The organism is Micromonospora sp. NPDC049204 (genome assembly GCF_040647935.1).
In the GTDB taxonomy this organism is placed as follows: Bacteria; Actinomycetota; Actinomycetes; order Mycobacteriales; family Micromonosporaceae; genus Micromonospora.
On the sequence record NZ_JBEZDC010000006.1, the window covers coordinates 179,535 to 291,995 of the forward strand.

104 protein-coding genes, 2 tRNA genes and 1 pseudogene (1 of these 107 cut by a window edge) are annotated in these 112,461 nt (G+C 72.1%); 47 read left to right on the top strand and 60 right to left on the bottom strand.

Going from position 1 to position 112,461, the window contains the following annotated elements; all coding sequences use genetic code 11:
* Window positions 1–142: 142 nt before the first annotated feature.
* The gene (locus AB0A90_RS14160) at window positions 143–1,108 is read right to left on the bottom strand and encodes a 1-acyl-sn-glycerol-3-phosphate acyltransferase (protein ID WP_357246587.1); all 966 of its coding nucleotides are present in this window, start codon (window positions 1,106–1,108) and stop codon (window positions 143–145) included.
* A complete protein-coding gene (locus AB0A90_RS14165) occupies window positions 1,105–1,875 on the bottom strand; it encodes a GNAT family N-acyltransferase (RefSeq protein WP_357246590.1) in 771 nt (256 codons plus the stop codon). The genes AB0A90_RS14160 and AB0A90_RS14165 overlap by 4 nt, the downstream gene beginning before the upstream one ends.
* Before the next feature lie 150 nt (window positions 1,876–2,025).
* On the opposite strand from AB0A90_RS14165, the gene AB0A90_RS14170 reads away from it, so the two are divergent.
* The 7 genes from AB0A90_RS14170 to AB0A90_RS14200 all read left to right on the top strand — a co-directional run bounded on the left by AB0A90_RS14170 (window position 2,026) and on the right by AB0A90_RS14200 (window position 12,265).
* Complete coding sequence (locus AB0A90_RS14170; protein ID WP_357246593.1) at window positions 2,026–2,673, top strand: hypothetical protein; 648 nt, start codon at window positions 2,026–2,028, stop codon at window positions 2,671–2,673.
* A gap of 142 nt (window positions 2,674–2,815) precedes the next feature.
* Entirely contained in the window at window positions 2,816–3,751 is a 936-nt protein-coding gene (locus AB0A90_RS14175; protein ID WP_357246595.1) for an ATP-binding cassette domain-containing protein, read from the top strand.
* Window positions 3,748–4,560, top strand: coding sequence for an ABC transporter permease (locus AB0A90_RS14180; RefSeq protein WP_357246597.1), 813 nt, complete (start codon window positions 3,748–3,750; stop codon window positions 4,558–4,560). The genes AB0A90_RS14175 and AB0A90_RS14180 overlap by 4 nt, the downstream gene beginning before the upstream one ends.
* 313 nt (window positions 4,561–4,873) lie before the next feature.
* Window positions 4,874–8,665: a multifunctional oxoglutarate decarboxylase/oxoglutarate dehydrogenase thiamine pyrophosphate-binding subunit/dihydrolipoyllysine-residue succinyltransferase subunit gene (locus AB0A90_RS14185; protein ID WP_357246600.1), complete on the top strand. Its 3,792-nt coding sequence runs from the start codon at window positions 4,874–4,876 to the stop codon at window positions 8,663–8,665.
* A 133-nt stretch (window positions 8,666–8,798) separates the two neighbouring features.
* On the top strand, window positions 8,799–8,984 hold the full coding sequence (locus AB0A90_RS14190; RefSeq protein WP_357246603.1) for a DUF6104 family protein: 186 nt from the start codon (window positions 8,799–8,801) through the stop codon (window positions 8,982–8,984).
* Between the two features lie 99 nt (window positions 8,985–9,083).
* Entirely contained in the window at window positions 9,084–11,153 is a 2,070-nt protein-coding gene (pta, locus tag AB0A90_RS14195) for a phosphate acetyltransferase (RefSeq protein ID WP_357246605.1), read from the top strand.
* Window positions 11,150–12,265, top strand: a complete 1,116-nt coding sequence (locus tag AB0A90_RS14200; protein ID WP_357246608.1) for an acetate kinase — start codon at window positions 11,150–11,152, stop codon at window positions 12,263–12,265. Before pta ends, AB0A90_RS14200 begins: the two co-directional genes overlap by 4 nt.
* Window positions 12,266–12,341: 76 nt before the next feature.
* Here AB0A90_RS14200 and AB0A90_RS14205 read toward each other — a convergent pair whose 3' ends face one another.
* Complete coding sequence (locus tag AB0A90_RS14205; RefSeq protein WP_357246611.1) at window positions 12,342–12,512, bottom strand: hypothetical protein; 171 nt, start codon at window positions 12,510–12,512, stop codon at window positions 12,342–12,344.
* A gap of 162 nt (window positions 12,513–12,674) precedes the next feature.
* Entirely contained in the window at window positions 12,675–13,136 is a 462-nt protein-coding gene (locus AB0A90_RS14210; RefSeq protein ID WP_357246613.1) for a MerR family transcriptional regulator, read from the bottom strand.
* Window positions 13,137–13,229: 93 nt separating this feature from the next.
* Here AB0A90_RS14210 and AB0A90_RS14215 point away from each other — a divergent pair, with 93 nt between their 5' ends.
* Entirely contained in the window at window positions 13,230–14,279 is a 1,050-nt protein-coding gene (locus AB0A90_RS14215) for an aldo/keto reductase (RefSeq protein ID WP_357246616.1), read from the top strand.
* A 98-nt stretch (window positions 14,280–14,377) separates the two neighbouring features.
* Window positions 14,378–15,346 carry a chlorophyllase gene (locus AB0A90_RS14220; RefSeq protein WP_357246619.1) on the top strand — a complete coding sequence of 323 codons (969 nt, stop codon included), beginning with the start codon at window positions 14,378–14,380 and terminating at the stop codon, window positions 15,344–15,346.
* A 152-nt stretch (window positions 15,347–15,498) separates the two neighbouring features.
* Here AB0A90_RS14220 and AB0A90_RS14225 read toward each other — a convergent pair whose 3' ends face one another.
* The 3 genes from AB0A90_RS14225 to AB0A90_RS14235 form a co-directional block, all read right to left on the bottom strand.
* Window positions 15,499–16,461 carry a zinc-binding dehydrogenase gene (locus AB0A90_RS14225; protein ID WP_357246622.1) on the bottom strand — a complete coding sequence of 321 codons (963 nt, stop codon included), beginning with the start codon at window positions 16,459–16,461 and terminating at the stop codon, window positions 15,499–15,501.
* Between the two features lie 152 nt (window positions 16,462–16,613).
* Window positions 16,614–17,792 carry an NADP-dependent malic enzyme gene (locus AB0A90_RS14230; RefSeq protein ID WP_357246625.1) on the bottom strand — a complete coding sequence of 393 codons (1,179 nt, stop codon included), beginning with the start codon at window positions 17,790–17,792 and terminating at the stop codon, window positions 16,614–16,616.
* Window positions 17,793–17,935: 143 nt separating this feature from the next.
* Window positions 17,936–18,286, bottom strand: a complete 351-nt coding sequence (locus tag AB0A90_RS14235; RefSeq protein WP_357246627.1) for a S24 family peptidase — start codon at window positions 18,284–18,286, stop codon at window positions 17,936–17,938.
* A gap of 84 nt (window positions 18,287–18,370) precedes the next feature.
* Here AB0A90_RS14235 and sodN point away from each other — a divergent pair, with 84 nt between their 5' ends.
* The 3 genes from sodN to AB0A90_RS14250 are packed head-to-tail and all read left to right on the top strand — an operon-like array spanning window position 18,371 to window position 19,778.
* Window positions 18,371–18,775: a superoxide dismutase, Ni gene (sodN, locus tag AB0A90_RS14240; RefSeq protein WP_357246630.1), complete on the top strand. Its 405-nt coding sequence runs from the start codon at window positions 18,371–18,373 to the stop codon at window positions 18,773–18,775.
* Window positions 18,772–19,374 carry a GNAT family N-acetyltransferase gene (locus AB0A90_RS14245; protein WP_357246633.1) on the top strand — a complete coding sequence of 201 codons (603 nt, stop codon included), beginning with the start codon at window positions 18,772–18,774 and terminating at the stop codon, window positions 19,372–19,374. Before sodN ends, AB0A90_RS14245 begins: the two co-directional genes overlap by 4 nt.
* The gene (locus AB0A90_RS14250) at window positions 19,371–19,778 is read left to right on the top strand and encodes an ATP-binding protein (RefSeq protein WP_088987803.1); all 408 of its coding nucleotides are present in this window, start codon (window positions 19,371–19,373) and stop codon (window positions 19,776–19,778) included. Before AB0A90_RS14245 ends, AB0A90_RS14250 begins: the two co-directional genes overlap by 4 nt.
* A 48-nt stretch (window positions 19,779–19,826) precedes the next feature.
* Here the strand turns inward: AB0A90_RS14250 and AB0A90_RS14255 are convergent, their stop codons facing one another.
* Window positions 19,827–20,255: a hypothetical protein gene (locus AB0A90_RS14255; RefSeq protein ID WP_357246635.1), complete on the bottom strand. Its 429-nt coding sequence runs from the start codon at window positions 20,253–20,255 to the stop codon at window positions 19,827–19,829.
* On the opposite strand from AB0A90_RS14255, the gene AB0A90_RS14260 reads away from it, so the two are divergent.
* Window positions 20,254–21,204 (top strand): diacylglycerol kinase family protein, encoded by a 951-nt coding sequence (locus AB0A90_RS14260; protein ID WP_357246638.1) that lies wholly within the window; start codon window positions 20,254–20,256, stop codon window positions 21,202–21,204. The two genes, AB0A90_RS14255 and AB0A90_RS14260, sit on opposite strands and share 2 nt — an antisense overlap.
* A gap of 450 nt (window positions 21,205–21,654) precedes the next feature.
* Window positions 21,655–21,912: a WhiB family transcriptional regulator gene (locus tag AB0A90_RS14265; protein WP_088950012.1), complete on the top strand. Its 258-nt coding sequence runs from the start codon at window positions 21,655–21,657 to the stop codon at window positions 21,910–21,912.
* Window positions 21,913–21,979: 67 nt separating this feature from the next.
* Here AB0A90_RS14265 and AB0A90_RS14270 read toward each other — a convergent pair whose 3' ends face one another.
* From AB0A90_RS14270 to AB0A90_RS14290, 5 genes are all read right to left on the bottom strand, one after another.
* Window positions 21,980–22,741 (bottom strand): CbiX/SirB N-terminal domain-containing protein, encoded by a 762-nt coding sequence (locus tag AB0A90_RS14270; RefSeq protein WP_357247163.1) that lies wholly within the window; start codon window positions 22,739–22,741, stop codon window positions 21,980–21,982.
* A gap of 32 nt (window positions 22,742–22,773) precedes the next feature.
* Window positions 22,774–23,535 carry a phosphoadenylyl-sulfate reductase gene (locus AB0A90_RS14275; protein ID WP_357246641.1) on the bottom strand — a complete coding sequence of 254 codons (762 nt, stop codon included), beginning with the start codon at window positions 23,533–23,535 and terminating at the stop codon, window positions 22,774–22,776.
* On the bottom strand, window positions 23,532–23,693 hold the full coding sequence (locus AB0A90_RS14280; RefSeq protein ID WP_167393614.1) for a hypothetical protein: 162 nt from the start codon (window positions 23,691–23,693) through the stop codon (window positions 23,532–23,534). The genes AB0A90_RS14275 and AB0A90_RS14280 overlap by 4 nt, the downstream gene beginning before the upstream one ends.
* Complete coding sequence (locus tag AB0A90_RS14285) at window positions 23,690–25,402, bottom strand: nitrite/sulfite reductase (protein WP_357246644.1); 1,713 nt, start codon at window positions 25,400–25,402, stop codon at window positions 23,690–23,692. Before AB0A90_RS14285 ends, AB0A90_RS14280 begins: the two co-directional genes overlap by 4 nt.
* A gap of 294 nt (window positions 25,403–25,696) precedes the next feature.
* Window positions 25,697–26,608 carry an ArsR family transcriptional regulator gene (locus AB0A90_RS14290; RefSeq protein WP_357246646.1) on the bottom strand — a complete coding sequence of 304 codons (912 nt, stop codon included), beginning with the start codon at window positions 26,606–26,608 and terminating at the stop codon, window positions 25,697–25,699.
* A gap of 62 nt (window positions 26,609–26,670) precedes the next feature.
* On the opposite strand from AB0A90_RS14290, the gene AB0A90_RS14295 reads away from it, so the two are divergent.
* Both AB0A90_RS14295 and AB0A90_RS14300 read left to right on the top strand, forming a co-directional pair.
* Complete coding sequence (locus AB0A90_RS14295; protein ID WP_357246649.1) at window positions 26,671–27,696, top strand: aldo/keto reductase family protein; 1,026 nt, start codon at window positions 26,671–26,673, stop codon at window positions 27,694–27,696.
* A gap of 35 nt (window positions 27,697–27,731) precedes the next feature.
* On the top strand, window positions 27,732–29,237 hold the full coding sequence (locus AB0A90_RS14300; protein WP_357246651.1) for a glycosyltransferase family 39 protein: 1,506 nt from the start codon (window positions 27,732–27,734) through the stop codon (window positions 29,235–29,237).
* A gap of 34 nt (window positions 29,238–29,271) precedes the next feature.
* On the opposite strand, the gene AB0A90_RS14305 is transcribed toward AB0A90_RS14300, so the two are convergent.
* Together AB0A90_RS14305 and AB0A90_RS14310 are read right to left on the bottom strand one after the other, a co-directional pair.
* Window positions 29,272–30,864 carry a histidine kinase N-terminal domain-containing protein gene (locus AB0A90_RS14305; RefSeq protein WP_357246653.1) on the bottom strand — a complete coding sequence of 531 codons (1,593 nt, stop codon included), beginning with the start codon at window positions 30,862–30,864 and terminating at the stop codon, window positions 29,272–29,274.
* A gap of 25 nt (window positions 30,865–30,889) precedes the next feature.
* Window positions 30,890–31,921 carry an SIS domain-containing protein gene (locus tag AB0A90_RS14310; protein WP_357247166.1) on the bottom strand — a complete coding sequence of 344 codons (1,032 nt, stop codon included), beginning with the start codon at window positions 31,919–31,921 and terminating at the stop codon, window positions 30,890–30,892.
* Between the two features lie 189 nt (window positions 31,922–32,110).
* Between AB0A90_RS14310 and AB0A90_RS14315 the strand changes: the two genes are divergently transcribed.
* Window positions 32,111–33,940, top strand: coding sequence for a tetratricopeptide repeat protein (locus AB0A90_RS14315; RefSeq protein ID WP_357246655.1), 1,830 nt, complete (start codon window positions 32,111–32,113; stop codon window positions 33,938–33,940).
* A gap of 78 nt (window positions 33,941–34,018) precedes the next feature.
* On the opposite strand, the gene AB0A90_RS14320 is transcribed toward AB0A90_RS14315, so the two are convergent.
* Window positions 34,019–35,608, bottom strand: a complete 1,590-nt coding sequence (locus AB0A90_RS14320) for an MDR family MFS transporter (protein WP_357246658.1) — start codon at window positions 35,606–35,608, stop codon at window positions 34,019–34,021.
* 112 nt (window positions 35,609–35,720) lie between these two features.
* Between AB0A90_RS14320 and AB0A90_RS14325 the strand changes: the two are divergent.
* A pseudogene (locus AB0A90_RS14325) lies at window positions 35,721–36,410 on the top strand (TetR/AcrR family transcriptional regulator); the annotation flags it as partial.
* Here AB0A90_RS14325 and AB0A90_RS14330 read toward each other — a convergent pair.
* The 7 genes from AB0A90_RS14330 to AB0A90_RS14360 all read right to left on the bottom strand — a co-directional run bounded on the left by AB0A90_RS14330 (window position 36,343) and on the right by AB0A90_RS14360 (window position 40,803).
* Complete coding sequence (locus AB0A90_RS14330) at window positions 36,343–36,852, bottom strand: GNAT family N-acetyltransferase (RefSeq protein ID WP_357246661.1); 510 nt, start codon at window positions 36,850–36,852, stop codon at window positions 36,343–36,345. The pseudogene AB0A90_RS14325 and the gene AB0A90_RS14330 overlap by 68 nt on opposite strands.
* Entirely contained in the window at window positions 36,849–37,064 is a 216-nt protein-coding gene (locus tag AB0A90_RS14335; protein WP_357246664.1) for a biotin/lipoyl-binding carrier protein, read from the bottom strand. Before AB0A90_RS14335 ends, AB0A90_RS14330 begins: the two co-directional genes overlap by 4 nt.
* A 424-nt stretch (window positions 37,065–37,488) precedes the next feature.
* A complete protein-coding gene (gene rsrA, locus AB0A90_RS14340) occupies window positions 37,489–37,776 on the bottom strand; it encodes a mycothiol system anti-sigma-R factor (protein ID WP_030336658.1) in 288 nt (95 codons plus the stop codon).
* Between the two features lies 1 nt (window position 37,777).
* Window positions 37,778–38,602: a sigma-70 family RNA polymerase sigma factor gene (locus tag AB0A90_RS14345; RefSeq protein ID WP_357246667.1), complete on the bottom strand. Its 825-nt coding sequence runs from the start codon at window positions 38,600–38,602 to the stop codon at window positions 37,778–37,780.
* 227 nt (window positions 38,603–38,829) lie between these two features.
* Entirely contained in the window at window positions 38,830–39,447 is a 618-nt protein-coding gene (locus AB0A90_RS14350) for an alpha/beta family hydrolase (RefSeq protein WP_357246670.1), read from the bottom strand.
* A 52-nt stretch (window positions 39,448–39,499) separates the two neighbouring features.
* Window positions 39,500–39,892, bottom strand: a complete 393-nt coding sequence (locus AB0A90_RS14355; RefSeq protein WP_357246673.1) for a WhiB family transcriptional regulator — start codon at window positions 39,890–39,892, stop codon at window positions 39,500–39,502.
* 200 nt (window positions 39,893–40,092) lie between these two features.
* A complete protein-coding gene (locus tag AB0A90_RS14360; RefSeq protein WP_357246675.1) occupies window positions 40,093–40,803 on the bottom strand; it encodes an SOS response-associated peptidase in 711 nt (236 codons plus the stop codon).
* A gap of 102 nt (window positions 40,804–40,905) precedes the next feature.
* Between AB0A90_RS14360 and aroA the strand changes: the two genes are divergently transcribed.
* The 4 genes from aroA to AB0A90_RS14380 all read left to right on the top strand — a co-directional run bounded on the left by aroA (window position 40,906) and on the right by AB0A90_RS14380 (window position 45,100).
* Window positions 40,906–42,207: a 3-phosphoshikimate 1-carboxyvinyltransferase gene (gene aroA, locus AB0A90_RS14365; protein WP_357246678.1), complete on the top strand. Its 1,302-nt coding sequence runs from the start codon at window positions 40,906–40,908 to the stop codon at window positions 42,205–42,207.
* A gap of 121 nt (window positions 42,208–42,328) precedes the next feature.
* Entirely contained in the window at window positions 42,329–43,339 is a 1,011-nt protein-coding gene (rsgA, locus tag AB0A90_RS14370) for a ribosome small subunit-dependent GTPase A (RefSeq protein WP_357246681.1), read from the top strand.
* A 28-nt stretch (window positions 43,340–43,367) separates the two neighbouring features.
* Window positions 43,368–44,186 (top strand): histidinol-phosphatase, encoded by an 819-nt coding sequence (hisN, locus tag AB0A90_RS14375; protein ID WP_357246684.1) that lies wholly within the window; start codon window positions 43,368–43,370, stop codon window positions 44,184–44,186.
* 26 nt (window positions 44,187–44,212) lie between these two features.
* A complete protein-coding gene (locus AB0A90_RS14380; protein ID WP_357246687.1) occupies window positions 44,213–45,100 on the top strand; it encodes a hypothetical protein in 888 nt (295 codons plus the stop codon).
* A 27-nt stretch (window positions 45,101–45,127) separates the two neighbouring features.
* On the opposite strand, the gene AB0A90_RS14385 is transcribed toward AB0A90_RS14380, so the two are convergent.
* A complete protein-coding gene (locus tag AB0A90_RS14385) occupies window positions 45,128–46,327 on the bottom strand; it encodes a glycosyltransferase (RefSeq protein ID WP_357246690.1) in 1,200 nt (399 codons plus the stop codon).
* A gap of 224 nt (window positions 46,328–46,551) precedes the next feature.
* On the opposite strand from AB0A90_RS14385, the gene AB0A90_RS14390 reads away from it, so the two are divergent.
* The 3 genes from AB0A90_RS14390 (at window position 46,552) to AB0A90_RS14400 (ending at window position 49,034) form a co-directional block, all read left to right on the top strand.
* Window positions 46,552–47,550 carry an SDR family oxidoreductase gene (locus AB0A90_RS14390; RefSeq protein WP_357246693.1) on the top strand — a complete coding sequence of 333 codons (999 nt, stop codon included), beginning with the start codon at window positions 46,552–46,554 and terminating at the stop codon, window positions 47,548–47,550.
* A 59-nt stretch (window positions 47,551–47,609) separates the two neighbouring features.
* Entirely contained in the window at window positions 47,610–48,371 is a 762-nt protein-coding gene (locus tag AB0A90_RS14395; protein ID WP_357246695.1) for an ATP-binding protein, read from the top strand.
* A 90-nt stretch (window positions 48,372–48,461) separates the two neighbouring features.
* Window positions 48,462–49,034 carry a DUF5709 domain-containing protein gene (locus AB0A90_RS14400; protein ID WP_112583682.1) on the top strand — a complete coding sequence of 191 codons (573 nt, stop codon included), beginning with the start codon at window positions 48,462–48,464 and terminating at the stop codon, window positions 49,032–49,034.
* A gap of 6 nt (window positions 49,035–49,040) precedes the next feature.
* Here the strand turns inward: AB0A90_RS14400 and AB0A90_RS14405 are convergent, their stop codons facing one another.
* Both AB0A90_RS14405 and AB0A90_RS14410 read right to left on the bottom strand, forming a co-directional pair.
* Window positions 49,041–49,694, bottom strand: a complete 654-nt coding sequence (locus AB0A90_RS14405) for a response regulator transcription factor (protein WP_357247169.1) — start codon at window positions 49,692–49,694, stop codon at window positions 49,041–49,043.
* Between the two features lie 14 nt (window positions 49,695–49,708).
* The gene (locus AB0A90_RS14410; protein ID WP_357246699.1) at window positions 49,709–50,848 is read right to left on the bottom strand and encodes a DUF5931 domain-containing protein; all 1,140 of its coding nucleotides are present in this window, start codon (window positions 50,846–50,848) and stop codon (window positions 49,709–49,711) included.
* A 119-nt stretch (window positions 50,849–50,967) separates the two neighbouring features.
* On the opposite strand from AB0A90_RS14410, the gene AB0A90_RS14415 reads away from it, so the two are divergent.
* Window positions 50,968–51,423 (top strand): ATP-binding protein, encoded by a 456-nt coding sequence (locus AB0A90_RS14415; protein WP_357246701.1) that lies wholly within the window; start codon window positions 50,968–50,970, stop codon window positions 51,421–51,423.
* A gap of 502 nt (window positions 51,424–51,925) precedes the next feature.
* Here AB0A90_RS14415 and AB0A90_RS14420 read toward each other — a convergent pair.
* Entirely contained in the window at window positions 51,926–52,864 is a 939-nt protein-coding gene (locus AB0A90_RS14420) for a ribose-phosphate pyrophosphokinase (protein ID WP_357246704.1), read from the bottom strand.
* Window positions 52,865–52,965: 101 nt separating this feature from the next.
* Between AB0A90_RS14420 and glpK the strand changes: the two genes are divergently transcribed.
* A complete protein-coding gene (glpK, locus tag AB0A90_RS14425) occupies window positions 52,966–54,450 on the top strand; it encodes a glycerol kinase GlpK (protein WP_357246707.1) in 1,485 nt (494 codons plus the stop codon).
* A gap of 184 nt (window positions 54,451–54,634) precedes the next feature.
* On the opposite strand, the gene AB0A90_RS14430 is transcribed toward glpK, so the two are convergent.
* Entirely contained in the window at window positions 54,635–55,468 is an 834-nt protein-coding gene (locus AB0A90_RS14430) for a phosphoribosylaminoimidazolesuccinocarboxamide synthase (protein WP_357246709.1), read from the bottom strand.
* A 139-nt stretch (window positions 55,469–55,607) separates the two neighbouring features.
* On the opposite strand from AB0A90_RS14430, the gene AB0A90_RS14435 reads away from it, so the two are divergent.
* Complete coding sequence (locus AB0A90_RS14435) at window positions 55,608–56,939, top strand: extracellular solute-binding protein (protein WP_357246712.1); 1,332 nt, start codon at window positions 55,608–55,610, stop codon at window positions 56,937–56,939.
* Window positions 56,940–57,002: 63 nt separating this feature from the next.
* Here the strand turns inward: AB0A90_RS14435 and AB0A90_RS14440 are convergent, their stop codons facing one another.
* The 5 genes from AB0A90_RS14440 to AB0A90_RS14460 all read right to left on the bottom strand — a co-directional run bounded on the left by AB0A90_RS14440 (window position 57,003) and on the right by AB0A90_RS14460 (window position 62,047).
* Window positions 57,003–57,257: a hypothetical protein gene (locus AB0A90_RS14440; protein ID WP_357246715.1), complete on the bottom strand. Its 255-nt coding sequence runs from the start codon at window positions 57,255–57,257 to the stop codon at window positions 57,003–57,005.
* Between the two features lie 194 nt (window positions 57,258–57,451).
* A tRNA-Met gene (locus AB0A90_RS14445) sits at window positions 57,452–57,528 on the bottom strand.
* A gap of 161 nt (window positions 57,529–57,689) precedes the next feature.
* Window positions 57,690–57,763: transfer RNA gene (locus AB0A90_RS14450), tRNA-Met, on the bottom strand.
* Window positions 57,764–57,946: 183 nt separating this feature from the next.
* Window positions 57,947–60,937, bottom strand: coding sequence for a UPF0182 family protein (locus tag AB0A90_RS14455; RefSeq protein ID WP_357246718.1), 2,991 nt, complete (start codon window positions 60,935–60,937; stop codon window positions 57,947–57,949).
* Window positions 60,938–61,033: 96 nt separating this feature from the next.
* A complete protein-coding gene (locus AB0A90_RS14460; protein ID WP_357246721.1) occupies window positions 61,034–62,047 on the bottom strand; it encodes a PDZ domain-containing protein in 1,014 nt (337 codons plus the stop codon).
* A gap of 115 nt (window positions 62,048–62,162) precedes the next feature.
* On the opposite strand from AB0A90_RS14460, the gene AB0A90_RS14465 reads away from it, so the two are divergent.
* Window positions 62,163–63,452: a zinc-dependent metalloprotease gene (locus tag AB0A90_RS14465; RefSeq protein WP_357246723.1), complete on the top strand. Its 1,290-nt coding sequence runs from the start codon at window positions 62,163–62,165 to the stop codon at window positions 63,450–63,452.
* Between the two features lie 130 nt (window positions 63,453–63,582).
* Here AB0A90_RS14465 and AB0A90_RS14470 read toward each other — a convergent pair whose 3' ends face one another.
* Window positions 63,583–64,191, bottom strand: a complete 609-nt coding sequence (locus tag AB0A90_RS14470) for a hypothetical protein (protein WP_357246725.1) — start codon at window positions 64,189–64,191, stop codon at window positions 63,583–63,585.
* Window positions 64,192–64,388: 197 nt separating this feature from the next.
* Window positions 64,389–64,919 (bottom strand): M48 family metallopeptidase, encoded by a 531-nt coding sequence (locus AB0A90_RS14475; protein ID WP_357246727.1) that lies wholly within the window; start codon window positions 64,917–64,919, stop codon window positions 64,389–64,391.
* Between the two features lie 512 nt (window positions 64,920–65,431).
* On the opposite strand from AB0A90_RS14475, the gene AB0A90_RS14480 reads away from it, so the two are divergent.
* From AB0A90_RS14480 to AB0A90_RS14490, 3 genes are all read left to right on the top strand, one after another.
* Window positions 65,432–65,602: a DUF5679 domain-containing protein gene (locus AB0A90_RS14480; protein ID WP_167457767.1), complete on the top strand. Its 171-nt coding sequence runs from the start codon at window positions 65,432–65,434 to the stop codon at window positions 65,600–65,602.
* A gap of 216 nt (window positions 65,603–65,818) precedes the next feature.
* On the top strand, window positions 65,819–66,931 hold the full coding sequence (locus AB0A90_RS14485) for a hypothetical protein (RefSeq protein ID WP_357246730.1): 1,113 nt from the start codon (window positions 65,819–65,821) through the stop codon (window positions 66,929–66,931).
* On the top strand, window positions 66,928–68,274 hold the full coding sequence (locus tag AB0A90_RS14490) for an AarF/ABC1/UbiB kinase family protein (RefSeq protein ID WP_357246733.1): 1,347 nt from the start codon (window positions 66,928–66,930) through the stop codon (window positions 68,272–68,274). The genes AB0A90_RS14485 and AB0A90_RS14490 overlap by 4 nt, the downstream gene beginning before the upstream one ends.
* Window positions 68,275–68,574: 300 nt before the next feature.
* On the opposite strand, the gene AB0A90_RS14495 is transcribed toward AB0A90_RS14490, so the two are convergent.
* From AB0A90_RS14495 to AB0A90_RS14505, 3 genes are all read right to left on the bottom strand, one after another.
* Window positions 68,575–68,940, bottom strand: coding sequence for a WhiB family transcriptional regulator (locus tag AB0A90_RS14495; RefSeq protein WP_328420094.1), 366 nt, complete (start codon window positions 68,938–68,940; stop codon window positions 68,575–68,577).
* Between the two features lie 130 nt (window positions 68,941–69,070).
* Window positions 69,071–69,319, bottom strand: a complete 249-nt coding sequence (locus tag AB0A90_RS14500) for a hypothetical protein (RefSeq protein WP_357246735.1) — start codon at window positions 69,317–69,319, stop codon at window positions 69,071–69,073.
* A gap of 122 nt (window positions 69,320–69,441) precedes the next feature.
* Window positions 69,442–71,607: an ATP-dependent DNA helicase UvrD2 gene (locus AB0A90_RS14505; RefSeq protein WP_357246738.1), complete on the bottom strand. Its 2,166-nt coding sequence runs from the start codon at window positions 71,605–71,607 to the stop codon at window positions 69,442–69,444.
* 92 nt (window positions 71,608–71,699) lie between these two features.
* Here AB0A90_RS14505 and AB0A90_RS14510 point away from each other — a divergent pair, with 92 nt between their 5' ends.
* Window positions 71,700–71,942, top strand: coding sequence for a mycoredoxin (locus AB0A90_RS14510; protein WP_357066605.1), 243 nt, complete (start codon window positions 71,700–71,702; stop codon window positions 71,940–71,942).
* 70 nt (window positions 71,943–72,012) lie between these two features.
* Here AB0A90_RS14510 and AB0A90_RS14515 read toward each other — a convergent pair whose 3' ends face one another.
* Window positions 72,013–73,317 carry an MFS transporter gene (locus tag AB0A90_RS14515; RefSeq protein WP_357247172.1) on the bottom strand — a complete coding sequence of 435 codons (1,305 nt, stop codon included), beginning with the start codon at window positions 73,315–73,317 and terminating at the stop codon, window positions 72,013–72,015.
* A gap of 214 nt (window positions 73,318–73,531) precedes the next feature.
* On the opposite strand from AB0A90_RS14515, the gene AB0A90_RS14520 reads away from it, so the two are divergent.
* From AB0A90_RS14520 to AB0A90_RS14530, 3 genes are all read left to right on the top strand, one after another.
* Complete coding sequence (locus AB0A90_RS14520) at window positions 73,532–74,512, top strand: helix-turn-helix transcriptional regulator (RefSeq protein ID WP_357246741.1); 981 nt, start codon at window positions 73,532–73,534, stop codon at window positions 74,510–74,512.
* Between the two features lie 74 nt (window positions 74,513–74,586).
* Complete coding sequence (locus AB0A90_RS14525; protein ID WP_357246744.1) at window positions 74,587–74,826, top strand: DUF397 domain-containing protein; 240 nt, start codon at window positions 74,587–74,589, stop codon at window positions 74,824–74,826.
* A gap of 211 nt (window positions 74,827–75,037) precedes the next feature.
* Window positions 75,038–75,313 (top strand): hypothetical protein, encoded by a 276-nt coding sequence (locus tag AB0A90_RS14530; protein WP_357246746.1) that lies wholly within the window; start codon window positions 75,038–75,040, stop codon window positions 75,311–75,313.
* 122 nt (window positions 75,314–75,435) lie between these two features.
* Here AB0A90_RS14530 and nudC read toward each other — a convergent pair whose 3' ends face one another.
* The 4 genes from nudC to AB0A90_RS14550 all read right to left on the bottom strand — a co-directional run bounded on the left by nudC (window position 75,436) and on the right by AB0A90_RS14550 (window position 80,260).
* A complete protein-coding gene (gene nudC / locus AB0A90_RS14535) occupies window positions 75,436–76,395 on the bottom strand; it encodes an NAD(+) diphosphatase (RefSeq protein WP_357246749.1) in 960 nt (319 codons plus the stop codon).
* A gap of 76 nt (window positions 76,396–76,471) precedes the next feature.
* Window positions 76,472–77,827 carry a pitrilysin family protein gene (locus tag AB0A90_RS14540; protein ID WP_357246752.1) on the bottom strand — a complete coding sequence of 452 codons (1,356 nt, stop codon included), beginning with the start codon at window positions 77,825–77,827 and terminating at the stop codon, window positions 76,472–76,474.
* Window positions 77,824–79,134, bottom strand: coding sequence for a pitrilysin family protein (locus tag AB0A90_RS14545; protein ID WP_357246754.1), 1,311 nt, complete (start codon window positions 79,132–79,134; stop codon window positions 77,824–77,826). The genes AB0A90_RS14540 and AB0A90_RS14545 overlap by 4 nt, the downstream gene beginning before the upstream one ends.
* Before the next feature lie 10 nt (window positions 79,135–79,144).
* Window positions 79,145–80,260, bottom strand: a complete 1,116-nt coding sequence (locus AB0A90_RS14550) for an LLM class flavin-dependent oxidoreductase (RefSeq protein WP_357246757.1) — start codon at window positions 80,258–80,260, stop codon at window positions 79,145–79,147.
* 171 nt (window positions 80,261–80,431) lie between these two features.
* Here AB0A90_RS14550 and AB0A90_RS14555 point away from each other — a divergent pair, with 171 nt between their 5' ends.
* Genes AB0A90_RS14555 through AB0A90_RS14570 form a run of 4 tightly spaced genes read left to right on the top strand, consistent with a single transcriptional unit; the run spans window position 80,432 to window position 83,584 of the window.
* Window positions 80,432–81,499 (top strand): ABC transporter substrate-binding protein, encoded by a 1,068-nt coding sequence (locus AB0A90_RS14555; protein ID WP_357246760.1) that lies wholly within the window; start codon window positions 80,432–80,434, stop codon window positions 81,497–81,499.
* Window positions 81,496–82,275, top strand: a complete 780-nt coding sequence (locus tag AB0A90_RS14560; RefSeq protein ID WP_357246763.1) for an ABC transporter ATP-binding protein — start codon at window positions 81,496–81,498, stop codon at window positions 82,273–82,275. Before AB0A90_RS14555 ends, AB0A90_RS14560 begins: the two co-directional genes overlap by 4 nt.
* The gene (locus AB0A90_RS14565) at window positions 82,265–83,149 is read left to right on the top strand and encodes an ABC transporter permease (protein WP_357246766.1); all 885 of its coding nucleotides are present in this window, start codon (window positions 82,265–82,267) and stop codon (window positions 83,147–83,149) included. The genes AB0A90_RS14560 and AB0A90_RS14565 overlap by 11 nt, the downstream gene beginning before the upstream one ends.
* A gap of 3 nt (window positions 83,150–83,152) precedes the next feature.
* Window positions 83,153–83,584 (top strand): Rrf2 family transcriptional regulator, encoded by a 432-nt coding sequence (locus tag AB0A90_RS14570; RefSeq protein WP_357246769.1) that lies wholly within the window; start codon window positions 83,153–83,155, stop codon window positions 83,582–83,584.
* Between the two features lie 82 nt (window positions 83,585–83,666).
* Here AB0A90_RS14570 and AB0A90_RS14575 read toward each other — a convergent pair whose 3' ends face one another.
* The 7 genes from AB0A90_RS14575 to AB0A90_RS14605 form a co-directional block, all read right to left on the bottom strand.
* Complete coding sequence (locus tag AB0A90_RS14575; protein WP_357246772.1) at window positions 83,667–83,867, bottom strand: hypothetical protein; 201 nt, start codon at window positions 83,865–83,867, stop codon at window positions 83,667–83,669.
* Between the two features lie 216 nt (window positions 83,868–84,083).
* Complete coding sequence (locus AB0A90_RS14580; RefSeq protein ID WP_357246775.1) at window positions 84,084–85,397, bottom strand: DEAD/DEAH box helicase; 1,314 nt, start codon at window positions 85,395–85,397, stop codon at window positions 84,084–84,086.
* Window positions 85,398–85,618: 221 nt separating this feature from the next.
* A complete protein-coding gene (locus tag AB0A90_RS14585; RefSeq protein ID WP_007464836.1) occupies window positions 85,619–85,822 on the bottom strand; it encodes a cold-shock protein in 204 nt (67 codons plus the stop codon).
* A 226-nt stretch (window positions 85,823–86,048) separates the two neighbouring features.
* Window positions 86,049–89,549, bottom strand: coding sequence for an ATP-dependent DNA helicase (locus tag AB0A90_RS14590; RefSeq protein WP_357246778.1), 3,501 nt, complete (start codon window positions 89,547–89,549; stop codon window positions 86,049–86,051).
* Window positions 89,550–89,576: 27 nt separating this feature from the next.
* A complete protein-coding gene (locus AB0A90_RS14595) occupies window positions 89,577–93,284 on the bottom strand; it encodes an ATP-dependent DNA helicase (protein WP_357246780.1) in 3,708 nt (1,235 codons plus the stop codon).
* Between the two features lie 178 nt (window positions 93,285–93,462).
* Window positions 93,463–94,008 carry a TIGR00730 family Rossman fold protein gene (locus tag AB0A90_RS14600; RefSeq protein WP_357246783.1) on the bottom strand — a complete coding sequence of 182 codons (546 nt, stop codon included), beginning with the start codon at window positions 94,006–94,008 and terminating at the stop codon, window positions 93,463–93,465.
* Window positions 94,008–94,874: a TIGR00730 family Rossman fold protein gene (locus tag AB0A90_RS14605; protein WP_357246786.1), complete on the bottom strand. Its 867-nt coding sequence runs from the start codon at window positions 94,872–94,874 to the stop codon at window positions 94,008–94,010. Before AB0A90_RS14605 ends, AB0A90_RS14600 begins: the two co-directional genes overlap by 1 nt.
* A gap of 153 nt (window positions 94,875–95,027) precedes the next feature.
* Between AB0A90_RS14605 and AB0A90_RS14610 the strand changes: the two genes are divergently transcribed.
* Complete coding sequence (locus AB0A90_RS14610; RefSeq protein ID WP_357246789.1) at window positions 95,028–95,201, top strand: hypothetical protein; 174 nt, start codon at window positions 95,028–95,030, stop codon at window positions 95,199–95,201.
* A gap of 42 nt (window positions 95,202–95,243) precedes the next feature.
* Here AB0A90_RS14610 and dapE read toward each other — a convergent pair whose 3' ends face one another.
* The gene (dapE, locus tag AB0A90_RS14615) at window positions 95,244–96,317 is read right to left on the bottom strand and encodes a succinyl-diaminopimelate desuccinylase (protein ID WP_357246792.1); all 1,074 of its coding nucleotides are present in this window, start codon (window positions 96,315–96,317) and stop codon (window positions 95,244–95,246) included.
* Between the two features lie 78 nt (window positions 96,318–96,395).
* Between dapE and dapD the strand changes: the two genes are divergently transcribed.
* Window positions 96,396–97,355: a 2,3,4,5-tetrahydropyridine-2,6-dicarboxylate N-succinyltransferase gene (dapD, locus tag AB0A90_RS14620; protein WP_357246795.1), complete on the top strand. Its 960-nt coding sequence runs from the start codon at window positions 96,396–96,398 to the stop codon at window positions 97,353–97,355.
* 50 nt (window positions 97,356–97,405) lie between these two features.
* Here the strand turns inward: dapD and AB0A90_RS14625 are convergent, their stop codons facing one another.
* Window positions 97,406–100,750 (bottom strand): S8 family serine peptidase, encoded by a 3,345-nt coding sequence (locus AB0A90_RS14625; RefSeq protein ID WP_357246798.1) that lies wholly within the window; start codon window positions 100,748–100,750, stop codon window positions 97,406–97,408.
* A 159-nt stretch (window positions 100,751–100,909) separates the two neighbouring features.
* Between AB0A90_RS14625 and AB0A90_RS14630 the strand changes: the two genes are divergently transcribed.
* A complete protein-coding gene (locus AB0A90_RS14630; protein ID WP_357246800.1) occupies window positions 100,910–101,467 on the top strand; it encodes a sugar O-acetyltransferase in 558 nt (185 codons plus the stop codon).
* A gap of 72 nt (window positions 101,468–101,539) precedes the next feature.
* Here the strand turns inward: AB0A90_RS14630 and AB0A90_RS14635 are convergent, their stop codons facing one another.
* The 5 genes from AB0A90_RS14635 to fdxA all read right to left on the bottom strand — a co-directional run bounded on the left by AB0A90_RS14635 (window position 101,540) and on the right by fdxA (window position 105,448).
* Window positions 101,540–102,187 carry a nucleoside/nucleotide kinase family protein gene (locus tag AB0A90_RS14635; protein ID WP_357246803.1) on the bottom strand — a complete coding sequence of 216 codons (648 nt, stop codon included), beginning with the start codon at window positions 102,185–102,187 and terminating at the stop codon, window positions 101,540–101,542.
* The gene (locus tag AB0A90_RS14640) at window positions 102,187–102,837 is read right to left on the bottom strand and encodes an SIMPL domain-containing protein (protein ID WP_357246806.1); all 651 of its coding nucleotides are present in this window, start codon (window positions 102,835–102,837) and stop codon (window positions 102,187–102,189) included. The genes AB0A90_RS14635 and AB0A90_RS14640 overlap by 1 nt, the downstream gene beginning before the upstream one ends.
* Before the next feature lie 10 nt (window positions 102,838–102,847).
* Window positions 102,848–103,861, bottom strand: a complete 1,014-nt coding sequence (locus AB0A90_RS14645) for a prephenate dehydrogenase/arogenate dehydrogenase family protein (RefSeq protein WP_357246809.1) — start codon at window positions 103,859–103,861, stop codon at window positions 102,848–102,850.
* Between the two features lie 154 nt (window positions 103,862–104,015).
* Window positions 104,016–105,125 carry a succinyldiaminopimelate transaminase gene (gene dapC / locus AB0A90_RS14650; RefSeq protein WP_357247175.1) on the bottom strand — a complete coding sequence of 370 codons (1,110 nt, stop codon included), beginning with the start codon at window positions 105,123–105,125 and terminating at the stop codon, window positions 104,016–104,018.
* Window positions 105,122–105,448, bottom strand: a complete 327-nt coding sequence (gene fdxA / locus AB0A90_RS14655) for a ferredoxin (protein ID WP_091422126.1) — start codon at window positions 105,446–105,448, stop codon at window positions 105,122–105,124. Before fdxA ends, dapC begins: the two co-directional genes overlap by 4 nt.
* A 79-nt stretch (window positions 105,449–105,527) precedes the next feature.
* On the opposite strand from fdxA, the gene AB0A90_RS14660 reads away from it, so the two are divergent.
* Entirely contained in the window at window positions 105,528–106,619 is a 1,092-nt protein-coding gene (locus tag AB0A90_RS14660; RefSeq protein WP_357246812.1) for a GNAT family N-acetyltransferase, read from the top strand.
* A 390-nt stretch (window positions 106,620–107,009) separates the two neighbouring features.
* On the opposite strand, the gene AB0A90_RS14665 is transcribed toward AB0A90_RS14660, so the two are convergent.
* From AB0A90_RS14665 to mshB, 3 genes are all read right to left on the bottom strand, one after another.
* Window positions 107,010–107,474 (bottom strand): hypothetical protein, encoded by a 465-nt coding sequence (locus AB0A90_RS14665; protein WP_357247178.1) that lies wholly within the window; start codon window positions 107,472–107,474, stop codon window positions 107,010–107,012.
* Between the two features lie 65 nt (window positions 107,475–107,539).
* Window positions 107,540–107,989, bottom strand: coding sequence for a hypothetical protein (locus tag AB0A90_RS14670; RefSeq protein WP_357246814.1), 450 nt, complete (start codon window positions 107,987–107,989; stop codon window positions 107,540–107,542).
* Window positions 107,990–108,003: 14 nt separating this feature from the next.
* Window positions 108,004–109,065, bottom strand: coding sequence for an N-acetyl-1-D-myo-inositol-2-amino-2-deoxy-alpha-D-glucopyranoside deacetylase (mshB, locus tag AB0A90_RS14675; protein ID WP_357246817.1), 1,062 nt, complete (start codon window positions 109,063–109,065; stop codon window positions 108,004–108,006).
* 86 nt (window positions 109,066–109,151) lie between these two features.
* Here mshB and AB0A90_RS14680 point away from each other — a divergent pair, with 86 nt between their 5' ends.
* The 3 genes from AB0A90_RS14680 to AB0A90_RS14690 form a co-directional block, all read left to right on the top strand.
* A complete protein-coding gene (locus AB0A90_RS14680) occupies window positions 109,152–111,296 on the top strand; it encodes a prolyl oligopeptidase family serine peptidase (RefSeq protein WP_357246820.1) in 2,145 nt (714 codons plus the stop codon).
* A 125-nt stretch (window positions 111,297–111,421) separates the two neighbouring features.
* The gene (locus tag AB0A90_RS14685) at window positions 111,422–112,342 is read left to right on the top strand and encodes an alpha/beta hydrolase (protein ID WP_357246822.1); all 921 of its coding nucleotides are present in this window, start codon (window positions 111,422–111,424) and stop codon (window positions 112,340–112,342) included.
* A gap of 61 nt (window positions 112,343–112,403) precedes the next feature.
* A protein-coding gene (locus tag AB0A90_RS14690; RefSeq protein WP_357246825.1) for a DUF1737 domain-containing protein crosses the window boundary here: on the top strand, window positions 112,404–112,461 show its start. 155 nt of this gene lie beyond the right edge of the window; only the first 58 of its 213 coding nucleotides appear in the window; it begins with the start codon at window positions 112,404–112,406; the stop codon falls past the right edge of the window.

A 112,461-nucleotide genomic window follows, 5' to 3' on the forward strand; every position in this document is an offset into this window, starting at 1 on the left:
GCGCGGAGCGCAGGGCGCAGGCGCGGAGCGCAGGGCGCAGGCGCGGAGCGCAGGGCGCAGGCGCGGAGCGCAGGGCGCAGGCGCGGAGCGCAGGGCGCAGGCGCGGAGCGCAGGGCACGGGCGCGGGCGCAGGGCCGCCGTCTCAGGCCGCCAGATCCAGCCCGCCGCCGACAGCCGGCGTCGGCACGGGCACCGCCGGGATCGCCGTGGGCACCGCGACCGCCGGGGTCGCCGTGGGCACCGGGTGCGGCCGGGTCCGCGCCCCCGCCCCGGCCGCGGGCACCAGGTGTACGGCGGACTCGGCGGCCCGAGCCAGCAACCGCCGGTCGGCGGTACGGGCCGGATGCAACGCGGCGGCGATCGTCACCGACACCACCAGACCCCGCGCCGTGACCACCCGGACCATCGACCGCAGCAACGTGTCCGCACCGAGGAAGGCAGCGGCCGTGGTGGTCGTACCGGTGGCCGCACAGGCGTAGGCGAGCCGCAGTGGCACCACCGGGCTGCCCGTGTCGATGGCCGCCTGGAACGTCGCGGGCCGGAAGCCGCCGCCGGGGCGGCAGTCGGCGGCACCGGCGCCCGCACACCAGGTCGTCCCCTCCGGAAAGACCGCCACCGACCGGCCGGCGCGCAGCGTGTCGGCGATCCGGCCGACCATGGCCGGTAGCGCGCGCGGCCGGGCGCGGTCCACGAAGACGGTCCCCGCCACCGCGGCCAGCAGGCCGAACACCGGCCAGGAGCGGATCTCCCGCTTCGCCACCATCCGGGTGGGCGCGACGGCCAGCACCGCGAGGATGTCCAGCCACGAGACATGGTTGGCGACCAGCAGCGCCCGCCGCCGGGGCAGTCGGCCCCGGATCACCAGCCGGACCCCGAAGGCCCGCGCGGTGGACCGGGCCCACCCGCGCACCGCCGCGTGGCGCTCCTGGACCGGCAGTACGGGCAGCAGCACCACCAGGCCGACGCCGGCCAGCAGCATGCCGGACACGGCGACCAACCGCAGTACCCGACGGGCCACCGACACGGTGGGCACCCCGCCGGTCGGTGGCAGACAGTCGTCGTCGCAACCCGACGACGGCCGCCACAGGTCGTGCGACCCGGCGGTCATCGCTGCGCCTCGCCCAGGAAGTGCCGCAGGTAACGCGGGTTCATCCGATCCAGGCAGAACAGCACGTAGAAGTCCGCGCAGCCGAAGTCGGGGTCGTACGACGGCTCGCCGCAGATCCACGCGCCCAGCCGGAGGTAGCCACGCAGCAGCGGCGGTACCGCGACGCGGCCCGCCGGATCGGCGGCCACCGGTCCGGCGGCCGACTCGGTGAACCAGGGCCGCAGCGGGCGGACCCGCAGGGGCGGCGGCGACAGGTGCCGGGTCTGGGCCTGGGTCCACACCTCGGCGACCGTCCGCCCGCCGTCGGCCACCGGCACCGACGCGCAGCCGCCGAGCCAACGGGAACCCCGCAGGTGCAGGTATCGGACGATGCCTGCCCACATCAGATTGATCACCGCGCCGGAGCGGTGGTCCGGGTGCACACACGACCGGCCCGCCTCGACCAGGTCGTCGCGGAGCGGATCGAGCGCGCCGAGGTCGAACTCGTCCTCGGCGTACCGCCGGGTGCTGCGGCCCGGTGGCAGCAGACGGTACGTGCCGACCACCTGGCCGGTGCTGTCCTCGCGGACGATCAGGTGGTCGCAGTGCGCGTCGAAGGGATCCACGTCCAGCCCGGCGGTATCGGGGAGGAGAGTGGCGCCGAGCTCGGTGGCGAACACCTCGTGGCGCAGGCGTTGCGCGGCCGCGACCTGGATGGGGTCGTCGGCGATCAGCAGGGTGTATCCGCTGGTCGTCAGGGGTGCGCCAGCGGCATGCAGAACGGCCATGGGATCTGTGTAGGTGCTCGGGTTGCCATTCACTCAGACCACCGGTGTCGGCAGGATGAACGCCGGCCGGCAGATGCGTCCCACCGGTGGTCGTGCGAGGCTGCCCGACGAACCGGCGACGACGCCGGCACGCCCCACCGGAGGTCGACGATGCGGATCGAGTCCCGCTACAACGGGCCGCCCGGCTCGGGCAACGGCGGCTGGAGCGCGGGAGTGTTCGCCGCCGAGGCGGGCGGCACGGGCCCGGTCGAGGTGACGCTGCGCCGACCGCCACCACTGGACACCGAGCTGATCCTGACCGACGGCGAGGTCCGTGACCCGGCCGGCGAACTGGTGGCCGAGGTGCGCCCGGCCGGCGTGGTCGACGTCGTCGTACCCCCGGTGGACCTGGACACCGCGGTGGCCGCGGCGACGCGCTACCCCGGCCTGGTCGAGCATCCGTTCCCCGGTTGTTACGTCTGCGGGCCGCAGCGGGCCGACGGGCTGCGGATCTTTCCCGGCCGGTTACCTGATGGGCGGACCGCCGCGCCGTTCCGGGCGCCCGAGCGGGTCAGCGCGCCCACGGTCTGGGCGGCGTTGGACTGCCCCGGCGGTTGGACTGTCCTCGCGCCGGGCCGCCCGTACCTGCTGGGTCGGATCGCCGCAGTGGTCACGGCGCTGCCGGGGCCGGGCGACGACTGCGTGGTGACCGGGGCGTTGCTCGACGTCGATGGCCGCAAGGCGCTCGTGCACACCAGCCTGTACGGCCCGGACGGCGCGTTGCTCGGCGCGGCGCGGGCGACCTGGATCGCCCGCTGAGACCGGTCCGTCGTCCGCAGGGTGGAGTCGCCTCCGCCCTGCGACGGAGACGAACATAGGAACCGAGCCTGATTGACCTTGATGCCTCGGGCCGTCACGCTGTGCCACGGCGTACCTCGACGCCGTACACGGGAGGAGAACGATGACTGACGGGCAGCGAAGCCCCACCAGCGACGGTCAGATCGTGGTGTCCGGTCTGACGAAGCAGTACAAGAACGTGCGGGCGGTGAACGACCTGTCCTTCACCGTGGCACCGGGGCGGGTGACCGGCTTCCTCGGCCCGAACGGCGCTGGCAAGACCACCACCCTGCGCATGCTGCTGAACCTGGTCACGCCGACCGCGGGCACGACCACCATCAGCGGCCACCGGTACGCCGATCTCACAGACCCGCTCCGGCACGTCGGCGCGGTGCTGGAAGCCTCCAGCGCGCACAAGGGCCGCACCGGCATCAACCACCTGCGGGTCATCTGCGCGGCGGCCGGGCTGCCCCGGCAGCGGGCCGACGAGGCGCTGGCCCTGGTCGGGTTGACTCCGGCGGCGAAGCGCAAGTTCAAGGGCTACTCGCTGGGCATGAAGCAGCGGCTGGGCATCGCCGCCGCCATGCTCGGGGACCCTCGTGTGCTGATCCTCGACGAGCCCGCCAACGGGCTCGACCCGGAGGGCATCCGGTGGATGCGCGGGTTCCTCAAGAACCTCGCCCACGAAGGCCGCACCGTGCTGGTCTCCAGCCACCTGCTGTCGGAGATGCAGCTGCTCGCCGACGACGTGGTGATCATCGCGGCCGGGCAGCTGGTCCGGCAGGGACCTGTCGACCAGGTCCTCGGCTCGATGGCGCAGACCGCCCGGGTACGGGTCCGCACGCCGCAGGCCGAGGCTCTGGTCGCGGCGCTGAAGGCGCAGTCGGCGACCGTCGACACCGACGAGCAGGGCGTGCTGCTGGTCGCCGGGGTGGACGCCCCGACGATCGGCCGGACCGCCCTGGCCGCCGGCGTCGAGCTGCACGAACTGACCACCGAACGACCCGACCTGGAACGGGTCTTCCTGGAGCTGACGGCCGGAAAGGCGGGCATCCGATGAACCTGGTCCGAGCCGAACTGCTCAAGATCCGTACGACCAGCACCTGGTGGTGGCTGGCCCTCGGCGCGTTCCTCGCCCTGGTGCTGGCCTTCGTCGTCAACGCCTGGCTCGCCAGCCAGGTGCTCGGCGGCAACCAGGAGGACTTCGGCGTCAGCGGGGACCAGGCCACCCCCGCCGGCCAGGCGGCCAACCTGTACACCTCGGGGCAGTACCTGGGGCTGATGTTCGTGATGCTGATCGGCATCCTGATGGTCACCAACGAGGTCTTCCACCAGACCGCGACCACGACCTACCTGACCACGCCGCGTCGCACCTCGGTGATCCTGGCCAAGCTCGGCGCCGCCTCGCTGCTGGGCTTCGGCTTCTGGCTGGCCACCACGGTGATCGACCTGGCCGCTGGGTCGGTCTTCCTGAGCCTGAACGACCACGGCGCGCAGCTCGGCGAGTGGACGGTGCACCGGGCACTGCTGCTGAACCTGCTGGCGTACATGATCTGGACGGTCCTCGGGGTGGGCATCGGCACGCTGATCCCCAACCAGCTCGGCGCGGTGATCACCGCCTCGGTGCTGTACCTGATCGGCACCCAGGTGGCCCAGCTGCTCTTCTTCCTCCTCTCCAGCTGGCTGGACAACGAGGCGGTGATGAAGTGGCAGGTGGTCTGGCCCGCGGTGGCATCCCAGGTCATGATCAGCGGGAGCAGCACCGACCTGACCCCCGACTGGTGGGTCGGCGCCCTGGTGCTGGTGGGCTACGCGCTGGTCAGTGGCATCGTCGGAATCCTGATCACTCGACGTCGCGACATCGCCTGACGGCATTTCCGACCCCGGGGCGGCGAGCTGGCCGCCCCGGGGTCGGCACCACGCCGGGAGCTGGCCGCGCGTCACCGGCGATCTGCCGTGCGTCACCAACCTCGATCTGCCGCGCGTTACCAGCCCTCGGCTGGCCGCGCAGCGGTTGCTGAACTTCTGGCATCTTCTGTGAAACCGGCCACGGGGCCGAGGCTGAAATGCCTACGGGATCCGTACGGCGTAGCCTGGGAGCCGTCCAGTCCGTGCTCCTAATCGGGCACGAGGGACACACCGCGTGCCACACAAACCCGCGTGAAAGAGGCGATTACCGGCCGTGTCGACCCAGCAGACTTCGCAGGAGAACCCACTGGCGGGTTTCGGCCCGAATGAGTGGATCGTCGAGGAGATGTACCAGCGGTACCTCGCCGACCCATCGAGCGTCGATTCGGCCTGGCACGACTTCTTCGCCGACTACCGGCCGGCACCCGGCGCGGCCACGCCACGCGGGGCTGAGGCGTCGGAAGAGCCGGCCGCCGCTCCCGAGCCGGACGGCCAGCCGGAGGCAGCCGCCACGGTCAGCCAGCCGAGCGCCACGCCGCCGGCGACCGCGAGCAAGCCGAGCGCCGCACAGTCGTCCGCGAGCAAGCCGTCCGCCGCACCGTCGTCCACCGCGCAGTCGGCGCCGGCCAAGCCCGCTGCCGCGCCGGCCGCGTCCAAGGCCGCCCCGGCGAAGGCGGCCCCGGCCAAGCCGGCCGCCGCGCCGAGCGCCGACGGCCCGCAGACCACGCCGTTGCGGGGCGTCGCCGCGAAGATCGTCCAGAACATGGACGCCTCGCTGAGCGTGCCCACCGCGACCAGCGTGCGCGCGGTCCCGGCGAAGCTGCTCGTCGACAACCGCATCGTGATCAACAACCACCTCGCCCGGGGGCGCGGTGGCAAGGTCAGCTTCACCCACCTGGTCGGGTACGCGCTGGTCCGGGCGCTGGTCCAGCACCCGGAGATGAACAACTCCTTCGCCGAGGCCAACGGCAAGCCGGCGATGGTCCGCCCCGCCCACGTCAACCTCGGCATCGCGATCGACCTGGCCAAGCCGGACGGCAGCCGCAACCTGGTGGTTCCCTCCATCAAGGGCTGCGAGACGATGGACTTCCGGCAGTTCTGGCAGGCGTACGAGGACGTGGTCCGGCGGGCGCGGCGCAACGAGCTGACCATGGACGACTACAGCGGCACCACGATCTCGCTGACCAACCCGGGCGGCATCGGCACCGTGCACTCGATGCCCCGCCTGATGCAGGGGCAGAGCGCGATCATCGGCGTCGGTGCGATGGAGTACCCGGCCCCCTACCAGGGCATGTCCGAGGCCACCCTGGCCGAGCTGGCCGTCAGCAAGATCATCACGCTGACCAGCACGTACGACCACCGGATCATCCAGGGTGCGCAGTCCGGCGAGTTCCTCAAGGTGATGCACGAGCTGATCCTCGGCGAGCACGGCTTCTACGACCAGATCTTCACCTCGCTGCGCATCCCGTACGAGCCGGTGCGCTGGATGCGCGACGTCGCGGTCAACTCCGAGGGTCAGATCAACAAGACCGCCCGGGTGCACGAGCTGATCCACGCGTACCGCGTGCGCGGTCACCTGATGGCCGACACCGACCCGCTGGAATTCACGATCCGCAAGCACCCCGACCTGGACGTCCTCCAGCACGGGCTCACCCTCTGGGACCTGGACCGCGAGTTCCCGGTCAACGGCTTCGCCGGCCGGCAGCGGATGAAGCTGCGCTCGATCCTCGGCGTGCTGCGCGACTCGTACTGCCGCCGCGTCGGCATCGAGTACATGCACATCCAGGACCCGGAGGAGCGGCGCTGGGTGCAGGAACGGATCGAGCGCAAGTACGAGAAGCCGGCCGCCGACGAGCAGAAGCACGTGCTCAACCGGCTCAACGCCGCCGAGGCGTTCGAGACCTTCCTGCAGACCAAGTACGTGGGCCAGAAGCGCTTCTCGCTGGAGGGCGGCGAGTCGCTGATCCCGCTGCTCGGTGAGGTGCTGGAGTCCTCCGCCGAGAACGGGCTGGACGAGGTCGTCATCGGCATGGCGCACCGGGGTCGGCTCAACGTGCTGGCCAACATCGTCGGCAAGCCGTACGAGAAGATCTTCTCGGAGTTCGAGGGTCACCTGGACCCGCGCTCGACGCAGGGCTCCGGCGACGTGAAGTACCACCTGGGCCAGAACGGCAAGTTCACCACTCCGGACGGCGCGCACTCGGTGAAGGTGTCGGTGGTGGCCAACCCGTCGCACCTGGAGGCCGTCGACCCGGTGCTGGAGGGCATCGTCCGCGCCAAGCAGGACCGGATCGACCTCAAGCTGGAGGGCTACACCGTGCTGCCGCTGGCGGTGCACGGTGACGCGGCGTTCGCCGGGCAGGGCGTGGTCGCCGAGACGCTCAACCTGTCGCAGTTGCGCGGCTACCGCACCGGCGGCACCGTGCACGTGGTGGTCAACAACCAGGTCGGCTTCACCACCGCCCCGGAGTACAGCCGGTCCAGCCTCTACAGCACCGACGTGGCCCGGATGATCCAGGCGCCGATCTTCCACGTGAACGGCGACGACCCGGAGGCCGTGGTCCGGGTGGCCCGGCTGGCCTTCGAATACCGGCAGACGTTCAACAAGGACGTCGTGATCGACATGGTCTGCTACCGCCGGCGCGGGCACAACGAGGGCGACGACCCGTCGATGTCCAACCCCCAGATGTACAAGATCATTGACTCGAAGCGCTCGGTGCGCAAGCTCTACACCGAGGAGCTGATCGGCCGCGGTGACATCACCGTGGAGGACGCGGAAGAGCTGCTGCGCGACTACCAGGCGCAGTTGGAGAAGGTCTTCAAGGCCACCCGGGACGCCGCGTCGGCACCCCGCCAGCTCAACCGGCCGCGCCGCGAGGAGGAGCCGGAGCCGCAGGTCGACACCGCCACCGACGCGTCGGTCGTGAAGGCGATCGGCGAGGCGCACATCAACCTCCCCGAGGGCTTCACCCCGCACAAGCGGATCCAGCAACTGCTGGACCGGCGGGCCAAGATGTCCGTCGAGGGCAACATCGACTGGGGCTTCGGCGAGATCATCGCGCTCGGGGCGCTGCTGCACGACGGGGTCACCGTCCGGCTCGCCGGGCAGGATTCGCGTCGCGGCACGTTCGTCCAGCGGCACGCCTCGGTGGTCGACTCCCGCACCGGCGACGACTACCTGCCGCTGAAGTCGCTCACCGGCGACGGCGAGCGCTCCCGGTTCTTCGTGCACGACTCGCTGCTCAGCGAGTACGCGGCGATGGGCTTCGAGTACGGCTACTCGGTGGAGAACATCAACGCCCTGGTCGCCTGGGAAGCCCAGTTCGGCGACTTCGTCAACGGCGCCCAGTCGGTTATCGACGAGTTCATCTCGTCCGGCGAGGTGAAGTGGGGTCAGCGCTCCGCCGTCACCCTGCTGCTCCCCCACGGCCACGAGGGCCAGGGTCCGGACCACACCTCCGGTCGGCCGGAGCGGTTCCTGCAGATGTGCGCCGAGGACAACATGCGGGTGTCCATCCCGACCACCCCGGCGAACTACTTCCACCTGCTGCGCCGCCAGGCCCTGTCGCCCAAGCGCAAGCCACTCGTGGTGTTCACGCCGAAGTCGCTGCTGCGGCACAAGCTCTGCGTCTCCTCGGTCGAGGACTTCACCACCGGCACCTTCCAGCCGGTGCTGCGCGACACGGCGGCACCAGCCCCCGAGTCGGTGAAGCGGGTGCTGCTCTGCTCCGGCAAGGTCTACTACGACCTGTTCCAGGCCCGGCAGGAGCGCGGCGTCACCGACACCGCGATCCTCCGGATCGAGCAGCTGTACCCGCTGCCGGTGGAGGAGATCCGGGCCGCCCTCGCGCAGTTCCCGAACGCGGAGGACTTCGCCTGGGTGCAGGAGGAGCCGGCCAACCAGGGTGCCTGGTCGTTCGTCGCGCTCAACCTGCTGGAGCACCTCACGGACGTCCGGCTGCGGCGGATCTCCCGCCCGGCCGCGGCAGCCCCGGCGGTCGGCTCGGCCAAGACCCACGAGGTCGAGCAGAACGCGCTGATCGAGGCGGCTCTCCCCCGCCCGTGACCTGACCGCACCACGCGAGCCGGGGCAGGGCCGTTACCCACGGTCCTGCCCCGGCTCGCGTCGGTCCACGGACCCACCGACCCACCCGCCCATCCGCCCGGCCCACGCCGGGCCGAGCACGAGGACGTACCCGATGTACTTCACCGACCGCGGTATCGAGGAGCTGGTCGAGCGCCGGGGCGCCGAGCAGGTGACCCTCGAGTGGCTGGGCGAGCGCCTGCGCGACTTCGTCGACCTCAACCCCGACTTCGAAACCCCCATCGAGCGCCTGGCAACGTACCTGGCCCGCCTGGACGACCCCGACGACGACGACGCCTGACCCGTCCCCCCGTTCCGCGCCCGGTGATCAAGAAGTTTCGGTCACGATGGGGGCCGGAACTGACGCAAACTTCTTGATCAACGAGCAGGGGGTGGGAACGTGGCTCGCAGTGTGTATCTGACCAGCGTTGGTTCGGGCGGGGGCAAGTCGACGATCGCTCTCGGATTGGCGGAGTTGCTCTCTCGCCAGGTGGGGCGGATCGGCGTGTTCCGGCCGTTGGTCGCCGACACCGGTCCGGATCCGATCCTCGCCCTGCTCAGTGAGCGTTACCGGGTCGAGCTGCCGCTGTCGGAGCTGGCCGGGGCGACCTACACCCAGGCGGCGGCGCTGGTCGCGGACGGCCGACGTGAGCAACTGATCTCCACGGTTGTCGAGCGGTACCGGGCGGTGGAGCGGCAGTGCCCGGCAGTGGTCGTGGTGGGCAGCGACTTCGACGACCCGGGCGATCCGGCCCATCCTCGCGAGTTGGCCTTCAACGCCCGGCTGGCCACCGAGTTCGGCAGCGTGGTGGTGCCGGTGGTGGACGGCCTCGGGCAGGAGCCGGCGGCGGTCGCGTCGGCGGTGCGCGGGGCGTACCACGATCTGACCGACCTGGGCGCGACGGTGCTCGCGGTGATCGCCAACCGGGTGACCGAGCCGATGACGCTGCCCGACCTGCCGGTCCCCGCGTACGCCATCCCGGAGGTGCCGAGCGTGTCGGCGCCGACGGTGGCCGAGGTGGCGGCGGCGCTCGGCGCCACCCTGCTGGCCGGGGACGACGCCGCGCTCAGCCGGGACGTGCTGGATTTCGTGGTCGGCGCGGCGCACGTACCGACCCTGCTGGACCACCTCACCGAGGGCGCCCTGGTGATCACCCCCGGGGACCGGGCCGACCTGCTCGTGGCGGCGAGTGCCGCGCACGTGGCCGGTCAGGCGTCGGTGGCCGGGCTGGTGCTCACACTCGGTGAGCAGCCGGACCCCCGGGTGATGCGGTTGGTGCAGGGGCTGAACACCGGGTTGGCGGTGCTGTCGGTGCGCAGCGACAGCTACGACACGGTCGCCGCGTCCAGCCGGATCGAGGGTCGACCCAGCACGGCCAACCCGCGCAAGGTGGAGGCCGCGCTGGGCGCGTTCGAGCGCTGTGTGGATACCGACGACCTGGCTCGCCGGCTGCGGGTCAGCCGGTCGACGCGGGTCACCCCGCTGATGTTCGAGAACGAGCTGATCGACCGCGCCCGCTCGAAGCCCCGGCACCTCGTGCTGCCGGAGGGCACCGACGAGCGGATCCTGCGCGCGGCGGAGATCCTGCTGCGCCGGGGCGTGGCGGAGCTGACGCTGCTCGGCCGACCGGACGACATCGCCCGGCGGACCCGCGAACTAGGCATCGACCTCGGCGACGCGAACGTCGTCGACCCGGCCACCAGTGCGTGGCGCGACGACTTCGCCGCCGACTACGCGCGGCTGCGCGCCCACCGGGGCGTCACCGCCGAACTGGCGCACGACATCGTGGCCCAGCCCAACTACTTCGGCACGCTGATGGTGTCGACCGGCCGGGCCGACGGCATGATCTCCGGCGCCACGCACACCACCGCCGCGACCATCCGACCGGCGTTCGAGATCATCCGTACGCTGCCGGACGTCTCGGTGGCCTCCAGCGTCTTCTTCATGCTGCTTGCCGACCGGGTGCTGGTCTACGGCGACTGCGCGGTCAACCGCGACCCGGACGCCGCGCAGCTCGCCGACATCGCGATCTCGTCGGCCGACACCGCCGCCCGGTTCGGCATCGAACCCCGGGTGGCCATGCTGTCGTACTCCACCGGCAGCTCCGGCGCGGGCGCGGACGTGGAGAAGGTCGCCACGGCCACCGCCCTGGTCCGCGAGCGCCGGCCCGACCTGCTGGTCGAGGGGCCCATCCAGTACGACGCGGCGATCGACCCGGCGGTGGCGGCGACGAAGTTGCCGGGCAGCTCGGTCGCCGGCCAGGCCACCGTCTTCATCTTTCCGGACCTGAACACGGGCAACAACACGTACAAGGCGGTGCAGCGCTCGGCCGGGGCGGTCGCCGTCGGCCCGGTCATGCAGGGCCTGCGCCGGCCGGTGAACGACCTGTCCCGCGGCGCGACCGTGCCGGACATCGTCAACACGGTGGCGATCACCGCCATCCAGGCGGCCACCGAGGAGGCCTCATGAGTCGGGTGCTGGTGCTCAACTGCGGGTCGTCGTCGGTGAAGTGGCGCCACTACGACGGGGACCGGGTGCTCGACCACGGCACCGTCGAACGGGTCGGTGAGCCCGGTGGCGGCCCGGCGGACCACGCCAGCGCGGTCCGGCAGATCCTGGCCGAGCAGGACCTCACCGGGCTGGCGGCGGTCGGGCACCGGGTGGTGCACGGTGGTCGGACGTTCAGCGCGCCGGTGCTCGTCGACGACGCGGTCCTGGCCGCGATCAAGGACCTGGTGCCGCTGGCCCCGCTGCACAACCCGGCCAACCTGGCCGGCATCGAGGTGGCCCGCGCGGCACTCCCGGACGTCCCGCAGGTCGCCGTCTTCGACACCGCGTTCCACCACACCCTGCCGGAGGCCGCCGCGACCTACGCGATCGACCGGGACACCGCCGAGCGGTACGACATCCGCCGGTACGGCTTCCACGGCACCTCGCACGCGTACGTGTCCCGGCGTACCGCCGAACTGCTCGGCCGCCCGTACGACCAGGTCAACACGATCACCCTGCACCTGGGCAACGGGGCCAGCGCCTGCGCGGTGGCCAACGGTCGCAGCGTCGCCACCTCGATGGGCATGTCCCCGTTGCAGGGGCTGGTGATGGGCACCCGCAGCGGCGACCTCGACCCCACGGTGATCTTCCACCTGCGCCGGGAGGCCGGGCTGTCGGTCGACGAGATCGACGACCTGCTCAACCACCGCAGCGGGCTGCTCGGGCTGACCGGCGCCAACGACATGCGCGAGGTGCTTGCGCGCCGGGCGGCCGGGGACCGGGCGGCGGCGCTGGCCTTCGACGTGTACTGCCGGCGGATCACCGAGTACGTCGGGGCGTACTACGCACTGCTCGGCCACGTCGACGCGATCGCCTTCACCGCCGGGGTCGGCGAGCACGCCGCGCCCGTCCGGGCAGCCGCGTTGGCCGGCCTGGACCGGCTCGGTATCGCCGTCGACGATGCGCGCAACGACGGTACGGGCGACCGCGTCATCTCACCCGACGGCGCCGAGGTGAGCGTCTGTGTCATCCGCACCGACGAGGAGCGGGAGATCGCCCGGCAGACCCGGGACGTGGTCGCCCGCCACTGACGACCCGTCCGAGGCGATGCGACAAGTGGTGGTGGCCCGCCCCGTGGGCTGTGCGGGTCGACCCGGCCCGGTCCGGTCAGCTCGCGAGCCAGACGACGAGGACGACGAGCAGGACCACCACGACCGCCGCGCCGATGATCAGCGGCAGGCGGGACGGCGACTCCACCGGCGCGGCGGCCTCCGGTGTCTGGCTGAACGCGCGGAACGCCTCGGTGTTGCCACTGGGGTCGGTGTAGTTCTCAGGCATGCCGGTGACCCTAGCGAAGCCGCTCGCGAAGCACCGCCCCGGTAGGGCGCCCTGGTGGACGACCTCGCGCGCCGCCAGTTGGCGAGCATCGCCGAGGTGGTCGAGGTCGCCGGATCGGCCCGCTCGTCGTTCCGACGATCTCGGTGCCGGCCCAGATCGAGTTCAAGCAGATGTACCCGGTGTGGATGCCGGAGCGGCCTCGCCGTCCGAAGGACGCGGACGACCTGGCTCGACTGCTTGCCGGGCCTCGTCGAGCAGGTCCTCGTACACCCCGACCTTGAAGCTGATCAGATCCAGGCTCTGGGTGAGCTGGCCGATCTGGTCCGTGACGCGCCTGTGGTGCGCACGCATGAGCGCGAGTCGTTCCTCCTCGTTGCCCGCGCCCTCGCGAACGAGTTCGGTGTAGCGGCGCAGCGCCGGCAGCGGCATGCCGGAGGCGCGGAGAATGACGCAGACGGTCAGCCAGTCCACGTCGTCCTGGCTGTAGACGCGACGCCCGGTGGACCCACGGCGTACCGGGCTGACGAAGACGCCCTGCTCCTCGTAGAAGCGGAGCGCGTGCACGCTCAAGCCGGTGCGTTCGGCGACCTGTCCGATGCTCAGACCCGCGGTGACCTCAGCCATGTCGAGCAGGGTAACGGGGGTTGACCTAGAGCCGACTCGAGCTCCTACGGTGCCAGGTGATCACGACTCAACACCACCTGGGAGAGCATCGTCATGCGCTATCGCACACTCGGCGGCACCGGCATCGAGGTGAGCACCCACTGCCTCGGGACCATGATGTTCGGTGCCGTCGGCAATCCCGACCACGACGACTGCGTCCGCATCGTCCACACCGCCCTCGACCAGGGCATCAACGTCATCGACACCGCCGACATGTACGGCCGGGGCGAGTCCGAACAGATCGTGGGCAAGGCGCTGCGCGGGCGCCGCGACGACGTCGTGCTGGCCACCAAGGTGCACTTCCCGATGGGCGAGGGACCCAACCAGGGCGGCAACTCGCGGCGGTGGATCCTCAAGGCCGTCGAGGGGAGCCTCCGGCGGTTGGACACCGACTGGATCGACCTCTACCAGATCCACCGTCCCGACCCCTCGACCGACATCGAGGAGACGCTCTCCGTGCTCACCGACCTCGTCCGCGAGGGCAAGATCCGCGCGTTCGGCTGCTCGACGTTCCCCGCCGAGGAGATCGTCGAGGCGCACCAGGTCTCCGAGCGTCGCGGCCTCGGACGCCTGCGCACCGAGCAGCCGCCGTACTCGATCCTGGCCCGTGGCGTCGAGGCCTCGACCCTGCCGGTCTGCCAGCGCTACGGCATGGGGGTGCTGGTCTGGAGCCCGCTCGCCTTCGGATTTCTCAGCGGGAGGTACCGCAGGGACCAGCCCGTCGACCTGTCGACCGGGCGGGCCGCACTGCGGCCCGCGCAGTTCGATCCCACGATCGCCGAGAACGCCGCGAAGCTCGACGCCGTCGAGCAGCTCGTCGAGCTCGCGGCGAGCATCGGCTGCACGCTTCCACAGCTCGCCATCGCCTTCACCGTGGCCCATCCGGCCGTCACCTCGGCGATCATCGGACCGCGCACCATGCCGCAACTGGAAGATCTGCTCAGGGGCGCCACGCTCACCCTGGACGACGCGACCCTCGACCGGATCGACGAGATCGTGCCGCCCGGCACGAACCGGTACAACCCCAATGCCGCCTTCCCACTGCGCGCACTGACGGACATCGCACGTCGGCGTCGTCCTCTCGCGGACCGTGCCGCGGCCTGAGTGGGCCCGCCTCCGAGGGCACAGCACGGGGTGACCGGAAGGGCACAACGCGTCAATGCCCGCCGGGCACCCCAGCCGGTCGGGGCACAATCGGATTCATGTCGCGTCGCGTCACTCCCGCGCTGCTGGCCAGCGCCGTGCTCATGGCCGGTCTGGCCGGCTGCTCAACGGACACCCGCCCGAGCCAGAGCGGTCCGGTTCCGCTGGTCGAGCCGAAGGCCGCCGCCACGCCGACACCGCAGGTCCCCGCCGGGAAGGCCCCGCAGCGCGCCTTCGCGGTCGGCGTACGCCAACTGAAGCTGAACCGGGACGGCCGTGCGCTGCCGACGACGCTCTGGTACCCGGCGGCCGGGCAGTCCGGCGGCGCGGCCAAGCGGTCGGCGACGGCGGCCGAGGGCCGGTTTCCGGTGGTGATGTTCAGTCACGGGCTGGGTGGGCGGCCGGACGACTACGCCACGCTGCTGACGCGGTGGGCGGCGGCGGGTTTCGTGGTGGCCGCGCCGACGTTCCCGCACACCTCCGCCGGCGGCGACAAGAACGTCCTCGACGTGCTCAACCAGCCGGCCGACGTCTCGTACGCGTTGGACCAGGTGCTCGCGCTGGACGGCAAGGCCGGCGACGCGTTGCGGGGGCGGTTGGACGGCGAACGGGTGGCCGCGGCCGGGCACTCGGCGGGCGGGGTGACCACGATCGGGCTGTTCACCGCCAACCGGGACGAGCGGCTGGACGCGGGCGTGGTGTTCGCGGGCACCGCGCTCGGCGTGGGCACCGCGTTCGCCGGCGCGGCCGCGCCGCAACTGTTCGTGCACGGTGAGCTGGACGAGGTGGTCGAGTACGCGGCGGGCAAGGCCGCGTACGACAAGGTGCCGTGGCCCAAGGCGATGCTGAGCCTGCCCAAGGGCGACCACGGGCGGGCGCTGCTCAGCGACGGCGCGACGCTGCGTGTCGTCTCGGACACGTCCGTCGAGTTTCTGCGCTGGTCGCTGTACGGCGACGCCGACGCCAGGAAGCGCATCCCCACCGATGCGACCCGCGGCGACGTCGCCACCTTCGACGACCACCTCTGAACGGGCGGACCGATCGCGCCGCGCCGCGCCCTGCCGCAAGATCGCGCAGTAACCAGGAAATAGTGGCCTCCCACGACGCGGAGGCCACTATTTCCATGATGTTGCGCGATCTTGGGGGCGGGGCGGGGCGGGGCGGGACGGGGCGGGACGCGTCAGGCGGTGTGGTCGATGACGACCTTGCCGAAGGCGTCGCCGGACTGCAGGCGGGCGAAGGCGTCCTCGACCCGGCCGAACGGGACCACGCTGTCCACCACCGGGCGCACCTCGTTGTCCGAGCAGAACGCCAGCAGCTCGTACAGCTCCCCCGGCGTGCCCATGGAGGTGCCCAGGATCTCCAACTGCATCGCGAAGAGCCGGCGCAGGTTGACCGCCGGTTCGTGCCCGGCGGTCGCGCCGGAGACCACGATCCGGGCCATCGGCGCGGCCGACTTCAGCGAGTGGTCGAAGGTGGCCGCGCCCACCGTCTCGATCACCACGTCGACGCGTTCCGGCAGCCGGGCACCGGGTTCCACGGCGGTGGCGCCGAGAGCCGAGATCCGGTCCCGCTTGCCGGCGTCGCGGCTGGTCGCGTACACCCGCTTGCCCATCGCGACGGCGAGCGCGACGGCCGCGGTGGCGACGCCGCCGCCCGCGCCCTGGACCAACACGCTGTCGGCGTCCGCGACGCGGCCCTTGGTGGTCAGCATCCGCCACGCGGTCAGCCAGGCCGTGGGCAGGCACGCCGCGTCGGTCGCCGCCATGCCGTCGGGCAGCGGGATCAGGTTCGATCGGGGTACGGCCACCCGCTCGGCGAGGGTCCCGGCGAAGTGCTCGGAGAGGATGGAGACCCCGCGCGGGTCGCCCGGGGTGACCACCACCGGGTACACGACCACCGGGCGGCCCTCCGGGTCGAGCCCCACCGCGTCGCAGCCGAGGATCATCGGCAGCTGTGCCTCGGCGAGCCCCACGCCGCGCAGCGACCAGAGGTCGTGGTGGTTGAGCGAGGTGGCCTGCACCTGCACGGTCACCCAGTCGTCGGCCGGGTGGGTCGGCTCGGGCCGCTCACCGACGGTGAGCGCGGCGAGCGGGTCGGCGTCATTGAAGCGGGAGGCAAAGGCGGCACGCATGATCGGCACGGTAACAAGCTGAGCGCCCGTTAAGAAGGCGCCCGACGCATGCGGCGCCGAGAGCGTCCCGGAGCAGGCCAGCGCGGCCGACGCACAGGCCGGCGCGGCCGACGGCGCATGCTGCGGCGGAGCGCGCCAGCGCCTGTGCGGGCGCGCAGACCCTAACGGCGGGCGACGCCGTCGCGACGGGCCGCCTCGGCGACCGCCTCGGCGACGGCCGGCGCAACGCGCGGGTCGAGCGGCGAGGGGACGATCGCGTCGGCGGTCAGCGACTCGGCCACCACACCGGCGATGGCGTCCGCGGCGGCGACCTTCATCGCCTCGGTGATCCGGGTCGCACCGGCATCCAACGCCCCACGGAACACCCCGGGGAAGGCCAGCACGTTGTTGATCTGGTTGGGGTAGTCGCTGCGCCCGGTGGCGACCACCGCGACGTGCCGGGCGGCGACCTCGGGGTGCACCTCCGGGGTCGGGTTGGCCAGCGCGAACACGATCCCGCCGGGTGCCATCCCCGCCACCGCGGCCTCGGGGATCTGCCCGCCGGAGACCCCGATCAGCACGTCGGCGTCGCGCAGCGCCTCGGTGATGTCGCCGTGTCGGCCCTCCGCGTTCGTGGTCGCCGCCAACTCGGCCTTGGTGCCGGTCAGCTCGGTGCGGTGCCGGCCGATGATGCCCTTGGAGTCGCAGACGACCACCTGGTCGGGGTTGACGCCCCCGGCGATCAGCATCTTCGTCACGGCCACCCCGGCCGCACCCGCACCGCTCACCGCGACCCGCAGGTCGCCGAGCTTGCGGTCGAGCAGGGTGGCGGCGTTGCGCAGCGCGGCGAGCACCACGATCGCCGTGCCGTGCTGGTCGTCGTGGAAGACCGGAATGTCCAGCGCCTCGTCGAGCCGGCGCTCGATCTCGAAGCAGCGCGGGGCGCTGATGTCCTCCAGGTTGATCCCGCCGAACGAGGGGGCCAACGCCCGGACCACGGCGACGATCTCGTCCGCATCCTGCGTGTCCAGGCAGACCGGGACGGCGTCCACCCCACCGAACTGCTTGAACAACACCGCCTTGCCCTCCATCACCGGCAGCGCGGCACGTGGGCCGATGTTGCCGAGCCCCAGCACCGCCGAGCCGTCGGTGACCACCGCGACGGTGTGCGACACCCAGGTGTAGTCGTCCACCAGGGCCGGGTCGGCGGCGATCGCCTCGCACACCCGGGCCACCCCCGGGGTGTACGCCAGGGAGAGGTCCTCCCGGCTGGTCAGCGGCACGGTCGAGGTGACGGCCATCTTGCCGCCCCGGTGCAGCAGGAAGACGGGATCAGCGGGGTCCACGGTGGACGAAGACATGGCGGTGACTCCAGGATCTGTCGAGCAGATGTGAGGCGGCCGGGCCTGGCCGCGAGGTGGGCGGCGAGCGGTGGCACGCGTACGGGGGTCACCCGGGCACTTCCGAGCATAGTGTCGACGCCCACACCCGGATGTGAGCGGGGTCATAACCGCCGGCGATGTACCCGACCGGGGCGCGGCCAGTAGCGGACCAGCACCCGCCCTCGTACGTCGGCGACCCCGTACGCCCGGGAGTCGTCGGTGACCAGTTCGTTGTCGCCGCGCAGCCACCAGCCGCCGTCCTGTTGCCGGACCGCCCGCTTCACCACCAGCAGGTCGGGGCGAGTGCGGAAGACCGCGACCACCACGTCGCCGGGTCGGATCCGGCGGTCGCCGGGGCGGACCAGCACCGAGTCGCCGTGCCGCAGCGTCGGTGCCATGGACGGGCCGACCACCAGGACGGCGGTCAACGGCCCGCGCAACCGGGCCACCTCAGGCGGGTGATCGGTGCCCACTGGTTTCACCTCCGTCCGTTCGGAAAGCATCCCCCAGGAGTAATGTCGCCTTTGATCATCGCAAACTTCCCATGGAGGATCCTGATGCGATTTCCGCGCATCCTCGCGCCCCGCGTCATCGCGAGCGCACACTGCGACCTGCCGTGTGGTGTCTACGATCCGGCTCAGGCTCGGATCGAGGCCGAATCGGTCAAAATGATCTGCGAGAAGTACCAGGCGAACACCGACCCGGAGTTCCGCACCCGCGCCATCATCATCAAGGAGCAGCGCGCCGAGCTGGTCAAGCACCACCTCTGGGTGCTGTGGACCGACTACTTCAAGCCGCCGCACTTCGAGAAGTACCCGAACCTGCACAGCCTGTTCAACGAGGCCACCAAGCTCGCCGGCGCCGGTGGCGTCAAGGGCAGCCTCGACCCGGCCACCGCCGACAAGCTCCTCTCGAAGATCGACGAGATCTCGAAGATCTTCTGGGAGACCAAGAAGGCGTGACCGCACCGGTCATCCTGACGATCCGGCCGGCACGTCCCGAGGACGTGCCGGCCGTCGTCGCCATGGTGCACGAGCTGGCGGAGTACGAACGGGCCGCCGACCAGTGCCACCTCACCGCCGAGCAGCTGACCTCGGCCCTGTTTCCGGCCGCTCCAGCGAGCGGCGCGGCCACGGACGCGTCCAGCCCCGCGCCGGCTCCGGCGCTCTTCGGGCACGTCGCGGTGGACGAGCAGGACGAGCCGATCGGCTTCGCGCTGTGGTTCCTCAACTTCTCCACCTGGGCCGGTGTGCACGGCATCTACCTGGAGGACCTCTACGTTCGGCCGGCCGCCCGGGGGTCCGGTGCGGGTCGGCTGCTGCTCGCCGCCCTGGCCGAGATCTGCGTACGACGCGGATACCGGCGACTGGAGTGGTGGATGATCGACTGGAACCCGGCCGCCGGGTTCTACGCGTCGATCGGCGCGGAGCAGATGAGCGAATGGGTCCCCTATCGGCTCAGTGGCGACGCGCTGCGCGAGCTGGCCGACCATGCCGCCACCGCTGGCACGCGTACGGGCGACCGAGCGGGTAGAGTCCCCGACCGGGGGGATGAGGCGTGACTCAACTGACTGGCCAGCCAGCGACCGACGACGACGTGGTGCACCTCACGGTGCCCGCCGACGGCGGTTACCTTGGCGTGCTCCGCACCGCCACCGCCGGCCTCGCGGCCCGGTTGCAGTTCGCGCTGGACGAGATCGAGGATCTGCGGATCGCGGTCGACGAGGCGTGCGCCATGCTGCTCGCCATCGCCACCCGCGACGCCGAGTTGGAGTGCCGCTTCGCGGTCACCGAGGACGCGTTGACCGTCGAGGTGACCGTGCCGACCGTGCGTGGTGCCACGCTGCCGGCCGAGTCGTCCTTCGCCTGGAAGGTGCTCACCGCGTTGACGACGTCGGCGTCCGCCACGGCCGCCGACGGTCGGGCCACGATCGCGCTGCTCACGCGCCGCTCCGGCGGCTACTGACCGGCGCCGCTCCAGCGGGCTACTGACCGACTCGGCGCGCCGGGTCCGTCACGCCACGCCCAGTGCCCGGGTCGTCGGGGGGCTGACCAGCAGCCAGGTCACGCCCAGGCCGAGCGCCATCAGCGGCACCCCCAGCCAGCCCAACCCGCCCTGGATCATGAACCATCCGATCGGCAGCAGCATCAGCTGCAGCACGATCGCCGGCGCACGGGCACCCGCCCTACGGCGGGACAGGGCCCGGCCCAGCGCCCAGAGCGCGACCGCGGCCCCGACGGCGAACGCGGTCACCAGCAACGCCGACGCCAGATCGGTGGTGGTGGCCGTGAGGTCGGCCCAGATCAGCCATGCCGCGATGAGCCCGACGGCGGCCGCCTCCGCCCAGAGCAGCCGGACCGCCCAGCGGAGCGTGACGGGAGCCGAGTCGATGGTCACGCGCGCCACGATACCCGGGCTACCGGGAGGTACAGTGCCGCCCATGCACGCCGTCCTGGTGGTCAATCCAAAGGCCACCACCACCAGCGAACGCAGCCGGGACGTGCTCGTCCGGGCGCTGCGCAGCGAAGTCGACCTCAGCGTGCGCTACACCCGGCGGCGCGGACACGCGATGGCGCTGGCCCGGGAGGCCGCGGCCGAGGGTGTCGACCTGGTCGTCACCCTGGGTGGCGACGGCACCGTGAACGAGGTGGTGAACGGCCTCATGACGGCCGACCCGCCGCCCCGCGCCGACGACGCGCCGATGGCCGAGCGGTTGCCCGCGCTGGCGACCGTGCCAGGCGGGTCGACAAACGTGTTCGCCCGCGCGCTGGGCCTGCCCCGGGAGTGGCCGGAGGCGACCAGCATGATCCTCGAAGGGTTGCGCCTGGGCCGGAGCCGGACGGTGGGGCTGGGCCTCGCCGACGACCGCTACTTCACCTTCTGCGCGGGGTTCGGCCTGGACGCCGCGGTCATCCACCGGGTGGAGCAGGCCCGGCGCAAGGGTCGGGTGTCCACGCCGACGCTCTACCTGCGCTCGATCATGAATCAGTACTTCTTCGCCTCGGACCGGCGACATCCGGCGATCGTGCTGGAGCGTCCGGGCGAGCCGTCCGAGGCCGAGCTGGCCACGGTCATCATCCAGAACACGGCACCGTGGACGTACCTGGGCGACCGGGAGGTCAACCCGAACCCGGCGGCGTCGTTCGATCTCGGGCTGGATGTGCTGGCGCTACGTCAGCTCCGGGTGGCTAGCACAACACGGACAGTGACTCAGTTCCTGTCCCGGCAACCGGATCCACGCGGTCGGCAGGTGTTACGACTCCATGACACGGCGGAGTTCACGCTGGTCTCCAGCCGTCCGCAGGCGTTTCAGCTCGACGGCGACTATCTCGGCGAGCGGGAGAAAGTCAGATTCACCTCCGTTCCGGCCGCACTGAGAGTAATCTGCTAGGTCTCGGGTACTGCCCTTGGTCGACACGGTGGCCACAACCGATCGACTTGGTCGCCGCCACACCGAGGGGCAGGTGCCGGAAATGTCAGCAATGTCACGCGGACTGTACTATATTGATCCTCGACTGTGGCACGGCGGGTAATCGGGAAAGCCCCGAAAACCGGACAAAGGGGCTGTGGGCTTGCTCACCGCCCGGAGTTTTTCCGAGCGTCACCCTTGACATCACGACTGTTCGTGAAAGTATTCACAAGCGGACTTGAGTTACAGGGACATTGCCTGGATATGCTCGTCAGGTTGAGCTGTTCCAGCAGGTCCCCGGCGCTGAACGCCTGCTCACGCACTGCCGAATGGACGGACGCTAACCGTCACCATCGGCACTGCGGATGCATATAGGAAAAGCACGACCAAGCAATTGTTCGCCACCCATCCAGAATGAGGAGTGTTGCCGCCATGGACTGGCGTCACCATAGTGTCTGCCGCGACGAGGACCCAGAGCTGTTCTTCCCGATCGGGACGTCTGGACCGGCTCTGCTGCAGGTCGAGCAGGCCAAGGCCGTCTGCAGGCGCTGCTCCGTGACCGACCAGTGCCTGCAGTGGGCACTCGAGTCGGGTCAGGACGCCGGCGTCTGGGGCGGAATGAGCGAAGAGGAGCGGCGGGCCGTCAAGCGGCGCGGCGGCCTCCGCGTGCTGCGCGCTCACTCCGCCTGATCCCAACGACACCGCTGTACGCCCCGGTGGGTCCGCCCACCGGGGCGTTCCGCTGTCCGCCCCAGCCTCAGCCGGCCGGTGCCACGACGTGGCCGTTCGACAGGTCGTCGACCCGGCGCAGCACCACCTCGACCAGCTCCGGCGCGTCGGTCAACGGGGCGGACACCGCCACCGCGCCGGCCGCCCGAGCCGCCTCGGTCACCGCGTCGTGGAACAGGCCCGGCGCCAGGAAGTACGCGGACACCGCGACCCGCCGTGCGCCGGCCGCCCGCAGCCGCGACACCGCCACACCGGCCGCCGGTGGCGCCGCCGAGGCGTACGCCACCCGACAGGGCACCCCGAACTCGGCACCGAGCGCCTCCGCGGCCTGACCCACCGACCGGCGGGCGCGCGCGTCCCGGGTGCCCGCCGCGGCCAACACCAGCGCGTCGAAGCGGCCCGGCCGCACCTCGGTGAGCCGTCGACGCAGCCCGGCCAGCAGCCCCGGGTCGACGGTGCCGTCCGCCGGGCCGAGCACGTCGGTCACCCGCACCGCCAGTGGCCGCTCGGCCCGCACCGCCGCGCTGACCGCCGCCGGAATGTCCACCCGATGGTGATACGCGGCGGTCAACAGCAGGGGCACCAGTACCGCCCGTTGGTGACCGGCCGCCGCCAGGCCACGCAGCACCTCGGTCGGCCCCGGCTCGGTGTGGTCCAGCCAACTCGCCCAGACCTGTGTCCCGGGCCGGGCCGCCGACACGGCTCGGGCGAGTGCCCGGGTGGCGTCGGCCGCTCGTGGATCCCGGCTGCCGTGGGCGACGAGCACCACCGGGGCCACCCCGGCGGCCACGTCCGGGCCGGTCGGGGTGGTCGCTGGCGAGGTCAGACGTGCAGCCCGCACTCGGTCTTCTCGAACATGGCCCACCGGCCGGCCCGCGCGTCCTCGCCGGCCTTCGTCCGGCGGGTGCACGGCCAGCAGCCGATCGACCCGTAACCCTGCTTGAACAGCTCGTTCACCGGCACGTTGAAGCGCGCGATGTACGCGTCCACATCCTTCTGCGACCAGGCCGCGATCGGGTTGACCTTGACCCTGCCGCGCCGCGCGTCGAACGTCACCACAGGCGTGTTGGCCCGGGTCGGCGACTCGTCCCGCCGCAGGCCCGCGGCCCAGGCGTCGTACCCGGACAGCGCCCGCTCCAGCGGCTCCACCTTGCGCAGCTGGCAGCAGTCGTCCGGTGACTTGTTGAACAGCCGGGGGCCGTACTGGCCATCCTGCTGGCCGACCGTGAGTCGGGGCCGGATCGACCGGACGTTCACCGGGAGCGTGCGGGCCACCTCGTCGCGCACCCGCAGCGTCTCGGGGAAGTGCAGGCCGGTGTCGAGGAAGACCACGTCCACGCCCGGGGCCACCCGGGACACCAGGTGCGCCAGCACGGCGTCGGCCATCGAGCTGGTGACGCAGAACCGGTCGCCAAAGGTCTGTGCGGCCCAGCGGGCGATCTCCAGCGCCGGGGCGCCTTCCAGGTCCTGGGCCGCCTGCTCGGCCAGGGCGCGCAGCTCGGCGGGGTCGCGTCGGGCCGGGTCGGCGGATGTCGAAGCGCCCGGACCGACCAGGCGCAGGTTCGCTGCGGAGACGAGGCTCATCGGGTCACCGCCCGGGAGAGCAGGCCGGTGAACTTCACCGAGAAGACCCGGGTGCAGGCGTGGCACTCCCAGGCGCCGTGCCCCGCCTCGTGCGGCCGCAGGTCCTCCTCGCCGCAGTACGGGCAGTACAGAGGTGCCGCTCGGTTCTCGCTGCTCACCGCAGTGCCTCCTCATCGACTCTGATCACCCAGTTGGCGAACGTCTCGCCCTCGCTCCGACCGGCCAGGTAGCGACGGGCCAGCCGTTCCACGTACTCCGGAAGCTCCTCGGCGGTGGTCTTCAGGCCGCGCAGCTTGCGGCCGAAACCGGCCGTCTGCCCCTGGGCCATGCCCAGCCCGCCGCCCAGGTGCACCTGGAAGCCCTCGACCTGTCGGCCGTCCGGGCCGACCACCAGCTGGCCCTTGAGCCCGATGTCGGCCACCTGCGTGCGGGCGCAGGCGTTCGGGCAGCCGTTGATGTGGATGGAGATGTCCGCGTCGAAGTCACGCAACCGCTGCTCCAGCCGGGCCACCAACTCCTCGCCGCGGGCCTTCGTCTCGACGATGGCGAGCTTGCAGTACTCGATGCCGGTGCACGCCATCGTGCCGCGCCGCCAGGCCGACGGCCGGGCCTCCAGGCCAATGCCACGCAGCGCGTCGACAAGCGACTCCGTCCGCTCCGACGGCACGTCGAGCACCAGCAGCTTCTGGTACGGGGTGAGCCGCACCCGGTCGCTGCCGTGCGCCTCGACCACGTCGGCCAGTTGGGCGAGCTGCCCGCCGGAGACCCGCCCGACCACCGGCGCGGCGCCCACGTAGTGCCGCCCGTCGGCCTGCTCGTGCACGCCCACGTGGTCGACCGGCTTCGACGGCAGGGTCGGCGCCGGGCCGTCGAGCAGCGTACGACCGAGGTAGTCCTTCTCCAGGACCTCGCGGAACCGCTCCACACCCCAGTCCGCCACCAGGAACTTCAGCCGAGCCCGGTTGCGCAGCCGCCGGTAGCCGTAGTCGCGGAAGATCCCGACCACCCCGGCCCACACGTCCGGAATCTCGGCCATCGGCACCCAGACGCCGAGCCGCTGGGCGAGCATCGGGTTGGTGGAGAGACCGCCGCCGACCCAGACGTCGAAGCCGGGGCCGTACTCGGGGTGCTCGACACCGAGGAAGGCGATGTCGTTCGACTCGTACGGGGTGTCCACCAGCCAGGAGATCGACGTCTTGAACTTGCGGGGCAGGTTGGAGAACTGCTTGTCGCCGACGTACCGGGCGACGATCTCGTCGATCGCCGGGGTCGGGTCGAGCACCTCGTCACGGGCCACGCCGGCGACCGGGCTGCCCAGCACGATCCGGGGGCAGTCGCCGCACGCCTCGGTGGTCTGCAGGCCGACCGACTCCAGCCGACGCCAGATCTCCGGCATGTCCTCGACCCGGATCCAGTGGTACTGGATGTTCTGCCGGTCGGTGATGTCGGCGGTGTCCCGGGCGAACTCCCGGGAGATGTCCGCGATCACCCGCAACTGGGCCAGGCTGAGCTGGCCGCCGTCGATGCGGACCCGCAGCATGAAGAACTCGTCCTCCAGCTCGTGCGGCTCCAGCACGGCGGTGCGCCCGCCGTCGATGCCCGCCTTGCGCTGGGTGTAGAGGCCCCACCAGCGGAACCGGCCCCGCAGATCCTGCGGATCGATGGAGGCGAAGCCGCGGTGCGCGTAGATGGTCTCGATGCGGGCCCGGACGTTGAGCGGGTCGTCGTCCTTCTTGATCCGCTCGTTGGGGTTGAGCGGCTCACGGTGGCCGAGCGCCCACTGACCCTCACCCCGTGGCCGGCGCGGTGCTCGGGTCGGGCGAGCCGTCGGGTCCTCGGAACGGGCCGGGATGCTGCTGACCGCCATCGCGGCGTCCTCCGTTGTCTGCTGTGCCTCGGGGTACGCGGGGCGCGGCGGCCGGCCCGGCGAAGCGGGCGGGACAACGGTGTCTTCAGACAGCCGGCGCGGAGCGCGCCCGAGACAGATTGATCGGGCGTCGTCAGTAGGCCGGACAGATCGCGCTGCGCACGCGGCCGTAATCGACGTGGCGACGTGCCACGAAGCGGCGGACGACTGCGGCGGTCATGCGCCCCATGCTGCCACACCCCGAGGGGGCCGGCCAATGTCCACGTGCTGGATCCCACATCACGGGCGAGGGGGCTAGTCGACCAGCTGGTCACCGAGGATGGTTCGCGCGTACCGCACCACCCTGCCCTCCCGTACGCCGACGATCAGGCCGTTGTCCCGCAGCGTGGTGAGGTGGTGCGACGCCGTCGCCGGCGCGAGCCCCAACATCGCGGCCAGCTCGCCGGTGCTCAGTGGCGCGTCGAGCAGGGACAGCGCCGCCGCCCGCGTACCGCCGAGCAGGGCGCCGAGCGCCGCGCTGGGCGGCGGCGACGCCCACAGCCCGCCGAGCCCGGCCGGCGGATAGCAGAGGGCGGGTCCGGCGTCCCCCTCCAGGATCGCGTGCACCGTCGGTCCGGAGAACGAGGTGGGCAGCAACGTCCACGGGCGGTCGTCCAGACCGGCCGGCCGGGACGTGCCGACGGCGACCCGCAGCGCCGCGCCGTCCCAGCGGATCAACGGGTGCAGCTCGCGGAGCAGGGTGCGCCCGCCCTGGTCGGCGGCGAGCAGGGTGCGCCGTCGGATGTCGGCCAGCGCGAGCGCCCGCAGCCGGGGCCAGTCCGGTGCGATCAGCAGGGTGAAGTACCGCCGGAGCTGCGCGACCAGCTCGTCCGGGGCCAGCCGGGGTGCGCCGGCCCGGTCCAGTTGCCGCCGCACCCGGGACGGGTCGGTGCCGGCGACCGCCCGCAGCTCGGCCGCCAGGTTCGGGGCCACCCCGATCGGGGTGAGGAAGTCCGGTACGTAGCCGTTGGACGACCGGAGCACCGCCAGCAGCGGCTCCAGGCCGGCCCCCGGCAGCAGCCGTTCGGCGCGCTCCCGCCACGGGCGGTGCATCCAGTACTTCGCCGGCTTGCGCAGCGCCCAGGAACTGGCCACCAGCTCGGCCAGCGGCGAGTGCACGAACCGGACGCGACTCAGGTCGTCCGGCGTGAACCGAACCTCGATCACCGACAGATTCGACCACGTTCGAACGGTTCGGCGACAGCGCGCGACCGCCGGAGGATCCGAGCATGGAATACAGGCAACTGGGCCGGTCGGGCCTGCGCGTGAGCGCGGTCGCGTACGGCAACTGGGTCACCCACGGCAACCAGCTCGACGACGACGCGGCGGGCGCGTGCGTGGCCGCCGCCCTGGACGCGGGCATCACGACCTTCGACACGGCGGACCGGTACGCCCAGGGGCGGGCCGAGCTGGCGCTGGGCAGGGCGCTCAGTGGCGTCCGGCGCAGCTCGATCGAGCTGTGCACGAAGGTGTTCCTGCCGGTCGGGCCGGGGGCCAACGACTCCGGACTGTCCCGCAAGCACATCATCGAGAGCTGCCACGCCTCGCTGGGCCGGCTGGGCACCGACTACGTCGACCTCTACCAGGCGCACCGGTACGACGACAGCGTGCCGCTGGAGGAGACGATGCTCGCCTTCGCCGACCTCGTCCGTCAGGGCAAGGTGCTCTACGTCGGCGCCTCCGAGTGGACCGCCCCGCAACTGCGTGCGGGTCTGCGGCTCGCCGCCGACCTGCGCGTCCCGTTCATCGCCAACCAGCCGCAGTACTCGATGCTGTGGCGGGTGGCGGAGGCCGAGGTGGTGCCCACCAGCGCGGAACTCGGGCTGGGTCAGCTCGCCTGGGCGCCCCTCGCGATGGGCGTGCTGACCGGCAAGTACGAGCCCGGCAGGCGCCCGCCCGCCGATTCCCGGGCCACCGACGGCTTCGGCGGGTCGTTCGTCGCCCGCTACTCCTCGGATCTGTTGCTCTCCCGGGTCCGCCAGCTCCGGTCGATCGCCGATGCCGCCGGCTGCACGATGGCCCAGTTGGCGGTGGCGTGGGTGTTGCACCGACCGACCGTGGCCAGTGCGATCGTCGGTGCGTCCCGACCCGGGCAGCTCGCCGAGACCGCCGGCGCGGCGGCGGTCCGGCTGGACGACGAGCTGATGGAGCGGATCGATGCCGTGCTCGGTGACCTTGTCGAGCGTGATCCGGCGAAGACGGCCCGGCCGAACGACGTGATGCCCGCCTGGCGCCCACCGCCTGCGGCCGGCTGACACCACGAACGGCGAGACCGTGGCAGGCTCGGACCGTGGGCAGATTGTCCGAGTCGACCGGCGCGGCGTGGGACCACCTGCGCCGCGTACCGGTCTGGCTCGCCCCGGCACTGCTGACCCTGGCGGTGACCCTGACCGGGCTGGGTTCCGCCCAGCTCTGGCGCGACGAACTGGCGACCTGGAGCGCGGCCAGCCGGTCGCCCGAGGACCTGGCCCGGCTGGCCGGCACCATCGACGCCGCCACCGGGCCGTACTACCTGCTGATGCACGGCTGGACCGCGATCGTCGGCGACTCCACGGTCGCCCTGCGCGTGCCGGCCGTGCTGGCGATGGCCGTGGCGGCCGGGCTGCTCGCCGTGCTCGGCGCGCGGCTGGTCGACCGGCGCACCGGCCTGTTCGCCGGGCTGCTGTTCGCGGTCCTCCCCGGCACGTCCCGCTACGGGCAGGAGGCCCGCCCGTACGCGTTGGCCACCATGCTCGCGGTGCTCGCCACCCTGCTGCTGGTGCCCGCACTGCGCCGACCGAGCTGGACCCGCTGGGCCGGATACGCCGCCGCCGTCGCCGCCCTCGGGCTCATCCACCTGATCGCGCTCACCCTGCTCGCCGCGCACGGCCTGGTCGTCCTGCTCGCCTGGTGGCGCGGCCCGGCCACGGCCGGCGTCGGCAGCCGGGACGAGCACGACGCTGCGCGGGACCGGCGGGTGTGGCGCTGGGTGGTCTCCGTGGTGCCGGCCGCGCTGCTCGTCGCCCCCCTGCTGCTCAAGGCCCGCGCCCAGCGGTCCCGGCAGCTCAACTGGGTCCACCTGGTCCGCCTGGACGACCTGACCGCTCTGCCCGGCGGGGTGGCGCAGAGCAGCGTGGTGGGTGGACTGCTGGTCGGGGTCGCCGCGTTGGGCGCGGCCCGCCTCGGGCGTCGCGCCCTGCTGCCGGTGAGCGCGGTGCTGCTGCCCGTGCTGCTGCTCTTCGCCGCCGGTGAGGTCGTACCGCTGTGGGTGCCCCGGTACCTGGTCTTCGTGGTGCCCTTCGCCTGCCTGCTGGCCGGCGCGGCGATGGCCGCGGTGGCGGTGCCCGCCGCGCTCGCCGTGGTGGTCCTGGCCGGGTTGCTCGGCCTTCCCGACCAGGCGGCGTTGCGGCGCACCCACGAGTGGCCGCGCAGCGCGCCGGTGGACTACGCGGGCGCGGCGCGCGTGATCGCCGACGGTCAGCGGCCGGGCGACGCGATCGTCTACTCGCCCCGGCAGAGCTGGCTCTTCCTCGACCTCGGCATCGAGTACCACCTCGACGACCCTCCGCGGGACATCCTGGTCACCGAGGACGAGGTCCGCCGGGGGGACCTGTGGGCGGCCGAGTGCCCCCGACCGGAGCAGTGCCTGGCCGGTACGACACGGGTGTGGCTGGTGCTCTCCGGTCGGCACGCCGAGCCGCTGGCCGCCGTGACCGGCGCCAAGGGTGACGCGCTACGCGCGGACTTCACCGTCGCCCAGGTCTGGCCGCGCCCCGGCCTGACCGTAGCCCTACTGACCAGCCGCCCCGCCCGCTGATCCGCTGACACCCACGGCTGTCCCGGCGCGGCGGTCAGGCCTGTGAGCGGCCGTCGGGGGCGTTGCGGGCCAGTGGGACGACGAGCACGGCCTCGGTGCCGCCGGTGGCACCGGCCCGCAGTTCGATGGTGCCGCGCAGCTCCCCGGTGACCAGGGCACGGACGATCTGGAGGCCGAGCCGGCTGGCTCGCTCCGCGTCGAAGTCCGGCGGCAACCCGCGCCCGTTGTCGGTCACCGAGACGTGCAGCATCTTGCGGAACCGGTGCGCCGAGACCACCACCTCGGGTCGCAGCGACGGGTCGACCTCGGGAGCAGCGACCGGCACCATGCCCGAGGCGGCAGGCGCGCGGGGCTCGTCCGCCTCGTCGGCCGGCGGGAAGCCGTGCTCGACGGCGTTGAGCAGCAACTCGTTGAGGACCATCACCAGCGACGTGGCGATCTCCGCCGGCAGCACGCCGAAGCTGCCCCGTCGCCGCATGCCGACGCTCACCTCGGTCGCCGCGACCTCGGTCGCCGCGCTGGCCACCCGGTCGACGATGCCGTCGAACTCGACCGCCTCGTCGCTGGACATGGAGAGCGTCTCGTGCACCAGGGCGATCGAGGCGACCCGGCGGACCGATTCCTCCAGCGCGACGCGCGCCTCCGGCATGGACACCCGGCGGGCCTGCAATCGCAGCAGCGCGGCGACGGTCTGGAGGTTGTTCTTCACCCGGTGGTGGATCTCCCGGATCGTGGCGTCCTTGGTGATCAGTGCCCGATCCCGGCGGCGAACCTCGGTGATGTCCCGCACCAGCACGAGCGCGCCGATCGGCACCCCGGCGGGCATCAGCGGCAGCGCCCGGGTGAGCATCGTGGCGCCGCGGGCGTCGATCTCCCGGCGCGGTGGCGCCTCGCCGCGCAGGGCGGCCAGGATGCCGTTCGCCGCCTCGGTGCCGTCCAGCGGGTCGCCGGCGAGCCGGCGGTGCAGCGCGGCCAGGTCCTCGCCCACCAGGTGCGAGGCGTAGCCCAGCCGCCGGTACGCGGACTGCGCGTTCGGGCTGGCGTAGGTGACCTTGCCGCCGGCGTCGAGCCGGACCAGGCCGTCACCGACCCGGGGCGCGGAGGTGGTCTCGCCCGGGTGCCGCGGTGGCGGGAAGGTGCCGTCCGCGATCATCTGCGCCAGGTCGTCGGCCGTGGTCAGGTAGTTGAGTTCCAGTTGGCTCGGGGTGCGCGCGGTGGAGAGGTTGGTGTCCCGCCCCACCACGGCGATCACCTCGCCGGCCTCCCCCTCGGCGGTGCGCAGCCGGACCGGGATCGCCTCGTGCCGGGCCGGCACGTCGCCGTACCAGACCGGGTCGCCCTCGCGCCAGATCCGGCCCTGGGAGTACGCCACCCCCAGGTGGGCGACCTCCGGCCCGCCGACGATCCGCCCCACCTGGTCGTCCTGGTACGCGGTGGGTGCGGTGGTCGGGCGGACCTGGGCGACGCACAGGAACGTGCCGTCGGCGTCAACCGGCACCCAGAGCAGCAGGTCAGCGAAGGAGAGATCGGAGAGCAGTTGCCAGTCGCCGGCGATGCGGTGCAGGTGGTCGATGTCGGCCGGACGGAGATGGGTGTGCTCCTCGGCGAGGTCGCGCAGCGTGGACACGGTGACCAGGGTGCCACGCCACGCCTCACATCGTCGCGGTGACCTTCTTCAACCCACGCGGCGCGTCCGGATCCTCGCCCCGGGTGAGCGCCAGGGCCAGCGCCAACCGCTGCAACGGCAGGATGTCCAACAGCGGGGCGTACCGCTCGTCGACCTCGGGGACGGCCAGCCGGGTGGCGCCCGGCACGTCGGCGGAGCCGACCACCACGACGTCGGCACGGCGTTCGCCGAGGCGGGGCAGCACCTCGCCCATCGAGCGGCCACCGGGGCCGGAGCCGACCACGGCGAGCACCGGGACCTCCGGGTCGGTCATCGCGAGTGGGCCGTGCAGCAGGTCGGCGCCGGAGAAGGCGAGCGCCGGCAGGTACGAGGTCTCCATCAGCTTCAGCGCGGCCTCCCGGGCGGTCGGGTAGGCGTACCCCCGGCCGGTGGTGACCAACTGGCGGGCGAACCGGTAGCGCGGGGCGAGCTGGGCCGGGGTGCCGTCGGCCAGGGTGCGGGCGGCCAGCTCGGGCAGCGCGTCGAGCGCCTCCCGTTCGGCCGCCGGGAGCACGCCGTCGCCGGCCCGGATCCCCTCCACGAGCATCAGCAGGGCGAGCAGCTCGGCGGTGTACGTCTTGGTGGCGGCGACCGCCCGCTCGTGCCCGGCGGCGATGTCGACGCTCAGCTCGGCCACGTCGACGAGCGGCGAGTCGGGGGCGTTTGTCACCGCGAGGGTCAGCGCCCCGGAGGCGCGGGCGGCGCGCAGCACCTCGGCCAGGTCGGGCGAGCCGCCGCTCTGGCTGACCCCCACGACAAGCGCGTCGGACAGGTCGGGGCGTGCCCCGTACAGGGTGACGACGCTTGGCGAGGCGAGCCCGGCAGGCAGGCCGAGCCGGATCTCGGTCAGGTACGCCCCGTAGAGGGCCGCGTGGTCGGAGGTGCCCCGGGCGGTGAAGACCACGTGCCGTGGGCGACGTTCGGCGACGACCGCCGCCACCCGCGCGATCTCGGCGGCGTTGGCGGCCGAGAGCAGGCGGGCGTAGCCAGCCGGCTGCTCGTCGATGTCGGCGGCCATGCCGGAGCCTGCACGTGTCACGGAAACCCCTCCCCTGCGCGATTGCCGCGCGATTCTTGCTCAGTCTTGCACTTTTAACCGTAGCTCAGCAATCGAACGAGCAGGACTGCGCAGGTGATCACCAGTTGATCTCAATATCAACTAAGCTGGTGGTTGCACCCGGCCCAGCCCCAGCGACGAGAGGACGACGTGCCCGACGGAACGGACGACCCCGCGCTCTCCCCGACGGAGGAGCTGGCTCTGGCCCGGCTGGCACTCGACGAGGGTGACCTGCACCACGCCGCCGGCCACCTCGCCGGCGCGCTGGCGCAGGCCCCCACGCTCCCGGAGGTGCACGAGACGCTGGCCCGGCTCGCCGCGGCCAGCGGCGGTGGTCTCGGCCTCTTTCCGATCAACCACCACACCTTCGTGGGCGCGGTCGTCGCCCGCGCCCATCTGCTCGCCACCGCCGGCCGTCCCGCCGAGGGACTGGAGTTGCTGGCCGCGGCGACCGCGTACGCGCCCGGCACCGAGTGGGCCGGCGTTCCCTGGGTCACCGCGCCCGAACTGGCCGAACGGCTGGACCCGGAACACATCGCCCGGATCCTCATGCAGGTCTGCGCCGCGCTGCCGGACCCGGTGCCGCGGGTCGACCGGGGCGCCCTCGCGCCGTACCTCACACTGGCCCGCAACGCCGCCACCGTCCACCCCGACCACGGTCTGCTGCTGGGCGCGGCGTCCGCGCTGGCCCGGCGCCTCGGCGAGGCCGCGCTCGCGGTGCGCTGGGCCACCCGAGGGGTACGCACACAGCCCTCGAAGATGGGCGAGGTCTGGCTCGGGTACGCGTACCGCAGCGCGGGCCGGACCCGCGAGGGCCTCGCCGCCCTCGGTCGGGCCGTCGAGCTGGACCCCGACGACCTGGCGATCTACGCGGACATCGCCGGCACCCTGGCCGAGATCGGCCGACTGGACGAGGCGCTGGAGTGGACCGAGCGGGCGCTGGCGCGCGACCCGTCCTTCGACTGCGCGGTGCACACCGCCCACCGGCTACGGCACCTGCGCGACGGCGACCTGGCCCACCTGGTCGCGCTCGCCGACTTCGTCCGCGACCACCCCAATGACAGCCACGAGCATGGTGACCTGGCCCAGTGCTGCCGGGGCCGCCCCTGGCTCGGCCAGCTGACCCCGGCCGGCGGCCCACTCGTCGACGCGCTGCGCCAGGCGGTGGCCGATGACGACAACGGTTCCGGCAGCGCCGTACGACTGCCCGCCGCAGCCCCGCCGAGCGCCGTCCGGACGGCGACGTCCACCGCCCCCGGGCTGCGGATCGACGTCGTCGGCTCGTTGGAGCCGGACCCGCGCGAGCCCCGGCGGGCGTCGGCCCAACGGTTGTGGCACTACGCGGACAACGTCCCCATGCCCGCCCTGCCGGCGCCCTCGGCGACGGCTGTCGAACGGATCGGTCAGCTCGCCCACCCGGCGTGGCCGCACCCACCGGCGGCGTACGACGCGGCGGTGGGCCTCGCCGGCCTCGACCTGGCGGACCTGCTCGGCCTGCTGGTGCACCCACCAGCGGCACCGGCCAACGCGGTGGGTCGCCTGCTGGCCGCGCACGACCCGTCGATCTGGGTCCGTGGGGTGCAGGTGTGGGCGTGCCTGGGGCTGCTGCACCACCGCACCGACGAGCCATGGGAGAGCTCGACCCGGCGCCGGGTGCTGCTCGACCTGATCTGGGACGTCGAGGACTGGGTCACCGAGGCGGCGCTGTTCGCCCTGGTCACGGCCGCCTGGGTGGATCCCTCGGTACGGTCGGACGTGGCGCGGGTGGTGGCGGAACGGCTCGCCGACGCGGCCGCCGTCGCTCGGGTCCGGCCGGTCCCGATCGCCGTCTCGCTGGCCCACCTGGCGCTCGCCGTCCCGGAACTGGACAAGGCCGCCGCGGCGCTGGCCACGGAACTGCTCGACACGCGGTCCTCCCGACTCCCCCGCCCCCGCAACCCCCTCCGTCGCCTCTGGCAACGCCTGACCCGCCGATCCTGACCCTGCCCGCGGGGCACAGCAGCGCGCCGCGCCGGCCCGGATGGGCTGACGCGGCGCGGCGCGGGGGAACGGTGTGGGTCAGGCGACCGGGGCTGCCTTGCCGAGGGCGACCTCGGCCTCCTCCTCCGGAGTGGCCTGCGGCGGCGCCTCGTTGGCGGTGCGCAGCGGGATCTCCTTGATGAACCAGGCGAGCACCGGGATCGCGATGGTGAACACCACCGCCCAGAGGAACACGTGCGAGATCGCGTCGGAGAGACCACCGAGCACCAGCTCACGCGCCTGGGCGGGCAGGTCCTTGAGCTTCTCCAGGTCCATCCCGGCACCACCGGACTCGCCGCCGAAGGCTCGACCGCCCTCGGAGCTGGCCAGCCGGTTGGCGAAGATCGCGCCGAAGAGCGAGATGCCGAACGAGCCGCCGATCGACCGGAAGAACGTCGCCGCGCCACTGGCCGCGCCGAGATCCTTCTGCTCGACGCTGTTCTGCGCGATCAGCATCGTCGTCTGCATCAGGAAGCCCATGCCGACGCCGAGCACGACCATGTACAGCGACGACATCAGCTTGCTGGTGTTGGTGTCGAGCATGGACAGCAGCCCCATGCCCGCGGTCATCGCGACGCCACCGATGATCGGGTACGCCCGGTACCTGCCGTTACGGGTGATCGCCCGGCCGATGACAAGCGAGACCACGAGCATGCCGAACATCAGGGGCAGCAGCAGCAGACCGCTGTTGGTCGCCGACGCCCCCTGCACGGTCTGCTGGTAGAGCGGCAGGAAGTTCATCGCGCCGAACATCGCGAAGCCGAGCAGGAAGCCGATCACCGAGATCAGCGCGAAGTTACGGTTCGCGAAGAGCGCCAACGGCAGGATGGGCTCCTGGACCCGGCGCTCCACCAGGCCGAACGCCGCCAACGCGACAACGGCCAGTACGGCCAGGCCGAGGATCTGCGGCGACGTCCAGTCGTACTCGTTGCCGCCCCAGGTGGTGATGAGCACGATTGCGGTGATGCCGACCGAGAGCAGCCCGGCGCCGAGCCAGTCGATCCGGTGCTCGGTGCGGTACTTCGGCAGGTGCATCGTGGTGATCAGCACGAGCAGCGCGATCCCGCCCAGCGGCAGGTTCACGTAGAACGCCCACCGCCAGGAGAGGTGGTCGGTGATGAAGCCACCGGCCAGCGGACCGGCGACCATGGCGATGGCCATGATGCCGGCGATCATGCCCTGGTAGCGCCCACGCTCGCGGGGCGGGACCAGGTCACCGATGATCGCCATCACGCCGACCATGAGCCCACCGGCGCCGAGGCCCTGCACGGCACGGAAGGCGATGAGCTGGACCATGCCGTCCTCCGGGCCGCCGAGCATCCCGGAGCCGGCCATGCCGCAGAGGGCGGAGCCGACGAGGAACATGATGACCGAGGTCAGGAAGACCGACTTGCGGCCGTAGAGGTCACCGAGCTTGCCCCAGATCGGGGTGGACACGGTGGTGCCCAGGACGTACGCGGTAACCACCCAGGTGAAGTGGTTGAGGCCGCCGAACTCGCCGACGATCCGCGGTAACGCGGTGCTGACGATCATGTTGTCGAGCATCGCGAGCATCATCGCGATCATCAGCCCGAACAGCACGACCCGGATGTTGTTGGGTCGTACGCCGGTCTGTGTTGCTTGAGTCATAGGTAAGCTCCCCCCGAGGAATGTCGTACTTACTTGCCGCCCGGCTAGTCACCTTACTAGCCGCACGGTAAGTTGGGTAGGAAGCCACGGTCAAGCGATTAGGAGTGCGTGAGTGAGGGAGAGCACAGGCGGGACGCGGGAGCGGATCAAGGCCGTCGCGCTCGAACTCTTCACCGAGCAGGGGTACGAGAAGACCTCGCTGCGGGAGATCGCCGAGCGTCTCAACGTCACCAAGGCCGCGCTCTACTACCACTTCAAGAGCAAGGACGACATCGTCGCCAGCTTCGTCGAGGACCGGCTGGACCGGATGGACGAGCTGAACGCCTGGGCCGCGACGCAGCCCGCCACGCTGGCCACCCGCCGCGAGCTGATCTCCCGGTACGCGGACACGATGTTCGACGGCGCGCAGCCGTCGGTGATGCGTTTCTTCGAGCAGAACCAGACCGCGCTGAAGAGTCTCTCCGCCGGCCAACAGATGCGCGGTCGGATGTTGGACCTGGCCGACGCGCTGTGCCGGGGCGACGAGTCCCCCGCCGCCCAACTGCGCGCCGCGCTGTCGATCTTCGCGGTGCACACGAGCTGGTTCGCGGTCCGCGCACCGCACATCAGCGACGACGAACGCCGCAAGCTCGCCCTGGAGGTGGCCGACGAGTTGCTCGCCGCCATCGGCACCGACCCCGACGCGAGCGACCACGACGGACCCGCCGCCGGCCAGGGCTGACCGGTCGGGCGGCTCAGCCGCGTGTCAGGACCAGCCGCAGACCGAGCAGGTCGACGCCCACCGCCGGAGCCCAGTCCTTCTCCGGTGCCCGGACGAACCCGAGCCGCGAGTAGAGCCGGTGCGCCGAATCGGCCATTCCGGCCCGGACGCAGATCACCACCGCCGTGCAACCCAACTCGACGGCGCGTGCCACGCACGCCTGCGCGAGTGCCGCGCCGACACCCCGACCCTGAGCGCCCGGGTCGACCGCGAGCATCCGGAACTCCGCCTCGCCCGGCCCGGACAGCTCGGCGAACGGGGTGCCCGGCAGCACGAAGGTCACCGACCCGAGCACCGCCTCGGTCACCTCGTCGACCGCGACCAGCACCTCACCGCTGACGGCCCGGGTCGACACGTCGGCCAGCACCTCGCCGTACCCGTGTTCGCCCTTGAGCTGGCCGTCCGCCTCGTACGCGGCCACGGTCAACCGGGCCACCGCCGGAAAGTCGGCCGGCTCGGCCGAACGGACCCGCAGCCCGCTCAAGCAATCACCGCGATCAGGTCACCGTCCTGTACGACGTCACCCTCGTGCACCGCCAGCTGCTCGAGCACACCGTCGGACTCGGCGAGGACGGGGATCTCCATCTTCATCGACTCGAGGATCACCAGGGTGTCGCCCTCGGCCACGGTGTCACCTGCCGAGGCGACGACCTTCCAGACGTTCGCCACCATCTCGGCGCGGATCTCCTCGGCCATGTCCGGGCCCTCCCTTTTCGCGATGTGCCTGCCGACGTATCCAATCATGCGACGTCCGCCGGTGGGCGCGCAGCGGCACGGCCGGGATGACGCACCCGCCCCGGGGAAAGGCGGCAGGTGTCGACCGCACTACCATCAGCGGGTCGGACCCGATGCCGGGCCGTCGGTGGGTGCACCGACGCCGAGGTCGTGGGCAGCACGGATCCGCCCCCATCACGAGGAGGTCAGCATGGCGAAGAAGTCCCGCAAGAAGAAGGCTCGTAAGAAGAGCGCCGCGAACCACGGCAAGCGTCCCAACTCCTGAACGGGTCGACGGGCCGGCGGCCCGTCACCGCTCAGCTCGACCCGGCCGACGCCGGGTACACCGGTGGCCCGGGTCGACAACGACCCGGGCCACCGGTCTTACGCTGTGCTCTGCCGACGCTCAGTCGGCCAACTCGCGCGAATCACTGGTCTCGAAGACCACCAGCTCGGTGAGCTTGACCCGCAGCCGCTCACGCAGCTCGTCCGGGGCGGTCTCGTTGCCGCAGCACCGAGCCACCAACGCCCGTACCTCCTGCTCGAGCCCGTACTCACGCAGGCACGGCCCGCACTCGTCCAGGTGGTGCCGGATCAGCGAGCGCCGCTCGTCGGCGCACTCCAGATCCAGGTAGAGGTAGACCTCCGCGAGCACCTCGCGGCAATCCGTCTCGTGCGGCTCCCCACAGCTCACGTCACACCTCCCGGCCGGCGGCAGCGGTCGAGCCCTTGGACGAGCGGGCCGCACTGAAGCCCCGCTCCCCGGCGTAGCGCTCAAGCAACTTGCGCAGATTACGACGGCCCCGGTGCAGACGCGACATCACCGTGCCGATCGGCGTACCCATGATGTCGGCGACCTCCTTGTAGGAGAAGCCCTCGACATCGGTGAGGTAGACAGCCAGGCGGAACTCCTCCGGCAACTGCTGGAGGGCCTCCTTGACGTCGCTGTCCGGCAGCCGGTCCAGTGCCTCGGTCTCGGCGGAGCGCAACCCACTGGAGGTGTGCGACTCGGCCTCGGCGAGCTGCCAGTCGGTGATCTCCTCGGTGGGCGCCTGGATCGGCTGGCGCTGCCGCTTGCGGTAGGAGTTGATGTAGGTGTTGGTCAGGATCCGGTAGAGCCAGGCCTTCAGGTTCGTGCCCTGCTCGAACTGGTGGAAGGCCGCGTACGCCTTCAGGTACGTCTCCTGGACCAGGTCTTCGGCATCCGCCGGGTTGCGTGTCATCCGCAGCCCAGCAGCGTAGAGCTGATCGACGAATGGCATCGCGTCCCGCTCGAACCGGGCCCTGCGCTCGTCCGTCTTCTCGGTGGTCAACCGCACATCCCCTCGCGTCGGATGCTTTCCCGCCGAGGATACGCGCACGGACCTGCCCGCAGATTCACTTCCCGCCGGTGTGCCTGTGCTCACCGCACCCGCCCCGCCCGGTCCCGCCGTCGCGGGCCACTCCGGGCCATCCAGCAGCCGCTTCAGCTGCCGGGCGTCCCGCTCGTCCCGTTCCAGGCTTCGTGTCTCGGTCGGCACCGGTCACCCCCCTCGCAGAAAAGTCTTCCGGGGGTTAGTAACGCGAGATGACCACTGGGGCATTCCGGCTGGCCTCCCGTTCCTGGTCCCGGCCCCGACGGCGGCCGGCGCTGGGACCAGGAAGGGCCTGGGAGGACTGGTGTCACCGGTCCGGATCGGGCCGGCGGCACCATCGGATGCAACGACCCGCGCCCGGCACCGGAAACGGTCGCGCGGGCGAGCCGGGATCAGGTGGGCGCCCAGCCCTGGGCGTGCAACCAGACCCGGACGAGGTCAGCGGTGCCGGCCGGATCCCGTCGCAGGTCGTGCGTCTCCCCGGGACGACTCACCACCTGCACGGTCGGCCCCGGCTCCGGTGTCCCGAACGGGTCCCGGTCACCGTTGACGACAAGCGTCGGCAGGCCGGTGTCCAGTTCAGCGGCCCGCGAGCGCTCCGGCCGCCCGGGTGGGTGCAGCGGAAAGGCCAACGCGACCACACCGGCCGCACCCACCGCACGGGCCGTGCGGCAGGCCACCCGAGCGCCACTGGAACGGCCACCGACCAGAATCGTCGGCACGTCGGCGTGCCGCTCCCGCAGCACGGCGAGCACCGCCGTCCAGGCCTCGTCGAGATGACCTGCCGGTGCCGGCGCACGTCGACCGGCGACCCGGTAGGGCTGGGTCACCCGCGCCACCACCAAGCCGGCCCCGACCGCCGCGTCCCGGACCGCGAGCAGGTCGGGGGCATCGACGCTGCCGCCCGCGCCGTGCCCGAGCACCAGCAGGGCGGTGGCCGGGCGGGACGGCAGGTCGGTGTCGATCCGCGCCGAACCGCGCGGTGTGTCGATCTCGTCGCTGGGCAGCACCGACCCATTCTGCGCCGCCGGACCGGCGACGGGTGCGGGCCGGGTGAACCGATCAGCTCAACGGGACCAGAGTGAGCAGCCGATCCCGTACCGGCGGGCCGGCGTCGTCGACGGCGTCCGGGTCCGGCTCGACCTCGCCACGCCAGGCGACAAGCATCGCCCGCCGCTCGCGAGGTGTCGTGGCACCCCACACGCCGTGGCAGTCACCGACGTCCAGCGCCCAGGCCAGGCAGGACCCCTGCACGTCGCAACTGCGGCACAGTGCGACGGCGGCGTCCGCCGGTTCGTTCGGTGCCGGAAAGAATGTCTCCGGATCGACGCTCTGGCATGTGCCTCTGGTGCGCCACGCGTCATCCTGTTGCCGTTCCCGCACGGCCTTCAGCAGTCGCGGATCTCGCCGCGCCGCAGCAACCTCGTGCGGGCGAGGCATACGCGCCCGTGTCATCCACCCACCTCCCCCGTGGGACCGGCAAGATCGGTGGACGTCGTCCGCCCCGTGCGAATCGACAGCCACTACCGGCGCTGTGTTCTATCGCACTTCACAACGCCGGGACAAGGGTCTGCCGGGAACATGACTGAACGGCCAGGAGACGAATCGCGCGCAACCCTGGCAAATCGGCGCTTGACGATGTGCGGCGGTCGGTCTCAGAACAGGGTCAGCTCCTGCGGTCGCACCGACGGCTCCACCGGCACCCGGGCGGTCAATTGCGGCCCGTCGTTGCGGACGTCGCCCACCGCCGCCCCGACCGGCCGGATTTCCAACCCGGCGAGCCACTCGGCCGACGCCGGGGTCAGCAACCGCTCCGGCTCGTCGGTCGGCGCCAACCACGACGCCCAGTGCTCGGGAGACAGCAACACCGGCATCCGGTCGTGCACCTCGGCCAGGTCGCCAAGCGCCGCGGTGGTCAGCACACTGAAGGTGAGCCGGGTCTCGGCCTCGGACTGCCAGACCGACCAGATGCCGGCCAGGGCGAGCACGGAGCCGTCGGCGGGCGTCAGGTAGTAGGCCTGTCGCCCACCGTCGGGCCGACGGACCCACTCGTACCAGCCGTCCGCCGGGATCAGGCAGCGGCGACGGGCGAACGACCCGGCGTACGCCCGACTGGTGGCCACCGTCTCGGCCCGCGCGTTGATCATGCGGGCCGCCCCGGCGGGAGAGCGGGACCAGTGCGGCAGCAGACCCCAGCGACCGACGCAGAGGCTGCGGTGCCCCTCGGGGCTGACCCGGACCAGCGGCACCGGGTCGGTCGGCGCGACGTTGTGATCCGGTCGGAGCAGGCCGTCGGTGTCGTCGGACGACTCGAACAGCGCGCTCAGCTCCCCGGAACTCCTGGTCGTCGCGTACCTGCCGCACATGGACCACACGCTAACGCGTCAGCGCCCCGCCGGCTGTCCCGCCAACCGGGAGTACGACCACCGCCTCCCGCCAGCGGGCGGTCGACGCGGCAGAATGTAACCGTGGGGAATCTGACCGCGACCCGGCCGCCACAGCCGTGGAGCGCACCGACCGCGTCCAACCCGGTGGCGGCGACGCTGCGCCTGCCCGGGTCCAAATCGATGACCGCGCGTGCCCTGGTGCTCAGCACGTTGGCCGCCGGACCGTCGACGCTTGCCGAGCCGCTGCGAGCCCGCGACACCGAGTTGATGGCCGCCGGCCTGCGCGCGATGGGCGCGCACGTGTCGATCAGCGACGACGAGCGCTGGCTGGTCCGGCCGCACCCGCTGAGCGGCCCCGCCCACGTCGACGTGGGCCTGGCCGGCACCGTGATGCGGTTCGTGCCGCCGGTGGCCGGGCTGGCCGACGGGCCGGTCACCTTCGACGGCGACCCCTACGTTCGCACCCGGCCGCTCGGCCCACTGGTCGGCGCACTGCGCTCGCTGGGTGTCCGGATCGACGTCACCGGCACGGGCAGCCTGCCGCTGACCGTCTTCGGCACCGGTGGGGTCACCGGCGGCGAGGTGGTGATCGACGCGTCCGTGTCCAGCCAGTTCGTCTCCGCGTTGTTGCTGGCCGCCCCTCGCTTCGACCGGGGTGTGGTGGTGCGCCACGTCGGCCCGCCGGTGCCCTCCGCGCCGCACCTGCGGATGACCGTGCGGATGCTGCGGGCCGCCGGCGCGGCCGTCGACGACAGCACCCCCGACGTGTGGACCGTCGAGCCCGGCCCGCTCACCGGGCGCGGTTGGGAGATCGAGCCGGACCTCTCCGGCGCGGTGCCGTTCTTCGCCGCCGCCCTGGTCACCGGCGGCGAGGTGACCCTGCAGGGCTGGCCGCACAGCAGCGCCCAACCGGTCGAGCAACTCCGCTCGTTGCTGCACCGGATGGGCGCCGAGGTCACCCTCTCCACCGCCGGGCTGACCGTGCGGGGCACCGGCGTGGTGCACGGCCTGACCGCCGACCTCTCCGACGTCAGCGAGCTGACGCCGGTGCTGACCGCGCTGGCCATGCTCGCCGACTCGCCGTCGGTGCTCACCGGCGTCGGGCACATCCGGGGCCACGAGACCGACCGCCTGAGCGCGCTCGCGGCCGAGTTCACCGCCCTCGGGGCGGACATCACCGAAGCGCCGGACGGGCTGGAGATCCGACCCCGTCCACTGCGCGGGGGGACCTTCCGCACCTACCACGACCACCGCATGGCGCACGCCGCCGCGGTGGCCGGGCTGGCCGTTCCCGGCATCGAGGTGGACGACGTGGGGTGTACCTCCAAGACCATGCCCGAGTTCCCGGCACTATGGTCAGCGATGGTGACCGGCAAGAGCTGACGCGAGAAGAGGACAGGTCCTGGCGACCAAACGGCGGGAGTACGACGAGGACGACGTACGGGTCCGGCCCGGAAAGTCGTCGCGCCCGCGTACGCGCACCCGCCCCCAGCACAACGATGCGGTGGACGGCTTCGTCATCGCCGTCGACCGGGGGCGCTACCAGTGCGTGCTGGCCGGGGCCGAGCGCGGCGTGGTGGGGGCCGAGCTGCCCACGGTGACCGCGATGCGCGCCCGTGAGCTGGGCCGCAAGTCGGTGGTGGTGGGCGACCGGGTCAGCCTGGTCGGGGACACCTCCGGCGCGGAGGGCGCTCTCGCCCGGATCGTCCGCATCGCCGAGCGCCGCTCGGTGCTGCGCCGCACCGCCGACGACGACGAGACCACCGCCGAGGGCCGGCTGGAACGGGTGGTGGTGGCCAACGCCGACCAGCTCGTGATCGTCAGCGCGCTTGCCGACCCGCCGCCGCGCACCGGGTTCATCGACCGCTGCCTGGTGGCCGCGTACGACGCGGACGTCGAGCCGCTGCTCTGCCTCACCAAGGCAGACCTGGCCGGGCCGGAGGAGGTGCTCGGCTACTACACCGAGTTGGAGCTGCCGTACGTGCTCAACCGTCCCGACTCCGACCTGGGGGCGCTTCGCGCGCTGCTCAGCGGCAAGGTGTCGGTGCTGGTCGGGCACTCCGGGGTGGGCAAGTCGACACTCGTCAACCGCCTCGTCCCGGACGCGCTGCGCGCGGTCGGCGTGGTCAGCGCGATCGGCCGGGGCCGGCACACCTCCACCAGCGCGGTGGCGCTGCGGTTGCCACCGGTGCCCGGCGTCGACACCGACCCCGGCTGGATCATCGACACCCCCGGGATCCGCAGTTTCGGGCTGGCGCACGTCTCGGCCGACAGCCTGCTGCACGGCTTCCCGGACCTGGTCGAGGGCACCGTCGACTGTCCGCCCAACTGCCAGCACACGGCCGACGAGGCCGCCTGCGGGCTGGACGCCTGGGTGGCCGCCGGCAAGGCCGACCCGCGCCGGTTGGCCTCGTACCGCCGGTTGCTCGCCTCCCGGGCCGGTGAGGGTGACTCGCGCGGCGAGAGCGACCAGCGCGGGCCCGGCGAGGGTGACCGGCGCGGGCCCGACGAGTGAGCCGAGGTGCGTCGGCTAGGTTGCCGGCATGACCGGGTACGCCGACGACCTCGCCCTCGCCCACCTGCTCGCCGACCGGGCCGACGCCATCGCCATGGCCCGGTTCCGCGCGCTCGACCTGCGGGTGGAGGCGAAGCCCGACCTGACTCCGGTCTCGGACGCGGACACCGCCGTGGAGCGGGAGATCCGCGCCCTGCTGGCCGAGCAGCGGCCGACCGACGGGCTGCTCGGCGAGGAGTTCGGGGCGCAACCGTCCGCCGACCCGAACGGCCGACGGTGGATCATCGACCCGATCGACGGCACCAAGAACTTCGTCCGGGGGGTGCCGGTCTGGGCCTCCCTGATCGCGCTCTACGACGGCGACCGGCCGGCGATCGGCGTGGTGTCCGCACCGGCGCTGGGCCGGCGCTGGTGGGCAAGCGCGGGCGCGGGCGCGTACGCCGGTCCCGGTGCCGCCACCGGCGAGCGGATCGGGGTGTCCGCGGTGCACGGGATCGCGGATGCCAGCTTCTGCTACTCGTCGCTCGACGGGTGGGAGCGCGCCGGGCGGCTCGACGCGATGTTGGACCTGATGCGGGCGACGTGGCGCAGTCGGGCGTACGGCGACTTCTACGGCTACATGCTGCTGGCCGAGGGCGCACTGGACGTGATGGTCGAACCGGAGCTGTCCCTGTGGGACGTGGCGGCGCTGGTGCCGATCATCACCGAGGCGGGTGGCACGGTCACGGATCTGTTCGGTCGACCGGCTCCGGCCGGCGCGCCGGGCACCGACAGCAGCGTGGTGGCCACCAACGGGGTGCTGCACGCCGACATCCTCAGCCGGCTCGATCGGCCAGCCGAGCGCTGACCCCCGCCAACCTCTATCCTCGCCAGGTGGTCTCCTCCGGTTGGTGTTTTCTCGCGGCGATGATCGTCGCGTACGGCTTCGCCAACCTCCTCCAGTCGGTGGCCGCGGCCCGCACCACGGTCCACCACACCTTCGATCCGGGCCTGCTGCTGCGTCTCGCCGGGCACCGGACGTACCTGATCGGACTGGGCTGCCAGATCGGCGGGTTCGTGCTCGCCTTCCTGGCCCGCCGGGACCTGCCGCTGTTCCTGGTGCAGGCGAGCGTCGCGGCCGGGCTCGGGGTGACCGCCATCCTCGGCGTGCTGGTGTTGAAGTGGCGGCTGCCGGTGGCGGAGGTGGTGCTGCTGGTCCTGCTCTTCGCCGGGATCACGGCGCTGGTGCTGTCCGCCCGTCCGGCCCCGTCGAAGCAGCTCGGCACCGCTGGCTCGATCGCCCTGCTGGTGGCGCTCGGCGTCATCGCGGTGCTCGGCGTCTTCGCCGTCCGGCTGCGCGGGGCACCCGGCTCGGTGGCCCTCGGCTCGCTGGCCGGGTTGGCGTTCAGCTCGGCGGCGGTCGCCGCCCGGCCCCTGGCGTCCGCGTCGTCCGCCGAGGCGTTCCTCTCCCACCCGCTGTTCTATCTGCTGATCGCCCACTCGATCGTCGGCCAGTTGCTGCTGGGGTTGGCCATGCAGCGCGGTTCGACGACCGCCGCGGTCGCCGCGATGGACGCCGCCGGTGCGGTGCCGGCCGCGATCGTCGGCCTGCTGCTGCTCAACGACAAGATCTGGCCCGGCCGGGAGTGGCTGGCCGCGGCCGGTTTCCTGGTCACCCTGGCCGCGGTGATCGGGCTGACCCGGTACGCCGAGCCGCAGCAGCAACGCGCGGTGGCACGACGTCGCGACCAGGCCATGGTCGTCGTCGGGCGGTCCGGCTGATACACCGGGCCGCCCGACCCGCCCTCTTCAGGCCTCGACCGGCTTGCGGCGGCTCACCACCCGCTCGTAGAGGCGCTCCAACGCGCCCGCGGTGCGCTCCCAGGTGTAGCTGCTGCGCACCCGGTCCACCGCGGCGTGCCCGTAGGCGAACCGGCCGGCGTTGTCGGCGAGCAGCCGGCGCAGCGAGACGCCGAGCGCCCGCACGTCGCCGGGGGGCACCAGGCGGCCGGTGACCTCGTCGACGACGGCGTCCGCCAGGCCGCCCATCGCGTAACCGATCACCGGCACGCCGCAGGCCATCGCCTCCAGCGAGACCCGCCCCGCGGAGGAGTAGTGCGGCGTGCAGGCGACCACGTCCGCCGAGCGGTACCAGGTGGCCATCTGGTCGTGCGGCACCGCTCCGACGAGCCGTACCTGGTCGACGACGCCGACCTGCTCGGCCAGTTCGCGCAGACGCCGCGCCTCGGCATGGTTGGCCAGTTGGTCGGCCGGCGGCCCACCGGCGATCACCAGCTCGGCGTCACCGACCAGTCGCATCGCCCGGATCAGGTCCTCCTGGCCGTGCCCCGGAGACAGCGAGCCGACCGAGAGGATGCGGGACCGCTGTTCGCGCGGCGCCGCCTCGCCGTCGGGCTGGAACAGCTCGATGTCCACCCCGGCCGGCACCAACGCGACCGAACTGCGTTGCAGGCCCATCCGGGTCAGCTCGTCGACCTCGTCGTTCGACTGGGCGACGGCGATGTCGACGGCCCGGGTCAGGGCGCGTTCCAGCGTGATCCGCTCCCCCGGCCCGTCGTAGTGGCCACCCAGGTGGCGTGCCTGCTCGACGCCGAGCGAGTGGAACGTCTGCACCACCGGGATGTCGGTCTCCCGAACCGCGTGTGCGGCGGCCAGGCCACCGACCCAGTAGTGCCCGTGCACCACCTCGGGCCGCCAGGCGCCGGACCACGAGTCGGCCAACCAGCGGCCGAACTCCGTCACGTGCGGGATGAGTTTCGCGGTGGGTAGTGGGGTGGGCGGGCCGGCGGGCACCTGAAGCACCTGGTAGCCGTCGACGTCGACGGTCGCCGGCAGGCCGGGGTCGTCCCGGCGCTCGTACAGCCGTACGTCGTGGCCTCGCTCCGCCAACTCGGCGGCGACCCGTGCGATGTGTTGCCGGGTGCCGACCGGTGGACCGTCGGCGTGGCGGTATGAGCTGGCGTGCGCGCAGACGAGGCCGACGCGCATGGGTCACCTCCCTGCGATCTTTCCTCGGCAGTGGTCCTCCCGTTCAGAGCGTCCCATTAACCTCGGGAGCGGGAGTCGAAACCTGGCAGATCGGGAAGAGTGCCCGCGAGTGCCACCGACGCTTGCGCCACGGCAAGCACATTGACCACACGAAACGCCGTTAGCCGGAAGATCGACAATCAACAGGTGGCATGACCAGGCGCGGGCGGGGGTACCGCTCAGGAATGCCGCTGACCCGCAGCCTCGACGATTCGACCGTGGTGATCACTGGCGCGTCCAGCGGGATCGGCACGGCGACCGCGTACGCGTTGGCCCGCCGGGGTGCGGCCGTCGTGCTGGCCGCCCGCAGCGAGGCGGCCCTCCGCCAGGTCGCGCTGCGCTGCCAGGAGTTGGGCGGCCGGGCGCTCGTCGTACCGACCGACGTGACCAATCTGGAGTCGGTGCAGCGGCTGGCCGATCGGGCGGCGGCCGAGTTCGGTCGCATCGACGCCTGGGTGAACAACGCCGGAGTCGGCGTGGTGGGCCTGTTCGACGAGATTCCGATCGCCGAGTTCCGTCGGGTGGTGGAGGTCAACCTGCTCGGCGCCGTGCACGGCATCAAGGCCGCCCTTCCGTACCTCGGCGCCGCCGGAGGCGGCGTCCTGGTCAACAACGCCTCGGTGCTGGCCGAGGTGGCCATGCCGTACCAGTCGGCGTACAACGCCACCAAGCACGGCATCCGCGGGCTGGCCGACACGGTCCGACAGGAGTTGCGGGTCACCGGTCGCGGTCAGATCTCCGTCTGCACGGTGCTACCGGCCACCATCGACACCCCGTTCTTCCGGCACGCGGCCAACCACAGCGGTCGGGAACTGATGCCGCCGCCCCCGATCTACCCACCGGAGGTGGTCGCGGAGACCATCGTCCGGGTGCTGCGTCGGCCCCGGCGCGAGGCGTACGCCGGCGGCGCGGGCCGCCTGCTCGGCCTGCAGTGGCGGCTGGCGCCCGCGCTCGTGGAGCGCGCCCTCGGCTGGTACGCCCACCGCGCGCAGTTCGGCCCGGGGGCGCGGGTGGACAGCAACGGCAACGTCTTCGACGCCGACGGGCAGGCCCACCGGGACGGCGGCTGGCACGGTCGCCGACGCCAGCTGGTGCGGATGAGCGCCGCGTTCGGGCTCGCCGCCGCCGGCACCGCGGTCGGCACCATGGCGGCGATCAATCGTCGATCCCGGTTGGCGCCCTGATGACCGGCATCGAGCGCCCGAATGCGCGAACGGTCGTCGGCGCGCACAATGGGGCGATCATGTCGAGCTGTCTGGTGGAGATCGACGATTCGTCGGCGGTGGTCCGGCTGACCGGGACGCTTGACGCCGCGGAAGCCGAGGCGGTACGCGGCGCGCTGCTCGCCTGTCTCTGGGACCGACCGGGCCCGGTGGTGGCGGACGTGACCGGGCTGCGGGTCGCGGACCCGATCGGGCGGGCCGTCTTCGCCGACGTTCGCCGCGAGGTCGCCGACTGGCCCGCCGTGGATCTGCTGCTGTGCGACCCGGCGGTCGACCGGCCCGTGCAGGTGGACGCCGGGGCACCGCCCCGGCCGGCGATGGTGGCCGGCGTGCCGGCCTGGCCGACGGTGGACGGGGCGTTGGCCTCGGTCGCGGTGGCACCGCTGGCGGCGGTGCTCACCGCCGAACTGGCCCCGGCGGTGGGAGCCGCCCGGCAGGCCCGTGACCTGGTCACCACCGGCTGCCGACGCTGGGGCATGGAGATGCTGACCGACCCGGCCAGCATCGCGATCACCGAAATGGTGAACAACGTGGTGGCGCACGCACGGACCCCGATGACGGTACGGCTGGCCCCCCAGGACGGCACCCTGCACCTGGCGGTGCGCGACTACTCGGCGCGTCGGCCGACGTTCGCCGGGTTGTCCCCGCCGAACCGGGTCGGCGGCCGGGGGCTGCTGCTGATCGACACGGTGGCGCGACGCTGGGGCAGCAGCGCCCTACCGGACGGCAAGGTCGTGTGGTGCGTGCTGCACCCCGAGGACGAGGTCGCACACCTCAGCTGATGCGGCCTATCGCCTCCGGTGCCGCTTTCGACCACGGCACAGCCTCGGGTGCTCCGGTTATGGCGGGAGGGCAGCGGGTAGTGATCAGACATGCGCGACAACGAGTACCCGACCCCCGTGTCCGACACCGAGGCGCAAGGTCTGCCCGACACCGCCGATGACGACTCGACCGCCAACGACGACGTCCTCACCGGCCGCGAGGCGGACGGCCCGGACCCGGCCCAACTCCCCGGCGACCGGACGCCGGTGGCGGTGGACCGGTTCGGGACGACCGCCGAGGAGCAGCTCGACGGCGAGTCGTTGGACTACAAGCTCGACCGCGAGGTCTACGAGCGCCCGGCGGACGACCCGCTGGCCGGAACGATCGACCCGAAGATCGCCTTCGAGGCGGACAACCTGGAAGCCGCCGCGGAGGCACAGCTGGACGCCGACGTGATGGACCCGGGACCCACCTCGGATCCGAACTCGCCGGTCTCCCTCTACGACCACGGTCAGCTCGGCACGGTGGCCGACGCCACGGTGGGTCGGCTGGTCGAGCCGGACGAGGGGTCGCACACCGACCAGGAGACCGACTCGGTGGCGTACGACGCCGGTTCCGCCGGCGGCGGCGCGACCGCCGAGGAGTTGGCCATCCACGAGACGGAGCCGCCGCGCTCGGTCTGACCGTGGTCAGTCGTCCAGGCCGCGTTCGATGGCGTACCGGGTCAGCTCGACCCGGTTGTGCAGTTGCAGCTTGCCCAGGGTGTTCTGCACGTGGTTCTGCACCGTGCGGTGCGACAGTCCGAGTCGCTGCGCGATCTGCTTGTACGACATCCCCTTCGCCACCAGCCGCAGCACCTCGGTCTCCCGGTCGGTGAGCCGAGGCGTTGCCGGTTCCCCGCCGCCGGCCGGGTCGGGGTCCTGCCCCGGCCCGGCGGCCAGCCGGCGGTACTCGCCGAGGACGAGCCCGGCGAGGCCGGGGGTGAAGACCGCGTTGCCGGCCGCGGTCCGGCGGACCGCGTCGAGGAACTCCGCGGGGGCTGTCGACTTCACCAGGTATCCGGTGGCCCCCGCCTTGACCGCGTCCAGCACGCTCTGCTGTTCGCCACTGGCGCTGAGCATCAGCACCCGCACGTCGGGCAGTGCCGCGCGCAGCCCCAGGATCACCTCGACGCCGGAGATGTCCGGCAGTTGCAGGTCGAGGACGACGACGTCGGGCCGGGCGGCGGCGGCCACCCGGATGGCCTGTCGCCCCTCGCCGCTCGTCGCCACCACCAGGAATCCGGCCTCGGTCAGGTCGCGGGCCACGCCCTCCCGCCACATCGGATGGTCGTCGACCACCATCACTCGCGTCGCGTTCACCGCTGCGCCCTCGGCACGGTCAGCTCGATCTCGGTGCCCGCCTCGGGGGCGGATGCGATCCGCACGGACCCGCCCAACTCGACCACCCGGCCCCGGATCGACTGGGTCACGCCGAGCCGGCCCTGAGCGGCGGCCTCGGCCAGTCGGCCGTCCGGGATGCCCGGCCCTTCGTCGCGGATCGACACCGTCACCGTCTCCCCCTCGTCCTCGATCAGCACCCAGGCCCGTCCGCCGGCGTGCCGCCCCACGTTGTCCAGCGCCGCGCCGGTCGCGGCGGCCAACTCTCCGGCCACCCGGCGTGGCAGCGGCACCGGGGTGGCCGGGGCGGAGAGCGCCACCGCCGACGAGGCGTACCGGCTGAGCAGGGTCCGCAGGTCCACCGCGGCGGCGTCGGGTCCGTCCAGGGCCACACCGGGGGCCGGACCGGTGCCGGCGATCAGCGCCCGCAACGCGGCCTCCTGCTCACCGGCCAGCCGGGCCAGCTCGCCGGCCTCGCCGGGCAGGTCAGCGCCCCGCCGCTGGACCAGCGCCAGCACCTGGAGCACCGAGTCGTGGATCCCCCGGGCCAGTCGTTCCCGCTCCCGGGTGGCGGCCTCCAGTTCCACCGCACGTTGCAGTCGTTCCTCGGCGCCTGCCGCGAGACGGGCCACGTGCCCGACCACCACCCCGGCGAGCAGCATGAGGATCACCCCGGTGAACGAGGACTGGCCGATCCGCTCCCGGGTGGCCAGATCCGCGCCGGCAACCAGCAGTGCCGCGATCGTGCCCCGCCGTCGGCCGCCGGAGACGGCCCAGGCCAGCACCGGGCCGGCCATCCAGGCGACCCCCATGGTGGGTACGCCGTGGGTGAGCGCCGTCCGTCCGACCACCCACGGGGTGGCCAGCACGACGGCCAGCACCACGCCGAGATCGGCCAGCAGCAGCGGCCAGCGCCGCCAGGCCGGTCGGGCGTACGCGAGCGCGGTCGCCCCGGTCCAGGTCATCATCACGAGGACCAGGGCACCGACGGCGTACGGGTGGGCGTACCGGTCGGCGTCGCGCACCGCGAGCGCGCAGACGTACGCCAGGGACGCCAGCCTGAACACCGCGAGCGCACGCCACAGCGGCACCTCGAATCCACCTGGCGGCGACGGCATGGCCGTCACGATGCCACATCCGACAGGTAGCACGGCGAGCAGCGAGTGCGGTTCGGGAAACCCTGACGTACGGTGGAAAAGCCGCGAAATACTCCGAGATGCGCCGCCGGGACGGGCCCATGACGAACGCAGATCCGCACGCACCGCGTACGGTTGTGCCCATCGAACCTGCCCTCCTGATCGCCGACGCCTTCGACCAGGCCCAGGTGACCGAGATTCGACACTCGGTCACCTCCTGCGCGCACGCTTCCGGGCTCGCCGGCCAACGGCTCGACGACTTCGTGCTCGCGATCAACGAGTTGATCACCAACGCGGTGCGGCACGGCGGCGGACGCGGCTGGCTGCGGCTCTGGCACGAGTCGGAGCTGCTGGTCTGCGAGGTCGCCGATCACGGGCACGGGATCAGCCCGCAGCGACTGGGCGATCGCACCCGCCCGACCACGGACACCGCCGGCGGCTGGGGCCTCTGGCTGGCCCGCGAGCTGACCGACGCCATGGAGGTCGTCACCAGCACCGCCGGCACCACCGTCCGCGTCACCACAAGCCTCACCCAACACAACCACACCCCGCACTAACTCGGAAGTAGACCTACTTCCTACCGATTAGGGCCGCTTCGCGCAGCGGAGCGACAGCGACTAACCCCACGCCCCCGCACCCCGCGCCCCCGCACCCCACGCCCCCGCGGTCCGCGCCCCCGCCCCGCGGTCCGCGCCCGCGCACCCCGCCCCGCACCCGCGCACCTCGCCCCGCCCCGCGCGGACGCCCTCGCCCCGCCCCGCGCACCTCGCCCCGCCCCCGCCCCGGCCCGGCCCGGCCCGGCCCGGCCCGTCGATCATGGAGTCGTGGTGGGCGACAGCTCCGCATGCGCCCCTTGTGCGCGGCACCACAACTCCATGATCCACGCGGATCAGGGCGGGCGCTTCGGCGATCTTGCGGTTTCTGTTGTCGGGATGAGTGGGATATCCCTTATGTCGCGACAGAAACCGCAAGATCGCGCGGGTGAGGTGTGAGGGCGGGGACGGGGGCGGGGTGAGGGCGGGGGTGGGGTGGGGCGGGGCGGGGCGGGGTGGGGGTGGGTCAGGCGAACAGCGCGGAGACGGACTCGCCGTTGTGGATCCGGCGCATCGCTTCGGCCAGGGCCGGGGCCACCGACAGCACCTGCAACTCGGGGATCCGCTTCGCGGCCGGGATGGGCACCGTGTTGGTGCAGACGATCTCCAGGACGCCCTCCTGGTCGCTGAGCCGCTGTAACGCGTCACCGGAGAAGAGCCCGTGCGTGCAGGCGAGCCGGATCGAACGGACCTTCAGGCCGCGCAGGTGCTCCATCAACTCGATCACCGTGCTGCCCTTGGCGATCTCGTCATCCAGCACGATGACGTCCCGATCGGCCACCTCGCCGATCACCGCGCTGATCGTGACCAGGTCGTCGCTGAACCGCTGCTTCGCACCGGCCGCGACCGGCGTGCCGAGCAGCCGGGCGAAGGCCGCCGCCTCCTTGGCGTTGCCCAGGTCGGGTGAGACCACCACGGTGTCGCTCAGGTCGTAGCGCCGGAAGTGGTTGGCCAGCTCACGCAACGCGTGCAGGTGATCCACGGGAACGCTGAAGAAGCCGTGCACCTGCGGCGAGTGCAGCGTCATCGCGAGCACCCGGTCCGCGCCGGCCGACACGAGCAGGTCCGCGACGAGCCGGGCGCCGATCGAGATGCGCGGCGCGTCCTTCTTGTCCGAACGGGCGTACGCGTAGTGCGGCAGCACCACGGTGATCCGGCCGGCCGAGGCGCCCCGGGCGGCGTCGATCATCAACAGCAGCTCGACCAGGTTCTCCTGCACGGGCGGCACCAGCGGCTGGATCAGGAAGACGTCCCGCTCCCGGCAGTTGGCCTGCAACTGCACTTCGAGACAGTCGTTCGCGAATCGGGACACCCGCACCGGGTGCAGCGGCACCCCGAGGTGGGCACAGATCTCGGCGGCCAGGTCGGGATGGGCGGTTCCACTGAAAACGGCGATGTCACGCACGTTCGCACATCGTAGGCGAAGCGGCGGCCGGCGACCGGCGGTGGGCCGTAACCGGTCGTGACGCCTGTCGCACCACGCTGCGCTTTGGGTACGGTGCTGCGGTGACCCCCCAGTACGTCGCCGCCATCGATCAGGGCACCACCTCCTCGCGGTGCATCGTCTTCGACTCTGCCGGGGACATCGTCGCCGTCGCCCAGCGGGAACACCGGCAGATCTTCCCCCGGCCCGGCTGGGTGGAACACGACGCCGAGGAGATCTGGGACAACGTCCAACAGGTCGTCGCCGAAGCGCTGCGGGCCGCCGGCACCGACGCGACCGGACTGGCCGCCGTCGGCATCACCAACCAGCGGGAGACCACTGTCGTCTGGGACCGGGCCACCGGCCGCCCGGTGGCCAACGCCATCGTCTGGCAGGACACCCGGACCGGGCCGCTGCTGCGCGAGCTGGCTTCGACGTACGGCGAGGAGCGGTTCCAGGCCCGGACGGGCCTGCCGCTGGCCACCTACTTCGCCGGGCCGAAGCTGCGCTGGCTGCTCGACGAGGTCGACGGCCTGCGCGAGCGCGCGGAGCGCGGCGAGGTGCTCTTCGGCACCATGGACAGCTGGCTGATCTGGAAGTTGACCGGCGCGCACGTCACCGACGTGACGAACGCCAGCCGGACCATGCTGATGGATCTCACCACCCTGGACTGGGCGCCGGACCTGCTGGACGCGATGGGTGTGCCGGTGGCGATGCTGCCGGAGATCCGCTGCTCCGCCGAGGTGTACGGCACCGCCCGCGGCGTGCTCACCGGGGTGCCGGTGGCCAGCGCGCTCGGCGACCAGCAGGCCGCCCTGTTCGGGCAGACCTGCTTCCAGCCGGGCGAGGCGAAGTGCACCTACGGCACCGGTAGCTTCCTGCTGCTCAACACCGGGGCCACCCCGGTCCCGTCGACACACGGCCTGCTCACCACCGTCGCCTACCGGATCAAGAACCAACCCCCGGCGTACGCCCTGGAAGGCGCGATCGCCGTCACCGGCTCGCTGGTGCAGTGGCTACGGGACAACCTCGGGCTGATCTCCACGGCCGCCGAGGTGGAGGACCTGGCCCGTACCGTGGACGACAACGGTGGCTGCTACGTGGTGCCGGCGTTCTCCGGGCTGTTCGCCCCGCACTGGCGCAGCGACGCGCGGGGCGTCATCGCCGGCCTGACCGGCTACATCACCAAGGGGCACCTGGCGCGGGCGGTGCTGGAGGCGTCGGCGTGGCAGACCCGTGAGGTGGTCGACGCGATGGACGCCGACTCCGACGTGGCGCTGCGCCGACTCCGGGTGGACGGTGGGATGACCGCCAACGGCCTGCTCATGCAGTTTCTCGCGGACGTGCTCGACGTGCCGGTGGTCCGGTCCCGGATCACCGAGACCACCTGCCTGGGCGCCGCGTACGCGGCCGGTCTGGCGGTCGGCTTCTGGCCGGATCTGGCCACCCTGCGGGCGCAGTGGCGCTCCGACGCGCGGTGGGAGCCGGCGATGGCCCCGGAGCTACGCGAGCAGGAGCTGGGCCAGTGGCGCAAGGCCGTGCAGCGCACCCTCGACTGGGCGGAGTAAGTCCCGTGCCGACGTCCTGACTGTCGCCGGCTGTCGTGAGAACCGGAGGAGGGCCGCGCCAGGTGTGCGTCCTTTGCTCTGCTTCAACGGGCGCACCGAAACATGCCGTCAGTGTTGCCTTGGTTGAAGCAGAGCAAAGGGCGTCCAACAGTGACGCAGGGAGCGGCGGACGGCAGTAACGCGCTCAGCTCCAGCGGTTGCCGGTCAGCTTCTCGTAGACCTCGACGTAACGGGCGCGGGTCGCCTCGACCACCTCGTCCGGCACGTCCGGCGCCGGGGGCTGCTTGTCCCAGCCGCCGCCGGTGGCCCAGTCCCGTACGTACTGCTTGTCGTAGGAGAACTGCACGCGGCCCGGCTGGTACGACTCGGCTGGCCAGAACCGCGACGAGTCGGAGGTGAGCAGTTCGTCGCCCAGGACCAGGGTGCCGTCCGGCGCCCAGCCCAACTCGATCTTGGTGTCGGCGATCAGGATGCCCCGGTCGGCGGCCAGCTCCGCGCCGCGCCGGTAGACGTCGATGGTGATCTGCCGCAGTCGTTCGGCGGTGGCCTGGCCCACCTTGTCCACCACGTCGTCGTACGTGATGGGTTCGTCGTGTTCGCCCATCGGGGCCTTGCTCGACGGCGTGAAGATCGGCTCGGGGAGGATCGACGCCTCACCCAGCCCTCGGGGCAGCGCCACGCCGGAGACGGTGCCGGTCTGCTCGTACTCCCGCAGGCCGCCGCCGGTGAGGTAGCCGCGAGCGACGCACTCGACCGGGAGCATGTCCAGCCGCTGGCAGCGGATCGCCCGCCCGGCGAACTCGGCGGGCACGTCGGTGGCCGAGATGACGTGGTTCGGCACCAGGTCGGCGAGCTGCTCGAACCACCACAGCGAGAGCGCGGTGAGCAGACGACCCTTGTCCGGGATCGGCGTCGGCAGCGCCACGTCGTAGATCGAGATGCGGTCCGAGGCGACCAGGATCAGGTCGTCGCCGTCGGCGTACACGTCCCGAACCTTGCCCGAGTGCAGAAGTTCCACGCGCCCTAGTACACCACGCGGCAGCGGGAGGCCTGATTCGACCACCCGCGCCGGCGGGTGACCGGACGGACGTTGACACCTTCGTGCGCTCCCTGCGTGAATGGTCCGACCGCCGCCCTCGCAGGTCCAGGAGACCCCCGTGCCCGTTGTTCCACAGCCGATCGACCGCCTCGGCGCCGACCCGGGCCGGCGCCGACTGCTCACCGCGCTGCTCGGTGCTCCCCTGCTCGCGTCCGGCGGGCTGGCCGGATGCAGCGACGGCACCGCCACGTCGACCGACGACGGACCGGTCGAGCTGTCGGTCTTCTGGTGGGGTGGCACCAGGCGTGCCGAACTCACCGAGAAGGTGCTGCGGCTCTACTCGGAGCGCAACCCCCGGGTGACCTTCCGCGTGACCTGGCAGGGCGCCGATGGCTACTACGAGCGACTGGCCACCCAGGCGGCCGGCGGCAACGTACCGGACCTGATCCAGGTCGACGACACGGTGCTGACCGAGTACGCGCAACGCCAGATCATCCTCGACCTCACCGACCGGGTCAGCGACCATCGCCTCGATCTGCGGGGCCTGCCGGAGGGCCTGATCCGCTACGGCACGGTGGAGGGGCGGACGATGGCGGTGGCCGCTGGGCAGACCCACCCGGGTGTGGTCTTCAACCGGGACCTGCTGCGGGAGCTGCGGGTGCCGGAGCCGCGCGCCGGAATGAGCTGGGCCGAGTACATCTCCTGGGCGGAACAGGTCACCGAAGCCAGCGACGGCCAGGTGGCCGGCGCCATGGACGGGTCCGGTGACTACCGGGCGCTCTGGCTCTGGCTGCGGTCGCAGGGCGGCGAACTCTACCGGGGCAAGCAGCTCGGTTTCGGCGTGGAACAGCTGATCGCCTGGTTCGAGCTGTGGCAGCGGGCCCGCAAGGGGCGGGCCACCCCGGGTGCGGCGCTCGTCGAGCAGGCCGACAGCGGCGAGCCGTCCCGGCAACTGGTGGTGACCGGGTTGACCGCCGCGTCGTTCGCGTGGTCCCACCAACTGCCCGAGTTGCAGCGGCTCACCGAGGCCGAGCTGGGCATTGTCGGCTTGCCGGGACCGACCGGCGCGCAGTGGGCGCGTGCATCGATGTTCTGGGCAGCGTTCCGGGGCACCCGCCACCCGGACACCGTCACCGACGTGATCAACTTTCTGACCACGAACGGCGAGGCCGGCACCGTCCTCGGCCACGAACGTGGCCTGAACGCCAGTCTCGCCGTCCGCCGCTACGCCGAGGGCAGCATCACCGAGCCGGCCCAGCAGCGGGCCGCCGCGTTCGGCGCGGCCATCGCCGACCAGCTCGGGCCGGCCCCGGCGCCACCCCCGAAGGGGCACGCCCGGGTGCGGACCCTGCTGGTCGCCACCGCGGAGAGCATCCGCGTCAAGCGGACCGGCACCCGGGCGGCCGCCTCCCGTTTCATCGCCCAGGCCAACGCCGCACTGGCGGCGTGACCACCGGCGGCCGGCCCACGGCCCGCCGCCGTCGACCAACCGATCGGGGCGGGCCGCCAGGGGTCAGCGCGGCGGACCGTTCCGACGGTTGCGAGTCAGACGCAGCACCAGGAACACGATGATCCCGACCACCACCAGGCAGCAGAGCAGGCCGAGAATGCCGAAGCCGCCGCCGCCGCGGGACCGCCGCCGGGCGGCCTCGACCACCACCTCGCCGGCGCCCGTGGACGCCCAGGCCGCGACGGGCACGAAGACCGCCAGTACGGCCGCACCGAGGACCGCGCTGAGCCGGCCCCACCACTTACCGAATGAAGACATGTGCCCATCCTCGCCGACTGACGCAAACTCGGCACGTCGGTCCGCGCCGAACCCGGCACCGAAGCCGTCCGGGAGCATCCCGACCGGACGCAACATCCCCGCAACCTTCAGCACCCGGCGGCCTCACTCAGGTGGGCGGCCACAAAAACAGGTCCGGCCCCCACGGATGGGGGCCGGACCTGTTGCACTGCCGTTGGTAGCGGGGACAGGATTTGAACCTGCGACCTCTGGGTTATGAGCCCAGCGAGCTACCGAGCTGCTCCACCCCGCGCCGACTGCTTAACCTTAACCCATCCCGTTCGGCGATGATCAGCGGGGTCACCGCTGACGCCAGCGAGCAGGCGAACGCTCGACCTTCCGAGCAGCCGCACACGTCGGGAAAGTCGAAAGCCCGCCTCCGGCGAACCGGAAACGGGCTTTCGATATTTCTCGTAGCGGGGACAGGATTTGAACCTGCGACCTCTGGGTTATGAGCCCAGCGAGCTACCGAGCTGCTCCACCCCGCGTCGACTGGTTAACCGTAGCGCACCACCCCCGGCCGCCGCAAAACGACATCCGAATCCGCCGGATCGCGGTCCGGCACCTGTCAGTCAGGCCAGACCCGGATGCGCGACGACAGCGGAGCCCTCGTCGCCAGGACCGGATGGTCCGACGACGAGGGCTCCGCGAGTTACGCCCGGCGAGTGCGGTCAGCCGCCCGCCGACGGTGTGGCGCTGCCGCTGGGTGTTCCGGCGGCCCGCTGCGCCTGCTGGAACGCGGTCAGCGCCTCGTCCAGCGTCTTGAGCGCACGGCCGTACCGCTCGAAGTCACCCGAGGTCTGCGCGGACCGCACCTCGGTGATCGCGGTCTGCACCCGGTCCGCGGCGACGGCCAGGTCACCGGTCGGCGGCGTGATGCTGGCGCTCGGTGTCGGCGTCGGCGTGGCGGTCCCGCTCGGCGTCGGCGTGGGCGTGGGCGTCGTCGGATTGCCCCCGGTGGTCGGGGGCGGTGACGTGCCGCCCCCGGCCTTCTTACCCTGCTCGACCAGCTGCTTGATGCCGTCGTTGATGTTGTCGGCGAGCGCCACGAAGGAGCCACCGTCACCGTAGGAGACCAGCACCTTCTGCAACAGCGGGTACGCGTCCTGCTGGTTGCTCTTCACGTAGACCGGCTCGACGTAGAGCATGCCGTCGGCGAAGGGCAACGAGAGCAGGTTGCCGAACTGCACCTGCGCCTGGTTGCTGGAGAGCAGGGTGAGCTGCTGGCGAATGTTGGCGTTGTTGGTCATCTGTTGGTGCACCTGCACCGGGCCGGAGATCCGGGTCTGATCCGGCAGCTCCAGTACCTCCAGCCGGGGCTGCCCGCCGACGTACGACCCGGAGATCAGCGCGGCCAGGTTCTGCCGGCCGTTCGGGGTGACCGCGGCGGTGAGCTGGAACCGGGGGCTGTCCTGCCCCGGGAACTGGGTGAACAAGTAATACGGGGGCTGCTTCTGACCGCTGTCCGGGGAGTCCGGCACGTTGGGCACCTGCCAGAAGTCCTGTGCGGAGTAGAAGTCGCCCGGGTTCGTCACGTGGAACTTGGTGAGCAGGTTGCGCTGCACCTTGAACATGTCCGCCGGGTAGCGCAGGTGCTCGGTCAGCGCGGCCGGGATGTCCGCCTTCGGCTGGATCAGGTCACCGCCGAACGCCTTGTTCCAGGCCTTGAGCACGGGGTCGGTGTCGTCGTACTCGTAGAGCTTCACGGTGCCGTCGTACGCGTCGACGGTGGCCTTCACCGAGTTGCGCATGTAGTTGACGTTCTCCCGGGCCAGCTGGAAGGTGCCCCGGTTGGTCAGCTCGTCGGTGGTCTCGGTCTGCAGGTTGACCCGCTCGGCGTACGGGTAGGTGGCCGCCGTGGTGTAGCCGTCGACGATCCACTGCACCCGACCGTCGACCACCGCCGGGTACGGGTCGCCGTCCAGGGTGAGGAACGGCGCGACCTTCTCCACCCGGTCCCGCGGGTTGCGCACGTAGAGGAGCTTGGAGTCCTTGTTGACCGCCTCGGAGAGCAGGAAGTTCGACTCCTGCTCCTTGATGGCGTACAGCAGCCGCCGGGTGAAGGAGCCGATCTCGACGCCGCCCTCACCGGTGTAGGTGTAGGACTCGCCGCCACCCTCACCGACCGGCCTGTCGAACTCGGCCTTCTTGTTCGGGTCGGCCTGACCGACGATCGCGTAGTCGTCGGCCGCCATCCGCTCGCCGTAGTAGATCCGCGGCTGCGTGGCCGGGATCTGCTCGGTCTGCGAGGAGCACGCCTCCTGGGTCTTCTCGCCGAGGAAGCCGGACACGAAGAACGGCTGCCCGCCGCAGACCACCTGGTTGGCCGGGGCGGCGACCAGCCCGTACCCGTGGGTGTAGACGGTGTGCCGGTTGATCCAGGTGTTCTGCTGGTCGGTCAACTCGCCGTAGTTGATCTCCCGGACGCCGACCACGTAGTCGGAGACCTTTCCGTTCACCCCATAGCGGTCGATGTCCAGCTTGGGGCCGAAGTCGTAGAAGCCCCGCACCTGCTGGAGCTGGGTGTACGTCTCGCTGACCAACTGCGGGTCGAGCAGCCGCACGTTCGACACCACCGAGGTGTCGGTGGCCAGGTTCGCCGGTGGGGTGGAGTTGTTCGCCGCGAACGCGGTCGTCTCGGTGGCACCCAACCCGAACGCCGCTCGCGTCGCGTCGATGCTGCGCTGGATGTACGGCGCTTCCTTGTCCTTGGCGCTCGGCTTGACCTCGAAGGTCTGCACGGCCCAGGGGTAGATGCCGCCGATGGCCACCGCGGACACACCGAGCAGCGCCAGCGAGATCCCCGGCCAGACCAGGTTCCGCATCCAGGCGTTGGAGAACACGACGATCGCGATCGCCACCACGATCGAGATGTACGCCAGGATCTCCTTCGCCGGCAGCAGCGCGTTGACGTCGGCGTAGCCGGCGCCGTACAACTTGGCGCCCTCGTTGTACTCCAGCAACATCGCCCGCCGGTCCAGCACGTACGCGACGGCCTTCAACAGCACGAAGACCGCGACCAGGCTGCTCAGGTGCGCGCGGGCCGCGTTGCTCATCCGGTCCCCGACGCCCTGCAGGCGGACCCCACCGAACAGGTAGTGCACCGCCAGCGCGCCGATCACGGCCAGCACCACAGCGGTGAAGGCGACCCCGAGCAGGTAACGCCAGAACGGCAACTGGAAAACGTAGAAGCCGATGTCCACCCCGAACTCCGGGTCCTTCACCCCGAAGTCACCGCCGTTGCGGAAGAGCAGCCACTGGCTCCACCGGTTCTGCGCGGAGAGACCGGCGAAGAGCCCGACCACCGCGGCGGTCAGCGCGATCCAGGTGCCCAGTCGCGGGCTGAGCGCCATCCGATAACGCTCGAGCGTCGCCTGCTCCACCGAGTGCGGACGCAGCCGCGGACGCAACCGGTGCGCCAGCCACAGGTTGCCACCGACGACCACCGCCATGCCGAGACCGACGGCGAGGAAGAGCAACAGTCGGGTCACCAGCACACCGGTGAAGACCTCGGTGTAGCGGACCTCGTCGAACCACAGCCAGTCCGTCCACGCCTGGACACCCCAGCCGAGCAGGGTGAAGAGCACGAACACCCCGACCAGGACCGCGATGGTGACGCGCCCGCGCCGGCTCATCCTCGGAAGGGGGCTGCTGCTACGCATGACCACTGTTGGCTCCGCACGCTCGATGTGATCGGCTCCGACCAGGCACCCAGAGTACGGGGTGTTCCTGAGCGTGTCGGGGCACGGTCACACCGGTCAGCAACGAGTCGGCTGACCCCCCGCGCGCAACGTCTCCAGGGCGGTCATCGCCTCGTCCAACGAACCCACCCGCAACAGCGGCAGACCGGGCTGTGGATTGCGGACCGCCTCGGCGCAGTTGTCCGCCGGCACCAGAAAGACCTTCGCGCCGGCGCGCTTCGCGCCGACCAACTTCTGGGCGATCCCGCCGATCGGGCCGACGGTGCCCTCGTCGTCGATGGTGCCGGTACCGGCGATGATCTGGCCACCGGTGAGGTCGGCCGGGGTCAGCTTGTCGACGATCCCCAGGGCGAACATGAGACCGGCGCTCGGTCCGCCGATGTCGCCCAGGTCGATGCCGAGGGTGAACGGGTGCGGCTGCTGCTGATCGATCTCCACACCGATCCGCGGCCGGCCATCCTGCTCACGACTGGTGACCGTCGCCGTGGCCGGCGCGCCGTCGCGGGTGTAGGAGATGGACAACGCCGTACCCGCCGGCTTGGCCCGGATCAGTTCGGTGACCTTCGCGGCCACCGGCACCGGCTGACCGTCGACGGAGGTGATCACGTCACCGGCCTTCAACGCCCCGGCCGCCGGCCCGTCCCCGGCCACCGTCTTGATCACCACCTGCACCGGAAAGCCCAACTCCCGCAGCGCGGCCGTCTCCGCGCTGGTCTGCGACGCCTTGAAGTCCTCCGCGTTGCGCTGCTCGACCTGCTCGGTCGACTCCCCCGGCGGGTAGACCAACTCACGCGGCACGACGGCCTCGTCGTCGGAGAACCAACCCGCGATCGCCCCCCGCAACCGCACCGTGGGCTGCACACCCACCGTGGTCAGCCGCAACTGGCCGGCGGAGGTCGAGGTCTCCCGCCCGGAGACCTGGATGACCTCCTTGCCGTCCTCCGTGCCGAGGGTGTTGACCGTCGGGCCGGGGCCGAGCACCACGTACGGGATCGGCACCCGCAGCACCCCGATGCTCAGCAGGGCGGTGAACAGGGCACCGAGCAGGACCGTCAGGCCACGACGTCTCATGCCGCAGAGCGTACCGACCGGCCGGACGCCTCCTGCCGGATGCGCCACGCGACTTCGCCCTCAGCGCAACGCCAGCGGCGGCGACCTGGGGCGCGGTCCGCGTACCGTAGACGTCGTGCCTGATATTCCGTTCGGTTTCGCGCTCCCGGGTGGGCAACCACCAGACCCCAACGATCCCGCGCAGATGCAGCAGTTCATGTCGCAGTTGCAGCACCTGCTCTCCGCGCCGGGCAGCGGTCCGGTCAACTGGGACCTGGCCCGGCAGGTAGCTGCCAGCCAGCTCGCGGCCGCCGGCGACCCGGCGGTGTCACCGTTTGAGCGCAACGCGGTCGAGGAAGCGCTGCGCCTGGCCGACCTGTGGTTGGAGCCGGCCTCGTCCTGGCCGTCGGGCATCCAGTCACCGGTGTCCTGGAACCGCAACGAGTGGATCTTCAAGACGCTCGACGTGTGGCGCAAGCTCTGCGACCCGGTCGCCAGCCGGATGGTCGGCGCGATGGGCGACCTGGTGCCACCGGAGGCGCGCGCCCAACTCGGCCCGATGCAGTCGATGGTGGCCACCCTCGGCGGCGCGCTCTTCGGCGGCCAGCTCGGCCAGGCGCTCGGCTCGCTCGCCGCGGAGGTGCTCTCCGCCGGCGACATCGGGCTGCCGCTCGGCCCGGCCGGCACGGCCGCCCTGATCCCGGCCAACATCCGGGCGTACGGCGAGGGCCTGGAACTTCCCGAGGACGAGGTCCGCCTCTACGTGGCGCTGCGCGAGGCCGCCCACCAGCGGCTGTTCCAGCACGTCCCGTGGCTGCGCGGGCATGTGCTCAGCGCGGTCGAGATGTACGCCGCGGGCATCCGGGTCAACCGGGACGCGATCGAGGAGGCGATGGGCCGGGTCGACCCGACCGACCCGGAGTCGATGCAGGCGATCGCCCTGGAGGGCATCTTCACCCCGGAGGACACCCCGGCGCAGAAGGCCTCTCTGGCCCGACTGGAGACCGCACTGGCCCTGGTCGAGGGCTGGGTCTGCCACGTCGTGGACAGCGCCGCCAGCGACCGGCTGCCAAACGTCGTCCGGCTGGGTGAGGCGTTCCGTCGCCGCCGTGCCGCCGGAGGCCCCGCCGAGCAGACCTTCGCCGCACTCGTCGGCCTGGAACTGCGCCCGCGCCGTCTCCGCGAGGCCGCGGCACTCTGGGCCGCGCTCACCGAGCACCGCGGCATCGAGGGCCGCGACGCCGTCTGGGGTCACCCGGACCTGCTCCCCTCGGACGACGACTTCGCCGACCCGGTCGCCTTCGCGATGAACGACATGGACCTGAGCGAGCTGGACAGCTTCGACTTCACCGCCCCCGGCGGGGTGGAGGAGAAGGCTCCCGGTCAGCCCGACGAGACCGACGACGAGGGCGACGCCAAGCCCTGAAACCTGGGTCGTGCCGCCCGAGCCCGTGGCCCCCGGGTCCGCGACGCGGGAAACCGGGTGCCCGTGCTGCTCGACAGCGGGCACCCGGCGTGCCGGTGGCCGTGGCTGGGCGGGTCGGTAAGCGTTCTGGTCAGGCGGGGCGGCCCGAGCCGGAGAGCAGGGCGCGGGTCGCTTCCCAACCCTCGAAGGCCGGGTCCAGCGTGGCCAGGTCAGCCGGGCCGCGCAGTCGACGCCAGCCCGCGGTGACCGCCACGTCAGCGGGGCGCGGGGCGTTGGCGCGCGCCTCGGCCGGCGTCGCCGTGTCCAGGTGCAGCGTCGGTAGCCAGTCCGGCGCGGGCAGTCGTACCGCCACCCCGAGCAGGCCCGGCCCGCCACCCTCGACCGGAGCCACCGCGACCGGTCGGGTGGTGAGTGGGCGCAGCAGCTTGCCGACGGTCAACGCGGGCAGGTCAGGCACGTCCGCGACGAGCACCGCCGCCTGGTCGTAGCCCTCCAGCGCGGCGAACACGGCGTTCGGCGTGGCCTCGGCCACCTCGTACACCGCCGTGCCGGGCCACACCAGCGCGTCGGCCAGCGCCCGGTCGGCCGGGGTCACCGCGACCGCGACCTCCACCTCGTTGAGCGTGGCGAACAGGTCGATGACGTCTTCCGCGAGAGCCGCTCGCCATTCGGCCAGGTCGACGCCCGGAGGCGACCAGGGGACCGACCCGAGTAACGCCACTACCACCCGTCGCGCCATCCCCCGACCCTAGCGCCCCACCCCGCCCACCCCGACCCACCCGCCCGCCCTGCCGCAGGACACGCCCCGCATGGCCGCCCCGCACGGCCGCCACCGCGCCGCGCCCGCCGGCATGATCGACTCGATTTCATTGACAGCGCGACCTCCGGAGGGCATCGACCGCGCGGCATTCAGGAAGCCGAGTGGATCTAGGTCGATCAGGTGGGGAGGGGAGCGCCGGAGGCGGCGGCAACACCTTCGAGGTAGCCGCGGGCACGTTCGGCTTTGGGGTAGCGGCCGACCAACGCCCAGAACCGCGCGTTGTGGCTGGGCACGATCAGGTGTGCCAGCTCGTGCAGCAGCACGTAGTCGATCACCCAGTCCGGCATTTCCTGAACGCGGTGTGAGATCCGGATGCTGCGGTCGGCAGGGGTGCACGAACCCCATCGGCCGTTCTGGTTGGTGACCCATCGGACGCTGGCGGGCACCGCCTTCGTGGCGTACCCGGGGAGGTAGAGGTCGATGAGCCGGGTGGCACGGGCCAGCAGCTCCGCGTCGGATCGGGCCAGGCGGCCCTCGCGGGCGGCGAGCCGGGCGAGCATCCGGTCGACCCACTCGCTCTCCTCGGCCCGGGAGAACTGATCCGGGATGAGAACGACGACTCGCTCACCGTCACGGTACGCGGACACCGTACGTCGCCGACGCTGGCTGCGCCGCACCTCGACGACCGGCTTGCGCGTCCCCGCCATCACTGGCCCGCGCAGCCTCGGCTACGTGTCACGAAGGAAAGCTAATGCCCACTGACCAGGGGTCCGCAAGAGTCAACCACCCGACACGCGCCCGGAAAGTGGTGATTAGTCGACAGGCGTCCCGAAAATTTCTTGACCGCAGCGGCACCGCACCACCTCGTCACCCTTGGTGAACACCGATGGCGCCGGTACGCGGCACTTCCCCACCGTAAGTGATCACGGTGCCAAACGCCCCTCGGGGGCACTCGCACGGGTGTCTGTGGGGGTTTGGTCGGCGTGTCCCCGCCAAACTGACTTATCCGACCTATTTCGCCATGCACACTCTCGACGTCGACTAGCTCACAGTGTCGATGCACAGCTGACATGGAACCGCCCAGACCTGGGTAGGGTCCGCGGACCAGCGGTCACGTAGGTGGCCGTGGAGTGAGACCCAGCGCCGGCGCCCCGTGTGGCCCGCCGCCGGGCACCCCGCCGGGACGGCATCGACCGGCGGACGAGACGAGGAGGGCACCGTGGCCGACCAGGCCCAGACGACCTACAACGGTTACTGCGTGAAGTGCAAGGAGAAGCGGGACTTCGAGGGGCACGTCGAGGTCTCGAAGACCGGAATGAACATGGCAAAGGGCAAGTGTCCGGTATGCGGAACAACAGTGAACCGCATCCTGGGCAAGGCCAAGGTCTGACCCGTACGAGCGGCGGGGGCGGGGTGGCCGACGGTCACCCCGCCCCGTTGCCGTCTCTGCCGGTCGCCGGGTTGCCGGTGCCCTGTCGGGTGGCCGACAGCCCCGTCGACGGGCTGTGGATAACCCGGCAAAGCCTGTGGACAACGCTGGACAGCGGCCTGAGCGCCTGTGGACAACGATCGACCGAGCGCGAAGAAGTGCTCACGATTGGTGACCATGAGCCGCACCGTTCTGCCCCGCCCCACGTTGCTGCCCGGCCTCAACCGGCTGTGGCGAGACCGCCACACCCTCCAGCTCGGCGTCGGCCCCGGGCCGGCGGTGCTGCTGGAGCTGGCCAACCCGCGTGCCGCCCGTCTGCTCGACCTGCTCGACGGCACCCACAGCGAGCGCGCCGTGCTGGCTCGGGCGGCCGCCGCGCAGGTCACCCACGACGACGCGCGTACCCTGCTCGACGCCCTGCGTGCGGCCGGCCTGCTGGTGCCCGCGCACAGCCTGCTCCCCCGTGACCTGGCCGGCCCCGCCCGCGCCCGGCTCACCGCGGAGGCCGGCGCGCTGGCCCTCGCCGCCGCTCGGCTACCCGGCACCCCCGCCCAGGTCCTGCGTCGACGACGGGTCGCCCGAGTCGTGCTCACCGGCGCCGGGGCGCTTGGCGGGCCGCTGACGGTGGCGTTGGCGCAGGCCGGCGTCGGGCAGGTGGTTCCCCTCCTCACCGGCCCGGTGCGCCCCGTCGACCTGGTCGGCACCGGCGTTCCCGCCACCGAGCTGGGTCATCCGCTGGCGTCGGCGGTACGGACGGCGGTCGACCGCGTCGCGCCGGGCACCAACACCCAGCCGGTCCGAGCCGGCCGGGTGGACCTGGTGATCCAACTCGGCACGGACCGGCCGCCCGCGCTGCTCGCCGCCGGTCTCGCCCAGCGCCGACAGCCACACCTGCTGGTCACCCTGCGCGAGGGCGTACCGGTCATCGGGCCGCTGGTCTGCCCGCCCGCCGGACCCTGCCTGCACTGCGTCGAGCTGCACCGGGCCGACCGCGACCCGGACTGGCCGCGGCTCGCCGCCCAACTCGCCGCGGCCGACCCGGTGGCCGCCGGCGCGACCGGCACGCTGCTCGCCGCCATCGGGTACGCGCTGGCCGAGGCCCTGACACAGCTCGACGGCGGGCAGCCGGAGACGCTGGGCGCAGCCATGGAGATCACTGGTGCGGGTCGTTTCCGACGTCGAGGCTGGCCGCCACACCCGGCGTGTGAGTGCTCTGGTGGGCGAGTGTCCGCACCAGCCCGGCCGCAGAGCAGCAGCGAAGCCCTCCGGTCGGTAACAATGGCCGAGTGACCGACATCCCGCGCCGCGCCGTGTCCCGCACCGCCAAGCTCGCCGCCCTGCCGCTCGGCTTCGCCGGCCGGACCGTTCTCGGCATGGGAAAGCGCGTCACCGGGCTCGCCTCCGACGTGATCTCCGCGGAGATCCAGCAGCGCACCGCCGAGCAGCTGTTCAGCGTGTTGGGCCAGCTCAAGGGCGGGGCGATGAAGTTCGGCCAGGCGTTGTCGGTCTTCGAGGCCGCGTTGCCGGAGGAGATCGCCGCGCCGTATCGCCAGGCGCTGACCAAGCTCCAGGAGGCGGCGCCCCCGCTGCCGGTCGCCAGCGTGCACAAGGTGCTGGCCGAGCAGCTCGGCCCGGCCTGGCGGGACCGGTTCGTCGAGTTCAACGACGTCCCGGCGGCCGCGGCCAGCATCGGCCAGGTGCACCGGGCGCGGTGGCGTGAGCCGGGGTTCGACGAGTCGGGCGCGCCGAACAGCCGCGACGTGGCTGTCAAGATCCAGTATCCGGGGGCCGGCGAGGCGCTGCTCTCCGACCTGAAGCAGCTCTCCCGCCTGGGCGGGATGTTCCGGGCCATCCAGCCCGGCCTGGACGTCAAGCCACTCCTTGTCGAGTTGCGGGAGCGGATCACCGAGGAACTGGACTACGAGTTGGAGGCCGAGTCGCAGCGCGCCTTCGCCGAGGCGTACGCCGACGACCCGGAGATCTACATCCCGAAGGTGATCAACGCGGCACCCCGGGTGCTGGTCACCGAGTGGGTGACGGGCACTCCGCTGGCCGACATCATCCGCGAGGGCACCGAGGAGGAGCGGGACGAGGCGGGCCGGTTGATGGCCACCCTGCACCTTTCCGCGCCGCAGCGGGCCGGGCTGCTGCACGCCGACCCGCACCCGGGAAACTTCCGGATGCTGCCGGACGGCCGACTCGGGGTGATCGACTTCGGCGCGGTGGCCCGGATGCCCGAGGGCACGCCGGAGCCGATCGGTCGCATCGCCGCGCTGGCCCTGCGCGGTGACGCCGACGAGGTGGTGGCCGGGCTGCGGTCGGAGGGCTTCATCGGCGCCACCGAGGAGATCGACGCCGAGGGGGTGCTCGACTTCGTCCGCCCGATGCTGGAGCCCATCGCGGCCGACGGGTTCCGGTTCACCCGGGCCTGGCTGCGGGGCGAGGCGGGCCGACTCGCCAGCCCCCGCTCCCCCACCTACCAGCTGAGCAGGCAGCTCAACCTGCCGCCGTCGTACCTGCTGATCCACCGGGTGACGCTCGGCTCGATCGGGGTCCTCTGCCAGTTGGAGGCGAAGGCCCCGTACCGCAGCATCCTGGAACGCTGGCTGCCCGGTTTCGCCCCGGTCGCCTGACCACGCACGTCGAAAAGGGCGGGTGCCGGTCGGCACCCGCCCTTCCTCGCATCGGGGTGGTACTAGAGAACGCCCAGGTCGCGAGCCGTCTGGTTGCGGCTGTTCATAGCGACGGTACGGGCGGATCGGGTTGCCTCAGTGCGCGTGGTGGTACGACCGGCCTGAGGCCGACGCGTTCGAGCCCTGGACAACGCTTGGTGGAGTAGTTGCATCTCGAAGGCTCCGGTCGAAAGGTTGAACATCGTCATCTCGCTCACTGCCGGTGTGCCACCGGCGTAGTTGGTACGGGTCGGGAACATGTCAGGCTGCCAGCCGGACCGCGCCACGCACCTCGGACAGCCCACTGGCCGCCAGGCGCGCCTCGGCCTCGACCCGAAGCTCGGCGTCACGCGCGACGTCCTCCTTGCGCGGACGGCCACGGGGCCGCTTACGCGGAACAACCGCGCCACGCTCGAAGATCTCGCCGCCCCAGACGCCCCACGGTTCCGCACGCTCCACCGCCCCGGCCAGGCACTCGACGCGCAGCGGGCAGTCCCCGCAGAGCGACTTGGCCAGCTCGAGCTCGGCAGGCGAGTCGGAGAACCACAGGTCGGGGTCGAACTTCCGGCAGGGCAGGTTCGCCTCCATCTCGACGCTCACGTCGAGGGGGGCCAACGCCAGACTCATCTCCCGCTCACCTCTCTCTCACTTCGATCTCATGGATCGCATTCCGACGTACTGAAGACGGGCAAAAAACTGAGGCCGCGGATCCCGGTAAGCGGGTTCCGCGGCCTCGAGGTGAGCCGGTGTCTGATGGTCAGACCGGTTTACCTCGAGGCGGAACGCCGCGGACATCCGTGCGCTTCATGGCGACCTGGATGCCATTGCCAGTGGACCCACTGGTCCCCTCGACTCCGACTGGTGCGACGGTCAGGATCAGCTCGGCCTGAACCTGGTGCACCTGCGGAACCGACGGCCGTGCAGCCGCAAGGGCCACCCGGACAGCCGACAGCGGAGCGTGGACAGACGGCATCGCCGTCAGACGCTCATAGGTGAAGATCTTCACGGGTGCCACCTCCCTCACGTTCCTCGAATCGACTGAACCAACCCCCGTGAGCAGCCGGAATGGCGCCGCTCGCGTGGTGTGTCCTGAGGCTATTCCTCGCGCCGGGGCGAGGGCAAACGAATTTACGACTGGATTTCGAAAGTTTTCTCCGGGCAGACGTCGTCCACCCCGGCACCGTCCACGAGGGCCAGCACCGATTCCCCATAAAGGCCCAGCTTGCGGGGGCCGATACCGGCGATGGCGATCAACTCCTCGGGCCGGCCGGGCCGCCGCTCGGCCAACGCGACAAGCGTCGCGTCGGTGAAGACCACGTACGCCGGGACCTTCTGCGCCCCGGCCACCCGCTGCCGCCACTCGCGCAGCCGCTCGTGCAGCTCCTCGTCGATGTCGGACGGGCAGGTGGGGCAGCGGCCGAGCTTGCGGTCCGGGCCGGCGAGCAGGGTTGCGCCGCAGATCCGGCAGGAGACGATCTGGGTGCGCCGCCGCTCGGGACGGCGGGCCGGACCGGTGCCGGCGGTCGCCCGTTCGGTGCCGCCCGAGCGGTCCAGTTGGGGCAGGAACCGCGACGGCCGCCGGGCTCGTCCGCCCGGTGAGCGCGCGGCGGCGTACGACAGCCAGAGCCACTGCCGCGCGCGGGTGATGCCGACGTAGAGCAGCCGGCGTTCCTCCTCGACCTGCTCGACGGTCTTGGCGTACGTGGTCGGCAGCGTGCCCTCGGCGAGGCCGACCAGGAAGACCGCGTCCCACTCCAGACCCTTGGCCGAGTGCAACGAGGCGAGGGTCACCCCGTCCACCGTCGGTACGTGCTGCTGGGCGGCCCGCCGGGCCAACTCCTCGGTGAAGTCGGTGAGGGTGACGGGGCGTTCCACCGACGCGGCCTCGCCGATCGGCACCACCTCGGGGGTGGCCGCGTACTCCTCGGAGAGCTGGACCAGCGCGGACAGCGCCTCCCACCGCTCGCGGGCGGCGCCGCCGGCCGGGGGCGCGTCCGGGGCCCAGCCGACCGCGGTGAGCGCCTCGACGACGGCGGTCGGCAGCGGTGTCTCCCCGGGGATCGACCGGGTGGCCGACCGCAACGCGACCATCGCCTGGCGCACCTCGGTCCGTTCGAAGAACCGCTCCGCGCCCTGCACGACGTACGGCACCTCGGCCTCGGTGAGCGCCTTCTCGTACGCCTCGGACTGCGCGTTGACCCGGAACAGCACGGCGATCTCCTTCGCCGGCGTACCCGAATCGATGAGGGACCGGCAGCGCGCGGCCACCGCGTTGGCCTCGGCCGGCTCGTCGGTGAAGATCCGCAGGTCCGGTTCCGGCCCGGGTGGGCGTTGCCCGCTCAACTCCAGCCGCAGCCGCGCCTCGGTGCCCCTGGCCTGGGCGATCACCGCGTTGGCCAGCCCGACCACCTGCGGGGTGGACCGGTAGTCGCGGACCAGCCGGACCACCGTGGCGCCCCGGTGCCGGCGGGGGAAGTCGACCAGGTACGCCGAGGTCGCCCCGGTGAACGAGTAGATCGTCTGGCTGGCGTCGCCGACCACGGTGAGGTCGTTGCGGCCGGCCAGCCAGGCGTCGAGCAGGCGCTGCTGGAGGGGGTTGACGTCCTGGTACTCGTCGACCACGAAGTGCCGGTACTGGGTGCGGACCTGCTCGCCGACGTCCGAGTGCTCCTCGATCCCCCACACCGCGGCCCGCAGCATGTCCTCGAAGTCGATCACCCCGTTCGACCGTTTGAGCTGCTCGTACGCGGTGAACACGTCGGCGACCTTCGCCGGTTCGTGCGGTGTGTCGCGCAGCGCCCGGGCCGCGGACACCACGTAGTCCGTCGGCTCTACCAACGACGACTTCGCCCACTCGATCTCACCGGCCAGGTCCCGCGCCGCGGCCCGGTCGGTGCGCAGGCCGACCCGGGCGGCGGCGAGGGTGACCAGCCGCACCTTGCTGTCCAGCAGCTCGGGCATGGCCCGGCCGGACAGCAGCCGAGGCGCGAAGTACCGCACCTGGCGCAGCGCGGCGGCGTGGAACGTGCGCGCCTGCACACCGCCCACCCCGAGCACGGTGAGCCGGCTCCGCATCTCGGCGGCGGCCCGGGCGGTGAAGGTGACCGCGAGCACGTGCCGGGGGGAGATCTCGCCGGAGAGCACCCGATGGGCGATCCGGGAGGTGATCGCCCGGGTCTTGCCGGTGCCGGCGCCGGCCAGGATGCAGACCGGGCCGGCGGGTGCGGTCACGGCGGAGCGTTGCTCCGGGTCCAGCCCGGCGAGCACCCGTTCCGACGCTGAGTGAACCACCACAACCAGGAATCATCTCAGCTCCTCCCAGCGTTGCAGCGAACAGCCTCGGCTTGATCCGCAAGCCGCGGCCGGAGGAGTTGGAGGATCCGAGGATGCTGACGATGTATTCCACCCCCTGGTGCGGCTACTGCCACCGCCTGAAGTCGCAGCTCGACCGGGAGGGCATCGGGTACGAGGTGGTCGACATCGAGCAGGACCCGAAGGCTGCGGAGTTCGTGATGAGCGTCAACGGCGGCAACCAGACGGTGCCGACGCTGCGCTTCGCCGACGGCAGCGCCCTGACGAACCCCTCGATCACCCAGGTCAAGCAACACCTGGAGACCCTCGACGCCTGATCGGCCGGGTCGCTTTCGGAACGAGCGGTCGCCCCAGTCGGGGCGGCCGCTCGTTCGTGTCCGGTATCCGTCACCCGGGCGGTCGCCGGCGGGTGCCCGTCGACACCGGCCGCGCGGCGTCCTCGACCGGTCCCCGGGGCGCCGGGACCCTCGGGCCGGTCGGACGGGTCGGCGGCGTGGGTGGGCGGGTGCCGGGCGGGGCGCTCAGGTGCCGACCCCGCCAGAGGTAACTGCCGGCCGCCAGTGCGGCCATCCCCACCAGCACGAACAGCATCCGGTAGTCCACGAAACCGACGAGCAACGCGCCCGCCCCGATGGAGAACGCCTGCGGCCCGCTGACCACCGCCTGGGTGGCCGCGGCGACCCGACCGACAAGCGCCGGCGGGGTCCGGCGCTGGATCAGCGTGTGCAGACCCACCATCGTCAGGGGCAGGGAGACGCCGGCCAGCAGCACGGCCGCGAAGGCGAGCCGAAGATCGGGGTACGCGAGCACGAACGCGGCTGGCGAGAAGAAGGCCACCCCGGCGGCCAGGGTGCCGACCTCTCCGAACCGGCGGACCAGCGCCGGTGAGCAGAGTCCACCGAGTAGCCCGCCGACGCCCTGCACGGTGACCAGCACACCCACGAACGCGGCGTCGCGGTTGAGCCCCTGGTCGACGTACGCGAAGATGAGCGACTCGCTGAAGCCCATCACCAGTGACCCGAGCCCGTAGCCGAGCAGCGCCCGACGCAGGGCTGGCTCGCCGGCCAAATGCCGCAGGCCGGCGCCCAACTCGGCCGGCCAGCGCAATCGCGTGGGCGAGGGCGCCTGTTGCGGGGTGGGTAGCGCGGTCACCACCGCCGCCGCGGTCAGAAATCCGACCATGCCGATCCCGGCCAACGCCCACCCGCCGAGCGCCGCGTAGAGCGCCGCGCCGGCCAGCGGACCGATCAACCGCATCCCCTGCCGTACGGTCTGCAGCACGCCGTTCGCCTCCGCGAGCAACTCGACCGGCACCAACTCCCGGATGAGCCCGCTGAGCGCCGCGCCGAGGGTGATCGACGACAACCCGTACAGGGCCGCCACCAGGTAGACGACCCAGACGTCACCCGCGTCCGCGACGGTGAACAGGGGGGTGAGCACCACGGCGGTGACCACGTTGGCGGCGACGAAGAACGGCCGGCGTGGGTAGCGGTCGACGAACCAGCCGATCACCGGTGCCAGCGTCATCGGGGCGACGACGGCGAAGATGGTGCCGCCGGCGAGCCCGTTGGAGCCGGTCAGGTCCTTGACCCAGATCGCGAGCGCGAGCAGCAGGATCGACTCGGCGGTCATGCTGGCCAGCAGACCGCCGAAGAGCAGACGGAAGTCGGGGCGGCGCAGGACGGTGCGCATGGGTCCCTCCGGCGGGATGGCGTGCCCGGGTGGGCGTGGTCGACGGGGCTGCGACCGCAGGTCCGTCGTCATCCGGCATTCCTGTGGTCCATTTTTGTCAGACACGCCCCCGTCGGAACCTCCGACGCCGGTCGCGCCGTCCATACTGGCCGTGGGGGGCGAATTTCATACAGTTACCGTCGCGTCTGCGGCGGTCGACGGGAAAGAGGACACTGTGCCTCCTGCCGCACCCAGCCCGATAATGCGTCGCCGACGGTTGGGCCTGGAACTGCGCCGCCTGCGCGAGACCGCGGGGCTCACCGGCGATCAGGTCATCGAGAGGATCGGTTGGGCGTCGGCGTCCAAACTGTCCCGCCTGGAGAACGGCCGCAGCCGACCGGACCCGCAGGACGTCGGCGTACTGCTGGCCCTGTACGGGGCCGACGAGGCAACCCACGCGGAGCTGCTCGGCATCGCCGGCGAGGCCGGCGACATGCGGGGCTGGTTGAAGAACTTCCCGGTCATGACGCAGCAGCAGCGTAGCTGGGCCGAGCTGGAGGCGGGCTGCGCGGAGATCTCCGAGTACAACCCGGTGTTGGTGCCGGGCCTGTTGCAGACCCCCGGGTACGCCAAGGTGCGGCTCGTCTCGGCCCGCGAGGTGAGCGCGGGCGCCGGTGAACCGGAGCCGGGCGACGACCTCGACACCGAGGTGCAGGCGCGAATGGCCCGCCAGTCGCTGCTGACCCGGGAGCCGCACGCGCCGCGCTACACCGCGGTCCTGGAGGAGGCGGCCCTCGGTAACCGGGCCGGACCACCCGAGGTGCTGCACGAGCAACTGGTCCAGCTCTGCGAGCTGGCCCTGCTGCCCAACGTGACGCTGCACGTCCTGTTGCGGGACACCCCGGTCGGCAACTGGTACCTGCCGCCGACCGCGTTCTCCGTCTACCGGTTCGCCGATCCGCTCGATCCGGAGACATTGGCCATCGAAGGGGGGTTCACCGACGTCATGTCGACCGAGGTAATCCCACTAAATAGCTATAAAGTAGTGTTCGAGTGGCTATGCACGGCGGCACTAACCGCCTCGGAAACCCTCTCCTGGCTGATCGAGTCGACGGGACGGCTGACCGAGGCGGTGCCCCCATCCACAGTGGCGTTCGGGCCGGCAACGGCGCCGACCCAACGCCGCAGGGACTCGGGGCGGCTGACGGAACGGTGATCCACGGGGGCCCATCCGTCGGGACGTGCGACACCACTCGTCCCATCGGATCGGTTCACACCAGGAGCAGAACCATGAACGACATCCGCAACACGCCGTCCGTCTCCGCCCGCTCGTTGGCGGACGCCCCGTGGCGTACCAGCACACGAAGCCAGACCTCCAACTGCGTCGAGGTCGCCCCCCTGGGCACCGGCCGGCCCGCTGTCGCGCTGCGCGACAGCAAGGACCGAGGCGGCCCGGTGCTGCTGTTCAATCGGGCCGGATGGCTCGGCTTCATCGCCGGAGCGAAGGGCGGCCAGTTCGATCTGAACTGACCCGGTGACCGGGGCGGGGCCGTCGGCACACTGCCGGCGGCCCCGTCGCGTTCCGGGCGCAAGCCCGCTGAGCAGGCATCGGATGATCGGACGAGGCTCAGAATCAATAGGCGAGTTTGCGTTGCCGGGATGTTCACGCGGCGTAACATGGCCATCGAGTTCGTGGAACTTCCACACTGGCTCTTCCGTCGCGGTTCATCCGGAGACCCTCATGCGGTTCCTGATCGTTCGCACCGACATCCGCGCCGTCGCCGACGGGGACATCGCCGCCGCCTGGGCGGACGGCCACCGACTTCGCGACGAGACGACCGCGCCCGAGCCGCGACGGCAGATCGTGCACGCCGAGGACCGGGACGCCGCACTGCTGCTGGCTCGCGCCCTGGCCGCGGTCGGCGCGGTCCGCGCCGGCCGGCAACGGGTCAAGGTCCTGCCGCTGAGCGAGCCCCGCCCCGCCTTCCGCAACAGATCCAACCGCACCAGCACCTGACTCAGACGTCCGTCGTGGTCGGACCGGCTCCCCCGCCGCGTTCTACGCACCGCCGACCACGACGGCCCGTGTTCCCGGCCTGTGACCGCCGCGGCAACGGCGGCCACAGGCCGGGACCGTGCTCACCGGTCGGCGTCCACCCAACCGTCCAGCCAACGGTGGATGAGGAACAGCGCAATCGACGACGGTGGGGGCAGGATCAACCGAGCCCCGTCACCCACGTCGACGGTCTGCCCGGCCAGCGCCGCCCCGATCTCCCGGCGCGTGAACCACCTCGCATACGCGATCTCGGACGGATCGACCCGCACCGGATCGGTCGGGTCGGCCGTGGCCAGGAAGCCCAACATCAGCGAGCCGGGGAACGGCCAGGCCTGACTGCCCACGTACCCGATGCGCTCGATCCCGATGCCCACCTCCTCGCGGACCTCGCGCAGCACGGCGGCCTCCGCCGACTCGCCCGGCTCGACGTAGCCGGCCAGACACGAGTAGCGCCGCCCGTCCGGGGTGCCCGCCCAGCCGGCGTTGTTGCCGAGCAGGCAGCGCCCGTCCGGGCCGTCCACGCCGTCGTGCACCAGCACGATCATCGCCGGGTCGGTGCGCGGCCAGATCCGCCCACCGTTGCGGTCCACCCGGGACCAGCCCGCCTCGTCCATGGCGGTCGGTGCCCCGGTGCTCGACGAGTAGCCGTGCCGGCTGTGCCAGTTGGTCAGGGCCAGCGCGGTCGTGAAGATACCGGCCTCCCGGTCGGCGAGCAGGTGACCCACCTCGCGCAGGTTGACCGCCCGGGTCCCCGGCAGCTCCGGCAGCGGTGCGTCGACCGCGAAGACCGGCACCCCGTCCGGCTCGACACCGAGGAACATCGCCGTCGACTCCGACCCGGCCGGTACGTCGGCCGCGGCGAGCAGCACGAGCGCCGGCGGGGACGTGTCGGCGCGGGCCAGCGTGCGGCCCTCGGCGGACGAGTCGAGCACCAACACCCGGGCGCGTAGCCACGCCTCGGTCAACCACTGCGAGTCGCCCCGCCGGTGTGCCGCCCGATCCAGGGTGGACCGGGCCAACGGCGGCGCGGCCTCCCCGCTCACGCCCGCGCTCCGCTACGCTCCGCGCCGGCGCGAGACGGCCCGCTGCTGAGCCTCAGGGTTCGCTCACCACGCTCGCTCACGACACCGACTCGGTACGGATCGTGGTGAGCGCGGCCAGCCCCGGCGTGACCCGCTCGGCGTCGCCGAGCACCACGACCGCCGCCCGGGCCGGTGCCAGGTACCGGGCCGCCGCCCGCGCGACATCGTCGATGCTCGCCTTCGCCAACCTGGCCGAGTACTCGGCGAGGAAGTCCAGGCGCAGGCCGTTGCCGGCGTACGCGCTCGTCAACGCGGCCAGTCCCGCCTGGGTGGACATGCCGAGCTGAAGGGTGCCCAGGGCGTACTGACGGGCCTGCTCCAACTCATCGGGCTTCGGCGGCAGCGACGCCAGCCGACCCAGCTCGTACGTCGTCTCCAGCAACGCCGGCCCGGTGACCTCGGTGGCCACCTCGGCGGAGGCGACAAGCACCGACCCGGCCACGGAGTGCTCGATCCCCGAGTGCGGGCCGTACGTGTAGCCCTTGTCCTCGCGGATGTTCTCCACCCAACGGGAGGAGAAGTAGCCGCCGAAGATCAGGTTGGCCAGTTGCAGCGGAGCGTGGTCCGGATCGGTGCGGGACACCGCCGGAAGCGCGATCCGCAACGAGGACTGCACCGATCCGGGTCGGTCGACGAGCAACAGCGGCCCCGGCTCCAGCGGCGGCGTCGCCGGCAACTCCGCGACCCGCCCGGCGCCGGCCCAGTCGCCGAGCGCCCGCTCGGCCGCGTCCAGGGCCTTCTCCGGCTGCACGTCGCCGACCAGCACCAACTGCGCGCCGGCCGGGTGGACCCGCTCGCCGTGCAGGGTGCGCAGCGCCGCCGGCCGAACGGCGCGGATCTGGCCGGGCTCCGGGGTCTGCGTCGCGTACGGGTGCCGGCCGTAGATCCGCTTCAGCAGCGCCTCCCGGGCCAGGTGCGACGGTTGGCTCTGCGCCACCTGGATCCGGTCGACGAGCCGGTCCCGTTCGGTGGCCACCTCGTCGCCCGGGTAGCTGGCGCCGGTCAGCACCTCGGCCAGCAGTTCCAGCATCCGGTCCAGGCCGGTGACCAGGCCCGCGCCGGAGAGCATCAGCCGGTCCGGGTCGACGCCCGCGGAGAGCCCGCCGCCCACCTTCTGCAACTCCGCGGCGATCTGCACACTCGTCATCGACTCGGTGCCGGACAGCATGGTCTGCGAGAGCATCGCGCCGCGGGCCAGGTGGACCCGGCCGAACGGCACCCAGAGCCGCAACTCGACGAGCGGCACGGCGGGCCGGCGTACGGCGATCACCGTGAGGCCGTTGCGCAGCGTGCGCTCGGCCTGCTTGGGCACCTTGAGCTTGCGGGTCGGGCCGAGCGGAGGCAGCGTACGCGGCCCGGCGGGAGCGGTGGTGGTAGCAGTAGCAGCCGTCATCGGGCACCTCCGGCAATGACCTCGATCGCGGCGCGGCGTTCCGGGCGCACGGTGGCCGCGGCGGCCCGGACCTGCTCCTCGGTGACCTCGCCGACCAGCCGGGGCAGCTCGTTGAGCAGGCCCGGTTCGCCGCGTTGCTGCTCCAGCACGGCCATCCGCAGCGCCCGGCCGAGCACCGCGTCGGTGTCGCGCAGCAGGTGCGTCGCCATCCGGGCCTGGGTGCGGTCCAGCTCACCGTCGGTCAGCCCGTCGGTGGCCAGCCGGTCCAACTCCTCGTCGATGGTGCGCAGCACCTTGTCCACGTCGCCCCCGGGCGGCAGGTGCGCCTGCAACAGCAACGCCGTGGGATCGCGGACATCGAAGGGATCGCCCATGAAGCCGAGGTATCCGCCGAGGCTGGTCACCGTGCGGTCCCGCTGTACCAGGCGCTCGACGAGCCGCGACGCGTCACCGTCGGTGAGCACCTCGGCCAACACCACGTAGGGCAGGTAGCCGGCGAAATCGGTGATCGGGTCGGGCACCCGCCAGGCCCCGGCGACCGCCGGAAGCGGCGCCAGGGCATCGGTGTACGAGGTGCGCCGCTCGGCGGTCAGGTCGGGCTCGGTGAAGTCGGGCCGAACCGGTGCCGGGCGGGCCGGCACGTCACCGAAGTGCCTGTTGACCAGCTCGGTCGCCTCGGCCACGTCGATGTCCCCGCTGACCGCGAGGACCGCGTTGCCGCTGGCGTAGTAGCGGCGGAAGAAGTCCGCGGCGTCGGCGACGGTCGCCGACTCCAGGTCGTCGAAGGAGCCGTAGCCGTCGTGCGCGTTCGGGAAGGTGTCGAACATGACCGGCGGCAGGGTCAACCAGGGGAAACCGCCGTACGGTCGGTTGAGGACGTTGACCCGGATCTCCTCCTTGACCACGTCGACCTGGTTGCGCAGGTTCTCCTCGGTCAGCCGGGGGCCGCGCATCCGGTCCGCCTCCAGGAACAGCGCGCGTTCCAGCGCGTTGCTCGGCAGCGTCTCGAAGTAGTCGGTGTAGTCCAGGTGGGTGGAGCCGTTGAACGTCCCACCCGCCCCCTGCACGTGCCGGAAGTGGGCCAGCTTCTCCAGATTTTCCGAGCCCTGGAACATCAGGTGCTCGAAGAGGTGGGCGAAGCCGGTACGTCCCTCCGGTTCCGAACGGATGCCGACGTCGTAGACCACCGCCACCCCGATCACCGGGGCGCTGCGATCAGGGGTGAGCACCACCCGCAGGCCGTTGTCGAGGGTGAACCGCTCGACCGGATACTTCGTCGCTGGAATTCTGGATCTCCGCGCAGGCACGGAGTCGACCCTAGCGCGTCGACACCCCCACCACCCGCGACCTCAGCGGAGCCGCCGAAACCGGGGCGGTGACGAGGGGCAGCACCTCGGCGCCGACCCGCTCGGCCTCCTCCCGGTGCGGCCAGCCGGAGAGGATGAACTCGTCGACGCCGAGCGCGGCGTACTCGTCGATCCGGGCCGCGACCTCGGCGTAGCTGCCGACCAGCGCGGTGCCGGCACCCTCGCGGACGAGGCCGACACCTGCCCACAGGTTCGGTGCGACGGTGAGACCGTCGGTGCGACCGGCGTTGAGCGCGGCCATCCGGGCCTGTCCGACCGAGTCCATCCGGCGGAATCTGGCCTGGGCGGCGACGATCCGCTCCGGGCTCATCCCGGCCAGCAGCCGGTCGGCCTCCGCCCAGGCCTCGGCGCTTGTGGGCCGGGCGATGACGTGCAGTCGCAGTCCCGTGCGCAGGGTACGACCGTGTTCGGCGGCGAGCGCCCGGACGCGGGTGACCCGGGCCGCGATCGACGCCTGCGGCTCACCCCACATCAGGTAGACGTCGGCCTGTCGGGCGGCCACCGTCTCGGCGGCCGGGGACGCGCCGCCGAAGTAGACCGGCGGCGGCTCGGCCAGTGGGGTGGCCAGGCCGCCGCCCTCGACCCGGTAGTGCGTGCCGGTGTAGTCGAAGGGCCGTCCGGCCCAGGCGCGGCGGAGCACCTCGATGAACTCACCGGTACGCGCGTAGCGGTCGTCGTGCCCGAGGAAGTCGCCGTACGCCCGCTGCTCGGCCGGGTCGCCGCCGGTCACGATGTTGAGCGACAGCCGACCACCGGAGACGGCCTGGAACGCCTCGGCCTGCTGGGCGATCAGGGTGGGCAGCGCGAAGCCGGCCCGGACCGCGACCAGCATGCCGAGCCGCTCGGTGTGCTGGGCGATCGCCGCGCAGACGATCCACGGGTCGGGGCAGCCGGCGCCCACGGGCGTGAGGACGGCGGTGAAGCCGTGCGCCTCGGCGGCCCGGCCGACCTCGGCCAGGTACGCCACCGTGGCGGCGCGGTCGTGTCGGGCGGCACCCGCCGTGACGGTGGCGGCACCGACCTGGTCGCCGTCGCCGGAGGTGGGCAGGAACCAGTGGAAGGTCATCGCACAGTCGCCTCTCTGACAGTTGCCGGGCGCCGTACCCTAGCAAGCTGGTAGGAAATACCGACATAGGCGAGACGCACCTTCCCGGCATGTGGATGAGTCTTGACGCTGACCACGGCCTGGCCCACTCTTCCTACCAACTAAGTAGGAATACTGCGGATTGGATGGACGATGAGACGGCACCCCTTGCGCCGGTTGGTCACCCTGGCCACCCTTGCCGCCCTCGGGGCGGCGACTGTGGGCAGCGCCGCCGCGTGCGGCAACGACAGCGACGGCTCCGGTGGCGCCTCTGGCGGCCCGGTGACCCTACGTCTCGGCTACTTCCCCAACATCACCCACGCACCGGCGGTCGTCGGGGTGGAGAAGGGCATCTTCGCCGAGAAGCTCGGCGCCGACGTCAAGTTGGATCCGAAGACCTTCAACGCCGGTCCGGAGGCCATCGAGGCGATCTTCTCCGGCGCGCTGGATGCCACCTACATCGGTCCGAACCCGACGGTGAACGCCTTCTCCAAGTCCAAGGGCGAGGCCGTCCGGGTCATCTCCGGCGCGGCCTCCGGCGGCGTGGCGCTGGTGGTCAAGCCCGGCATCACGGGCGCGCAGGACCTGAAGGGCAAGAAGATCTCCACCCCGCAGCTGGGCAACACCCAGGACGTGGCGGTCCGTTACTGGCTCAAGCAGCAGGGTCTGACCACCACCAAGGAGGGTGGCGGCGACGTCAAGATCGTGCCGCAGCAGAACGCACAGACCCTGGAGACGTTCCGAAGCGGCGCGATCGACGGCGCCTGGGTGCCCGAGCCGTTCGTCTCGCAACTCCTGAACGCCGGCGGCAAGGTGCTTGTCGACGAGCGCGACCTGTGGCCGGACAAGAAGTTCGTCATCACCAACCTGCTGGTCAGCACGAAGTTCCTGAAGGCGCATCCGGACGTGGTGCAGAAGCTGGTTGACGGCCAGGTGGCCGCGAACGAGTTCGTCAACAGCAAGCCCGAGGAGGCCCAGCAGGCCATCTCCGACGCGATCGGCAAGATCACCGGCAAGCCGCTGGACCTGAAGCTGATCAAGCAGGCGTGGCCGACGTTGGAGTTCACCAACGACCCGATCCCCACGTCTTTGAAGGCGGGCCTCGACCACGCCGTCGAGGTCAAGCTGACCGAACCGGTCGACCTCAAGGGCCTGTACGACCTCAAGTACCTCAACAACGCCCTCAAGGCGGCCGGCAAGCCCGAGGTCACCCAGCCATGACGTCGACCACGACGACGCCGCAGAGCGCGACCACCGCGGTCGCGCTCTCCGGGGTGACCAAGGTGTACGGACGCGGGCCGAACGCCGTCCTGGCCCTGGACGGGGTGTCGTTGGACGTCGCGCCCGGCGAGTTCGTCTGTCTGGTCGGCGCGTCCGGCTGCGGCAAGAGCACCCTGCTCAACCTGGTGGCCGGGCTGGACCGGGTCAGCGGTGGGCAGATCACTCTGGCCGGTGGGGTCAACCCGGGCCTGATGTTCCAGGAGCCGGCGCTCTTTCCGTGGCTGACCGTCGACGCCAACGTGGAGGTGCCGCTGAAGCTGCGCCGGCTCCCCCGGGCCCAACGCCGCGAGCGGGTGGCCGAGCTGCTGCGTACGGTGCACCTGGCCGACTTCGGCCGCAAGCGCCCCCACGAACTCTCCGGAGGCATGCGGCAACGAGTCGCGCTGGCCCGCACGCTGGCCCTGGACACCCCGGTGCTGCTGATGGACGAGCCGTTCGGCGCGCTGGACGCGATGACCCGGGACATCCTGCACGACGAGCTGGAACGGATCTGGTCCGAGCGCAAGCTGTCGGTGCTCTTCGTGACGCACAACGTCCGCGAGGCCGCCCGACTGGCCGACCGGATCATCCTGCTCTCCAGCCGTCCCGGTCGGATCATCTACTCCACCGAGGTGAACATCCCGCGCCCTCGTCGGATCGACTCCCCCGAGGTCGCCGCCATCGCCGCCGAGGTCACCGAGCGGCTCCGTACGGAGGTGGGCCGCCATGGCCAATGACACCCTCACCAGCTCGGCGCGTACCGACGCGGAGATCTCCGGTCTGGACGCGCTGGAGATCGCCGGCCGGGACAAGGAGGTCTCCCGGGGCGCGCGCTTCTGGGCGGCCACCTGGCCCAAGTTGGCGGCGCTGGCCATCGCCATCCTGGCGTGGCAGCTCGTGGTCTGGTCGGGCTGGAAGCCGCCGTACTCGCTGCCCGGTCCGCTGGAGGTGGGCCGCGAGCTGGTGGAGCAGGCCCAGGGTCCCCAGCTCTGGGAGGGCCTGGTCACCACGCTCCGCCGGGCCGCCCTCGGATACGTCTTCTCGGTCGCCGTCGGCCTGCTGCTGGGCCTGGCGGTGGCCCAGTCCAAGGTGCTCCGGGCCGCCATCGGCTCGATGATCACCGCGTTGCAGACCATGCCGTCGATCGCCTGGTTCCCGCTGGCCATCCTGCTGTTCGAGCTGAGCGAGAAGGCGATCTTCTTCGTGGTGGTGCTCGGTGCCGCGCCGTCCATCGCCAACGGGGTGATCTCCGGCGTGGACTACGTACCGCCACTGCTCAAGCGCGCCGGCCGCAACCTGGGCGCCCGAGGGCTCAACCTCTACCGGTACGTCATCGCGCCGGCCGCCCTGCCGGCGATCGTCGCCGGTCTGAAGCAGGGGTGGGCCTTCTCCTGGCGCAGCCTGATGGCCGGTGAACTGCTCGTGGTCGGCATCTCACAGACGTCGCTCGGCGCCCAGCTCACCTACTCCCGCGAGTTGTCCGACGCGCCCTGGCTGCTCTCCACGATGATCGTGATTCTGGTCGTCGGCCTGGTCGTGGACGCCGCGTTCGGCGCGGCGGACAAGGCGATCCGGCGGCGCTGGGGCGTGCTCGACCAGGCGGGCAACTGAGCGGTGTACGTCTCCGCGCGCAGCGACTACGCGCTCCGGGCGATGCTCGCCGTCGCCGCCGGTGGCGGCGGCGGCGAGTTGGTCAAGGCGGCCAGCCTGGCCGAGGTGCAGGACATCCCGCTCAGCTTTCTCCAGGGCATCCTGCTCGACCTGCGCCGAGCGGGTCTGCTGCACAGTCACCGCGGCGCCGACGGCGGGTACGCCCTCACCCGCCCAGCCGACGAGATCACCGTGGGCGACGTGTTGCGCGCGGTCGGCGGTTCGCTCACCACGGTGCGCGGACTGCCGGCCGAGCGCGCCGGCTACCACGGAGTGGCCGCCGGGCTGACCGACGTCTGGCTGGCGGTGCACGGGGCGATCGCCACGGTGGTCGACAGCACCACCCTGGCCAATCTGCTCACCCACAACTCGACCGACCGCGCCCCCACCACCTGAAAGCGGCGGAGGCGGTGTGGTCGGGTCGGCGCCCCGCCGAGCCGACCACACCGCTGGCCCGCGCCGGCCCACCGGCCACTGGTCAGCCCACGTGTGCGACCACCGGGCCGAGGCCCGGGTCGTCGGGGCTGCGCAGCTCCACCAGGCTGCCGGGAGCGTTACCCGCCGAGGTGGCGTGCCAGGGTGCGAAGGCCGCGACCATGGCGAGCAACAGACCGGCGAGCGCGAGCGCGACCACCAGGATCAATTCGCGCACCGCACCCGAGCCGACCTCGCCCGCCATGGTCACCCCTCCCGCGCCGGGCCCCCCGCCCGACTTCCCCCGCTGGCCAGCTTCGACCACGGACAGCCAGGGCACAATCGGCCAGCCGACCCAGCCGAGGCTGATAACCGACTGAGCCGTGTGGTCGGCCGGCCGACCGGGCGGCGCGTCGCTCGCCGCAGACAGACCGACCCGCCTCGCCGAAGCGGGGCGGGTCGGTCGAAGCGCGAAAAGAGATCAGACGGTACGCGGGCGGCGCGGGCGGCGCGACCGACCCGACGCGCGGTGCGCCGGACGGGCGGTGCCGTCGGCGACCGCTCCGCCACCGGTGCGGACCCGAGCGGCGGGCGCCGGCGGGGCGACGATGGTCACCGGCACGCCGGACGGCTCGCGGGCACCGGTGACCCGGGCCAACGACCCGTCACCCGGACGCACCTGAACCGACTCGGGTCGGATGCCGGCAACTGCCATCAGTCGCGACACGTCCCGGCGCTGCTCGGGCAGGACCAGGGTGACCACGGAACCGGACTCGCCGGCCCGCGCGGTCCGGCCGCCCCGGTGCAGGTAGTCCTTCGCCTCGGTCGGCGGGTCCACGTTGACCACCATGTCCAGGCCGTCGACGTGGATGCCCCGGGCCGCCACGTCGGTGGCCACCAGGGCGGTCACCTGACCGTTGCGGAACTGCTCCAGGATGCGGGTGCGCTGCGGCTGGGACTTGCCACCGTGCAGCGCGGCCGCGCGTACCCCCTTGGAGAGCAACTGGCGGGCGAGCCGGTCGGCGCGGTGCTTGGTGCCCATGAACAGGATGGTGCGGCCCTCACGGGCGGCGATCCGGGTCAGCGCGTCGGGCTTGTCCACGGCGTCGACGTGCAGCACGTGGTGGGTCATCGCGGTGACCGTGGCGGTGCCCGGGTCGACCGAGTGGGTGACCGGGTGGCTCAGGAAGCGGCGGACCAGCCGGTCCACGCCGCCGTCCAGGGTGGCGGAGAAGAGCATCCGCTGCCCCTGCGGCGCGACCTGCTCCAGCAGTTTGGTGACCTGCGGCAGGAAGCCCATGTCGGCCATCTGGTCGGCCTCGTCCAGCACGGTGATCTCGACCTGGTCGAGGCGGGCGTCGCCCCGGTTGATCAGATCGTGCAGCCGGCCGGGGGTGGCGACAACCACCTCGGCGCCGGCCCGCAGCGCGTCCGCCTGCCGCTGCAACGACAGCCCGCCGACGACCGTGGCGCAGCGCAGCCCGACGGCGCGGGCGTACGGGGCCAACGCGGTGGTGACCTGCTGGGCCAGCTCACGGGTCGGCACCAGCACCAGGGCCAGCGGACGACCCGGCCGGGCCTTACGGCCGGCGGTGCGGGACAGCAGCGGAAGCCCGAAGGCGAGCGTCTTGCCGGAGCCGGTACGACCGCGGCCCAGGACGTCCCGCCCGGCGAGCGAGTCGGGCAGCGTCGCCGTCTGGATCGGGAACGGCTCGGTGATGCCCTGCGCGGTCAGCGCGGTGAGCAGCGCCGGCGCCAGACCGGTATGAGCGAAAGAAGGAATAACTGTGGTCATGCGGAAGCCTTCCTCGACGCGGCACGTGTCGAGGGAGGGCGCCGAAGGTGGCGCTGTCACCGGCGGCCAGGGCAGCCAGGACTCACAAGCACGAACCGATTGGAGTACGGGCCGGCCCGCCGCCGGGCCGCCGCCTGCGTGTGCAGGCGGCGGCGAGGCGGGCCGGTCCCGTCACCGTCACACCCGGAGGGCGCGACAGGTAATGCTGACCGATCCGAAGATCAGAGCGGGCGGATGTTCTCCGCCTGCGGGCCCTTCTGGCCCTGGGTCACCTCGAACTCGACCCGCTGGTTCTCGTCCAGGCTCCGGTAGCCGGAGGACTGGATCGCCGAGAAGTGTGCGAAGACGTCAGCGCCGCCGCCGTCCGGGGTGATGAAGCCGAAGCCCTTGTCAGCGTTGAACCACTTCACGGTGCCAATAGCCATGTGTTTCGTCTCCTTGACGGAACGTCGGACACGCACGTGTTGCGTGCCCGAAGAGGAGCGCTCCGCGCGGGGATGCGCGAATCGCCTGTCGCTTCTGGTCGCCCCGCCCGGAGAACTCCGGACACAACAAAGAGCGCCTGGGGCCACAATCCCGCCAGGCGCACACAGAGTCTCTGGTAACCAAAACTGCAACCCGGTCAACGTATCATGGTTTTCCCGCGAGCGGTCAAGCTTGGGCAGAATCTTCGGGCAACTGGGCGATCATGGCCGTGAGCCCCGTCACATCCAACAGATCGGCGGGCCGAACCGTCACCCCGTGCCGGACGTAGTGGAACGCCGCGCCCACCCGGTCCACCGGCACACCAGCCAGTTCCGCCCAGGCCAACCGGTACACGGCCAGCTGCACCGCGGCCACCTCCGCCGCCGGCCCCGAGGGCTGTGCGCCGGTCTTCCAGTCGACCACGTCGAACCGCCCACCGGGCCGGGCGAAGACCGCGTCCATCCGCCCCCGCACCACGACCCCGCCGATCACCGTCGCGAAGGGGACCTCCACCTCCACCGGTGACCGGTCGGCCCACTCGCTGGCCAGGAACCGCTCCTGAAGCTCCACCAGCGCCTCGTCGGGCGCGGCATCCGCGTCGGCCGCACCGGGCAGCTCGTCCAGGTCCAGCAGGCGGTCAGCACCGAAGCGCTGCTCCAACCAGGCGTGGAAGGCGGTGCCTCGGCGGGCGTACGGGTTGGGCTCGGCCGGCACCGGGCGGCGCAGCGTACGGGCCAGGGCCGCCGGGTCGCGCCGCAACGCCACCAGCTGGGTGACGCTCAACTGCCCGGGCAGGACCACCTCGACCGCACCGGAGAGCCGGGTCAGCTCGGCCCGCTCGGCCAGCAGCAGATCCGCCTCGCGCTGCCAGCGCGCCACCTCCGGGTCGACCTCCGGCTCGACCGGCCCGACCGCCTCGGTCTCCGACCCGATCGGCGTCACCGGCCCGACCGCCTCGGTCTCCGACCCGATCGGCGTCACCGGCCCGACCACACGCGCCGGCCCGACCGGCCCGGGGAGCACCGGCCCGACCGGCCCGGGGAGCACCGCGGCCGGCCCGTCGGCCATCAGGCGGCGTACCAGCCCGGCCGCCTCGGCCAACTCCGGTCGGCGGCCACCCAGCGGGTCGGCCGGCCACTCCGCGCGGACCACCACCTCGGCGGTGGGGTTCGTGGCATCCGGGGTCGGCTCCGGTGCCCAGGCGTCGATCAGGTGCCCCGGCCCACCGTCGAGGCAGGCGTCGTACATCTCACGCAGGAAGACCGACGGACCGCGCGGTCGCTTCGTCCCCTCCCCCCACCAGTAACCGGAGCACAGCAGCAGCCGGCGCGGCCGGGTGACCGCCACGTACGTCAGGCGGCGTTCCTCCCGCTCGTCGTGTGCCCGCCAGGCGTCGGTGAAGTCGTTCACCGCCCGTGCCACGGCCCGCTGGTCGGCGGCCTCGTCGAGCGCCAGCTCGGGCAACCCGTCGGCGTCGCCGCGCAGGGGGAACGGCAGCACCCCCAGTCCGCCCAGCCAGTGATCGGAGTTACGCACCGGCCCCGGCCACGACCCACGACACAGGCCGGCCACCGCCACCACGTCCCACTCCAGGCCCTTGGCGGCGTGCGCGGTGACCACCTGCACCGCGCCCTCCACGACCTCCACCTCACCCGGCGCCAGTCCGCGCTCCTCGTCCTCGGCGGCGGCCAGGTAGGACAGGAACCCGGACAGTGTCGCGCCGGGCGTCTCCCCGCTGAAGCGGGCCGCCACGTCACCCAGCGCGTCCAGGTGACCCCGGGCCAGACCGGCGTCGCCGGCACCGTCCCGGCCGGCCCGCACCGCGACCTCCACGTCCAGGCCGATGGTCCGCTCGATGTCCGCGATCAGATCCGGCAGCGCCTGGTCCAGCCGGTACCGCAACAGCGCCAGCTCCATGCCGTACGCGCGCAGCCGCGCGAAGCCCTCCGCCGAGTACGCCTGCGCCGGGCCGAGATCGGCCAGCGCCTCCACCAGGGTCGCCTCGTCCAGCAGATCGGGGCTGATCTCCGCGTCGTCGTCGGCGGCCAACTGACGACGGGCGTTGGCGATGGCGCGGGCCCGCCGGTGCAACGCCACCAGGTCACGCGGCCCGATCCGCCAGCGGGCGCCGGTGAGCAACCGCAGCAGAGCGGCCCCGTCGGTCGGGTCGGCCAGCACCCGCAGCGTGCAGACCACGTCGCGTACCTCGGGGGTGTCCAGCAGGCCGCCGAGCCCCACCACCTCGACCGGGAGGCCACGCTCACGCAGGGCCGACTCGATCGCCGGAATCTGACTGCGGACCCGGACCAGCACGGCGGTGGTCGGGCGCTGCGCCACCGGGATGTGCTCGGGGGCCGCGCCCGGCATCCGGGCCGCCCCCCGCCACGCGGCCAGCACGCTGTCGGCGATCCAGTCCGCCTCGTCGGCGTACGTGGGCAGCAACGCGCAGTGCACCGTGCCGCCGGCCGTACCGCCGGGGCTGCGGTGCGGGATCGGCTCCCGGACGGTCAGCGCCGAGCGCAGCTCCGGCACCCGGGCACCCGCCGCCCGCAGCGGAGCCGACAAGGCGTTCGCCACCCGGAGGATCTCCGGGCGGTTACGCCAGCTCGTGGTGAGCCCGAGCGCCGGGGCCGGCTCACCGTCGGCGCGGGCGAACTCGGTGGGGAACCGGTCGAGGGTGCCGGCGCTGGCCCCCCGCCAGCCGTAGATGGACTGGCACGGGTCGCCCACCGCGGTCACCGGATGCCCACCGCCGAACAGGGCGTTGAGCAGCACCACCTGGGCGTGGCTGGTGTCCTGGTACTCGTCGAGCAGCACCGCCCGGAAGCGGTCCCGCTCGATCTCGCCGACCCCCGGGTGATCGCGGGCCACCCGGGCCGCCCGGGCGAGCTGGTCGGCGAAGTCCATCGCCTCGAAGTCCTCCTTGCGCCGGGCGTACGCCCGCACCAGCGGCAGCAGGCGCAGCCGGGTCTGTTGCAGGGTGAGCGCCTTGCGTACGTCGGCGTACACCCGGCCCGGCCGGGACTGCACCTCGGCGAAGAACCGACCGGTCCAGGCCGCCAGCTGGTCCGGGGCGACCAGGTGCTCGTCCAACTCCCCGGCGAGCGCCAGCACCGCGTCGGTGATGGTGCTCGGCATCCGGTCCACCTCGGACATGTCGCCGTCGTAGTTGCGCACCAGCAGGTCGACCAACTGCCAGCGGGACGCCTCGGTGAGCAGCCGGGTCGACGGCTCGTAACCGGACCGCAGCCCGTGCTCGGTGACGATCCGCCCCGCGTAGGAGTGGTACGTGGAGACGGTGGGTTCACCGGCGAGCGGGTCGTCCAGCGGGTCGCGGCCCTGCCGGCCGAGTCGGCGGATCAGTTGGTCCAGCCGGGTGCGGACCCGGTGGGCAAGCTCACCGGCCGCCTTACGGGTGAAGGTCAGCCCGAGGATCTGCTCCGGGCGCACGTACGCGTTGGCCACCAGCCAGACCACCCGCGCGGCCATCGTCTCGGTCTTGCCCGACCCGGCTCCCGCGACCACCAGCAGCGGCTCCACCGGGGCGGCGATGATCGCGGCCTGCTCCCGGGTGGGCGCCGGCAACCGCAGCAGCTTGGCCAGCTCCACGGGCGTGTACCGGGGGCCGGAGTCCGCCAGTCGGGGCGCCGGTGTGGGACCCGCGCCGAACAGGGTGGGTTGGCTCACGGTGCTGTCTCAGGATGCGACACCCGCTCACTCCTCGCCCTCACGGTTGCGTCGAACGGTCGGCGGCTCGACGACCTGACGCCCCTGCCCGGAGACCGGGCAGCTGGTGCGGACCGGGCAGACCCGGCACTTCGAGTTGGCCACCGCGGCGAACGTGGCGGCTGCCATCGTATCGGCGGTCCTCCGGACCAGCGCGGTCGCCCAACCGGCCGCCGGTCCCTCGCCGGCCGCCGGCTGGTTCTGTTCCCGGGCGTCCTTCGCGGAGGTGCCGAGTTGCACGAGCGCCGCGCCGCCGGACTCGTCACCGAACTCGGCGAACGCGCCCGCCTCCACCGCCGCCTGGTACGCGCCGAGCTGCGGGTGCTCGGCCAGGTCGGTGCCGGTGACGGCGGTGGACTTGCCGGTCTTCAGGTCGATCACCACGAGCCGTCCGGACTCGTCGACCTCCAGCCGGTCGACCCGGCCGGTCAGGTCGACGGGCCGGTGCGGGTCGTCCAACCGGACCGCGAACTCGTGCTCGATGGCGAGCAACCGGCGCGGATTGGTGGCCAGCCAGCGCAGCAGCTTGTCGACCATCGCCTCGGCGCGTTCCCGCTCCGGCCCGGCCATCCACCGGGCGGCCAACTCGATGGCGTCGAACCGGGCGGCCACGTAGTCGAGCAGCGCACCCCGGTCGGCGCTGGCGTCCTCGGCGAGCATCGCGGCGGCGTGCACCAGGTTGCCCACCCCCTGCGCGGTGCTGGTCGGGCCACTGCCGCCGTGCCGTTCCAGCAACCACCGCAGGCTGCATCGCAGGGCGCTCTCCATGGCCGACGGGGTGACCCGCACCGGCTCCCCGTCCTCGACGAGCGGCCGGTCGTCGGAGAGCGCGCGCAACCCCCACCAGTCGTCCGGGTGCGCGCCGGGAACCCCGGCGGCGGCCAGCCGGGCCAACTGGGCCGCCGCCGCGCGCCGCCGGCCCGCCGGGGCGGCCGGGTCGGTGATGGCGGTACGCAGTTCGGCCACCAGCGCCGGCAGCGTCAGCGCCCGAGGTGGACGGGTCACCGGCAGTGCCCCGGGACGGTCCGGCTCACCGTCATCGCCGGTCGTGCCGTTCGTCGCACCGGCCGCGCCAGTGGTCGTGCCGGCAGTCGCGCCGTTCGTTGCGCCGCCGTTCGCGCTGTTCGGCGCTCCATCGGCGGCGGGCGTGGCCTCAGGTGGGCTGGGGGCGGGGTCCCCGGTGCGCGGACCCGGTGGCGGGGGCGGGTCGGCACTCGGTGGGGTGGGCGGCCCGGCACTCGGCGGGCTGGGCGGCCCGGCACTCGGCGGGGTGGGCGGCCCGGCACTCGGTGGGGTGGGCGGCCCGGCACTCGGCGGGGTGGGCGGCCCGGCACTCGGTGGGGTGGGACCCAGCTCGTGCAGGAACCGGCTCGGCTGCTCCTGGTGGTCGTCACCGCCGACGGCGGCCGAGGCCACGGCGCTGACCAGCAGCCGGTGCCGGGCCCGGCTGATGGCGACGTGGAAGAGCCGGCGCTCCTCGTCCAGCAACGCCGACGTCTGGCCCACCACGTTCGCCCTGGTGGCGCCGTCGACAGAGCGGCCGGCCAGCACGTCGACCAGCCGCTCGGAGCCGAGCAGGCTGCCGCGCAGTCGCAGGTCCGGCCAGATGCCCTCCTGGACGCCGGCCACCGCGACCAGGTCCCATTCCAGGCCCTTGGCGGCGTGCGCGGTGAGCAGGCGTACCGCCGCACCCCGGTCGGCGGTCGGCGCGATGGTGTCGGCCGGCAGGTCCTGGGCGAGCACGTGGTCGAGGAAGACCTCGGTGCGGGCACCGGGCAGCCGGTCGGTGAACCGGGCCGCCGCGTCGAAGAGAACCAGGACGGCGTCGAGGTCCCGGTCGGCCGCCTCGGCCCGCCGCCGCCGGGCCAGGTCCCCCTCGCCGGCCGCCGGCCGCCCCTGGTTGATCGCACCCGCCCAGCGCTCGGCGAGACCGCTGGCCTCCCACACGGCCCAGAGCACGTCCTCGGCGGTCGCGCCCGGCCGGGCGGCGGCTTCGCGTGCGATGGCCAGCAGCCCGGCCACCGCCTGCGCCGGCTCCGCCCAGCGCCGCTCGATGCCGGCCAACTCCTCCGGGTCCTGCAACGCCTCGACGATCAGCTCCCCGGACGGGCGGCGGTCACCGCCGGCCAACGCGAGGGCTCGCAGGCCCTGCCGCAGCCGCCGCTCGGCCAGCGGGTCGGCACCGCCCAGCGACGAGTGCAGCAGCGCGACCGCCGACTCCTCGTCCAGTCGCTCCGGCTCCAGCGCGCAGCGCAGCAGGAGCAGCAGCGGGGCGACCGCCGGTTGCAGGTGCAGGGGCAGATCCTCACCGTGCACCACGGTGGGTACGCCGGCGGCGTGCAGCGCCCGTCGCAGGGTGGGCAGCTGCAACGCGGTGGACCGCACCAGCACCGCCATCCGCGACCAGGGCACGCCGTCGAGCAGGTGGGCCGAGCGCAGCGCGTGGGCCAGCCAGGCGGCCTCACTTGTCGCCGACCGGAAGGTGTGCACCTCGACGGTCCCGGGTGGCGCGTCCGGCAGTGGGTGCAGCCGGCGGTGTGCGGCCGGGCCACGCAGCCGGCGGCCCAGCCGGGCCAGGGCGGCGAGCAGACCAGACCCGGCCCGGTACGACGTGGTCAGCAGCACCTGCGCGGCGGGCGCTCCGGAGGCGGTCCGGAAGCGGTGCGCGAACGTGGTCACCCCGGCCGGGTCGGCGCCGCGGAAGGCGTACGTGGAGGAGTCGGGGTCGGCGAACGCGACGAGCGACTTGCCACCGCCGGCGATCACCGAGAGCAGCTCCAGTTGGGCGGGGTCGGTGTCGGCCAGCTCGTCGAGGTACACGTACGCGAGCCGACGGCGCTCGGCGGCCAGCAGCTCCTCGTCGTCGCGCAGCAGCCCGGTGGCCGCCCGGACCAGCTCCGCCGGGTCGTACGCGATCGAGCCCCGGTTGCTGACGTCGCGCAGCGCGAGCACGGCGACGTACTCCCGGAGGAAGCGGGCGGCGGCCGGCCAGTCGGCGCGGCCGAGCTTCTCACCCAGCCGGGCCAGGTCCATCGGACCCACGCCGCGCTCGGCGGCGCGCATGAGCAGGTCGCGCAGCTGACCGGCGAAGGCCCGGGTCCGCAGGGCCGGGCGCAGGTCGGTCGGCCAGCCGACCGGGTCGTCCTCGGGTTCCTCGCCCACCACGTCCAGCAGCTCGCGGATGATCAGATCCTGCTCCGGGCCGGTCAGCAGGCGGGGTGACGGTTCGCCTCGTTCGGCGGCGGCTCGGCGCAGCAACCCGAAGGCGTACGCCGGGAAGGTGCGCACCAGCGGCTCGCGCAGCACCCGGTGGCCGTCCTGCGCGACCCGGGCCTCGATGCGTTGACGCAGGGCGGTGGCCCCTCGACGGCCGAAGGTCAGCACCAGGATCCGTTCGGGGTCGACCCCCTCGCTCACCCGGGCGGCGACTGCCTCGACAAGCGTGCTGGTCTTGCCGGTGCCGGGGCCGCCGAGCACGAGCATCGGCCCGTTGGTGTGCCCGACCACCTCGGCCTGCACCGGATCGGCCCGCCAACCGCCGCCGTCGACCGTCAGCTCGGACCCGGCCACGCGATCGGGCTCAGCCGACGCGCCACCGGACGTGCCCCCGCGGGCGGGCACGGAAGCGCCGTCCGGCGTCGTCCCGTCCCCCCGCGGCGGTCCCCCGGACCGCCGCACCAACCGGTACGCCTGCATCAGCTCATCCCATCAGACCCATACGACACCCACCCAATCCCCCACGTCACCCTCAACCCCACCCCATCCACCCCCGTCGATCATGAGGTTAGCGGCGCGACACGCCGACAACAGCACCGCCAACTCCATGATCACCGGGGCCGGGGTGGGGTGGGGTGGGGTGTCGGGGCAGGGTGGGTCAGGTTAGGCGGGACTCCAGGGCGTCCAGGGCTTCGGGGACTGTGGTGGTCACCGTCAGGAGGTTGCGGCCTGCTGATCTGAGGAAGTTCTGGTTGGTCAGGCTGTCCAGCCAGTCCAGCAGGGGGCGGTAGAACCCGTCGGTGTCGATCAGCACCATCGGCTTCGCGTGCAGGGCGAGGGTCGCGGTCGTCCAGACCTCGAACAGCTCGTCCAGGGTGCCCAGCCCGCCGGGCAGGGTGAGGAACGCGTCCGACTTGTCGATCATCAGGGTCTTGCGGCCGGCCATCGAGTCGGTCACCAGCAGCTCGTCCGAGGCCAGGTCGGCGACCTCCAGATCGACAAGCGACTGCGGGATCACCCCCAGGGTGCGTCCGCCGGCGGAGCGGGCGCCGTCCGCCAGCGCGCCCATCATGCCGACGCAGCCGCCGCCGCTGACCAGCGTGTGGCCGCGCCGGGCCAGCTCCGCACCGGTCTCGGTGGCCAGGTCCAACCAGCGCTGGTCCAGCGTGCGGGAGGACGCGCAGAAGACGCAGATCGCGGCCATCACCTGTCCCGTGGCTGGTCGGCCGCCTGCGCGGCGGCGGCCTGCTGGTCCGCGCCGGTACGCGCGACCGCCTCGTCGCGGACCGCCTCCTGCTCGACGGAGAGCGCGGCCTCCGCCTCGACGATGTACCGCACCGCGGCGCCGACGTCGTCGGTGAGACAGATCAGGTCCAGGTCGACCGGCCCGATCTTGCCACCGGCGGCCATCGTGTCGCGCATCCAGTTGAGCAGGCCCTGCCAGTAGTCGACTCCCATGAGCACCACCGGGAACCGGGTGACCTTGCCGGTCTGCACCAGGGTGAGCGCCTCGAACAGCTCGTCCATGGTGCCGAACCCACCGGGCAGCACGACGAACGCCTGTGCGTACTTGACGAACATGGTCTTGCGGGCGAAGAAGTAGCGGAAGTCGATCGCCAGGTCGACCCACTCGTTGAGGCCCTGCTCGAACGGCAGCTCGATGCCGAGCCCGACGGAGAGGCCACCGGCCTCGCTGGCGCCGCGGTTGGCGGCCTCCATCACGCCCGGCCCACCCCCGGTGATCACCGCGTAGCCGGCTCGGGCCAGCGCGCCGCCCACCTGCTCGGCCAGTTGGCACTCGGCGCTGTCCGGGCCGCTGCGGGCGGAGCCGAACACGCTGACCGCGGGCGGCAGATCGGCGAGGGTGTCGAAACCTTCGACGAACTCGGAGAGGATGCGCAGCGCGCGCCAGGCGTCCCTGGTCTTCCAGTCGCTCCGCCCACGCGAGTCCAACAACCGTTGATCAGCGGTACTGCTCGGGATCGACCCCCTGCGCAGCGTGACCGCGCCGCGGTGTCGTTCCTGCCCCGGACCGCGACCGGCCTCCCGCCCGTTGTTGCTCTGGCTCATGGGGCAACCGTAGTGGAGCGGCACCTCGCAGGTGTGCGGGGCGGGGACGCCGAGAAATAGTTCGGGATCATGGGCAACTAATTCGCTCCCCCGTACGTCTTACTATTCACATACCGGGTATGCCCGGCGCGCGCCTTCGGGGGAGGAGACAGCGTGATCAGTAACAGCGAGATGATCCGGATCCGTCGCCAGATGCAGCGACGGATCCGAGACGTGGTGGCCGAACGCCGCCGCACCCGACTGCAGGACCCACCCCTGGTCTCCCCCGCCGCCGCGCCCGCAGGAGCCGATCAAGAGGTTTGCGTCGCCGACAACGGGCCCGGCTGACGCAAACCTCTTGATCACCGGGGCGAGCCGGGTCAGGCCGGGTCAGGCTGGGGCCAGCCAGCGGTGCAGGGTTGCCGCGCCGTCGCGGATCTTGCTGATCTCGACGTGCTCGTCCTTGTGGTGGGCCAGGTTCGGGTCGCCGGGACCGAAGTTCAGCGCCGGGATCCCCATGGCCGCGAACCGGGCCACGTCCGTCCAGCCCAGCTTGCCGATCGGCGCCGCGCCCACCGCCGCCAGGAACTCCTTCGCCGGAGCCGCCTCCAACCCGGGGGTCGCACCGGCAGCCGCGTCGGTCACCACCACGTCGAAGCCAGCGAACACCTCCCGCAGGTGCGCCTCCGCACCCGCCGGGTCGCGATCCGGCGCGTACCGGTAGTTGACCTCGATCTCGCACCGGTCGGGGATCACGTTGCCGGCGACCCCGCCGATGATCCGTACCGCGTTCATGCCCTCGCGGTAGTCGCACCCCTCGATGGTGACCCGGCGCGCCTCGTACGTCTGGAGACGCCGCAGCACCTCGGTGGCCGCGTGGATGGCGTTCACCCCGTGCCAGGAGCGCGCCGCGTGCGCCCGCTCGCCCGTCGTCGTCACGAGCGCGCGCATGGTGCCCTGGCAACCCGCCTCGACGATGCCGTACGTCGGCTCCAGCAGCACCGCGAAGTCCGCCTCCAGCCACTCCGGGTAGGCCTGGGCCACCAGGTTGAGCCCGTTGTACCGCGACTCGATCTCCTCGGCCTCGTAGAAGAAGTACGTCACGTCGTAGCGCGGGGCGGGCAGGGTCACCGCCAGGTGCAGCGCGTACGCGGTGCCGGACTTCATGTCCGAGGTGCCGCAGCCGTACATCAGGTCGCCGCGCATGGTCGACGGGAAGTTGTTGTTGAGCGGCACCGTGTCGAGGTGCCCGGCCAACACGACGCGCTGCGCCCGACCGAGGTCGGTACGCGCCATCACGGTGTTGCCGTGCCGGTGGGTGGTCAGGTGCGGTACGCCCCGCAGCACCTCTTCGACACAGTCGGCGATCGCCTTCTCGTTGAGGGACACGGACTCTATGTCGACCAGCGCGCGGGTCAGCTGTACCGGATCGGCGAGGACCTCGGGGGTCAGCGGGTTCTCCATGGTTCGCACGGTACCTTCAGGTCTGTCCGCGCGAGGAGTGAGCTGAGGCCGACCCGGCCGCGACCGAGAGGTGTAACAGTGACGTCCGCAGATTCCGCCTGGGGTATTGGCCTGGCCACGGTCACGGCAGATGAGCAGGTGCTCGACACCTGGTACCCGACCGGCAAGCTGGGCCTCGGTGAGCTGCCGCTGGTCGCCGGGGAGGACAAGTCGGACGTGCTCGACCTGCCGCCGGCGGCGCTCGGTGACCGGGCACTGCCCGGCCTGCGTACCGTCCAGGTGGTCACCGTGATCGGCTCGCTCGACGACCCGATCAAGGACGCCCCGGACGCGTACCTCCGGTTGCACCTGCTCTCGCACCGCCTGGTGCGGCCCAACCAGCTCAACCTCGACGGCATCTTCGCCAAGCTGGCCAACGTGGCCTGGACGTCCGCCGGGCCGTGCCCACCGGAGCGGGTGGACGAGCTGCGGGTGATCGAGCGGGCCGCCGGCCGCCACCTGTCGGTGTATGGGGTCGACAAGTTCCCCCGGATGACCGACTACGTGGTGCCCTCCGGGGTGCGGATCGCCGACGCCGACCGGGTCCGCCTGGGCGCGCACCTGGCGGCCGGCACCACCGTGATGCACGAGGGCTTCGTGAACTTCAACGCCGGCACCGTCGGCACCTCCATGGTCGAGGGGCGGATCGTGCAGGGCGTGCTGGTCGGCGACGGCTCCGACATCGGCGGTGGGGCCTCCATCATGGGCACCCTCTCCGGCGGCGGCACCGACAAGATCAGCATCGGTGAGCGGAGCCTGGTCGGCGCGAACGCCGGCGTCGGGATCTCGCTCGGCGACGACTGTGTGGTCGAGGCCGGCTGCTACATCACCGCCGCGTCGAAGATCACGCTCCCCGACGGCCGGGTGGTCAAGGCCCGTGAGCTGTCCGGCGTCGACGGCCTGCTGTTCTGGCGCAACTCGGTGACCGGCGGGCTGGAGGCCCGGCCCCGCACCGGCCGGGGCATCGAGCTGAACGCCGCCCTGCACGTCAACAACTGACGGACCCGCCGGGTCCGCGGCACTCGGCCGCGGACCCGACGGGGTACGCCTCAGCGCAACCGGTACGCCTGGATGATCCGTTGCGTCACCGTGTTACCCGCGGTGTCCCGGGCGGTGGCCCGCAGCGACACGTGACCGGTGCCCGCCGGATGCCGCAGCAGAGCCGACCAGCCGTTGGCGGAGGAGCGGACCAGCTTCGCCGTGGCCCAGGTCTTCCCGCCGTCGTACGAGACGTCGACAGTGAGCTTCTGCACCCGGGCGGCCGGCGCGCCGGGCTGCCGCTGCACCCGCACCGGGACGACGAAGTCCTGACCCGCGGGTGCGCTGTTGTCGACCCGCAACGGCGGGGTGAAGCGCACCGCCGACAGCGGCAGTCGGGCCGGTGTGTCACCGGTGACGTGCCGCGACCGGAAGGTCCAGGTGGATTCCACCTCGGTGCTCAGGTCGGTGAAGCTTCGCTTCGAGGACGCGACGAGGCGGTAGTCCGCCCTACCCGGCGGCACGGTGAACTCTCCGTAGCCGGCGTACTCGCTCTCGCCGACCAGCTCGCCGTTGTGCCAGAGCGTGGTGTGCTCACTGTCGCTCAGTGACGCGCCCGGGTGCCCGGCCGCGTCGCTGAACATCGGCACGTCGGCCAGGATGGTGTCGCCGACCCGGCTGACGCTCTGGTGCGGCCAGCGCGGGTTCGGGAAGGACGGCGCGTACGGGGCCTGGTTCCAGATCTCCTGCACCGTCCGCCCGGCCCGGTACGCGGTGGCGGTGGAGAAGAGCGCTGCCCGCGGGTTCAACCAGCCCTCCTCGTCCCGCGTTCCGAAGTAGATGTCGGTCTCCCACTTCACGCCCCTGGTGTTGTAGTGCTCGACCCGCTGGCCGGGCACGACGGTGGGCAGGACCAGGGCGGAGCCGCCGACGTTGTACTCCAGGACGGGGTACACGGTCCGCTCGGCCTCCAGGTCCGGGTAGCCACCGCGGAAGCGGTGCACGACGGTGGCCAGATCCCGTCGGGTGTAGTCGCGGACGAACCCCGTGGGCATCCGGCCGGGGATCGCCTCGGCCAACGCGTACAGGTACGGGCTGTTGGCCGTGTCCGGCTTGGTCCACTGGCTGCTGATGGTGGCGACGAACCGGTCGGCGGAGACCGCCTTGCCGAGCTGGCCACTGGTCAGGCCGGTGAACGTGTCCGCCCAGAGCCCGACGCCGTATCCACTGCCGTCGTCGGCCGTGAAGTTGCCACTGATGTCGATCAACTCCGGGGCGGCCCCCCGCTCGGGGACGGTCGTCCGTACCGGCTTCGCCCGGCGGGCGTCCACGACGATCCGGGTGTCCCGTTCGACGGTCAGTTCGGGCTGCATCAGGACGGACACCCCACCCGACTCATCGTCCGGCGCCGGCTCGAAGATGATGCTGCTCAGGCCGTAGTGCCCCTTCGGCAGTCGCACGGTGGAGACTCCGTCGACGCCCTCAAGGTCCCACCAGGCGAAACCGTCCAACCCGACCAGGCTGCTCGAATGGTCAGCGGTGCGCTCGCCGGCGCGGTTCAGGTGCTCCATGGTCAGCGTGTAGCTCTCCACCTCCCGGTGCACAGCCAGCGGGGTGACCGCGACCGCCGCCCCGGACCGGGCCACGATCCGCCCGGTCCAGTAGCCGTCGGCGTCGCCGAGCCGGGTGTCCGCGGTGACGGTCGTGGCGGCCGTACCGCCCGCCGGCACGGTGAGTTGGTTGGCGCCCAACACGAACAGACCGGCCGGCAGCGCACGACCGCCGGGGCCGGCGCCCTCGACGCCCAGGTCCACGGTGACCGGGTCCGGACCGTCGTTTCGCCAGGTCACCGTGCGGATGATCGGGGCGTCGTCGGCGTGCGGCCAGAGCGCACGCCCGAACGAGACGCTCACCGGGTCGCTGGTGATCTGCTGGGTGGTCGCGTGCGCGACGTCGACCCGCCCGGCGCCCTGCTGGTAGGCGGTCTGGTCCGGGTGCGGCTTGGCGGCGGCCATCAGGGTGGCCTTGAGCCGTTCGGCCCGCCACCCGGGGTGCTGCTGGGCCAGCAGCGCGGCCGAACCGGCCACGTGCGGGGTGGCCATCGAGGTGCCGGAGAGGGTGACGTAGCGGTCCCCCACCGGGTCGCCGATGACGCCGGTGGCGGACCGCGCGGCGACGATGTCGACGCCGGGCCCGGTGATGTCCGGCTTCAGCGCCTCGTCGCCGACCCGCGGTCCCCGGCTGGAGAATTCGGCCAGCTCGTCGTCCCGGTCCACCGCGCCCACGGCGAGCCCGGCGTCGGCGCTGGCCGGGGAGCCGACCGAGCCGTCCGAGCCGTCGTTGCCGGCGGCGAGGACGAACAGCGTGCCGGTCTGCGCGGTCAGGGTCTGCACCGCCTCCTCCAGCGGGTCGACCTCGGGGGTGTCCCAACCGCTGAGGCTCATGTTGACCACGGCGGCCTTCTTCTCCACCGCGGCCCACTGCATGCCGGCGAGGATCGCCGAGTCGGTGCAGCCCTGGTCCTCACAGACCTTACCGTCCAGCAGCGTCGCGTCCGGCGCCACACCCCGGTACTTGCCGCCGGAGGCCGCGCCGGTGCCGGCGATGGTCGAGGCCACGTGGGTGCCGTGGCCGATCATGTCCCGAGCTTCGGGGACCTCGGTGAAGTTGCGCGCCTCGGCCACCTTGCCGGCCAGGTCCGGGTGGGTTGCGTCGACGCCGGTGTCCAGCACCGCGACGGTCACTCCCGTGCCGGTGAACCCGGCCGCCCAGGCTGCGGGTGCGCCGATCTGCGGCACGCTGTGGTCGAGGGTCACCCGGCGACGGCCGTCCAGCCAGATCCGCTCGACGCCCCCCGCCGCGTCGATACGGGCCCCGGCGGGGCCGGTGGCGACAGTCGCCCAGACCGCGCCGAGGGAGGACTTGTCGCTGTGCAGGGCGGCGCCGTGAATCGCCGGTAGGTCGCGGGTCACCCGCGTGCCGGGCAGGGCGGCCGGGGCGCGCCGGGCGGAGCCGGTCTCGCCGTACGTCACCAGCAGCGGCAGGTTGTCCCGGCGGGCGTCGTCGTAGCCGGCGGCGATCAGCCCGGTCACGTCGAACAGTCGCCGGTCGACCCGGCCGGCGCGGACCAGTGGCAGGGCGTCCTCCGGCAGCACGGTCAGGTGACCGCGGACGCGGCTGGTGAGGAAGCGCAGGTGAGCACGCTCGGGACCGGGGCGGACGGCCGCGGACCCGGACGCGGTGACGGTGACCCGGTCTCCGGTGAGCAGGGTGACCGTCTTCGCGGTGGCGCTGGCGGTGGGCGCGCCGGTCGCGGTACGCGGGGCGGCGTCGGGGGCGATGGTCGGTGGGCTGGCCACGGCGATCGCCGGAGTGCCCAGGACGAGGGCGGCGATAGCGGTGATGGCGGTGGTCATTCTGCTGCGTCGATGCAACGGATCCTCCTCGGTGGAGCGTTTGTACTGCGAGACGTGCATAGACCGCCGTCAGTATTGCATACCCGGTATGCAAAAAAGGGGTCGAAAATATGACGGACCTGCCAACCAGCAGCGGAGTCGGCGGGCATCATCGACCGGGTGACCTCCATGAAGGACCGGATGCTGGCCGGCGAGCCGTACCTCGCCGACGATCCCGAACTCATCGCCGACCTGGACCGGGCCGCCCGCCTGATGGAACGCTTCAACACCAGTCCCGCGGCAGATCCGCAGGGGCGGCTGGGGGCGCTGCGCGAACTGCTCGGTGACGTGGGCGAGGACGCCTGGGTCCGCCCACCGTTCTACTGCGACTACGGCTGGCAGATTCGCATCGGCCCGCGCAGCTTCGTCAACTACCACGCCGTCTTCCTCGACGTCGCGCGGATCACCATCGGCGCGGACGTCCAGGTCGGACCGAACGTGCAGCTGCTCACCCCGACCCATCCGGTCGATCCCGGCCCGCGACGGGACAAGTGGGAGGCCGCCAAGCCGATCACCATCGACGACAACGTCTGGCTCGGCGGCGGCGCGATCGTGCTGGCCGGAGTGTCGATCGGCGCGAACACCGTCGTCGGCGCAGGCGCGGTGGTGACGCGGGACCTGCCCGCCAACGTGGTCGCCGTCGGCAACCCCGCCCGGCCCATCCGTGACCTGGACTGATCCCACCGACCCCGGCGGGTCCGGCCGCCGCCGGCACGGGCGGGCAGACCACGCTGGCTTCGAGCCCGCCGGTCAGGCCGGCGGCGACTCCGGCAGGCGGACCACCAGGTCGGCTCGGTCGGCGGTCGGAGTTATCCGGGCCGCGTTGGCCTCGTCACTGCCCAGCGCCCACTCGCGGGCCTGCTCCGGCGACCGCCCGAACGCCTCGTGTCGGGCGGTCAACCGCCGATGGCGCAGGTCGGCGTCCAGGTCGAGGAACCACGTCTCGTGCAGCAGCGCGCGCACCTCCTGCCACGGAAAATCCGGCAGCAGCAGGTAATTGCCCTCGGTCACCACCAGCCGGACCGACGGCGGCACCTCGATCGCCCCGGCCACCGGCTCCTCCAACTCACGGCGGAACTCCGGCGCGTACACCGAGGTGGGCTCCAACCGGCGCAGTCGGCGCAGCAACGAGACGAACCCGTTGGCGTCGAAGGTGTCCGCCGCGCCCTTGCGGTCCGCGCGGCCCAGCCGGACCAGCTGGGACTGCGCCAGGTGGAAGCCGTCCATCGGCACCAGTCTGGCGGCCGACCCGACCGCGGCCACGACCTGCTCGGCCAGCGTCGACTTCCCCGCGCCCGGCGCGCCGGCGATGCCCAGCAGTTGCCGCGGACCGGCCTCGGCCAGTGCCAGCGCGCGCTGCACCAACTCGTCGACCGACAGCACGTGAGCCGGTGGCATCAGTCGAGCACCGGCGCGCTGATCGTGAACCGCGCCTGCACGGCCGCCTGGACGGTCTGCGGCTGCGGGTCCAACTCGAGTTCCGGCGGGCCGCCACCCGGGCCGCCACCTCCGGCGAACGCCGCGCGGGCGAACATCGGCCGGTCCGCCGGCCCGGCGTCGGCCAACTCGAGCAACGAGGTGACCTGGGCACCGAGCGCCTCGGCGTACTCCCGGGCGCGTACCAGCGCGTCGCGGATCGCGGCGTGTCGGGCCTCGCGGTGCGCGGGGCTGTCCGGGCGAAGCTCCCACCACGGCCCGGCCACCTCGACCTGGTCCTGGTCAGCCAACCGGAGCATCAACTCGCCGAGGGCGGTGAAGTCGGTGACGGTGACCGTGGTGGTCACGCTGCCGTGCCAGGCGACCACCCGTTCACCGGAGCGACGGGTCTCCGGCCGCACCCGCAGATCGCCGGTCTCCCGCCGCGCCACCGCTGGCCCGGAGCCGTCCAGCAGCACCCGGACAGCAGCGGCACGCTCGGCCAGCCGGGTCAGGGTCGCCTCCCGATCCCGGTCCCGCGCGGTCGCGGTGACCGCGAACCGGGCCAGCTCGGGCGGCACCTCCCGGTACGCCTCGCCGCGCACCTGCACCACCGGACCGTCCGCCGCCATGCCTCTCAGCCTAGTCAGCCACGGGCCGCCGCGCCGTGTAGGAGACGGTGTCGACGCCGACGTGCAGACCCGTCAGGTGACCACCGGCCACCCCCAGCTCGCACAGCCAGGACACCTCCGCGGCGTGGTCACCGCCGATCGGGAACTGCCTGTCGTACGCGTCGAACCGGCGATCGCGCAACGCCGCGCGGGCGGCACGTGCCTCGTCGTACCGGGCCGTGAGCGCCGGTGCGTCGCTGGCGCTCAGCGCGGCGGTCAGGTCGTCCAGGAACGCGGTGACCTCGGCCAGCTCGCGCAGCACCCGCTCCCGGTTGCCGAGCAGCATGTTGGCGGTCCGACCGGCGGGGGTGCCGGCGACCCGGGTGCCGTCGGAGAAGCTGCCGGCGGCGAGCGCGAGTATCGCGTCGCGCAGCGGGGCGCGCTGCACCGCACCGGCAAGCGCGCCGGCCAGCAGGTGCGGCACGTGTGAGGCGAGCGCCGCGACCGAGTCGTGCTCCGTCGCGGACATCGGCACCACCTGGGCCGCGAAGAGGTCCACCAGCAACTCGGCCAGCCAACGGAACGCCGTCGTGGCCGGCCCAGCGGTGGGACAGAGCACCCAGGCGGCGCCGCTGAGCAGCTCCGGCCCCGCCGCCGTCAAGCCCGCCCGGTCGGTGCCGGCCATCGGGTGGCCGGGCACGAACCGGTGCGTCAGCCCGTGCGTGGCGGCGAACGCCGCCACCTCCGCCTTGGTACTGCCCACGTCGGTCAGCACACAACGCTCACCGGTCATCGCGGCCACCTCGACGAGCGTCGCCGGCAGCGTCGGCAGCGGCCCGCAGAGGAAGACCACGTCCCGGTCGGCCACCGCCTCGACCAACCGGTCCGGAGCGGGTACGCCCAGCCGGCGGGCCTCCCGCCGGGTGCCCTCGTCCGGATCCCACCCGGTCACGTCGACGCCTGCGGCGTGCAGTCGGAGCAGCACCGAACCACCGATCAGGCCGGTGCCGACCACCGCCGCCCGCACACCGGGGCTGTCCACCATCCGCGTACCTCGACGTTCCTGCTCGGGTGTGGGGCAGGTCGGGCCGAGGATATCGTCCGGGGCCGGCGCGGACGCCGGTCAGCCCTCGGCGGCCATCGCGTCAGCCCGTGATCCGCAAGATCGTAAATCCCGGCGAGGCCGCCCGGACGTACGGTCAGACCTGGGCGAGGCGGGCCGCGACGCCCGCGATGTGCTCGTCGGACTCGGTCAGCGCCGCCCGTACGTGCTGCTGGCCGCCAGGACCGTAGAAGACGCCGGCGGCGACCAGGATGCCGCGCCGCGCCAGCCAGTCGACGGTCTGCCAGCAGTCCTCACCTCGGGTGAGCCAGAGGTAGAGACCTGCCTCGGAGTGCTCGACGGTGAACCCGGCACCGGTGAACGCGGCGGCCAGTTTCTCCCGCCGTGCTCGATAGCGCTCCCGCTGCTCCTCGGCGTGCCGCTCGTCGTCCAGCGCGGCCACCATGGCCGCCTGCACCGGCGCGGGCACGATCATCCCCGCGTGCTTGCGCACCTTCAGCAGCTCGGCGACGAGCGCTGGATCACCGGCGACGAACCCGGCCCGGTAGCCGGCGAGATTGGATCGCTTGGACAGCGAGTGCAGGGCGAGCAGCCCGGCATAGCTGCCACCGCTGACCTGCGGCGACAGCACCGAGACCGGCTCCGCCGACCAGCCGAGCGGCAGGTAGCACTCGTCGCTGGCGACCACCGCGCCGCGTTCCCGAGCCCAGTCGACCACCTTGCGCAGGTGCGCCGCGGGCAGCACCCGACCGGTCGGGTTGCCGGGCGAGTTGACCCAGACCAGCCGGACCCGCGGGGTCGGCCCGACCGAGGTGAGCGAGTCGGTGCGGACGACTGTCGCGCCAGCCAACCGGGCGCCGTCCTCGTAGGTGGGGTACGCGATCGACGGCACCACCACCACGTCACCCGGGCCGATGCCGAGCAGCGTGGGCAGCCAGGCGACCAGCTCCTTCGAACCGATGGTCGGCAGCACACCCAGACCGTCGACCCCAGCACCACAGGCTCGGGACACCCACGCCGCGATCGCGGCCCGCAACGCCGGGGTACCGGCGGTCAGCGGGTAGCCGGGAGCATCGGACGCGTCAGCCAACGCCTGGCGGATCACCTCGGGCACCGGGTCGACAGGCGTACCCATCGAGAGGTTGATCAGGCCCTCCGGATGGGCCGCGGCCAGAGTGGCCGCGGCATCCAGGGTGTCCCAGGTGAACTCGGGCAGCCGCGACGAGACCGGCGCGGGCCGGTTCAGTGGCCCTCGCCGCGCGGTGGCTGCGCGGCGACGAAGGTGGCGTCCTTCTCCACCTTGCCGATCTTCGAGGCACCGCCGGGCGAGCCCAGCTCCTCGAAGAACTCGTAGTTGGCGCCCGTGTAGTCCTTCCACTGCTCCGGGACGTCGTCCTCGTAGAAGATCGCCTCCACCGGGCAGACCGGCTCACAGGCACCACAGTCGACGCACTCGTCGGGGTGGATGTAGAGCATCCGATTGCCCTCGTAAATGCAGTCGACCGGGCATTCCTCGATGCATGCCTTGTCGAGCACATCCACGCACGGCTCGGCGATGATGTAGGTCACCGGTCTTCTCCTCCGCAAGACACGCCGCGATCACCCGCGACGGTAAGAGCCTAGTATCTCGCCGGGGAGGGGGTCGATCGTGCTCCGACAGCAGGATGTGGGATACCGAATCGTAGTCCGCCGGATTGTGGGGATTCGCGAGGGCCGACCGCTCTTCTCCGACGCCCTCGGCGAGCTGGTCGAGCTGAGCGAGACTCATCTCACGCTCTCCACCGCACAGGGCCATCTGCGCGTCCCGGTCGCGCAGGTCCACCGCGCCAAGCGGGTGCCGCCCACCCGCCGGCCAACCGCCGCGGCGGTCGTCGCGTTGGAGCGGGCCGCCGACGAGGCCTGGCCGGCACCGACGCGGGGCCAGCTCGGCGACTGGCTGCTCCGCTCGGCGGAGGGCTGGAGCGGGCGGGCCAACTCGGCGCTGCCGATCGGCGACCCCGACCGACCGCTCCCCGCCGCCGTAGACGCGGTCGAACGCTGGTACGCCGAACAGGGCCAGCCGCCGATCATCAACACGCCGCTGCCCCTCGCCGCCCCGGTCGGCGCCGAACTGGACGCCCGCGGCTGGGCCGCCCGCCCGCCGGTCCTGGTGCAGACCACGCCGCTCCCGCTACGACCGACCGGCACCGCATCGGCTGCCCGATCCACCACCACCGAGCAGCCCAGCGCCGACGGGGACACCGGCACGGCCACCACCGACGGGCAGGCCGGCGCAGACGGGCAGGCCGGCGCAGACGGGCAGGCCGGCGCAGACGGGCAGGCCGGCGTGTGGAGCAGTGCGGTCGTTGAGCTGGCCAGCGCGCCGAGCGCGGAGTGGCTGGCCGCCGCCGCCGGACGCAAGGGCGGCCTGCCGGACGCCGCCCGACACGTGCTCACCGCCGTGGACCTGGTCCGTTTCGCCCACGTGTACGTCGACGGCACGCTGGTGGCGGTCGGCCGAGGCACGGTGACCGGCCAGGGGCGCTGGCTGGGCCTCAGCCTCATCGAGGTTCTACCGGCCGCCCGCCGTCAAGGGCTGGCTGTCCGGGTGATCCACGAGTTGGCCGGCTGGGGCGTGTCCAGTGGCGCGACGCACGCCTTCCTCCAGGTCGAGCAGCACAACACGGCGGCGGTGGCGCTCTACCGGCGACTCGGTTTCAGCACACACCACACCTACCTGACCCGAGTCGCCCCACAGTGACGAGGACCGGCGCACAGGGTCAAACCCGCGCACGTGGCGAGCCGGGCACGCGTAGCGAGCCCGGCTCCGTGATCGGCTCGACTTTCAGGAAGTCGTGGCGTCCGCCAGCCCAGGACGGCCCGACTTCACGAAACCCGAGTTGACCAACAAGAAGTCGGGGCATCCGCCCCCTCGGGACAGCCCGACTTCACGGAAGCCGAGTTGATCAAACCACGAGCCCGGGCAGCGCAGACCCGCCCGAGCCAAGCCCGCCCACCCACGCACGCACGCCCAACCACGCACGCCCAACCACGCACGCCCGCCCAACCACGCACGCCCAACCACACACGCCCGCCCGGCCACGTACGCCTGGCTTGTCAGCGGTGCGGTCGGTCGTGGCGTGCGCGCTCGTCAGCGGCGGACGACGCGGCGGGGTTTGGCGGCTTTGACCTCGGCGTACCGCTTGAGCTGCCACGAGCGGTAGTCACGCCCCAGCGCGGTGAGCACCAGGTAGCCGATCAGCACCCCGGCGACGGAGGCGAGCAGGTACAGCCAGAGCTGGGCGAAGAACGTCGGCGCGCCGCCAGCGAACGGATTGTGGCCGATCAGCAGAGGCCCGACCAACACGGTCAGCAGCATCGCCGCCAGCACCACGAGGGCCATGTCGGCCGCCCAGTCCGCCAGCGGCCGGCGACGACCCCAGCGGAAGGCGACCACGGCCAGGGTCACCCCGATCACCGCGAACATCGCCAACGACACCCGGTCGGCGGCCGTGTCGTCCTGCTCGAAGCCGAACCGGATGATCAGCCGGGCGACCACGTTGACCGCGAACAGTGCTGCCACGAGCACCGCGATGTCACGCCACCGTCTGTCCACCACCGGACCTCCTGCCGTACGCCCCGTCGCGGGGCTCACATCCCTGGCTGGAATATCTACCACCCTTACCTGGGTGGCGTCATCAGCCCGACCGTGGACGGCGGAGCGAGGATCTGCCGGAAGCCCATCACCGCGAAGGTCATCGCACCGGCCACGATCATGGCCAGGCCGACCCAGTTGTCGCCGGCCAGCAACAGGTCACCCTCGTTGGTCCGGATGGCGGCCACCGCCATCAGCGCGAACCAGGGCACCGCCGGCAGCGCCACCGCCCACCTGCGGCCGACCGCCTCGTGCGCGAACCAGCTCAGCACGATGTTGGCACCGACGGCGAGGAGCGCCGACACGCCGATCAACTGCCCGCCGACGCGGACCGTGGAGAGCAGCAGCTCCAGCACCCCGCTCAGCACTCCGGCGACCACCACGACGACCGCGCCGGCCAGCCGTAGGCCCAGGTCGAACAGTCGCGGCGGTGGTCCCGCCGGGGGCGGGGCATCCAGGTCGTCCAGAACCGTCATCGCCGCGGGCAGGGTCACCGGGAACCCGCCGCCGCGACCGAGGACCGGTCCGGCGCGGTCCCGACCGAGGATCGGTCCGAGACGGTCCCGACCGGAGACCGGTCCGAGACGGTCCCGACCGGAGACCGGTCCGAGACGGTCCCGACCGGAGACCGGTCCGAGACGGTCCCGACCGGAGACCGGTCCGGAGCAATCTCCTCGGGGAGCCCGGCGAAGAGGTCGTCCTCCCAGGCGTACGGCCCGGAGCCCGGTCCCTTCTCGCCGACCGCGAGGGTGAAGAACTCCACGCCCATGAACTCGCCGCCGAAGTTGCCGGCGATCGAGTAGAGCCAGGAGGTGGCCGGGATCTGGGTGGCGTGCGCCCGCATCGCGTCTTCCTTGGCCGCGTGCTGGTCGGTGCCGTCGATCCGGGCGGCGATCTGGTCGTCCGGGGTGCCGAAGGGAAGGTCGGCGATGTCGGCGATGCCGCCGAACGGGTTGTCGGAGGACCCGGCGAAGTGCGCCATGCCGGCTTCCAGGACGCTGAGCGGCATCGCGGTCCAGTAGACCTTCAGCGGGGCGCAGCCCTCGGCGGCGGCCAGCTCGACAGCGCGCATCGCGACCCGGTGGGCCTGGATGTGGTCGGGGTGGCCGTAGAAGCCGTTCGGGTCGTACGTGATCAGCACCTGCGGCCGTACCTCTCGCATGATCTCCACGAGATGCCCGGCGGCCTCGTCGAGGTCGGCCTGCCAGAAGGCGCGGGGGTGTTCGTTGGTGGCGAGCCCCATCATCCCCGAGTCGCGGTAGCGGCCGGCGCCGCCCAGGAAGCGGTGGTCGCTGACGCCGAGCGCGGCGCACGCGGCGGCAAGCTCGGCGATGCGGTACCCGCCGAGTTGGTCGGCCTCGGCGGCGGCGAGCTGGGCCAGCGCGGGCACGTGGATCTCGCCCTCCTCGCCGAGGGTGCAGGTCACAAGCGTGACGTGGGCCCCGTTGGCGGCATAGTGGGCCATCGTCGAGCCCGTGCCGATCGACTCGTCGTCGGGGTGCGCGTGGACCAGCAGCAGGCGGCGGTCGGGCAGCATCGTCACGACGGTCACTCTAACCGGCGGCCAGGTCCCACCGGCGTCGACGCGTCCGCCCAGGTCGGCCACATCACCTCCCGTACCGCTCTACGATTTGGTCTGTGGACTTTCCGGAGCTGGCCGCCCGCACCCGCCGGTTCAGCCACGGCGCGCCGCGCGCTGTCTCCGTGGCCGACGACGGCTCCCGGGTGATCTTCCTGCGCTCGGCCGGGCCGGAGGACCCGGCGGACGCGCTCTGGTTGCTGGACGTGGCCACCGCCGAGGAGCGCCTGATCGCCGACCCGACGACCCTGCTGGGCGAGGGCGGCGACGTGCGGTCCCTCTCCCCCGGCGAACGCGCGCTTCGTGAGCGCTTACGGCTCAGCGCCGCGGGCATCGGCTCGTACGCGCTGGACGCCGCCGGGCGGATCGCGGTCTTCGCGCTGGCCGGGCGGTTGTTCCGGGCCGATCTGGTGCACGGTGACGTGGTGGAGGTGGCCACCGTCGGTCCGGTGCTGGATCCGCGTCCCGACCCGACCGGGCAGCGGCTGGCGTACGTGACCGACGCGGGCGAGGGTGTGCGTCGCGGCGAGCTGCGGGTGATCGAGGCAGACGGCACCGACACCCTGCTGGCCGGCGAGGACGCCGGGGTGAGCTGGGGGTTGGCCGAGCACATCGCGGCGGAGGAGTTCGGCCGGTTCCGGGGGTACTGGTGGGCGCCGGACGGGCGCATGGTGCTCGCCGCCCGGGTCGACGAGTCCCGCCTGGATCGCTGGCACCTGCACGACCCGGCCGAGCCGGCCAGCGCGCCGACCGCCGTGGCGTACCCCCGGGCTGGTGGGCCGAACGCGGAGGTCAGCCTGCACCTGCTGGACCTCGACGACGGCTGGGTCGACGTGCACTGGGACCGGGAGACCTACCCGTACCTGACCGCGGTCAGCTGGGTCGAGGGCAGCCCACTGATCACCGTGTTGCGGCGGTCGCAGCAGCACGGGCTGGTGCTCGCGGTGGATCCCCGGACGGGTGAGACGCAGGTGCACGCCGAGCTGGCCGATCCGCGCTGGGTCGAGCCGATCACCGGCACCCCGGCGCACCTGCCGGACGGCCGGGTGCTCGTCGGCGGGGAGTTGGCCCACGACGGGTACGACGCGCGGTGCCTGTTCGCGGACGGCACACTGCTCACTCCGCCGTCGCTGTACGTGCGGCGGGTCGTGGGTCGGCTGCCGGCCAGTTCCGGGCCGGCCGACCTGCTGGTCGAGGCCAGCGACGGTGAGCCGAGCGAGCGGCACCTGTTCCGGGTCCGCACCACCATCGGCGGTGGGGTGGACGCGCGCCGGATCACCACCGACCCGGGTTGGTACACCGCCGCCGTGGGCGGTGACGTGCTTGCCGTCGGGATCGCGTCGCTGGACCACGCGGGGGTGCGGTGGACGGTTCGGCGCGGCGACCAGGAGTTGGCCGAGCTGCGGTCGCTGGCCGCCACCCCTCCGTACTCTCCGCTGCCGTTGCTGGAACGGGTGACCGATCGGCGGTTGCCGGCGGCGGTGCTCTACCCGGACAACCACGTGACGGGCCGGCGGCTGCCGGTGCTGCTGGACATCTACGGCGGGCCGGGGCACCAGGAGGTCGTGGCGGCACGGGCCGCGTGGTTGGAGCGGCAGTGGTGGGCCGATGCCGGGTTCGCGGTGGTCACCATCGACAACCGGGGTACGCCGGGGGTGGCCCCGTCGTTCGAGAAGGCGATCCACCGGCGGATGGCCGACGTGACCCTGACCGACCAGATCGACGCCCTGACCGCGCTCGCCGGTAAGCACCCCGACCTGGACATGGCACGGGTGGGGATTCGTGGTTGGTCGTTCGGCGGGTGGCTGGCCGGGTTGGCGGTGCTGCGCCACCCGGAGTTGTTCCGGTGCGGGATCGCGGGCGCGCCGGTGACCGACTGGGCGCTGTACGACACCGCGTACACCGAGCGTTATCTGGGGTTGCCCGAGGACGGCATGGACGTCTACGCGCACCACTCACTCGTCGAGTTGGCCGCCGAGCCGCTCACCGGCCCCGACCAGGCCCGCCCGTTGCTGCTGGTGCACGGCCTGGCCGACGACAACGTGGTGGCCGCGCACACGCTCCGGCTCTCCGCGGCCCTGCTGAGCACCGGCCGCCCGCACGCCGTCCTGCCGTTGACCGGAGCCACCCACATGGCCGCGAACGGCACCGCCGAGCGGCTGCTCCCGCTGGAACTCGACTTCCTCCGTACCCATCTGCTGTAAGCGGTGTTCGATAACTGATTTCGGCACGTCGGGGGCCCTGTCGCATGCCATGCTGACGAAGCGGGACCCGGCGCTGAGATTGCCGAGGGTGATACCGCTTTCCCTCATTCCGAAAGGATTCGACAATGGTGGGCATTGCGCAGAAACCCTCGGTCGCCGCCGTCCAGGAAGGCGAGTTCCCGGTCACGCACTTTCGTACGGCGACCGTGAACGGAATCGATATCTTCTACCGCGAGGCCGGCCCGGCCGACGGCCCGGCCGTCCTGCTGCTGCACGGATTTCCCACGGCGTCCTCGCAGTTCCGCCACCTGATCCCCCTGCTCGCCGATCGATATCGGGTGATCGCGCCGGACTTTCCAGGTTTCGGTCACAGCGCCAGCCCGGACCGGTCGACGTTCGACTACACCTTCGCCAACTTCGCCGATCTGATGGACGGCCTCCTCGGCCAGCTCGGCGTGGATCGCTATGCGCTCTACTGTTTCGACTACGGGGCGCCGACGGGGTTCCGGATGGCCCTCAAGGGACCTGAGCGGATCAGCGCGCTCATCGTGCAGAACGGCAACGCGTACGAAGAGGGGCTGAGCGAGTTCTGGGATCCGATCAAGGCCTACTGGGCGGAGAAGACCGACGAACGCCGTCAGGCCATCGCGTTCATCCTCAACTCCGACACGGTCAAGCAGCAGTACACGGCGGGGGTGCAGGACCTCAGTCGGCTCGACCCCGACCGGTGGGCCCACGACGACATGCAGCTCGCTCGCCCCGGCAACGCGGACATCCAGCTGGATCTGTTCTACGACTACGGCAGCAACGTCACGCTGTATCCGGAATTCCACGCCTTCTTCCGTGACCACCAGCCGCCGACGCTTGTCGTCTGGGGCCAGAACGACCCGGTCTTCCCGGCCGCTGGCGCCCACCCCTATCGCAAGGACCTGCCGGCGGCCGAATTCCACCTGCTCGACACCGGCCACTTCCTGCTGGAAGACAAGATCGACGTCGCTGCGCCGATGATCCACGACTTCCTCGACCGCTCCATCGGTCGTTCCTGATCGGAGAACGGGTTGGGGGCTGGGGACTGGTCGCCGGCATCGCAGCGGGGAGAATGCGGCGGTGTCGGATTTCACGAAGCCACTCGGCTACCGTCTCATCACCGGACCCGATGACGCCG

Bases quoted from the DNA above. Each gene is read 5' to 3' on its own strand.
- AB0A90_RS14565 (WP_357246766.1), top strand. From the start codon at position 82,265: ATGGCCAATGACACCCTCACCAGCTCGGCGCGTACCGACGCGGAGATC.
- AB0A90_RS14390 (WP_357246693.1), top strand. From the start codon at position 46,552: ATGCCGCTGACCCGCAGCCTCGACGATTCGACCGTGGTGATCACTGGC.
- AB0A90_RS14415 (WP_357246701.1), top strand. From the start codon at position 50,968: ATGACGAACGCAGATCCGCACGCACCGCGTACGGTTGTGCCCATCGAA.
- AB0A90_RS14605 (WP_357246786.1), bottom strand. From the start codon at position 94,874: ATGAGCCAGAGCAACAACGGGCGGGAGGCCGGTCGCGGTCCGGGGCAG.
- AB0A90_RS14400 (WP_112583682.1), top strand. From the start codon at position 48,462: ATGCGCGACAACGAGTACCCGACCCCCGTGTCCGACACCGAGGCGCAA.
- AB0A90_RS14560 (WP_357246763.1), top strand. From the start codon at position 81,496: ATGACGTCGACCACGACGACGCCGCAGAGCGCGACCACCGCGGTCGCG.
- AB0A90_RS14595 (WP_357246780.1), bottom strand. From the start codon at position 93,284: ATGCAGGCGTACCGGTTGGTGCGGCGGTCCGGGGGACCGCCGCGGGGG.
- AB0A90_RS14205 (WP_357246611.1), bottom strand. From the start codon at position 12,512: ATGCCTGAGAACTACACCGACCCCAGTGGCAACACCGAGGCGTTCCGC.
- AB0A90_RS14470 (WP_357246725.1), bottom strand. From the start codon at position 64,191: ATGGCGCGACGGGTGGTAGTGGCGTTACTCGGGTCGGTCCCCTGGTCG.
- AB0A90_RS14175 (WP_357246595.1), top strand. From the start codon at position 2,816: ATGACTGACGGGCAGCGAAGCCCCACCAGCGACGGTCAGATCGTGGTG.
- AB0A90_RS14360 (WP_357246675.1), bottom strand. From the start codon at position 40,803: ATGTGCGGCAGGTACGCGACGACCAGGAGTTCCGGGGAGCTGAGCGCG.
- AB0A90_RS14160 (WP_357246587.1), bottom strand. From the start codon at position 1,108: ATGACCGCCGGGTCGCACGACCTGTGGCGGCCGTCGTCGGGTTGCGAC.
- AB0A90_RS14320 (WP_357246658.1), bottom strand. From the start codon at position 35,608: ATGACTCAAGCAACACAGACCGGCGTACGACCCAACAACATCCGGGTC.
- AB0A90_RS14180 (WP_357246597.1), top strand. From the start codon at position 3,748: ATGAACCTGGTCCGAGCCGAACTGCTCAAGATCCGTACGACCAGCACC.
- AB0A90_RS14230 (WP_357246625.1), bottom strand. From the start codon at position 17,792: ATGTCTTCGTCCACCGTGGACCCCGCTGATCCCGTCTTCCTGCTGCAC.
- AB0A90_RS14295 (WP_357246649.1), top strand. From the start codon at position 26,671: ATGGAATACAGGCAACTGGGCCGGTCGGGCCTGCGCGTGAGCGCGGTC.
- AB0A90_RS14460 (WP_357246721.1), bottom strand. From the start codon at position 62,047: ATGAGACGTCGTGGCCTGACGGTCCTGCTCGGTGCCCTGTTCACCGCC.
- sodN (WP_357246630.1), top strand. From the start codon at position 18,371: ATGCGATTTCCGCGCATCCTCGCGCCCCGCGTCATCGCGAGCGCACAC.
- AB0A90_RS14645 (WP_357246809.1), bottom strand. From the start codon at position 103,861: ATGGTGGACAGCCCCGGTGTGCGGGCGGCGGTGGTCGGCACCGGCCTG.
- AB0A90_RS14550 (WP_357246757.1), bottom strand. From the start codon at position 80,260: ATGACCTTCCACTGGTTCCTGCCCACCTCCGGCGACGGCGACCAGGTC.
- AB0A90_RS14275 (WP_357246641.1), bottom strand. From the start codon at position 23,535: ATGAGCCTCGTCTCCGCAGCGAACCTGCGCCTGGTCGGTCCGGGCGCT.
- AB0A90_RS14585 (WP_007464836.1), bottom strand. From the start codon at position 85,822: ATGGCTATTGGCACCGTGAAGTGGTTCAACGCTGACAAGGGCTTCGGC.
- AB0A90_RS14170 (WP_357246593.1), top strand. From the start codon at position 2,026: ATGCGGATCGAGTCCCGCTACAACGGGCCGCCCGGCTCGGGCAACGGC.
- AB0A90_RS14405 (WP_357247169.1), bottom strand. From the start codon at position 49,694: ATGGTGGTCGACGACCATCCGATGTGGCGGGAGGGCGTGGCCCGCGAC.
- AB0A90_RS14200 (WP_357246608.1), top strand. From the start codon at position 11,150: ATGAGTCGGGTGCTGGTGCTCAACTGCGGGTCGTCGTCGGTGAAGTGG.
- AB0A90_RS14515 (WP_357247172.1), bottom strand. From the start codon at position 73,317: ATGCGCACCGTCCTGCGCCGCCCCGACTTCCGTCTGCTCTTCGGCGGT.
- AB0A90_RS14495 (WP_328420094.1), bottom strand. From the start codon at position 68,940: ATGAGTCTGGCGTTGGCCCCCCTCGACGTGAGCGTCGAGATGGAGGCG.
- AB0A90_RS14670 (WP_357246814.1), bottom strand. From the start codon at position 107,989: ATGACGGTTCTGGACGACCTGGATGCCCCGCCCCCGGCGGGACCACCG.
- AB0A90_RS14640 (WP_357246806.1), bottom strand. From the start codon at position 102,837: ATGGCGGCGGACGGTCCGGTGGTGCAGGTGCGCGGCGAGGCGTACCGG.
- AB0A90_RS14510 (WP_357066605.1), top strand. From the start codon at position 71,700: ATGCTGACGATGTATTCCACCCCCTGGTGCGGCTACTGCCACCGCCTG.
- AB0A90_RS14485 (WP_357246730.1), top strand. From the start codon at position 65,819: ATGAGCCGCACCGTTCTGCCCCGCCCCACGTTGCTGCCCGGCCTCAAC.
- AB0A90_RS14440 (WP_357246715.1), bottom strand. From the start codon at position 57,257: ATGTCTTCATTCGGTAAGTGGTGGGGCCGGCTCAGCGCGGTCCTCGGT.
- AB0A90_RS14165 (WP_357246590.1), bottom strand. From the start codon at position 1,875: ATGGCCGTTCTGCATGCCGCTGGCGCACCCCTGACGACCAGCGGATAC.
- AB0A90_RS14525 (WP_357246744.1), top strand. From the start codon at position 74,587: ATGAACGACATCCGCAACACGCCGTCCGTCTCCGCCCGCTCGTTGGCG.
- AB0A90_RS14575 (WP_357246772.1), bottom strand. From the start codon at position 83,867: ATGGCGGGCGAGGTCGGCTCGGGTGCGGTGCGCGAATTGATCCTGGTG.
- AB0A90_RS14215 (WP_357246616.1), top strand. From the start codon at position 13,230: ATGCGCTATCGCACACTCGGCGGCACCGGCATCGAGGTGAGCACCCAC.
- AB0A90_RS14385 (WP_357246690.1), bottom strand. From the start codon at position 46,327: ATGCGCGTCGGCCTCGTCTGCGCGCACGCCAGCTCATACCGCCACGCC.
- AB0A90_RS14285 (WP_357246644.1), bottom strand. From the start codon at position 25,402: ATGGCGGTCAGCAGCATCCCGGCCCGTTCCGAGGACCCGACGGCTCGC.
- AB0A90_RS14685 (WP_357246822.1), top strand. From the start codon at position 111,422: ATGGTGGGCATTGCGCAGAAACCCTCGGTCGCCGCCGTCCAGGAAGGC.
- AB0A90_RS14355 (WP_357246673.1), bottom strand. From the start codon at position 39,892: ATGACACGGGCGCGTATGCCTCGCCCGCACGAGGTTGCTGCGGCGCGG.
- AB0A90_RS14190 (WP_357246603.1), top strand. From the start codon at position 8,799: ATGTACTTCACCGACCGCGGTATCGAGGAGCTGGTCGAGCGCCGGGGC.
- AB0A90_RS14265 (WP_088950012.1), top strand. From the start codon at position 21,655: ATGGACTGGCGTCACCATAGTGTCTGCCGCGACGAGGACCCAGAGCTG.
- AB0A90_RS14255 (WP_357246635.1), bottom strand. From the start codon at position 20,255: ATGGGCGGCACTGTACCTCCCGGTAGCCCGGGTATCGTGGCGCGCGTG.
- AB0A90_RS14625 (WP_357246798.1), bottom strand. From the start codon at position 100,750: ATGACCACCGCCATCACCGCTATCGCCGCCCTCGTCCTGGGCACTCCG.
- AB0A90_RS14410 (WP_357246699.1), bottom strand. From the start codon at position 50,848: ATGCCGTCGCCGCCAGGTGGATTCGAGGTGCCGCTGTGGCGTGCGCTC.
- dapE (WP_357246792.1), bottom strand. From the start codon at position 96,317: ATGGAGAACCCGCTGACCCCCGAGGTCCTCGCCGATCCGGTACAGCTG.
- AB0A90_RS14455 (WP_357246718.1), bottom strand. From the start codon at position 60,937: ATGCGTAGCAGCAGCCCCCTTCCGAGGATGAGCCGGCGCGGGCGCGTC.
- AB0A90_RS14475 (WP_357246727.1), bottom strand. From the start codon at position 64,919: ATGGCGGGGACGCGCAAGCCGGTCGTCGAGGTGCGGCGCAGCCAGCGT.
- AB0A90_RS14310 (WP_357247166.1), bottom strand. From the start codon at position 31,921: ATGGCCGCCGACATCGACGAGCAGCCGGCTGGCTACGCCCGCCTGCTC.
- AB0A90_RS14395 (WP_357246695.1), top strand. From the start codon at position 47,610: ATGTCGAGCTGTCTGGTGGAGATCGACGATTCGTCGGCGGTGGTCCGG.
- AB0A90_RS14635 (WP_357246803.1), bottom strand. From the start codon at position 102,187: ATGCCACCGGCTCACGTGCTGTCGGTCGACGAGTTGGTGCAGCGCGCG.
- AB0A90_RS14540 (WP_357246752.1), bottom strand. From the start codon at position 77,827: ATGACGGCTGCTACTGCTACCACCACCGCTCCCGCCGGGCCGCGTACG.
- AB0A90_RS14580 (WP_357246775.1), bottom strand. From the start codon at position 85,397: ATGACCACAGTTATTCCTTCTTTCGCTCATACCGGTCTGGCGCCGGCG.
- AB0A90_RS14530 (WP_357246746.1), top strand. From the start codon at position 75,038: ATGCGGTTCCTGATCGTTCGCACCGACATCCGCGCCGTCGCCGACGGG.
- AB0A90_RS14260 (WP_357246638.1), top strand. From the start codon at position 20,254: ATGCACGCCGTCCTGGTGGTCAATCCAAAGGCCACCACCACCAGCGAA.
- hisN (WP_357246684.1), top strand. From the start codon at position 43,368: ATGACCGGGTACGCCGACGACCTCGCCCTCGCCCACCTGCTCGCCGAC.
- AB0A90_RS14555 (WP_357246760.1), top strand. From the start codon at position 80,432: ATGAGACGGCACCCCTTGCGCCGGTTGGTCACCCTGGCCACCCTTGCC.
- AB0A90_RS14210 (WP_357246613.1), bottom strand. From the start codon at position 13,136: ATGGCTGAGGTCACCGCGGGTCTGAGCATCGGACAGGTCGCCGAACGC.
- AB0A90_RS14600 (WP_357246783.1), bottom strand. From the start codon at position 94,008: ATGGCCGCGATCTGCGTCTTCTGCGCGTCCTCCCGCACGCTGGACCAG.
- AB0A90_RS14220 (WP_357246619.1), top strand. From the start codon at position 14,378: ATGTCGCGTCGCGTCACTCCCGCGCTGCTGGCCAGCGCCGTGCTCATG.
- AB0A90_RS14335 (WP_357246664.1), bottom strand. From the start codon at position 37,064: ATGGCCGAGGAGATCCGCGCCGAGATGGTGGCGAACGTCTGGAAGGTC.